Here is a 115,343-nt window from a genome sequence, read left to right as displayed (position 1 = left end):
GAAGAGACGCTGAAGAAGTACCGCGCCGACGCCGGCAAGGCCTCGCTGGTCGGCTTCGAGCAGGACCTCAACCGCCTGTTCGTCGGCGACAGCGTCGAGCAGATCTTCGAATTCCTGGAGGCCGACAGCAGCGACTGGGGCAAGGCCCAGCTGGCGGTCATGAAGACCAAGTCGCCCCAGACCCTGAAGGTGGCCTTCCGCCAGCTGGAGGCCGGGGCGGCGATGACCGACTTCGCCCACAACATGGCCATGGAGTACCGGATCGGCTCGCGCGTCGTGCGCCGCCACGATTTCATCGAGGGCGTCCGGGCCGTGATCATCGACAAGGACAATGCGCCCCGCTGGGACCCGGCCACGCTTGAAGACGTCACCGACGCCATGCTGGATGATATTTTCGCGCCGCTGCCCAGCGATCAGGAATGGTCGCCGCTGACGTAGCGTGAATGCTGCGCTAGCTTGGGGGCAATCAAGAAGACGTCGTCGGAAGGAATACCATGCGTAAGCCGTTACTCAGCCTCGTCGCCGTGCTCGCCCTCGCGGGCTGCGCCACGACTCCCATGGGTCCGATGGCGCCGCCGCCGCCTCCGCCCGCCGACGCGCCCGCCGCGATCCCGGCCAACATCGCCGCGGCCCTGTCCGACCCGAACCGTCCGGCCGCCGACATGGTCCGCGACGAGAACCGCCTGCCGGGCCAGACCCTGTCGTTCGCCGGCGTCAAGCCGGGCGCCAAGGTGGCCGACCTGATCCCGGGCGGCGGCTACTTCACCCGCATCCTGTCCAAGGCCGTGGGGCCCAAGGGCCACGTCTACGCCTATGTGCCCGACGAACTGACCAAGCTGGCCAAGCGCGAGCCGGCCGTGAAGGCCATCGCCGCCGATCCGGCCTACAAGAACGTGTCGGTGATCCTCAACACCCTGCCCAACTTCGCCGCGCCGGAGAAGCTGGACCTGGTGTTCACGGCCCAGAACTACCACGACATGCACGACAAGTTCATGGGCCCGGCCGACCTGTCGGTGGTCAACCGCCAGGTCTTCAAGGCCCTGAAGCCGGGCGGCGTCTACCTGGTTCTGGACCACTCGGCCGAGCCCGGCTCGGGCCTGCGCGACACCGAGACCCTGCACCGGATCGACGCCGAGGCGGTCAAGCAGGAGGTCACCGCCGCCGGCTTCATCTTCGAGGGCGAAAGCCGCGTGCTGCGCGACCCGTCCGACACCCGCAAGCTCAGCGTCTTCGACCCGTCGATCCGCGGCAAGACCGACCAGTTCATCTACAAGTTCCGCAAGCCGGCCGGGGCGCGATGAGCAAACCCTCCTGGCGGCGCGGCGCGAGGATTGTCGCGCTGCTGGGAGGCGCCCTCGCGCTGACGATCCTGACCCAGGTCGGGGGCGTGGCGCTGCTCCTGACGGCCTGGCTGACCCGCCTGCGTCGCTGGCCGGCCTGGCTGTCGGTTCTGGGGTTCGTCGCGGTCTACGGCGTGGTCAGCTTCGTGGTCGTCCCCCCGTTGGCCGAGATCGGCGGCCGCGTGCGGCTGTCCTGCGTGGCGGGACCCGGTCGCCCCTACGCGGCGGTCAATCCGGGGCTCTGCGTCCTCAACAGGAACTATGCGACCCCCGAGACCGACGCGCTGGTCGCGGCCCTGGCGACCCATGTGGCGGATCGCTATCCGGGCACGATCACGCGCTTCCTCGACGCCGGCTTTCCGTTCTTCGACGGCTTTCCGCTGATGCCGCACCTGTCCCATCGCGACGGGCGCAAGGTGGACCTGGCCTACTACTATCGCGAGGCGGACGGGCGGCGGGTGCTGGACGGCGCGGCCAGCCCGATCGGCTATTGGGCGTATGAGGCGCCGGGCGCCGACGAGGCGCGGCCCTGCGCCCACGCCAAGCAGCCGAACCTGCGCTGGGATTTCGCGGCGCTGCAGTCGCGGGTGACCCGCCGGGCCGACCCCGAACGGATGAGCGCGGCCCTGGCCTGGCTGACCACCGAGGGGCGCGCCCATGGCCTTCGCAAGGTCTTGATCGAACCCCATCTGAAGCAGCGATGGGCTCCGGGTGTGGACATGGTCCGCTTCCAGGGCTGTCGGGCGGCGCGCCACGACGACCACCTGCATCTCGAACTGTCGAAATAACGAAAAGGCCGAATGGCCGAGCGTAACCGGAGGAGACCTCACATGACCCGCATCGCCTTCATCGGCCTGGGCAACATGGGCGGCGGCATGGCCGCCAACCAGGCCAAGGCCCAGCACCACGTCAGCGCCTTCGACCTGTCGGCGGCGGCGCTTGAGAAGGCCGTGGCGGCCGGCTGCCACGCGGCGGGATCCGTGGCCGAGGCGGTCAAGGACGCCGAGGTCGTGATCACCATGCTGCCCGCCGGGCCGCACGTGCGCGGCGTCTATGGCGAGCAGGTCCTGGCCCATGCGCCCAAATCGGCCCTGCTGATCGACTGCTCCACCATCGACGTCGACAGCGCCCGGGCCGTGGCGGGGCAGGCGAGGGCGGCGGGCTTCCGCTTCGCCGACGCGCCCGTCTCCGGCGGGATCATGGCCGCCGAGGCCGGGACCCTGGCCTTCATGGTCGGCTGCGACGCGGCCGATTTCGCGCAGGTCGAGGCGGCGCTGGCCCCGATGTCGCGGGTGACCATCCACGCGGGCGACCACGGGGCGGGGCAGGCGGCCAAGATCTGCAACAACATGCTGCTGGGAATCTCGATGCTGGGGACCTGCGAGGCCTTCGCCCTGGCCGAGAAGCTGGGCCTGGCCGCCGACCGGTTCTTCGAGATCGCCAGCAAGTCGTCGGGCCAGTGCTGGTCGGTCTCGACCTACTGTCCGGTCCCGGGCGTGGGGCCCTCGACCCCGGCCGATCGCGGCTACGAGGGCGGCTTCGCCACGGCCATGATGCTCAAGGACCTGAAGCTGGCCCAGGAGGCCGCCGCCAAGTCCGGCGCCTCAACCCCTATGGGCGCCCAGGCCGAGGCGCTGTACGCCCTCTTCGACGGCAACGGATTCGGCGGCAAGGACTTCTCGGCGGTGCTGCAACTTCTGCGCGGAAAAATTGCCGACCTTCATTGACACAGCCTTGGCGAGAGTTCTCTCTAGCGAAGCTGTCCGTTCGCGAAGGCGACGCGTCGATTGGTGTATTTGTGACGGCCAATATCTATCGGTAGGTATACGCCCTTATGTGGACAGGGCGCGTCGCTGGTGCGAAAAGCCGAGCCTTGAGAAGGGACCGATAGGACTCGTCAAAGTCCGTCGGGTGAAGTGACCATGGACTACAAAGCCGCGTTCCAGACCGCTGTGGACCAGATCCGCGAAGAGGGCCGCTATCGGGTGTTCGCCGATGTGAAGCGCCATCGCGGCGCCTTCCCGCGCGCCACCTGGACCCGTCCGGACGGCGGCGAGAGCGAGATCGTGGTCTGGTGCTCGAACGACTATCTGGGCCAGGGCCAGAACCCCGTGGTGCTGGACGCCATGCACGCGGCGATCGACAACCACGGCTCGGGCTCGGGCGGCACGCGCAACATCTCGGGCACCAACCATCACCACGTCGAGCTGGAGGCCGAGCTGGCCGACCTGCACGGCAAGGAAGCGGCCCTGCTGTTCACCTCGGGCTACGTGTCCAACGAGGCCAGCCTGTCGGCGCTGCAGAAGATCCTGCCGGGCCTGATCATCTTCTCCGACGCCCAGAACCACGCCTCGATGATCGCCGGCATCCGCAACGGCGGCTGCCAGCGGCACATCTTCCGCCACAACGACCTGGCGCACCTCGAGGAACTGCTGATCGCCGCGCCGGCCGACGCGCCCAAGCTGATCGCGTTCGAAAGCGTCTATTCGATGGACGGCGACATCGCCGACATGGCCGGCACGGTGGCCCTGGCCAAGAAGTACGGCGCCATGACCTATCTGGACGAGGTCCACGCGGTCGGCATGTACGGTCCGCGCGGCGGCGGCGTCGCCGAGCGTGACGGCCTGATGGACCAGATCGACATCATCGAAGGCACCCTGGGCAAGGCGTTCGGGGTGATGGGCGGCTACATCACCGGCGACGCCGTGGTGATCGACGCCATCCGACTGGTCGCCTCGGGCTTCATCTTCACCACCTCGCTGCCGCCGGCCCTGACCGCCGGGGCCCTGGCCAGCGTGAAGTACCTGAAGCAGCACCCGGAGGTCCGCGAGGCCCACCAGGAGCGCGCCAAGACCCTGAAGGCGATGTTCAAGGCCGCCGGCCTGCCGGTGATGGAGAACGACAGCCACATCGTGCCGGTGCTGGTGGGCGACCCCGTGCACTGCAAGATGATCAGCGACATGCTGCTGGCCGACCACGGCGTCTATGTGCAGCCGATCAACTATCCGACCGTCCCGCGCGGCACCGAGCGCCTGCGCTTCACCCCCACGCCGTTCCACACCGACGACATGATGCGCAAGCTGGTCGTGGCGATGGAAAAGCTGTGGGCCCACTGCAACGTCGCCCGCATGGGCGGCCACGCGGCCTAGAGGAAACGCTTCTTCTTCGAATTCCGAACGGACCTACCGCCCCCGCATCTTGCCCTTGCCCAGTCCGATGGACTTGGCGAAGTCGGACCGACGCTCGGCGTAGGCCGGGGCCACCATCGGATAGTCCCCCGGCAACGACCATTTGCGCCGATATTCCTCGGGGCTCATGTCGTAGTGGGTGCGCAGGTAGCGCTTGAGCATCTTCAGGCGCTTGCCGTCTTCCAGACAGACGATGTAGTCGCGCTGCACCGAGCGCGAGACCGGCACCGCGGGCTTGGCGCGTTCGGCCGCCGGTTCGGACGAGGTCGATCCCAGGGCCGACAGCGCGCCGTGCACCGAGCGGATCAGGTCGGGGATCGCCGTGCGGGCCACGGTGTTCTGGGCGACGTAGGCGGCCACGATGCTGGCGCTGAGGCCCAGGATGTCGACGTCCTCGTCATTGGTCGCCGCCTCGCCGTACGCCGTCGCCATACCCGTTCCGCCCTGTCTGTCGATCTGTTTGAAAGTCGCCAAAACGCCCGGCGCGCCAGGTGGTCCTGGCGCCGGCGTCTGACCAACGCTTCGGCGCGCCGCGCGGTTCCCGGATTGATCACAGCGCGAAGGGCGGTAAAGAGAGCGCGACCGAACTCCGCCCGAGTCCTTTCCTCCAATCTCCCAGCCCCAGGAGAGCGTCCATGACCGCACCGGCCAACAACATCACCGCCGACAAGAGCGCCTTTTTCGGCGCCGATCTGGCCGCCGCCGACCGCGACATCTTCGACCGGATCGGGCTGGAGCTGAACCGCCAGCAGAACCAGATCGAGCTGATCGCGTCCGAGAACATCGTCTCGCGCGCCGTGCTGGAGGCCCAGGGCTCGATCCTGACCAACAAGTACGCCGAGGGCTATCCGGGCAAGCGCTACTACGGCGGCTGCGAATACGTGGACGAGATCGAGACCATCGCCATCGAGCGGGCCAAGGCCCTGTTCGGCGCCGGCTTCGCCAACGTCCAGCCGCACTCGGGCTCGCAGGCCAACCAGTCGGTGTTCATGGCCCTGCTGCAGCCGGGCGACACCTTCCTGGGCATGGACCTGGCCGCCGGCGGCCACCTGACCCACGGCTCGCCCGCCAACCAGTCGGGCAAGTGGTTCAAGCCGGTGTCCTACACCGTGCGCCAGCAGGACCAGCTGATCGACTACGACGCCGTCGAGGAGATCGCCAAGGCCGAGAAGCCCAAGCTGATCATCGCCGGCGGCAGCGCCTACAGCCGTCAGATCGACTTCGCCAAGTTCCGTGAGATCGCCGACAGCATCGGCGCCTATCTGATGGTCGACATGGCCCACTTCGCGGGCCTGGTGGCCGGCGGCGTGTTCCCCAGCCCGATCCCGCACGCCCACGTGGTCACCACCACCACCCACAAGACCCTGCGCGGCCCGCGCGGCGGCATGGTGCTGACCAACGACGAAGCCATCATCAAGAAGGTCAATTCGGCCGTGTTCCCCGGCCTGCAGGGCGGTCCGCTGGAGCACGTCATCGCCGCCAAGGCCGTGGCCTTCGGCGAGGCGCTGCAGCCGGCCTTCAAGGCCTACGCCCAGCAGGTGATCGACAACGCCAAGGCCCTGGCCGAGGCGCTGCAGGGGCAGGGCGTCAACATCGTCTCGGGCGGCACCGACAGCCACCTGATGCTGGTGGACCTGCGTCCCAAGGGCGTGACCGGCCGCGACGCCGAGCACAGCCTCGAGCGCGCCCACATGACCTGCAACAAGAACGGCGTGCCGTTCGACACCGCGCCGTTCACCGTGACCTCGGGCATCCGCCTGGGCACGCCGGCCGGCACCACCCGCGGCTTCGGCACGGCCGAGTTCACCCGCGTGGGCCAACTGATCGGCGAGGTCGTCAACGGCCTGGCCGCCAACGGTCCCGCCGGCAACGAAGCGGTCGAGGCCAAGGTCCGCGAGGAAGTCCTGGCCTTGACGGCCCGGTTCCCGATCTACAACTAATAGGCCCCATCTTGGTCGGGAGGGCCTAGATCATGCGTTGCCCGTTCTGCGGCCACATGGAAAGCCAAGTGAAGGACAGCCGCCCGTCGGAAGACGGCGCGGCCATCCGCCGTCGCCGGCTGTGCCCCGAGTGCGGCGGCCGCTTCACCACCTTCGAGCGGGTGCAGCTGCGCGAGCTGACCATCGTCAAGCGCTCGGGCCGGCGCTCGCCGTTCGACCGCGAGAAGCTGGTGCGCTCGATCTCGCTGGCCATGCAGAAGCGTCCGGTCGATTCCGAGCGGATCGAGCGGATGGTCAACGGCATCGTCCGCCAGCTGGAGAGCCAGGGCGAGACCGAGCTGCCGTCGTCGGCGGTGGGCGAGATGGTGATGAAGGCGCTGAAGTCTCTCGATGACGTCGCCTACGTCCGCTACGCCTCGGTCTATCGCGATTTCCGGGAAACTAGCGATTTCGCAAAGTTTCTCGGGCAGGAAGGCCTGAGCGACGTCGCCGAAGACGAACTATAGGCGCATTCTACGATTCGGTTTTCGGCGGCCTAGTCGTCACTCTACACTCGGATTCGGCGGCGAAGCCGCCGAGCGGCTACGATTGGATTTGGCGACGGCGCCGTTTGGTGCGAAGTGAGCGGTCCCGTCGAGGAGAATTCTAAGGACTATGGTGGAAGACAAGATTCGCCTGCTGATCGTGGAGGCCCGGCGTTATTCGGGGCTTTCCGACGCCTTGCTGCAAGGCGCGGCGGCGGCGATCGACGCCCAGGGCGCCGATTACGACGTGATCACCGTGTCCGAGGCGATGCAGATCCCCGCCGCCATCGCCCTGGCCGAGGAGGCCGGTCACCGGCCCGTCGGCGTGCGCTATGACGGCTTCGTGGCGCTGGGCGTCATCATGCGGGGCGAGACCTACCACTCCGAGATCATGGCCAACGAGACCGCGCGCGGCCTCAACGACCTGTCGTTCGGCAAGCGCCTGGCCATCGGCTACGGCGTGGTCAATGTCGACGAGGAAGACCAGGCCTGGACCCGCTCGCGCGCCTCGGAAGGCGATCGCGGCGGCAAGGCCGCCCAACAATGCCTGGAGATCGTGGGCTTGAAGCGTCAGCTGCTGGGGCAAGGCCGATGAGCCGCGGCGACCGCATCCAGCCGCGCTCGGTGGCCCGCCTGGCCGCCGTCCAGGCCCTGTACCAGATGGAAGTCTCCGGCGTCGGCGTCGACGCCGTCGTGCGCGAGTTCTCCGAGCACCGCTTCGACCGCGACGTCGACGGCCCCGACGGCGATCGCCTGGCCCAGGCCGACGAGACCTTCTTCGCCGAGCTGGCCAAGGGCGTCGTCGCCCATCAGGCCGCGGTCGACCAGGCCATCGTCAAGCGCCTGGCCTCGGGCTGGAAGCTGGAGCGCCTGGACGCCACCGCCCGCGCGGTGCTGCGCTCGGGGGCCTACGAGCTGATGCATCGGCCCGACGTGCCGAAAGAGGTCGTGATCGACGAATATGTCGAGATCGCCAAATCCTTCTTCGAGGGACCGGAATCCGGTTTCATCAACGGCGCCCTGGACGCCATCGCGCGTGACGCCAGAAGCTGACGACGATTGGTTCGACGAGCCGACGGCGCAGGCGCCGGCGGTCGATGACGCATGGTTCGACGAGGCCGCGACGCCCGCCGCCGCGCCGCCCGTCGACGAATTCGGCCTGATCGAGCGGCTGCTGCGGCCGCTGACCCGCGGCGACCGCGCGGCCCTGGACCTGCTGGACGACGCGGCCGTGCTGCCCTCGCGCCCCGGCTACGACCTGGTGATCACCAAGGACGCCATGGTGGCCGGCGTGCACTTCCTGGCCGGCGAGGACCTGGACCTGGTGGCCAAGCGGCTGCTGCGCACCAACCTGTCGGACCTGGCCGGCAAGGGCGCGGTGCCCTACGGCTACTTCCTGGCGGTGGGCTGGCCCTCGGGGACCACCCTGACCGACCGCGAGACCTTCGCGCGCGGCCTGGCCGAGGACGGCGAACTCTACGACATCAGCCTGCTGGGCGGCGACACGGTCACCACCTCGGGCCCGATGGTGGTCTCGGCCACCTTCCTGGGCTGGGTGCCCAGCGGCGACGCCGTGCTGCGCAAGGGTGCGCGGGTCGGCGACCGCCTGATGGTCTCGGGCACGATCGGCGACGGCTGGCTGGGCCTGCTGGCCCACTGGGGCGAGGTCGAGGACCCCGACGGCGGCCTGGTGCGCCGCTATCGACTGCCACCGCCGCGCCTGGCCATCCGCGACGCCCTGCGCGCCTACGCCCGCGCCGCCGCCGACGTCTCCGACGGCCTGCTGGCCGATGCGGCCCATGTGGCCAAGGCCAGCGGCCTGCGGGTCAATGTCGATCTCGACCGCCTGCCGCTGTCGCCCGGCGCCCGCCACTGGCTGGGCGCCCAGCCGGAAGCCGGCGAGGCGCGGATGTCGCTGGCCTCGGGCGGCGACGACTACGAGATCGTCTGCGCCGTCGACCCCACCGACGTGGCCGCCTTCCAGGCCGCCGCCATGGCCGCCGGCGTCCCCGTGCGCGACATCGGCGAATTCGTGGAAGGCGAGGGGATCTGCGCCCTGTTCAAGGGCAAGGACATCACGCCCGAACGCCTGGGCTGGCTGCACGGCTAAGGCCGGTAGCAAAACCTCAAGCCTTCTCGGTTAACAGGCGGAGCATGACCCGCCCCATCGCCGCCTCCCGCCGCGCCTTCCTGACCGTCTCGCTGGCCCTGCTGGCGACGCCCGCGCTCGCGCGCTCGGCCAAGAAGGAGAAGAAGGGCAGCAAGGAAGGCGAGGGCGAGGAAGCGCCCGATCCGGTGATCAAGCTGCAGTCGATGGCCCTGCCGATCATCGCCAACGGCAAGCTGGTCAACTACGTCTTCGTGCAGATGACCATCACCCTCAAGGACGGCGTGCCGACCACGGTCTTCGACGAGAAGGAGCCGGTGCTGCGCGACGCCATCGTCCGCGAGGCCCACGCCAAGCCGTTCATCCGTCCCGACAGCTACGTCGCCCTCGACGAGGGACGCCTGAAGGCCTCGGTCCTGCGCCAGGCCAACGGCCTGATCGGGCCGGGCAAGGTGGCCCTGGTGACGGTGGTCAAGCAGACACCGCGCAACTTCATCCCGCCGCCGCCCAAGCCCGGGGCACAGACCAAACCCGCGCCCAGCGCCGCGCCGGCCGGCGACCCGAACCTGGTCCCCTAGCCGCCACGGGGCGCCAAAGGGCCGTCCGGCGGCCTCCGCGCGGCCGCGAGCTCAAGTGAACGCCGTTCCCGCAACCGGTTGACACCTGCCGGTCAACTGGCACTGTCCTGCCCTTGGCGTCGCGACGGCGCCACAGGGAGCATCGAGGGGGCAAGAGGCCATAGGCCCGCCCGCCGTGTGCGGCCGGGGGCGGTCTCTTCGATCGTGATCCTGTCGGGGCGGCGAACCCTCTCGTGATTTGAAACGCGAAAGAGGGCGACTTACCGATGAGTTCTTGGCTTTACGTGGCCATAGGGGCCGGGCTGCTGGCGGTGCTGTACGGCGCCGTGCAGACGGCGTCTCTGATGCGGGCCTCGGCCGGCAATGCGAAGATGCAGGAGATCGCCGCGGCGATCCAGGAAGGGGCCCAGGCCTATCTGAACCGCCAGTATACGACGATCGCCATCGTCGGCGTGGTGGTCATCGCCCTGCTGGCCTTCTTCTTCAAGTCGTGGGAACAGCCGGTCGGCTTCGCCCTGGGCGCGATCCTGTCGGGCGCGGCCGGTTTCGCGGGCATGCTGATCTCGGTGCGCGCCAACGTCCGCACCGCCCAGGCCAGCTCCGAGAGCCTGGCCAAGGGCCTGTCGATGGCCTTCACCTCCGGCGCCGTGACCGGCATGCTGGTGGCGGGCTTCGCCCTGATCGGCGTGGCCGGCTACTTCGCCGTGCTGCTGCAGACGGGCCATGCGGGCACCGACCGCGTGGTGGTCGACTCGCTGGTCTCGCTGGGCTTCGGCGCCAGCCTGATCTCGATCTTCGCCCGTCTGGGCGGCGGCATCTTCACCAAGGGCGCCGACGTGGGCGGCGACCTTGTGGGCAAGGTCGAGGCCGGCATCCCCGAAGACGACCCCCGCAACGCCGCGACCATCGCCGACAACGTCGGCGACAATGTCGGCGACTGCGCCGGCATGGCCGCCGACCTGTTCGAGACCTATGCGGTGACGACGGTCGCCACCATGGTCCTGGCGGCGATCTTCTTCCGCGGCACCGAAGCGGTGAGCTCGATGATGCTGCTGCCGCTGGCCATCTGCGCGGTCTGCATCGTCACCTCGATCATCGGCTCGTTCGCCGTGCGCCTGGGCAAGAAGCAGAACATCATGGGCGCCCTCTACCAGGGCCTGATCGTCACCGGCGTGCTGTCGATCCCGGCCGTGGGCTGGGTGATCTTCCAGCTCGTGCCCGAGGCCGTCATGGTCGCCGGCAAGAGCGTCAGCGCGGGCGACCTGTTCCACTGCGGTCTGGTCGGCCTGGCCGTCACGGCGGCCATCGTGGTCATCACCGAGTACTACACCGGCACCAACTTCCGCCCGGTGAAGTCGGTGGCCCAGGCCTCGGTCTCGGGTCACGGCACCAACGTGATCCAGGGGCTGGCCATGTCGCTGGAATCCACGGCCCTGCCGGCCCTGACCATCATCATCGGCATCCTGGTGACCTATAACCTGGCGGGTCTGTTCGGCATCGCCATCGCCACCACCACCATGCTGTCCCTGGCCGGCTTCATCGTCGCCCTGGACGCCTTCGGCCCCGTCACCGACAACGCCGGCGGCATCGCCGAAATGGCCGGCCTGCCGGCGGAAGTCCGCGTCACCACCGACGCCCTGGACGCCGTGGGCAACACCACCAAGGCGGTGACCAAGGGCTACGCCATCGGTTCGGCCGGCCTGGGCGCCCTGGTGCTGTTCGCCGCCTACACCGAAGACCTGAAGTTCTTCTCGGCCCACGCCGAGGCGGGCAGCTTCTTCGACGGCATGGGTCCGGTGACCTTCGACCTGTCCAACCCCTATGTCGTGGTCGGTCTGCTGTTCGGGGGGCTGCTGCCCTTCCTGTTCGGCGGCATGTCGATGACGGCCGTGGGCCGGGCGGCCGAGTCGGTCGTGGCCGAGGTGCGCCGTCAGTTCCGCGAGAACCCGGGCATCATGACCTACCAGGTCAAGCCCGAGTACGGCAAAGCGGTCGACATCCTGACCAAGGCGGCGATCCGCGAGATGATCGTGCCGTCGCTGCTGCCGGTGGTCTCGCCGGTGGTGCTGTTCTTCGTGATCCAGGCCATCGCCGGCAAGGTCGACGCGTTCGCCGCGCTGGGCGCCATGCTGATGGGCGTGATCGTCACCGGCCTGTTCGTCGCCATCTCGATGACCAGCGGCGGCGGCGCCTGGGACAACGCCAAGAAGGTGATCGAGGAAGGCTTCACCGACAAGGACGGCGTCCTGCACAAGAAGGGCGGCGACACCCACAAGGCGGCCGTCACCGGCGACACCGTCGGCGACCCCTACAAGGACACCTCGGGTCCCGCCGTGAACCCGATGATCAAGATCACCAACATCGTGGCCCTGCTGCTGCTGGCGGTGCTGGCCCACGGGATCTGATCGGTTCCAACGGCCTGACATGACGACGCCCCGGAGGTTTCCCTCCGGGGCGTTTTCAGTTCAGGGGATCGGCGCCGGCCTTAGCCGTGACGACGATAGTCCTGACGGTCGTGACGCTCGACCTGGATCTGGCGGCTCAGGCGGTCGAAGCGGGCGTCCAGGTCGGCGCGCTCGCGCATCGACAGGCCGTTCGACCGGCGATAGCTGGCTTCCAGGCGGGCGATCGAGCGGAACTCGCCGCGCAGGCGCATGGCTTCCGAGCGGGTCAGCGAGCCGTTGCGGACGCCCACGTCGATGCGGTGGTCCAGGTTGGCCTGGCGCTGGTTGATCGACTGCCAGGGCTGGGCCTGGGCGGCCAGCGGGGCGGCGGCGACGGTGGCCAGGGCGGCCAGGGCGAGAAGAGTGCGCTTCATGATGTAGTTCTCCGACGATAATCTGTCGGGCGCCCGACGCGTCCGATGGAGGCCATAAAGCGCCACCCTGGCTGAACGTTCCCAGAGGCCGTCGTTGTCTTCCGTTCATGTGGCGGGTTGTCGCGGGGGAGGGCCTTGCGCCGGTGAACGGAACGCCGGCCGGGCCGTTGTCTCCCCGGGCCAAGCTTGTGGCCGCGTTTGGGGCGACGGCGCGTGACCTTGCAGCAGGGACTGTCTTTCGGCCTGATCGGCGCGACCGTGCTGTGCTTCATCTGGGGACGCTGGCGCTACGACCTGATCGCCCTGGGAGCCCTGGCGGTCGGCGTGGTGTGCGGCCTGATTCCGATCAAGTCGGCCTTCGAGGGATTTTCCAACGACATCGTCGTCATCATCGCCAGCGCCTTGGTGTTGAGCGCCGCGATCGCGCGTTCGGGCCTGGTCGACACCCTGATGGCGCCGCTGCTGCCGCATCTGAAGGACGAGCGCACCCAGACGCCCGTGCTGGCGACCGTCACCACCCTGCTGTCGATGGCGACCAAGAACGTCGGGGCCCTGGCGCTGATGATGCCATCGGCCCTGCGCATAGCCCGCAACACCGGGGTGTCGCCCGGTCGCCTGCTGATGCCGATGTCGTTCGGTTCGCTGGTGGGCGGCCTGGCGGTGCTGGTCGGCACCTCGCCCAACATCATCGTCTCCGAAGTCCGGCAGGAGGCGCTGGGCAAGCCTTTCGCCATGTTCGACTTCATGCCGGTGGGCGGGACCCTGTCGGTGCTCGCGATCCTGTACCTCGCCTTCGCCTATCGGCTGCTGCCCAAGGGACGGGCGGCCGCGATCGATATCGACGCGGCCCTCGCGGCCAACGCCTATGTCACCGAGGTCGAGGTCCCCGAAGGCTGGAGCTATGAGCGTTCGCGGGTGGCCGACCTCCAGAAGGCCGCCGGGGAAGCGGTCGCCGTCGTGGCCGTACTGCGCGGCCGCAAGCGCATCGCCTCGCCGCACCCCAACCGCAAGCTCCTGGCCGGCGACGTGCTGCTGCTCGAGGGCCAGCAGCAGGAACTGAACGAACTGATCGTCAAGGCCAGGTTGAAGCTGACCGACGCCGACCGCCCCGTCGTGATGGACGAACCGGCCGACGAGGTTCGGGTGGTCGAGGCGGTGATCGGCGCGGAGTCCGATCTGATCGGCCAGACCGCAAGGGGTCTGACGTTGAACCAGACCTACGGCGTCAACCTGCTGGGCGTCAGCCGGGCGGGCTATCGCATGGCGGGCCGCCTTGCGACGATCCGGATGAAGGCTGGGGACATCCTCGTGTTGCAGGGCGCCGAGCAGTTGCTGCCGAACGCCCTGCAGGCCCTGGGCTGCCTGCCGTTGGCCGAGCGCGAGGTGCGGCTGGGAGGCTTCCGCCACGCTTTGCTGCCGACCGCGATTTTGGCCGTGGCCATGTTGCTGGTGGCGTTCGGCGTGTTGCCCGTGGCCGGCGGCTTCTTCGCGGCGGCGGTCGTGGTGGTCGCCACCGGGGCCCTGCGGATGCGCGAGGCCTATGCGGCGCTGGACGCTCCGGTCCTTGTGCTCGTGGCGGCCCTGATCCCCGTCAGCGACACGGTCCAGGCCAGCGGCGGCACCGACCTGATCGCCGCCTGGCTGTCGGGCGCGTTCCACGGCCTGCCGCCGCTGCTGACGCTGACGGCGATGATGGCGGTGGCCATGGCGGCCACGCCGTTCCTGAACAACGCCGCCACGGTGCTGATCGTGGCCCCGATCGGCCTGGAGTTGGCCAAGCACCTGGGCCTGAGTCCGGATCCGTTCCTGATGGCCGTGGCGGTGGGGGCGGGCTGCGACTTCCTCACCCCGGTCGGTCACCAGTGCAACACCCTGGTGCTGGGGCCGGGCGGCTATCGGTTCGGGGACTACGCGCGGCTGGGCGCGCCGCTCACCGTGCTGATCCTGCTCGTGGCGCCCGCGCTGATCGCCCTGGTCTGGCCGTTCGCGGGCCGCTGAGGCGGATCAGTAGCAGTCTTCCGGATCGAGGATCGGCTCGTCGGCGACCTGGCCGTGGGCGTCGGTGAACACCTGGGCCTTGGCGGTCTCGGCCACGCCGCGCCGTTCCTCGCCCTGATAGTCGTAGTCGATCTTGCGCCGCCGGCAGGGGCCGAAATAGGCGGCGGTGCGCACGAAGTCGCGCGGATTGTTGATCACCTCGTTCAGGCGGTGCAGCACGCCCTTGGCGGTGAGGGGCTTGGCCAGGAACTCGGTCACCCCGGCCATGCGGGCCTCGTCCAGGCTGGCGCGGGTGGCGTGGCCGGTGACCATGATGATCGGCGTGTAGGGATTGTTGCTGGCCGGCGAAGTGCGCACCCAGCGGATGAAGGCCAGGCCGTCGACCGGCTGCATCATCAGGTCGGTGAAGATGATGTCGACCTCGCGCTCGGTCACGATCTTCAGCGCCTCGACGCCATCGCTGGCGACGAAGATCTTGCGGATGCCCAACGACTTCAGGACCGTGGCGATGATCTCGCGCATCGGCTCGTTGTCGTCGATGATGAGCACCGTCAACGGGCGCAGATCAGGCGCGCTCACAGTCATTCCCCCGGAAGTCGCAGCGCCACGATACGCTGCCGCAGGCTTACTTCCGGAGATTGTATCCGTCGTCGTTTAGAAACCGTTGACGGATTGACAAATTGTCGCGGGATTTCAGCCGCTTATGCTTAACGCATCGTACGGTGAAGCTTCCGTTGGGGAAGGCCTAGCGGCGGTCCTGCGGACGGTTGCCGGGGGTGTCGTCGTCCTGCGGCAGCATGCCGCCGCGACCGACGTTGCCCAGCAGCTGTTCGAGGATCGTCATCTCGCGGCCGCGGGTCGGGGTCTCATGGCCGTTGTAGGCGATGACCTTGCCGTCCTTCAGCGTGTAGGTGTCGACCGAGGCGACCTTCTCGTCGGCCGGGTTGAACTTGATCGCCACCACGTCGCGCTTGATCACCCGGGGTTTGTAGAAGGCCACGCGGTCGGTGGTCTGCGAGATGTAGTACCAGGCGTTCTGGTCGAAGGTGGACGTGGCCGAGGGCGAGCCCAGCTTTTCCGTCACGGTCGACTTGCTGTCCTCGCCGATCTTCATGTCGGTCGGCTTGGCTTCGATGGCTTGGAACCCGGAATAGCTCGTCAGCGGCGTGCAGCCTCCGGCGACGACGGCGAGGCCGATGACGGCGGCGGCGAGAACGGCAGGACGAAACATTGAGGCTCCGGAACCTAGACAGGCTGACTTTGACCTATCGCCCGCGCGGGCTTAGTTCAATGGTCCGCGTGGATCGAACGGCTAACTAGTTCCGTGTCGCGGCGAAATCGAGGCGAAGTGATGTTTCTGGACCGGCTGCTCAAACCCAGGCCCGCCAAGGCGGCGGGGGGCAAACTCTATGCCTCGGCGGTGGCGCAGGCCCGATCGGCCGCGTTCTACGCCCGGATGGGCGTCCACGACTCGATGGAAGGCCGGTTCGAGCTGTTCACCCTGCACGTGGCCCTGCTGCTGGAGCGGCTGAAGGGCCAGGGCGAGTCGGCGGCCGAGGTCTCGCAGGAGACCTTCAACGCCTATACGCGCGGCCTGGACGACGCCTTCCGCGAGATCGGCGTGTCCGACACCGCCGTCGGCAAGAAGATGAAGAAGCTGGTCGGCGCCGCCTACGGGCGGATCAAGGCGTTCGACGAGGCGGCCAACGCCTTGCCCGACCGCTCGGTGCTGAGCGCGGCCCTGGCCCGCACGGCGTTCGAGGAGCGCGGCGAGGGCGACTTGGCCGGCCTGACGGACTATGTGGTGGCCGCGCGCGACGGCCTGGCGGCCCAGCCGCTCGAGACCCTGCTGCAAGGAGAGGCCCAATGGCCGAAGGCGTGATCGATCCCTGGCCCAGCGCCGTCTCCCTGGGACGGGTGAGCCGCGGCGGCGTCGATCTGCGATTCGAGCTGGACGAGGCCGCGCGTCGCGAGATCGCCAAGACCCTCGGCCTGGTCGCCGTGGAATCCCTGACCGCCCAGATCTTCCTGCGCCCCTGGATGGACGGCGCCGAGGTTTCGGGCCTGATCCGCGCCCGGGTGACCCAGGTGTGCGGCGTCTCGGCCGACGAGTTCGAGGAGCCGGTCGAGTCGCGGTTCAGCGTCCACGTCCTGCCGGCCGACAGCGAGTACGCGCCCCAGGACGAGGACACCGGCGGCGAGCTGGGCCTGGACCCGGAGGGCGACGATCCGCCCGACGTGCTCGAGGACGAGACCATCGACGTCACCGGCTATGTCATCGAGCACCTGGCCCTGGAGCTGGACCCGTTCCCCCGCAAGCCGGGCGCGGTGTTCCAGCAACCGCCCGAGCCCGTGGACCTTTCGCCCTTCGCGGCCCTGAAAAAGCTGAAGAGCGACCCCGAAGCCGGCGGGGAGGGGGGCTGAAATGGCCCATTCCTTCCGCTTGCGTGATATTACCGCGGCTGTATCGTCCGGCCGCCTGGCCCTCACCTTTGAACGGGCGGTGCGCCGCTTCTGGAGCCGATAGCGCCTCGTGCCTGATTCCGTAGTCATTTCGATCGACGCCATGGGCGGGGATCACGGTCCGTCCGTGATCGTCCCGGCCGTGGCGCTCGCCGCCAAGAGCCTGCCCGACGTCCGCTTCCTGCTGCACGGCGACGAGGTCCAGCTGAACGCCCAGCTGGCCAAGAGCCCCGGCGCCCGCGCCGTCAGCGAGGTGCGCCACACCGACAAGGCCATCTCCATGGAGGAGAAGCCCGCCCAGGCCATGCGCCGGGGCAAGGGCACCAGCCTGTGGAACGCCGTCGAGGCGATCCGGGCCGGCGAGGCCGCCGCCTGCGTCTCAGCCGGCAACACCGGCGCCCTGATGGCGATCTCCAAGCTGATCCTGCGCATGGGGGCCAATCTGGAGCGCCCGGCGATCGTGGCCAGCTGGCCGACCATGCGCGGCGTCTCGGCCGTGCTGGACGTCGGCGCCAACGTCGAAAGCGACGCCAAGCAGCTGATCGAGTTCGCGATCATGGGCGCGGCCTTCCACCACGCGGTGCACGGCTCGGAGCGTCCGACCGTGGGCCTGCTGAACGTGGGCTCCGAGGACCAGAAGGGCCACGAGGAAGTGCGCGAGGCGCACGCCATCCTCAAGGAGACCAAGCTGGACTTCGATTATCGCGGTTTCGTCGAGGGCACCGACATCGCCAAGGGCACGGTCGACGTGGTCGTCACCGACGGCTTCACCGGCAACGTGGCCCTGAAGACCGCCGAGGGCCTGGCCCGCTTCTTCGCCGCCGAGATCAAGACCACCCTGACGTCCGGGCCCCTGGCCATGCTGGGGGCGGTGATCGCCTCGGGCGCGCTGAAGAAGATGCGCCGGCGCCTGGATCCTGGACGAGTCAACGGCGGCCCGCTGCTGGGCCTCAACGGCATCGTGGTCAAGAGCCACGGCGGGGCCGACGCCCTGGGCTACGCCTCGGCCATCCGCGTGGCGGTCGACCTGGCCCGCAGCGACTTCTCGGCCGAGATCGACCGCAACCTGAACCGTCTGACCGAAACCGGCCTCAAAGCCGGTGCAGAAGAAGAAACGGCCGGAGGCGTGTCGGGCGCCGAAGGCCAGGGAGCTTCCGAGTGAGCGTAATTCGTAGCGCCGTCACCGGCGTCGGGGCCTATCTGCCGGACAACATCGTCACCAACGACCAGTTGGCCGAGACCGTCGACACCAGCGACGCCTGGATCGTCGAGCGCACGGGCATCCGCCAGCGCCACATGGTGGCCGACGATCAGCCGGTCTCGGACCTGGCCTTCCGCGCCGCCCAGCAGGCGCTGGAACGGGCCGGCAAGACCGCAGCCGACGTCGACCTGATCATCGTGGCCACCACCACGGCGGACATGACCTTCCCGGCCACGGCCACCATCGTCCAGCGCAAGCTGGGCGCGCCTGTCGGCATCGCCTTCGACGTCCAGGCCGTGTGCTCGGGCTTCGTCTACGCGCTCAGCGTCGCCGACGGCTTCGTGGCCCGAGGCCACGCCAAGTGCGCCCTGGTGATCGGGGCCGAGGCCATGACCCGGCTGATGGACTGGACCGACCGCGGCACCTGCGTGCTGTTCGGCGACGGGGCCGGCGCCGTGGTGCTGGAGCCGCGCGAAGGGCAGGGGACCACGGCCGACCAGGGCGTCCTGGGCTTCGCCCTGCGCGCCGACGGCACCAAGCAGGAGCTGCTCTACGTGGACGGCGGTCCGTCGACCACGGGCACGGTCGGCAAGCTGCGCATGCTGGGCAACCAGGTCTTCAAGCACGCGGTGGTCAACATCTCCGAGGCGATCTTCGCCGCCGCCGAAGTGGCCGGCGTGAGCGTGCCCGAGGTGGACTGGTTCATCCCGCACCAGGCCAACCAGCGCATCCTGGCCGGCGTGGCCCATCGCTGCGGCATCGACGAGGACAAGGTGATCTCGACGGTCGCCCTGCACGCCAACACCTCGGCCGCCTCGATCCCGCTGGCCTTCGCCCAGGGAATCGCCGACGGCCGCATCAAACCGGGCCAGCTGCTGCTGCTCGAGGCGATGGGCGGCGGATTGACCTGGGGCGCCTGCGTTCTCCGGCTTTAAGGCCAAGCTTGGCTGTTTTCGCCCGCTAGCTTGCGCTATCGTCTCAAGTCTTGGCCCTCAGCCTTTGACTCCACGCGATAATCGCGGCATGCAGGTTTGAGTTGATGAGAGCGCGTTGCAGAAACACGGGGCTCCACCCCGTCGGACGAGGGGCGCTCTGGGGTTTGTCAATCAAGCGTAAGGGGGCGTCATGAAAGGCGCGACATTGACCCGGGCCGATCTCTGCGAGGCGGTCCACGAAGAAGTCGGTCTGACCCGGCAGGACTGCGCGGGCCTGGTCGAACGCACCCTGGATCTGGTCGCCGAGGCGCTGGAACAGGGCGAGACGGTCAAGCTTTCCGGTTTCGGCGTCTTCCAGGTGCGCGACAAGCGGGCCCGCATGGGCCGCAATCCCAAGACCGGGGAACCCGCAGAGATCGAGCCCCGCCGGGTGATCGGTTTCCGGGCCTCGCAAGTCATGAAGGCGCGAATCGACCGCGCCTTGGGCGGCTAAGAAGGATTCGATGCGGTGGCGAAGGGGCCCAACGCCTTCCGCACGATTTCCGAAGCCGCCGAGGAGCTGGGCGTGCCACAGCACGTCCTGCGCTTCTGGGAAACCAAGTTCTCGTTCATTCGCCCGATGAAGCGGGCCGGCGGGCGGCGGTTCTACCGCCCGCAGGACATCGCCGTGCTGAGCGGCGTGCGCGCCCTGCTGCACGCCGAGGGCTACACCATCAAGGGCGTGCAGAAGCTGCACCGCGAGCAGGGCCTGACCCATGTGATCGCCGCCGGCCTGGGCGACAACGGCTCGGCCTCGCTGGACGGTCTGGCCGTCGCCGCCATCGTCGATTCGCCGTCGCACGTCGAGCTGGCCGACGAGGCGAGGGGTCGGCTGGTCCTGGCGCTGGACGACCTTCAGGCCGTGAAGGCCCGGCTGGACGGGCTTTTGCGGGGCGCCTGAAGCGCTTTCGAGCGCTGCTCAAAATCCCTCAGGAATCCCATTGCTCCCGGAGAAAGCCGCACCTATAAGGGCGCTCCTTCCGGATCGGAGCGTGGCGCAGCCTGGTAGCGCACTTGACTGGGGGTCAAGGGGTCGCAGGTTCGAATCCTGTCGCTCCGACCATTCCTCCTCGCGAGGATCGGGACCGGAAGAATGGAAAGGCCGCCCTCCGGGGCGGCCTTTTTCGTTGTCCGGTGCGGCTAACACTTGCCCCTACGGATCGCTTCGCGATCGTCTTCCCCCAGAGGGGGAAGAGCCTCGCGCCATGGGCTCCGCCCCCTATGGGGGGGCGGACAGACCGCGAAGCGGTCAGGTGGGGGCAAGTCCGTGAGCCTCAGCGCCCGATCGGCTTGTCCGCCTTGCCCATCCACGACATCAGCGGCATCAGCGGCAGGCCCCAGCCCATGCCCGCGACGACGAAATAGATCAGGTGCACGGCGCGATTGTTCGGCAGGTAGTCGTAGAGGCTGGTGAAGGCCCAGATCCAGGCGGCCAGGAACACCATGATGCCGATCCCGCCGATCAGCTTACGCAGGCGGGCGGGGATGAGGGGAGCGCTCAAGCGGGTCTCCGGAAGATGCTCGAAACAATGCCGAGGACGGCCAGGAAGAAGATCGCGCCCACGCTGGAGACCAGCAGGCTGCCGAGGAAGCCGTCGAACCGGAACTCCAGCCGCTGGGCGATGAACGTTCCGATGAACGAACCGACGACGCCGATCAAGAGCTTGGTGAACAGCGCATGGCGACGCGCCAGCACCAGGTCGGCGACATAGCCGGCCAGGATGCCGATCACCACGGCGACAAAGACGCCAACTCCGCTCATGAACCAACTCCACCCCCGAAACCGCCCCATCATCGCATGCGAGGCCTTACGCGTCATGAGGCCATGGACGCGGGGCGCTGTCAGGCGTACGGCAAGGCTTCGCCGTATTTCGGCCCCCAACTGACGTTTTTACCGGCTGTCATGACGTCCTTCTTGCGTTCCGATCGTTCCAGGCCCGTCGCCATCTGGCTGTTCGCCGTGGCCTTCCTGGTCTTCTGCATGGTGGTGGTCGGGGGCGCGACCCGCCTGACCGACTCCGGCCTGTCGATCACCCAGTGGAAGCCGATCATGGGCGCGCTGCCGCCGATGTCGGACGAGGCCTGGCGGGCCAATTTCGAGCTCTACAAGAAGATCCCGCAATACAGGCTGGTCAACGCCGGCATGACCCTGGAGGCCTACAAGGGCATCTTCTGGTGGGAGTGGGGGCACCGGCTGCTGGGTCGTCTGGTCGGGGCGGCGTTCGCCATCCCGTTCGTGGTCTTCCTGGTCCGCCGGATGATCCCGCGCCGCCTGATCTGGCGCTGCGCGGTGCTGTTCGGCCTGGGCGGGCTGCAGGGCCTGGTCGGCTGGTGGATGGTGTCCAGCGGCCTGTCGGAGCGCGTGTCGGTGGCTCCCGAGCGCCTGGCCATGCACCTGGGCCTGGCCCTGATCCTGTTCGTCGCCCTGGTGTGGACGGCCCTGGACGCCTGGTCGGGCTCGCCGCGCATCGAGGAGCGCACCGACTGGCGCGGCTGGGCCCTGGCCTTCCTGGGCGCGGTGTTCTTCCAGAGCCTGCTGGGCGCCCTGGTGGCCGGCAACGACGCGGGGCTGGTCTATAACGACTGGCCGCTGATGAACGGCGCCCTGGTGCCGGCCGAATACGCCGGCCATGGCCTGTGGGGCACGATCGCCCACAGCCAGGGGGCGGTGCAGTTGCATCACCGGCTGATGGCCTACGCCCTGTTCGTCGCCGCCATCGTCATCGGCGTGGCCGCCGGCCGGTCGCGCCGCCTGCCGCAGGAGGCCAAGACGACCGCCTTCGTGCTGGTCGGGGTGGTCTGCCTGCAGGCGGGGCTGGGGATCTGGACCCTGATGGCCGCGGTGCCCCTGGCCTTGGGCGTGCTGCACCAGGCCGGGGCGGCGATCCTGCTGGCCACGGCCACGACCTTCGCCTGGCGCGTGCGACGGCCCTAGACCCTTTCAGGGCGAGCGCACAACGAACTGTCACGAAACTTCAGCACAGGACGTTCGACGTCCTTGCTGGAGCTTCCCGTGACCCGCGCCTCCCTGTTCCTCGCCGCCGCCCTCATCGCCTTTTCGGCCCAGGCTCAAGCCGCGCCCAAGGCCGCCAAGCCGGCCAAGCCGGCCGTCGCCGCGCCGGTCACCAACGCCGCGCCCGGCGACGCCTACTACCAGGCCGGCCAGGCCGCCTTGGCCAAGGCCCTGACCGTCAATCCGCGCACCGGCAAGGCCAAGAACATCATCCTGTTCCTGGGCGACGGCATGGGCATCTCGACGGTGACCGCCGGCCGCATCTACGAGGGCCAGCAGCGCGGCGTCGACGGCGAGAGCAATTCACTGTCGTTCGAGAAGCTGCCCTGGACCGCGCTGTCCAAGACCTACAGCCACGACACCCAGGTCACCGACAGCGCCGCGGGCATCACCGCCATCACCACCGGGGTGAAGACCCGCAACAAGATCATCGGCCTGACGGGCGCGGCCAAGCCCGAGAGCTGCGCCAGCGAGGCGGGGACCCGCGTCGAGACCATCGCCGAGCTGGCCAAGGCCCACGGCCTGTCGGCCGGCGCGGTGACCACCACCCGCATCACCCACGCCACCCCGGCCGGGACCTACGCCCACACCGCCTATCGCGACTGGGAGGGCGACAGCGACATGCCGGCCGAGGCCCTGTCGGGCGGCTGCGTGGACATCGCCCGCCAACTGGTCGAGGCGCCGGCCGGCGTCCGCCTGGATGTCGCGTTCGGGGGAGGGCGCTCGCGCTTCCTGCCCGAGGCCAAGGACGGCAAGCGCGCCGACGGCCGCGACCTGACCGCCGAGTGGCTCAAGACGCCCGGCGCGGCCTATGTGACCACCGACGCGCAACTGGCGGCCCTGGACCCGGCCAAGACCGGTCCGGTGCTGGGTCTGTTCGCCAACGAGCACCTGCCCTACGAGGTGGAACGTCCGATCCTGGGCGAGGGCGTGCCGACCCTGGCGGCCATGGCCACCAAGGCCGTCGATCTGCTGTCGAAGAACCCCAAGGGCTACTTTCTGCTGGTCGAGGGCGGCAAGATCGACATGGGCAGCCACCTGAACAACGCCAAGCGGACCCTGACCGAGACGGTCGAGTTCTCCAAGGCGGTCCAGGCGGTGCTGGAGAAGGTGAACCTGGACGAGACCCTGGTGATCGTCACCGCCGACCACAGCCACGGCCTGGTGATCTCGGGCTACGCCAACCGCAACGCCCCGATCCTGGGCCTGGCGGGCAACGAGGGCGAACCGATCCTGGCCGGCGACGGCAAGCCCTACACCGTGCTCAGCTTCGCCACCGGTCCCGGCGGTCCGGAAGGCTCGAACCTGCGCGGCGACCCGACCAAGGAAGACACCGACGACGTCGACTATCACCAGAACGCCACCGCCAACCTGCCCAGCAGCGCCCACTCGGGCGAGGACGTGGGCGTGTTCGCCGACGGTCCGGGGGCCTATCTGGTCCACGGCGTGGTCGAGGAGAGCTTCATCTACCAGGTGATGCGCCACGCCTACGGGTTCGACGCCCGATAGGAACCGTCATCCTCGGGCTTGTCCCGAGGACCCCTCTGTCCGCGTCATCATCGACGGCCATTCGGGGCGCTGCGTTCGCGGCGCCCCGTTCTGCGTTTCAGCGGCGGTTGAAACAGGGGGCTCGGGACAAGTCGAGGATGACGGGTCACGATGCGGTATTATGATACCACATCACGAAATCCCTTGTTCCATAAGGGGTTGCGGAGTTTCTTGCGCGCGCATTGTTGACAGGGCGCGAACGCTCCTGTACCTGCCGCCCCTCACGCAGACGGAGCCGCTTCCTTGGCCCCCGACGCACAAGGAATACGGATCAATCCCATGCAAAAGACCACGGCTTCCCTGAAGCCCGCCGAGGTCGAGAAGAAGTGGATCGTGGTCGACGCCCAGGACGCCGTTGTCGGTCGTCTGGCGACGTTCATCGCCATGCGTCTTCGCGGCAAGCACCGTCCCGACTACACCCCGCACGTCGACTGCGGCGACTTCGTCGTCGTGATCAACGCCGACAAGGTGAAGTTCACCGGCAAGAAGCTGGACGACAAGGTCTACTACCGCCACACCGGTCACCCGGGCGGCGTCAAGTCGACCACCCCGCGCAAGCTGCTGGAAGGCCGCTTCCCGGAACGCGTCCTGGAAAAGGCCGTCGAGCGCATGCTGCCCAAGGAAAGCCCCCTGGCGCGCAAGCAACTGACCCATCTGCTCATCTACAACAACGGTGAGCACCCGCACCAAGCGCAAAGCCCGGAAGTCATCGACTTCGCCGGCCGCAACGCCAAGAACACCCGGAGCGCCTAAGTCATGTCTGAAGCTCAAGGCTTTGACGCGCTGGCCAGCCTGTCCAGCAACCCGGAAGCTGCCGCTCCGGCCGAACCCAAGATCGACGCCCAGGGCCGCGCCTACGCGACCGGCAAGCGCAAGAACGCGATCGCTCGCGTCTGGATCAAGCCGGGCAAGGGCTCGATCACGATCAACGGTCGTGACCAGGAAGTCTACTTCGCCCGCCCCGTGCTGCGCATGATGATCGCCCAGCCCCTGGAGGTCACCGACCGCCTGGGCCAGTTCGACGTCGTCGTCACCGTGGAAGGCTCGGGCCTGTCGGGCCAAGCCGGCGCGATCCGTCACGGCCTGTCCAAGGCCCTGACCTACTACGAGCCCGGCCTGCGCCCGGTCCTGAAGCCGCACGGCTTCCTGACCCGCGACAGCCGCGTGGTCGAGCGTAAGAAGTACGGCAAGGCCAAGGCCCGCCGCTCCTTCCAGTTCTCGAAGCGCTAAGCGTTTCGGACCTGCATCCGAAGAAAGAGGCCGCGGTTTCCGCGGCCTCTTTTTTTGCCTCGAACCCGGCCTGCCTAGGCGGGATGGGCCTCGACGCTCTGTCCGACGGCCCGGAAGACCGCGCGTTCCAGTTCGGGGATGTCGAGGAATTCCAGCGACCGGCGATGGTTCCGGATGATGTTCATCTGGGCCAGGCTGCGCATCTCGCGCGTGACCGCCTCGCGATGGGTGCCGATCCGGTTGGCCAGTTCGGCGTGGGTCGGGGCGCGCGGGATCCGCGTCGCGACGGCGCCGTCGCCCCGCGCCATCCGCAGCAGCTCGCAGTGCAGCCGCGCCTGGACGTTCAGGGCGCTCAGCTCGAAGACCCGCTCGGTCAGGCGGCGCACCTCGAGGGCCAGCCGGCGGGCCAGCCAGAGGGCCGCCACGGGCGAGGACTCGACGCAGGCCATGAAGTCCTCGCGGGTCATCATCCGCAGGCGCACGTCCGAGGCGGCCACGACGCTGGCCGACCGCGGCTTGCCGTCCAGGGCCGCCAGTTCGCCGAGGATCGAGCCGGGTCCCAGGTCGCGCACCGAGACCTCGCGCCCGTTGTTGGAATAGAGCAGGACCTGGACCTCGCCCTCGACGACGAACATCACGTCGGTCGCATGCGCGCCGACGCTGAAGATCGTCCGGCCCCTCGGCGCCCGGACGGTCCGCATGCGCGCCTCGACCTGGCTCCGCAGCGTGGGGTCGATCAGGAACAACAGGCCCTGGTCTCCCATCCTCTTCTGCTCGATATCCACCGCCCGCCCTCCAGAAGTGGGTCGAGAATACGCGCTCCGGGCACGGTCTTGCAATCGAAGCGCGTGCTTCGCGCGCGAAAGCTGTGTCCTTGCCTCGGCTGAGGGCGCCGACCGGACTTCTTCGAGAGGTTGCGGTCGCGTGAAAGTCTATGGCGATACTACTTTTAGCTGTGATAGCGTTTCGCCATAGCGAACCTGGGGGGCTAGGGGCGTATGGAGAAGGCGAGCGCATCGTCCGAGCGCAGGATCATCACGGTCCTGGCGGCGGACATGGTCGGGTCCACCCGGCACATCGCCGCCTGTGATCCCGACGAGGCGCAGGCCTTCCTCGACGTCTGGTTCGAGCATGTCAGCGAGGCCGTCGAGCGCGCCGGCGGCCTGCTGGTCCACTACGAGGGCGACGGCGGCATCGCGGTGTTCGGGTGGCCGGGCGCGCTGGAGGATCACGCCGACCGCGCCTGCCAGGCGGCGTGGACCATCGCGCACCCCGTCGTCGCCGCGCCCGGACCGAACGGGGACCCCGTGTTCTTCCGGGTGGGCCTCCATTCCGGGCTGGTCGGCCTGAGGGAGATCCATCGCCACGATCGGCCGCGTTTCGACGTGTCGGGCGCCGTCGTGCACGTGGCGGCCAAGCTGCAGCAACGGGCGGGCAGCGGCCAGGTCCTGATCAGCGGCGAGGCGCTGAACCTGTGTCGGCATCCTGTCGAGGTGGTCCGCGAAACGCGCGAGGAGGCGCTGGGCGAGCTGGGCGTGGACGCCTATCGGCTGGCGGCCCGGCCCGAGCGGCGCGATCCGGGCTCCGTGCCGTTCCGCTATCGCTGGCCCATGGTCGGCCGGGACGGCGAGCTGGCGGCCCTGCGCGAGCTGTTCTCGGCCGGGGGCGCTCGGGCGTCGGCGGCGCTGATCGGCGAGGCGGGGATCGGCAAGACCCGGCTGGCGGCGGCCGCGGTGAACGAGGAGCTCGCGGCCGGGAGCCGGATCCTCACCTTCCAGGGCGACGGCCAGAGGAGCACCACGCCCTTCGCCGCCGCCCGCGAGCTGATCGAGCGCCTCGGCGCCGAGCCGGGCGATCCGACGCGTGGCGGGCTCGACGAGGAGGAGGCGGCCGTCCTCGAGGCCGTCGTCGCGCCGGCTCGCCGCGAAGACGCCCGTCCGCCGGCCCGTTGGACCCCGCTGCAGGTCGCCCGGATCTTCGCCAAGGCGTTCGCCGCCCGGATGGGCGGCGACCCCATTCTGCTGCTGATCGAAGATCTGCATCTGGTCGACGCCGAAAGCCGGCAGTTCCTGAAGCTGCTGGCGACCGAGACCCCGCCGCCCGCCCTGCGGCTGCTCGTGACGGGGCGTCCGGAAGCCTGGAACGACGCGGGCGAGATCGCGTCGCTTGTGCTGCGCCTGGAACCGCTGGGGCGGATGGAGATGAAGGCCCTGGGACGCTGCCTCTGGCCGACCCCGACGGTGTCCGAAAGCTTGCTGGAACAGGTGCTGGACCGTGCGGAGGGCGTGCCCTTCGTGCTGGAGGAGCTGGTCCGTTCGGTGGACGCCGAGGGCGCCGACGCTTTCCGGCGCCTCCCCCAGGGCGTGGAGTCGGCCATCCACGCGCGGCTGCAGCGGGTGTCGCCCCGGGCCAGGGGACTCGCCGAGGCGCTCAGCCTGCTGGGCGAGGAGATCGAGATCGACCTCGCGCGCGAGGTCCTGGGCGCCGATCGGGACGCCTTGCTCGACGACCTGGCCGAGCTGGAGCGCTTCGCGTTCCTGCATCCGGCGACCGGCCAGACCACGCGCTTCCGGCACCAGATCATCGCCGAGTCCTGCGCCAACACGATCAGCCGTTCCCGACGCCGGGACCTGCACCAGGCGGCGCTGGACACGATCCTGGCCCGCGTCGGTCCCGCCCTGGCCGGCCGCTACGAGGGGCTGTCCCTGCACGCCGAGGGCGCGGGCGATGATCGCGCCGCCCTGGACTATCTGTGGGAGGCCGGCCTGGAGGCGCGGCGCAGCGTCGCCGGCGGCTCCCTGAACCTGATCTTCGATCGCGCGGTCCGGGTGACGACGCGCATCGGCGCCGACGCCGAGAACCGCTTCGTCGATTTCGTGCTGATGGTTTGCGCCTCAATGCTGCAGCTGGGCGAGTTCCGGAAGATGAACACCCATCTGCCGCGCGCCGTGCAGGTGGCCCATGCCCGCGGCCGCCCCGACCAGGTCTGCGTCGCGCTCTCCCAGCTGGGCATGCTCTGCTGGTTCGAGGGGCGCTACCAGGAGGGGCTGGACGCCACGACGCGGGGTCTGGAGATGGCGCGGGCCATGGAAGCTCCGGCCCTGATCTTCGCCCACGAGGTGATGGCGACCAACATCCTCCACGACATGGGGCGGGTGGACGAGGCGATCGCGCGGCTGAAGCGGCTGGACGAGATGCTGGTCGGCGACCTGGCGACCGCGCGCCTGGGCGCGCCGGCCCTGCCGCGCGCCACGACCCACGCCTTCCTCAGCTGGTTCATGAACGCCGTCGGACGCTATGCGGAGGGCGTGGACCACGCCGAGCGCGCCCTGGCGATCGCGGTCACCGCCCAGGACGCCTATTCGGAGGTGCTGGCCCGCAGCTCCCTGGGCCGGAACCTGGTGAACCTCGGCCGTGACGCCGAGGCGGCGGAGTGCCTGCACCGGGCGCTCGATCTGGCCGAGCTCAACGGCTACGACGCGATCAAGGCCAACCTGACCGGCGCGCTGGCCACGGCCCTGACCCGCGCGGGCCGGCCCGACCTGGCGATCCAGCGCGTCCAGGCCTGCCTGGCCAAGAATCTGCATCAGCGGACCGGGCAGCTGGAGGTCTACTATCTGCATGTCGGCTACGCCGAGGCCCTGGTGCGGACGGGCGAGGTCGAGCGCGGCCTGGTCGCGCTGGAGCAGGCCCTGGCGATCGCGCGCGCCGTCGACAGCCCCTGTCTGGTGGTCGACGGGCTGGGACTGAGGGCCCGCCTGCTGGCCGAGCTGCGCCCCGGCTCGGACCTCGTCGAGGTCGATCTGGAGGAGCAGCGCGAGATCTGCGCGCGCGCCGGGCTTGTCGCCTGGAAGCCAGGCCCGGCGCGCGCGCGCGCGGTCAGACCGTCGGCGTCGGGGGCGTCGGGGGCGTCACCCGCGTGAACCGCGCGGGAAGGCCGATCGTCACGTTGCCCTTCTTCTCGGGCCTGCCGCCGAGGCCGGCCGGTCTGCGCAGCCGCTTCAGGCGGCCGGCGGCCCGAAGGCATTCCTCGAGCACGATCATCGCCACATTGTCGCGGCCCCAGCACTTGCGGTCGCTGCGGTCGTCGCCGAACAGCAGGTATTTCTTCCAATTCCGGACGGGGCCGGTCGGGTCCACATAGGGGCTGAGCGAGAAGCGCCGGGGGTTCTTGAAGACCTTTCCGTCGAGATTGGCGGCCTGGATCACGCAGCTGACCCATTCGCCGGCCTTGATCTTGGCGCCGCTGCTCAGGGTCGCGTCGGCCACGCAGTAGCGCATCCGGACCGGGGCGTTGGGATTGAGCCGCTCGGCCTCGTAGATCAGCCGCTGGAGGCCGTTGGGCTCGCCCGGTTTCAGCGGGCCGGTCGGCGGGTTCCCTTCGAGCAAGGGCAGCAGGCTGGCCAGGTCGATCCGGAAATCGAACAGGGCGCCCATCACCGACGCGAAGGTGAGCGGAATGGTCGCCATGCTGGTGCCGACGAGCTCCAGCAGGATCGTGGCGGTCTGCCGGTAGTAGAGCTGCTCAGCCGCGCTGCCCGGCGGATAGGCGACCGGGTCGCTGACGGCGTTGTGGACGAAGGCCTCCAGCAGCGTGGCCGGTTCGTCGAGCCGGCCGTTGGCCTGCAGCGCCGCCCGCGCCCGAGCGCCCGCTTCCGCCAGCAGGCCGTCGATGTGCGCGCGCATTTCCAGGCCGGCCTGGTGGGAGAAGGCCCGCAGCATCGCCTGGACCTGCAGGTTGCCGATCAGGTCGGCCAGGATCAGGACCGACCACACCTGGAGCGTGACGGCGGGCGGATGGTCCGGCTTGCCGTTTCGGTCCAGCCAGTCCTCCGGCACCTGGGTGCGGTTGAGCCGCCCGAACGGCAAGGTGTCCACCAGGTCGCTCGACCGGCTCGGGCCCGGCACGCCGAAGACCTTGGCCATGACGGCGTAGGTGGCCGGCGCCGCGAGGTCCTTGACCAGATCGAGCCGTCGGGCGTCGCCGATCCCGTCGATCGCCGCGCTCAGCGCCGCCTGGGCGCTTTCCCGCAGAAGGGCGGGCAGGCTCGTCTGTTGGTTCGCGAAGCTGGTCCCCAATCGGCCCCAAGCCTGCCGCAGCAGGCGCGTCAGCTGCTCGCGACTGCTCGGCGTGGGATCGGCCGTGTCCGTGGCGACCAGCATGTCCTCGCCCGCGATCACCTGGGCGGCCTCGCGATAGTGCCGGACCGAGAAGTCCTGTCCGTCGCCGCGCAGGATCTTCACGACATCGCCGTGCCGGGCGACGAAGACCATCGTGCTGGGGCCGTCGGGGTCGGGCGAGGCGATGCGAAGGCGAGGGGCTTGGCCTTTCCCGAACCCGAGGCGCTTCAGCCGCCTGGACGTGAACAGGCCAGGGGTGTCGCAATCGCCCAGGGCGTACCCGTCATAGGGCAGTTCCTGCGGCTGCGGCGCGAAGGTTTTCCCCTCCGCCAGGGCCTTCACCACCGGCACGCCCGGCGCGAAGAAATAGTCTCCGCCTCGGGTGACCACGAAGCGGCGCAGACGGGTGACGGGGGCTACGGCGCCGGCTTCCAGGAAGCTGTCGCCCTCCCGACCGTTGTGGGATCCCAGGACCGGGCAGCGGCCGAGGCCGGCCTGGCCCAGGAACTCGCCGCCGTTCATCCATTCGGACTGGATGACCTCGAACTGCACGTCGATCCGGGCGTTGGCGGCGACGAACAGCAGGCCGCGCCGTTCGTCGGTCTTCGTCACGTCCGGCGGGAGGAGGGGGCCTCCATAGCTGATCGACCGTCGGAGGATGCGGTGACGGCTGGCCGCCTCCCGTCCGCCGATGTCGCGCGGATTGGTGCGCCGGATATGGGCGCCGAGGGGGCACTTGCGCCCGTCCGGATCGCCGACGGCGTAGCGGAAGTCGTTGAGCCGGGCTTCCGTCAATCCGGCGGCGTCGGGCGCGCCGGGAGAGAGAACGAGCGGCGTGCCGTCGGGCCAGCGGCCCATCATCTGGGCGGCCAACTTCGCCTGGGCGCTGGTGTCGCCCGGTCGCTGCGTGGCGAGGAAGGCGCGGAAGTCGACCACGTCCTGCTCCAGCTTGCGGAAGACCAGGAACGTCGAGCCGGCGCGCAGGTCGGCGCTGATCGGCAGTTGGTGCAGCGCGCCTTTCTCGTCGGGTTGGTCGAGGAAGATCTCGCCCGGCTCCACGGACTTCCAGGTCCGGTTCGGAAGCGGTCGTCCTCCGCCGGGCGGCGTCGGCGCCAGGCCCAGGTCGACGAAGGGCTGGCTCAGGCCGTCACGGAAGCCGAAGTGCTCCACGCGGGGCTCCTGGGTAAGCGGAACGTCACCCGGCACCGTGTAGGGGTCCTGGCCCAGTTCGACGTGGACGATCTCCATGCCCAGGCTGCGGAAGAGCAGCGACATCCAGTAGCGGAGCTTCTCGCCATGCCCGTCGGCGGGGTCGTTGAACGCGGCGACGTCGTTGCGGACCGCCTTCCAGAAGACCTCGTCCAGGTCGCCCTGGGGAAAGCCGCCGCCGCCCGAGAAGTAGCCGTGGATGCTGGGCAGCCCCAGTTCGCCTTCCCACTGGTCCGGGTCGCTGGGCCCGGTGTCGTGCAGGCGGGCGGCGCGGGCGGCCATGCCTTCCTTGAAGGCTTCGGGAAAGGACGCCAGCGTCACGGGGTCCAGTTGCAGCGCCGTCAGGCCCGAGAGGGTGAAGGCCAGGTTCACCGGCAGGGGGCGGTCGGCCGGGCCGTCGTCGACGCCGCCGACTTCGCCTCGCAAGGCGGCCCGGCTTTCATCCTTGTCCGGGGCGAGCGAGAGGCCGGCCTGCCGCAGGACCTCGAACAGGGTCAGGGTCGGCAACGAGCCGATCTGGGCCTCGGCCTTCCGACAAGCGGCCAGCAGGGCCGCCCTGTCGGCGACCGGTCCGCCGGCCATCTGGGTGATCAGCGTCATGCCGTCCAGGATCTCGCGGGGCGTCAGCCTGCCGTCCTTGAAGCTCTTGTCGACCCAGGCGAGCAGCGGGTCGTTGGTCGGCGCCCCGCCCGTGGCCGTCGCCTTGAGCGACGTGGCGCCGGCCATCTCGCGAAGCCGGTTGAGCAGGGGGGCGGCGTCGGCGCAGGCGATCAGCTTCAGCCAGTCGCGGAAGACGTCGACCGACCTTGGTTCGTCGTCGCGCTGATGGGCGTGCAGCAGGGCGGGATGGGCGAAGTCCAGCCACAGGGCTTCCTGGTGGGCGGCCTTGTCCGGGCAGGTCTCGATGCGCGTCTTGGTCGCCTTGATCTCGTCGTCGTCCAGGATGCGGAAGAAGAAGAACAGCAGCCAGTCGCGCGGCTTCTTGCCGGGGCGCTTGGCGGGACGCAGGAGGTTGGCCTGGACGTCCTTGCTGGTGTGTCGGTCGATCGGAATGGCTCCATCGGCGCTCATGGCCGGCCCCCTTTTGTTGGATCAGCTTTGGCGGAACAGTCCGCTGGGCGTCGGAAAATCGTGGGCGATCTGCTGGTTTTCGCGCAGGAAGGCGTCGAACAGGGCGTCGAGATTGGCGGCCTGGCCGCCCTGGGCCGGCCTCACCTGGGCCACGAAGGCGTCGAAGCGCTGCTTGAACGCCTCCAGATGCTTGATCCGCGCGACGCTGAGGTCCGAATAGGCCGCGTAGAACAGGCTGGTGTTGATCTGATAGCGCCGGACCCACAGCCAGAACTTCTCGAAGTCCCTCGTCCTCGGGAAATCCTCGCAGTTCTCGAAGATGAGATCGAAGGCGTCGGCCAGGTATTCGGCGATGTCGCGCATATAGACCCGGAGGTCGCCGTCGAATTCGACCTGGGTCAGGAGGAAGCTGTTGAATTCCGAGGACGCCGGCGCGGTCGGAGGGCTGGAGGGCCGCGCCAGGGTGAGGAATTCGTCGAACGGCTCGGGGACGACACCCGGGATCACCGTGCTCGGAGATGTCGCCACGGGCGTCGGCTGGTTCGGACCCGCGACCGCGGGCGGGGCGGGCATGTTGAAGTAGCGGACATCCTTCACCGAGGAGCCGACCAGATACTGCTCGGGCCGCAGGATCGTCAGTCGGCCGAAATGGATGGCCGGGACGCGGTTGAGGTCGATCGGGAAGCCCTGGCGGTGCCGCTCGGCCAGGCCGTCGATCAGCGAACGCAGCCGCTCCTCGTAGGTTCGGCGCTCGTTCGGCACGCAGCCCTTCTTGATCGGCGACAGCACGGCGATCTCGGACATGCCGCCGATGGTCTTGGACACGGCCCAATTGAGCCGGCCGCCTCGGGTTCCGGGTTGCCTCATGTTCAGTCCCCCTTTTCGCGCAACGTTCCTGTGAAGCTTTCTGCAACCTTAGGGATTCTATAGGAACGCCGCACCCTTGAGATGGCGCTCCGCCGAAGAGCCGTCTTCAGATCGGAGCCCCCTCCGCCGCGACCTTGCGCCTCGTCCGGAAGCTTCGCGGTGCCAGGGCTCACGGCGCGTGTGTGAGATTCACCACGGTCGCCGGGCCGCGGCTCGCCGCCCTCCACCTCGGGCGTCGGACGTGTTTTCAAAGATTTGCATCAATTTGCATTGTGCCGTTCTGTCGGAGCGGGCAAACAGGCTTCGCAAAATGACGCCGAAGAGCGTCTCCGGTGCACGGCCCAGTCGGGAAGTTTGCATCTGTTTGCTATGGGGGCGGGGATGCGGCGCTACGATCGGCCGGAACTGGATGGCCTGAGGTTCTTCGCGTTCGCCCTGGTTCTGGTCTTCCACCTGCCGGACTATCTGCCGCTCGCCGCGGGGCGGCCCTGGCTGGCCGACGTCCTGACCGCCGGCGCGTTCGGCGTGCCGATCTTCTTCCTGCTGAGCGCCTTCCTGATCACCGAGCTGCTGGCGCGCGAGCACGAGGCCCAGGGACAGGTGCGCGTCGCGGCCTTCTACGGCCGCCGCATCCTGCGCATCTGGCCGCTGTATTTCATGGTTCTGCTGGGCCTGACGGCGCTGGAACACTGGACGCCGGGCGTGGGGCCCGCCCGGCCCGACCAGTTCGCCGCCTTCGCCCTGTTCTACGCCAACTGGCATATCGCCTTCCAAGGCTGGGTCGCCGGTCCGGTCGATCCGCTGTGGAGCATCTCGGTCGAGGAGCAGTTCTACCTGCTGGTTCCGGTCCTCATGGCGCTGGCGGGGCGCAGGGCGATCACGGCCCTGGCGCTCGCGGTCCTGGCCGCCTCGTACGGCGCGATCTGGCTCTACGCCGTCCATCCGACCGCCGGCGACAACGGGCAGTGGACCAACGGCCTGGTCCAGGGCCAGTTCTTCGCCGCCGGCTGCCTGCTTTCCAACCAGCTGCGCGGACGCGTCCCCAGCTGGCGCTGGCCTGTCCGGCTGGCGCTGCTGGCGGCCGGCGCGGCGGCCTGGCTGGTCGCGGTCCGCGTCTGCGGCGTCAAGAGCTGGGACCCGCAGTCGCCCACGCCGTGGCACGCCCTGGCGGGCTGGGGGCTGGTCCTGGGCGGGACGGTCGCGATCTTCCTGTCGACCCTCGGAGTCGATGGGACAGCCCTGCCGTCGGCCCTGACCTATGCGGGGCGCATCTCGTACGGCCTCTACGTCTTCCACGCCCTCGTCCTGCACCTGGTGTTCCACCAGGTCCTGCCGGCGCTGGACGGCTGGCGGCCGGGCCTTTCCCAGACCCTGGCGGGCCGGGGCGGGGGTCTCGTCGCGGCGATCCTGCTCCTGGGCCTGGCCGCCCATCTGTCCTACCGGTTCCTCGAGACGCCCTTCCTGCGGCTCAAGGCCCGGCTGGCCGTCGTCACGCGCTAGGAGTTTCCCGATGCCTCGCCACAGCCTCATCGCGCCCCTGGCGCTTTCGGCCCTGCTGCTGGGGACCAGCGCCGTCGCGGCGCCGGCTCCGGCCCGCTTCCCGGCCGACCGCCTGCCCGAGGACGAGATCATCTATCTGGTCATGCCCGACCGCTTCGAGAACGGCGATCCTACCAACGACCGGGGAGGGCTGGCCGGCGGCCGCGACAAGACCGGCTACGATCCGACCTCGAGGATGTTCTACCACGGCGGCGACCTGAAGGGCGTCATCGACCGGCTCGACTATATCCAGGGCCTGGGCGCGACGGCGATCTGGCTGACGCCCGTCTTCACCAACCAGACCGTCCAGTACGAGCCCGGGCGGGAGATCGCCGGCTATCACGGCTACTGGCCGCTGAACTTCCTGGACGTCGATCCGCACCTGGGCGACCGCGCGCTCTACAAGGCCTTCGTCGACGCCGCCCACGCCCGGGGCCTGAAGGTCTATCTCGACATCGTGGTCAACCACACCGCCGACATCATCCAGTATCGCGAGTGCGCCCCGCGCGGCTGCGTCTACCGGAGCCAGGCCGACTATCCTTATTCGCGGCGAGGCGGCGTCCAGGGCGAGCCGATCAACGACGGCTTCACCGGCCTTTCCGGCCAGACGCCGGGCAATTTCAAGCGGCTGACCCGGTCGGACTACGCCTACACCCCGTACGTCCCCGAGGCGGACCGCGACGCCAAGCAGCCCGCCTGGCTGAACGACCCGCGCTTCTACCACAACCGCGGGGAGTCCACCTTCGAGGGCGAGAGCTCGCAGTTGGGCGACTTCGCCGGGCTGGACGACGTCATGACCGAGGACCCCAGGGCGCTGGCCGGCTTCATCGACATCTACGGCCGCTGGATCGACGACTTCCGCGTCGACGGCTTCCGGATCGACACCGCCCGCCACGTCAATCCCGAGTTCTGGCGGGCCTTCGTGCCGGCCATGCAGAAGCGGGCCGTCGCCGCGGGCGTGACCAACTTCCATATCTTCGGCGAGGTGATGAACGACGACCCGGCGATCCTGGCGCGCCACACGCGCATCGACGGCCTGCCGGCGGTCAACGACTTCGCCTTCCACAGGGCGATCGTCGACGTGGTCGCCCGCAACAAGCCGACGGCCGAACTGGGCGAGGTGTTCGACAAGGACGCGCTGTACGAAGGCGGCCCGGCCGCCGCGCGGCGCCTGGTCACCCTGATCGGCAATCACGACGTCCTGAGGCTGGGGCGCACCGTCCGGTCGGCCAATCCCCAGGCCGATGAGGCCGAGCTGCTGAAGCGGACCATCCTGGCCAACGCCCTGCTGCTGACCGCGCGGGGCGTGCCGGCGCTCTACTACGGCGACGAGCAGGGCTTCACCGGCGTGGGCGACGGCGACCATGACTCGCGCGAGGACATGTTCGCCAGCCAGGTGGCCAGCTACAACGCCAACCGCCTGATCGGGACCTCGGCGACGACGACGGCGTCGAGCTTCAACCCGTCCCATCCGCTGTACCGCGAGATCGCCGAGCTGACCCGGCTGCGCCGGCAGGAGCCGGCCCTGCGGCGCGGGGACCAGATCACCCGCTACGAGACCAAGGGGCCCGGCCTCTTCGTCTTCTCCCGGCGCCTGGACGGCGAGGAGGTGCTGGTGGCCGTCAACACCGCGGCCGAGCCCAGGACGGCCCAGGTCCAGGTCGAGACCGCCTCGACGGACTGGCGCGGCCTGCGGGGCCAATGCGCGGCGAGCGCCCTGGCGCCGGGCGCCTACGCGGTCAGCGCGCCGGCCTTCGGTTACGTGGTCTGCAAATCGGCGGGAGCGGTGCGACCGAACGCGCGGCTTCCATGATCGGGGGCAAATATCGTACTAGGGCGCGCTCAAGACCAACTTGAACGGGTTCCAAGGCCTCCGGGCCGGTTTCAAAGAATGCAGACGTTTCCGCCGCACAGACTGTCCGTCGCCCCGATGATGGACTGGAGCGACCGCCATTGCCGGTCGCTGCACCGCGTGCTGTCGCGTCGGGCGCTGCTGTACTCGGAGATGGTGACCAGCGGCGCGGTGCTGAACGGCGACCGCCAGCGGCTGCTGGGCTTCGACGCCGGCCAGCATCCGGTGGCGCTGCAGCTGGGCGGCTCCGAGCCCGCCGAACTGGCCGCCGCCGCCAAGGTTGGCGAGGACTGGGGCTATGACGAGATCAATCTGAACGTCGGCTGCCCGTCCGACCGCGTCCAGAGCGGCCGGTTCGGCGCCTGCCTGATGCGCGAGCCGCAGCTGGTGGCCGATTGCATGGCCGCCATGGCCGCGGCGGTGAAGGTCCCGGTCACGGTCAAGTGCCGGATCGGGGTCGACGACCAGGATCCCGAGCAGAGCCTGTTCGAGCTGATCGACCTGTCGGCCCAGGCCGGCGTTGCTAGCTTCGTGGTCCACGCCCGCAAGGCCTGGCTGAAGGGGCTGTCGCCGAAGGAGAACCGCGACGTGCCGCCCCTGGACTATCCGCTGGTCCATCGGCTCAAGCGCGAACGGCCGGACCTGACCATCGTGATCAACGGCGGGATCCCGGACCTGGACGTGTCCCTGGCCCAGCTGGAGCACGTGGACGGGGTGATGCTGGGCCGGGCGGCCTATCACGAGCCCGGCCTGCTGGGGCAGGTGGACCGCCGGGTGTTCGGCGAGGACGTCTCCGACATCGACGACTTCGAGGCGGTCGAGCTCTACAAGCCCTACATGGCCGGCCAGCTGGCGTCGGGCGTGCATCTGGCGGCGATGACCCGCCACATGCTGGGCCTGTTCCACGGCCTGCCGGGCGCCCGCGCGTGGCGGCGGATTCTGACCGTCGAAGGGGTCAAGGCGGGGGCGGGCCTGGACGTGGTGGATCGCGCCGTGGCGGCCGTGCGCCAGGCGGTCGACGCCCGCGAGGCCCGGACGCTGGAAGTGGCGGAGTAGGGCTCTAGGAGCGCAGGACCAGGGCGCGGGGCGTGGCCTGGAAGCTGGACAGCCGGCCCAGATAGCTCATGCCCAGCAGCGAGGTCTCCAGACCCTTTTCGACGACCAGGGCCTCGACGTCGCGGACCTGGGCTCCGGCCACCGACACGCTGGCCAGCTTGACCGAGGCGGCGCGGGTCTCGCCCGAGGCCGTCATGACCTTGTAGTTGTAGTCCAGCGCCTTGGTGTCGATGCCCAGGCGCTTGGCGTCGGTCTGGCTGAGGGCCACGGCGGTGGCGCCGGTGTCGATCAGGAAGCGCACCGCGCGGCCGTCGACCTTGGCCTCGGCCCAGAAGTGGCCGTCGGCGGCCTTGACGATCTGGGCGGCGCCGTCGTCGACGGAGGCCGCGACAGGGGCGGGGCCGCGCAGGTCCGGCTGGCGCAGATCGTCCAGCGACACGACGGCTTTCGCCGCCCCGACCGCCGAGAGCGCGCCTACGATCGCGATGGTCGCGAACTTGAGCATCGAAGTCACCCCGCCATACAGGCTTTGTGGCCGTTTCTACGACCGTTGCCAGGCAGACTAGCGGGCAATGGGTTTTCAACCGGTGAATCGATCCCGGCGCGACCTTGCTTGGTTAATTAATCGATAATCGATCAGCAAATTAAAAATCTGTAATACTTAGCGATAACATCATTACATCTATGTAATCACTCAATATGACTTCGATTTAACTTAAGATGATCGAACATTTCCGGCAAATTACCACTCGCAAGTTCAGTGCTTATCGAGGGAACGTCGCCATGAAAAAGATCATCGTCGCCGCGGTTGTCGCCGCTTCGGCCTTCGCCGGAGCCGCCCAGGCCGGCGCCTCCGCCACCAATTTCGAGTTCCTGCAAGCCGCCCGCTGCCGCGGCCTGGCCGCTTCCGAAGGTCTCGGCAAGGTCGACACCGCCGGCATCGACGCGTTCCTGCGGCAGGAAGGCGTGAGCCGCGAGCTTCCGGTGCGCGTCTCGGCGAAGAACAAGATCGCCGACGCCCAGAAGGAAGGCGACAAGGCCGAAGGCGCCAAGAAGGACAAGCTGCTGGCCGAACGGTCGGGCGCCTGCTCGGCCTGGCTGAACGGCGCATCGACGGGCGCGGCCGTCAACACCTCGAACTAAGGGCCTCTAGCCTTGGCTGGCCATCAGGTTGGCCATCGGATCCGGGCGATGGGGAAGGGCGGCCATGATCGCGGCCCGTTCCTTGTCGCTCAACCGGGCCCAGCCGGCGATCTCGGGAAGGGTTCGCCGGCAGCCCAGGCAGAAGCCGCTTTGGCCGTCCACCGCGCAGACCTTCACGCAAGGCGTCGCGATGGGACGGGGCGGCGTCTTCAGCGTCTCAGGGGGCGTGGCCGAGGTCATGACCCGTATTTCGCCGTTCCAGGCCGGCCGCGCAAGGGCGGCCCGCGGCGAGACCCCGTGCGTCGATCGCGTTCGTAGTCCCAATCCTCCAAAGGAGCTTCCATGCGTATCCTGACCCTCACCGCCGCCGCCCTGCTCGCCGTTTCGGCGACCGCGCCGGCCTTCGCCGCCGATCGCGTCAGCGACGGCGAACTCGTGCGCGCCTCGCGCTGCCTGGGCCTGGCCAAGGCGGCGAACCTCGGCGCTTCGGACGCCACGGCCCTGCAGGCCTTCGTGAAGACCCAGAAGCGGGGACGCGATCCGCTGGTCCAGGACCGCGCGGAGGCCGCCGAGCGCAACGCCGCCTCGCAGGCCGGCAAGGCCAAGGACGACATGAAGGCCTCGCTGATCGCCGAACGCGACGGCGCCTGCAAGGCGCTGGTCGAGAACTCGTCGACCGCGACCGCCGCCCAGCCGGCCGGGGCCTGACCTCTCGGCTCTTTGCATCGGGCGCGGGCTGGCTTAAGTCCGCGCCCATGACCGCTTCTCCCTTCGACGACATCCGCAAGCTGGCCGCCGACGCGCCGGCCGTTCCGACCTCGACCTTCGCGGGCGGCGACCGCCTGGCGGAAATCTCGGCCTGGCTGACGGACTGGACCGGCAAGACGCCGCCGGCGGTGCTGCGCCCGGTCGTCGCCCTCTATGCCGGCGCCCGCCAGGGCGTGGGGCCGCGCGGCTGGGCCCGCGAGCGCCTCGAGGCCGTCGCCGCCGGCGGGGCCAATGTCTGCCGCATCGCAGGCGTCCAGGGTGCGGGGCTGGAAGCCTTCGACCTGGCCATCGACCGCCCGACGCCCGACGCCGTCCAGAAGGCGGCGATGAGCGAGAAGGAATGCGCCGCCACCATGGCCTTCGGCATGGAAGCCCTGGCCAAGCAGCCCGACCTGCTGATCCCCGGCGTGATCGCCGCCGAAACCGACCGCGCCGCCGGCGCCATCGCCCTGGCGCTGTTCGGCGGCGAGGCTTCGGACTGGAGCGACGCGCCCGAGCCGATCGCCGCCGCCGTGACCCGCGCCGCCGCCGAGGACGACCTGTCGGACCCGCTGGCCGCCCTGCGGCAGCTGGGAGGGCGCGAGACCGCCGCCCTGGTCGGGGCGATCCTGGCCGCCCGGGTCCAGAAGATCCCGGTGTTGCTGGACGGCTACGCCGCCTGCGCCGCCGCCGCCGTGCTGCACGCGCTGGACCCCGCCCTGGTCGCCCATTGCCAGGCCGGCCATGTCGGGACCGCCCGAGGCCATGCGCGCCTGCTGGAGGCGCTGGGCAAGCGGCCGCTGATCGCGCTGGACATCGCCGAGGAGGAGGGCGCCGGCGGGGTCACCGCCCTGGCCCTGGTCCGGTTGGCCTGCGAGGTCCGCTGAGGCCTTTCCGGGCTCAAACTGATCGTTGTTTACGTTGACGCTAAGGTCATCTTTCCAAACGCTCGTTCGAGCCCTAAGGTGACTCCCGAAAGTCAAAGACGGCCCCCGAAGAGGGCCGATTTCCGGGAGTCCGCCATGAACCTCGATTTCTCGCCCGAAGACGTCGCGTTCCGCGACGAGGTGCGCGCCTTCATCGCCGAGAACTATCCCGCCGGCCTGCGTGAAAAGCAGGAGGAGGGCGAGGAAATGGCCAAGGAAGACTTCCTGTCCTGGCACCGCACCCTGGCCAAGAAGGGCTGGGTGGCCCCGGCCTGGCCGGAGAAGTACGGCGGCCCGGGCTGGACCTCGGTCCAGCGCTACATCTGGTCGGAAGAGACCGCCCGCGCCGACTGCGTGCCGATCCTGCCGTTCGGCATCAACATGGTCGGGCCGGTGATCTACACCTTCGGCACCCCGGAGCAGAAGGAACGCTTCCTGCCGCCGACCCTGTCGGGCGACATCTGGTGGTCGCAGGGCTACAGCGAGCCGGGCGCGGGGTCGGACCTGGCCAGCCTGAAGACCAAGGCCGAGCGCTTCACCGGCGACGACGGCAAGGAATACTACCTGGTCAACGGCCAGAAGACCTGGACCACCCTGGCCCAGCACGGCGACTGGATCTTCTGCCTGGTCCGCACCGACCCGACCGCCAAGATCCAGGAAGGCATCTCGTTCCTGCTGATCGACATGAAGTCGCCGGGCGTGACCGTGCGTCCGATCATCACCCTGGGCGGCGAGCACGAGGTCAACGAGGTCTGGCTCGAGAACGTCAAGGTGCCGGTCGAGAACCGCATCTACGAGGAGAACAAGGGCTGGACCTGCGCCAAGTTCCTGCTGGCCCACGAGCGTAGCGGCATCGCCGGCGTGGCGCGCTCCAAGCGCGGCATCGAGCGCATCCGCCAGATCGCCTCGACCGAACTGGGCGACGACGGTCGGCCGCTGCTGACCGACCCGGACTTCAAGCGCAAGGTCGCCGACCTGGAGATCGACCTGACGGCCCTGGAATACACCGAGCTGCGCACCCTGGCCGGTGAAGCCGCCGGCAAGGGCCCCGGCCCGGAATCCTCGGTCCTGAAGATCAAGGGCACCGAGATCCAGCAGCGCATCACCGAGCTGGTGCTGGAGGCCGCCGGCCACTACGGCGCGCCGTACTTCCGCGGCTTCCCGAAGGACGGCGACAACGCCCATCCGATCGGCCCCGACTTCGCCCATCGCGCCGCGCCGACCTATTTCAACGTCCGCAAGACGTCGATCTACGGCGGCTCCAACGAGATCCAGCGCAACATCATCGCCAAGATGGTGCTGGGGCTTTAGGGCGTCGGGCGCGGAGCGATGAACCGGCTCGGGCTGGTCTTGGCTGTCACGGTCACGGTCGCTTCGTTCGGAGCGGCCGGCGGCGCTGTGGCGGGCCAGGTTCCCGAGGCCTCCTCGCGAGCCGTCGGCCAAGGTGTCGTGCATCGCACGCGCCTGGCGCCCGGCGAAGCGCCGGTGCTCGCCACCTTCGTCGGGCGCTCCGGAGATGTGCTCTGGCGTTCGAACGCGGAGGCCAAGACCGGCTGGCGGGGCGAAATCCGCTATCTCGGGGATAGTCAGGGCCTGTCGCGGTTCGAGGTCGTCGAATTCGCTTCGCGCGCCGGGCCTTCATCGACGATCGGCTTCCTGGCGAAAACGCCCGGCCGCGTGACGCTTCCGTTCAAGGACGCCGACGTCTTCCTAATCGTAGAAGCCGTGAAACCAGAGGGCATGACCTATCATCTGGAAGCGGTGATCCAAGACGAACAAGTCGTAGACGAACAGTCTTCAGAGGAAACCAAGGGATGGATTTCAACTTCACCGAAGAGCAGTCGATGGTCCGCGACACGGTCGCGAGCTTCCTGCAGGACAAGTACGACTTCGAGACCCGCCGCAAGATCGTCAATTCCGAGACCGGCTGGCGCCAGGACTACTGGAAGGCCTTCGCCGAGGAGCTGGGCATCCTGGGCGCCTCGTTCAGCGAGGAGCTGGGCGGACTGGGCGGCGGCGCCATCGACAACATGATCATCATGGAGGAGTTCGGTAAGGCGCTGGTCATCGAGCCCTATCTGGGCACCGTGGTGATCGGCGGCGGCTTCATGAAGCACTCGGGCTACGCCGGCGCGGCGTCGGTGATCGAGGGCATCGTGGCCGGCACGACCACCATCGCCTTCGCCTATGGCGAGCCCCAGGCCCGCTACACCTGGCAGGACCTGAAGACCACGGCCAAGAAGGACGGCTCGGGCTACGTCCTCAACGGTCACAAGGCCGTGGTGGTCGGCGCGCCGTTCGCCACGCACCTGGTGGTCACCGCCCGCACCGGCGGCGCCCAGCGGGACACGGGCGGCGTCTCGGTGTTCCTGGTCGACAAGAGCCTGCCGGGCATCGTCACTCGCGACTATCCGACGGTGGACGGCAACCGCGCCTCGGAAGTCTTCTTCGAGAACGTCTCGATCCCCGCCGACGCCCTGATCGGGCAGGAGGGCGGCGGCCTGCCCCTGGTCGACAAGGTGATCGACGAGGCCACGGCCGCCGTCGGCGCCGAGGCCGTGGGCGTGTTGCGCAAGCTGCACGAGGGCACCCTCGACTACGCCAAGCAGCGCAAGCAGTTCGGCACCGCCATCTCCAACTTCCAGGTGCTGCAGCACCGGATGGTCGACATGTTCATCGAGCTGGAGCAGGCCGTGTCGATGACCTACATGGCCACCATCAAGCTTTCGGAGAGCGACGACGAGCGCGCCAAGGCCGTCTCGGCCGCCAAGGTCCGCATCGGCCGCGCCTGCAAGTTCGTGGGCCAGAACGCCATCCAGATCCACGGCGGCATGGGCATGACCGACGAACTGGCCATCGGTCACTACTTCAAGCGCGCCACTCTGATCGAGGGCCTGTTCGGCTCGGTCGACCACCATCTGCGGCGCTACGAATCGCTGTCGTTCGGGCCCGCGACCGGCAAGGCGGCCTAAACCGCCTACGGACAAGCAGCCGGAAAGAGCTTCCGCCGCCCGCGACACGCCGTCGCGGGCGGTTTTTCTTTGGGGCGTGCGTTTTGTCCGCCCTGTTCCTGGGCGAGGCGTCGTTCAACCCGGCAGGACAACCTGCTGGACCTCGCCGTGACCGATCTTCGCCTCGACCTCGCCCCCCGACCGCTGACCGAAACCCTGACCGCCATGGACGCCAGCGCCCAGCTCCTGATGGAGCAGGCGCGCGAGGCCAAGGCCAAGGCCGACCGCCTGGAGGTGGCGCTTTCCCTGGTGGTGGGGGTGGTGGCCAATGATCCCGACCTCGAGGAAGGCCTTGTGCTGCAACGGATCGCGGGTCAGCTGCGGCTATGCGCCGACCTGCCGGAGATGGCCGCCGAGCTGGTCGGCTGCGACGTCGCCCGCATCGACGAGGCCATGCTGCGCGCCGCCGCCGCGATCATCGGCGCGGCCGGCAAGCCCGCGCCGACCGAACCCGAACATTCGACGACGCTCCACTAGGTCCGGCCGCGGCGCTCCGTGCGCGAAGCGTTGTCCGGCAAGGGGAATCCGAGGCTGAAGATCAATTCGTCCGTACGCGGATTTCGTCAGGGTTCGGATTAATTTTCTTGCGTTCGGGACGCGACGGCGCATGCTTTGCCTCGACGCGCTGACGACTAGGAGGGTGGGAGTCCCTGTAAGCCGCGCGCGTCTCCTGGCCCAACGGCCCCGTTGGTTTTCAAGCGAGTCTGGGAGACGCCGCCAAATGAACGTATCGAGAATGAACCACGCCATGCTGTCCTTCGCCCTGATCGGCGGGATGCTGGTCGGGGGCAGACAGACGCCCAAGCCGCCGGTCACCGAGCCCAAGCCTTCCAATCGGAAGTAGGGCGGCCGCAAACAGGCGAGAAAAAGGGGCGGCCCGCCTGGCGGACCGCCCCATTGCTTGATCTCGAAAGCTTCGAGCGGGCCTTACGGCTTGGCGACCGTGTTGCAGTCGGCGAGGCCGGCGGCGTCCAGTTCCTCGCCGCGATAGTTGAAGGTTTCCACCGCGCCCAGTTCGGCGGCGACCTTGCGGCACGCGCGGCCGATCGGCAGCGACTTGACCTGGGGAGCGGCGCAGACGACGCCGTTGCAGCGCCACATGGCGCCGTCCTGGATCAGGGTGGGAGCCTTGGCGGGGGCCTTCAGCTTGAGCACCGCGCCCTCGGCGGCGAACGCGCTGGTCGCCATGCCCAGCGTGGACAGGGCGGAGGCCGCGACGAGCGCGGTCACGAAGATACGCATGTTTGTTTCCTTATCCCCTAAGGCCGACATGGGGAGGTCGGCGGCGGACATATCGTTGCGTTTCGCAACTAAGTCAACAAACGAACGTTTGAAGACGCGTCTTCTTGCCCCTTTTCCGCAAGCCAGGCCAGTAGGGCGGGCGTTATGTCGCTGGCGTCTTCCGCCACCCGCCAGGCGTCCTCGAGCGACGGCGGGGTCAGGCCGCGGTCGATCGTGTGGCGCAGCAGGGCGAACAGCGGATCCCAGAAGCCGTCGGGATTGTGGAAGACGATCGGCTTGCGGTGCAGGTCCAGGCGTCGCCACGACAGCAGCTCGATGATCTCCTCCAGCGTGCCGATGCCGCCGGGCAGCACCACGAAGGCGTCCGAGCGCTCGAACATCATCATCTTGCGCTCGTGCATCGAGGTGACGACCACGGTTTCGACGTCGTCGAACGGCTGCTCGCGGCCGCGCAGGAACTCCGGGATGATCCCCAGCACCCGGCCGCCGGCCTCGTGGGCGCCGCGCGCCGTCGCCCCCATCAGGCCCACGCCGCCGCCGCCATAGACCAGCTTCAGCCCGGCCCTGGCGAAGTCGCCGCCGATGCGGAACGCCGCCTCGAGATAGGCCGGGTCGGCCGCGTTCGACGAGCCGCAATAGACGCAGACAGCCTGGCCGGTCCCCGGGTCGGACGTCGCGTCGCCGGCTTGGCCGCTGGACAGGTCGGGCATCGTCGTCCACTCCAGAAAAATAAACAGCGCGCCGGTCCTTGTGGACAAGGTCGGCGCGCCGCACGTGAGCACCCAAGGAAATAAGGCCGTCGGGGCGTCGTCGGCCGTTGGATACGCCATGATCAGGATTCGCGAGATCGGTTTCAAGTCAGCCGCCTTCAGGTCGGCCTGTGTCGTCGCGGCCCTGGGCGCGCTGGCCCTGGCGGCGTGCGGCCGGGGGGAGGAGGGCTGGCGGCGCGATCCGGCGGCGACCAAGGCCGAACAGCCCGCGCCCCAGGCGGGTTATCTGAAGCCGCCGCGCGTGGTGTCGGCGATCCGCGAAGGCGCCGCCGTGGCGCTGTCGGGCCAGGCCGAACCGTCGTCCAGCGTCAGGCTGGGCGCGCCGACCGGCGAGGCCCTGGTGGGCAAGGCCGACGCGGCCGGCGCCTGGCGGCTGGTGACGCCCCTGGCCGGCGAGCCGCGGCTGTACGGCCTGTCGATGACCCTGGAGGACCGGACCGTCCAGGCCCAGGGCTATCTGATGGTCGCGCCGAACGGCGCCGCGGTGCTGCTGCGCGCCGGGGCCGGGGCCGAGGTGATGGGGAAGAGCTCGCTGTCGCCGCGTCTGCTGGCGATGGACTACGACCGCAGCGGCGGGGCCGTCGTCTCGGGCGTCGGCACGCCGGGCGCGGGCCTGGGCGTCCGCGTGGACCGCGCCACGCGCGGCGAGGGCAAGGTCGGCGAGGATGGGCGGTTCTCGATCTCGCTGGACCAGCCGCTGACGGCCGGCGCCCACACCATCCAGGTGGCGGGCGAGGGCGGCGAGCAGCAGGTGGTCGTCGAGGTCAGCCCGCCGGCGACGCCGACGAACGGGCCCGTGGCCTCGACGCTGACGGCCCTGGGCTGGCGCGTCGACTGGATGACGCCCGGCGGCGGACTGCAGACCACCCAGCTGCTGGACGGCGGCCAGTGAGGGGCATGGCGCCGCGATCCGGAGCCGTGGCGGGCGCCGTGGCCGCCCCCGAGGTCAAGGCCAACGGCTGGAAGGCCATGGCCGACCTGTTCGGCCTGGTGATGCGCTCCAAGGCCCCCGGCCTGCGCTGGCGCTTGACCCTGGCCCTGGTGTTGACCTTCGCGGGCAAGTTCCTGGGCGTGATCGCGCCGCTTCTGCTGGGCAAGGCGGTCAACGCCCTGACGGCGGGGCAGGGCGCGGCCGTGCAGGTGGGGCTGACCTTCGCCGCCCTGGCCGGCGGCTGGGCCTTGATCCGCTTCATCTCCGCGGTGGCCCCCCAGGCGCGCGACGCGGTGTTCACGCCGGTGGCCCAGGCCGCCCAGACCCGCGCGGCGGTCGAGACCTTCGCCCACGCCCTGTCGCTGTCGATCGACTTCCACCAGACCAAGCGCACCGGCTCGCTGTCGCGGGTGATCGATCGCGGCGCGCGGTCGATGGATTTCCTGCTGCGCGGCCTGGTGTTCAACATCGCGCCGACGGCGGTGGAACTGATCATGGCCGCCATCGTGCTGGCCAAGGCCTATGACTGGCGCTTCGCCCTGACGGCCGTGGTCACGGTGGTGATCTACGGCGTGGTGACCTTCACGATCTCGGACTGGCGGATCGGCCATCGCCGGGTGATGAACGAGGCCGACGCCGAGGCCGCCGGGCGGGCCGTGGACGCCCTGCTGAACTACGAGACGGTCAAGGCCTTCGGGGCCGAGGAGCGGGCGGTCGGCGGCTATGACAACGCCCTGACGGCCTACGGCGCGGCCAACATCAAGGCGACCAACTCCCTGACCCTGCTCAACACCGTGCAGTCGGCGGTGATGAGCCTGGGCCTGGGCGTGATGGCCATCCTGGCCGGGGGCGAGGCGGCCGCCGGCCGGATCGGGCCCGGCGACGTGACCGCCGCCGTGCTGATCCTGGTCAACCTGTACGGCCCGCTGAACATCCTGGGCTTCGCCTATCGCGAGATCCGCCAGTCGTTCATCGACATGGAGGCCATGCTCGACCTGCGTCGCGCCCAGCCCGACGTGGCCGACGCGCCCGACGCCATCGACCTGCCGCCGCCCGCCGACCGGCGCGGCGGGGCCGTGGCCTTCGAGGGCGTCTCGTTCCGTCACGGCGCGCGTTCGGAGGGCCTGCAGGGCGTGACCTTCACGGCCCGGCCGGGAACCACCGTCGCCATCGTCGGTCCCTCGGGCGCGGGCAAGACCACCCTGGTGCGCCTGGCCCTGCGGATGATCGATCCCCAGGCCGGGCGGGTGACCCTGGACAGCCACGACCTGAAGGCGCTCAAGCAGGGATCGCTGCGTCGCGCCGTCGCCCTGGTGCCGCAGGACGTGGCCCTGTTCAACGACACGGTGATGGCCAACATCGCCTTCGCCCGTCCCGACGCCTCCGAGGCCGAGGTCTGGGCCGCCGCCGAGGCGGCCGAACTGGGCGAGTTCATCCGCAACCTGCCCGAGGGTATGGCCACCAAGGTCGGCGAGCGGGGGCTGAAGCTGTCGGGCGGCGAGCGCCAGCGGGTGGGCATCGCCCGGGCCCTGCTGGCCGATCCGCGCGTGCTGATCCTGGACGAGGCGACCAGCGCCCTGGACAGCCGTACCGAGGCCGCCATCCAGGCCACTCTGCGCAAGGCGAGGGAAGGGCGCACGACCCTGGTGGTCGCCCACCGCCTGTCGACGATCGCCGACGCCGACGAGATCGTCGTCCTGCGCCGTGGAAAGGTTGTGGAGCGTGGCCCCCATGCGGCGCTTTTGGAGGCTGGGGGCGAATACGCGGCGTTGTGGCGGCGACAGACTCGGGAGAAACCTGTGGAAGCGGGGGCGGTCGTCGATTGATATCCGAAAACCGCCATTGTAGAACGAACGTAGAACATTTCTGGCGGTTACGGACATGCTGACGCGAAAGATCGATCGGGCCCTGGACGCGATGGCCGCCTGCAAGGACCGGGTTCCGGCCCTGCGCGAGATCTACCGCGCCGACAGCCCCGAGGGCCTGGCCCTGGGCAATCTGATGGAAGCCGTCGAGCGGGCCCAGCAGGTGCTGCAAGGCCAGGGCGTCCAGGCCGCGAAGTAGCCTTCCAGGGCGATTTGTGGGGTGCGGGCCGCCGCGCCGCCGCTGTATCCTGCCGGCTCGACAGACCTCTCCACTTTCGGGAGCCGCCCATGCGCTATCTGCACACCATGGTCCGCGTGAAGGACCTCGACGCCTCGCTGCGCTTCTATTGCGAGGGGCTGGGCCTGACCGAGATGTACCGGATGGAGAACGACAAGGGTCGTTTCACCCTGGTGTTCCTGGCCGCGCCGGAAGACGTCGAGCTGGCCAAGGAGCGCAAGGCGCCGCTGGTCGAGCTGACCTACAACTGGGATCCCGAGGACTATCAGGGCGGCCGTAACTTCGGCCACCTGGCCTATCGGGTGGACGACATCTACGAGACCTGCCAGCGGCTGATGGACATGGGCGTGACGATCAACCGTCCGCCGCGCGACGGCCACATGGCCTTCGTCCGCTCGCCCGACAACATCTCGGTGGAGCTGCTGCAGGACGGCAACCTGGACCCGGCCGAGCCGTGGGCCTCGATGCCGAACACGGGCGCCTGGTAGAAGGCGGCGCTAGACCAGCTTCACCCGGGGCTCCGGCGGGGTGTAGAGCGCGGCCAGGGCTTCGAGGCGGGCTTCCGGGTCATCGATGATCGCCAGCCAGGCCAGACGGGCCAGCTCCAGCCGGTAGTCGGCCGCATAGCCGGTCGAGAACGGCGACTGGGTGCTGCCGGGCGGTTCCGCGGCCTTGGCGTTGGCCAGCTTCTGGCGGGTCAGGATGGCGGGACGGTCGATCAGGACCTCGCCTTCGCCGGTCGCGACCCAGCCGTCGACAAGGGCGCAGGCGGCCACCGCGTGATAGACCACCACCGGCAGGGCGCGCTTCTGGGGCGCGGGTTCGGCGACCATGATCGGCTTGACGGCGGTCGGCGGGCTGGTGATCCGGAAGGCCAGGGCGTTGGCGCCGCGTAGCAGGATGGTCTTCCAGTGATCATTGGTCTTGCTCATGGTTAAGCCTGTATCCGCTGCGCGGCGCGTGGTGAAGACCCAACGCGGCAAATGGCGCAGCGGATACGGACTCGGACGGAAATCCTACTCGGCGGCGGCCGGGACGGGCGTCTTGAGCGTGGGGTAGTCGACATAGCCCCGGCCGTCGCCGCCGTAGAAGGTGGTCGGGTCGGGGGCGTTGAGCGGCGCGTCGAGCCGCAGGCGCTCCACCAGGTCCGGATTGGCGATGAAGGCCTTGCCGAACGCGACAGCGTCGTACTTGCCGGCGTCGAGCGCCGCCTGGGCGGTTTCGCGGGTGAACTTCTCGTTGGCGATGTAGACGCCGCCGAACGCCGCCTTCAGGTCCACGCCCAGGCTGTCGGGGCCTTCGTATTCGCGGGCGCACAGGAAGGCGATCCGACGCTTGCCCAGTTCCTTGGCCGCGTAGCCGAAGGTGGCGGTCAGGTCGCTGTCGCCCATCGAGTGGCTGTCGGCGCGCGGAGCCAGGTGCACCCCGACCCGGCCGGGGCCGAACACCGAGGCCACCGCGTCTGCGACTTCCAGCAGCAGGCGCGCGCGGTTCTCGATCAGGCCGCCGTACTGGTCGGTGCGCTGGTTCGAGCCGTCCTGCAGGAATTGGTCGAGCAGGTAGCCGTTGGCGCCGTGGATTTCGGCGCCGTCGAAGCCGGCGGCCTTGGCGTTCTCGGCGCCCTGGCGGAAGGCCTCGACCACGCCGGCGACTTCCTCGGTCGTCAGGGCGCGGGGCGTCGGGTAGGGGCGTTCGGGACGCAGCAGGCTGACATGGCCCTTGGCCGGGATCGCGCTGGGACCGACCGGCGCCGCGCCGTCGTGGAACGACGGATCGGAGACCCGGCCCACGTGCCACAGCTGAATGAAGATGCGGCCGCCCTTGTCGTGCACGGCCTTGGTCACCTGCTTCCAGCCCTCGACCTGCGCCTGGGACCAGATGCCGGGCACGCCTTGGTAGCCGACGCCCTGCGGCGTGACGGGCACGCCCTCGGTGATCAGCAGGCCGGCCGAGGCGCGCTGGGCGTAGTACTCGGCCATCAGGGCGTTGGGAATCTGGGTCGGGCCGGCCCGCAGGCGGGTCAGCGGCGCCATGACGACGCGGTTGGGCAACTTCAGGTCGCCGACGACAAGCGGATCGAACAGGGTGGGCATGGAGAATCTCTGGAGGCTCGCCGACCCCGCGCCGGCGTCCCGAATATCTGGCGTGCCGCGTTCCGATCGCAACTGCCACAGGCTCTGATTTTATTCTGAAGCGCGCCGCAGGGAATCTGGGGGAACGTCCTGCCTCCGACCGTCGTTGGCTTGGGGAGAGACGGAGAACTCCCATGGCTGAACCCCACGAGACCCTCGACGTGACCAACGGCGACGAGGACGACGGCGTCTACGACCCCTCCATGGTCGAAGCCAATCTCAATATCGAGCATGGCGGCGGGGTCGGCGCCCGCGACCTGGCGCGGCAGAGGGAGCCGACCGAGGTCGTCACGCCCGACGACGAGGACGACGGCCCGACCGAAGGGCTGGGCCGGGCTCATCCGAAGGAATGACGCCATGGCCGAATTGAACACCGAGAAACGCGACAAGCTGCCCGACAAGGCCTTCGCCGAACCGGAGAAGCGCGCCTATCCGATCGAGGACAAGGCCCACGCCCGTAACGCCAAGGCCCGCGCCAGCCAGGCCGTGAAAGCCGGCCGGATGTCCAATGCCGAGGAAAAGCGGATCGACGGCAAGGCCGACGCGGTCCTCAAGAAGGGTTAGGGCTCGACCGGAGCGAGCAGTCCGGTCTATTCGCCTAGGCTCCTCCCTTCGCTGCAGAGAATCCGTCCATGCCCTCCGGCCTCGCCGCCCTTCTCGACGACATCGCCGGCATCACCAAGCTGGCGGCCGCCTCGCTGGACGACGTGAGCGGCGCCGCCGGCAAGGCCGGGGTCAAGGCCGCCGGGGTGGTGGTCGATGACACCGCCGTCACGCCGGGCTACGCCATGGGCTTCACGCCCGAGCGCGAGCTGCCGATCGTCTGGAAGATCGCGGTCGGCTCGTTCCGCAACAAGCTGCTGTTCCTGCTGCCCGGCGCCCTGATCCTCAGCGCCTTCGCCCCCTGGGCCGTGACCCCGATCCTGATGGTCGGCGGCGCGTACCTGGCCTTCGAGGCCACCGAGAAGATCATCGAGGCCTTCGTCGAGCACGAGGTGGCCGGCGACGAGGCCGAGGACTTCGCCCTCAGCAGCGCCGAACTCGAGACCCAGAAGGTCAACGGGGCGATCCGCACCGACCTGATCCTGTCCGGCGAGATCATGGCCATCGCCCTGGCCGATGTCGCCGACAAGCCCCTGGCCATACAGGCGGCGGCCCTGGCCATTATCGGCGTGCTGCTGACCGTGGCGGTCTACGGCATGGTCGGGCTGATCGTGAAGATGGACGACATCGGCCTGCACCTGGCCAAGGGGCGCTCGAAGGCGCTGCAGGGGCTGGGGCGCGGCCTGGTCAAGGCGATGCCGGTGACCATGGAGGCCCTGACCGTGATCGGCACCGCGGCCATGCTGTGGGTCGGCGGCGGCATCATCGTCCACGGCCTGGAGCACTTCCACCTGACCCCGATCCCGCACTGGGTGGAGGGCGCGTCGCACTGGGCCGGCCAGGTCCCGGTGGTTGGCGCGATCACGGGCTGGCTGGCCATGGCGGCGGGCTCGGCCGTGGTGGGGCTGATCGTGGGCGGCGCGATCGTCGGCGCGATCCACCTGATCCCCAGCAAAAAGGCGGCGCACTAGGCGCCGCCTTTTCAGTTCGTCCAGCGTGTGGCCGCTAGGCGGCCTGACGCGACCGGTAATCGTCGATCTGGCGGAAGATCGAGGCCATGGCCGCGTGGGCCGGCATCTGGTCTTCGGTGATCCGGCCCTCGGCGAAGATCAGGGCCAGGCGATCGCGCGCGCGGCTGACGCGGCTCTTGATCGTGCCCAGGGCGGCGCCGGTGACCTCGGCGACTTCCTCGTAGGACATCCCAGCGGCGCCGATCAGGATCAGGGCCTCGCGCTGGTCGGGCGGCAGCATGTCCAGCGCCCGGCGCATCTCGTCCAGCTCCAGGGCGGCGGTCGGGTTGGAGTTCGAGACCAGGGTGCGCTCGGCGACCTCCGGGTCCAGCGCGCACGAGCGCCACGAGCGGCGCTTCTCGGAGTAGAAGACGTTGCGCAGGATCATGAAGGTCCAGGCCTTCATGTTGGTGCCCGGCTGATAGGAGGCGCGCGAGGCCAAGGCCTTGGCCAGGGCGTCCTGGGCCAGGTCGTCGCCGTGGCTGGCGTTGCCGGTCAGCGAGCGGCCGAAGGCGCGCAGATGCGGGATCAGGCTGACGAGCTCACGTTCGAAAGCGGTTTGGGCCGAAGTCTGATTGGTCATGCGGATAATCCCCGTTCGGGGAATGAACGTCCTCGCCGGACTAAGGCTCCGCTTCTCGGTAAATAAATTTGACCGAACGCCGGTCAGGTCCCGTCAGGCCTCGGCGGCGATCTGGCGCAGGGCCTGTTCGAAATACTCCGGCGGCTGGCCGCCCGAGATCAGGTAGCGGTCGTTGATCACCACGGCCGGCACCGAATTGATCCCCGCGGCCTGCCAGCGGCGCTCGGCGTCGCGGACCTCCTGGCCGTACTGGCCCGAGGCCAGCACCTGGCGCGCGGCCGCCCCGTCGAGGCCCGCCTTCTCGGCGGCCGCCACCAGGACGTCGTGGTCGGCAGGGCTGAGCCCGTCGGTGAAATAGGCGTCGAACAGGGCCCGCTTGAGCGCCTTCTGGCCGCCGACGATCCCGGCCCAGTGCAGCAGGCGGTGGGCGTCGAAGGTGTTGTAGATGCGGCTGTTCTCGTTGGTCTTCATCGTGAAGCCCACCGAGGCGGCGCGTTCGTGGATGGCCTTGCGGTTGACCGCCGACTGTTCGGGCGTCGCACCGTATTTCTGACCGACGTGCTCGACGATGTTCTGGCCTTCCGGCGGCATGTTCGGGTTCAGCTCGAACGGCTGGAAGTGGATGTCGGCCTCGACCAGGTCGCCGACCCGCGCGAGCGCCGTCTCCAGACCGCCCAGGCCGACGATGCACCAGGGGCAGGAGACGTCGGAGACGAAGTCGATCTTCAGGGGCTTGGTCATGGCGATATCCGGTGGCGGGCGAGACCTCGGATATAGGATGGGCTCGGCGGATTGCACGGCGGACAATCCGGCCGGCGTGACCCAAAGACCCGTTTCGCTCGCGATCGGAGTACGCTAGAGGGACCGCTCCTCAAGTTCGGGTTACGGGAGGGCGCATGGCCCCCAAGGTCTTCATCGACGGCGAAGCGGGCACCACCGGGTTGCAGATCCGCGAGCGCCTGGTCGGTCGCAAGGACCTGCAGCTGGTCTCGATCGATCCGGACAAGCGCAAGGATCCTGAGGCCCGCAAGGCGATGCTGAACGGCGCCGACGCCGTGATCCTGTGCCTGCCCGACGACGCGGCCAAGGAAGCCGTGGCGCTGATCGAGGACCCGAAGGTCAAGGTGATCGACGCCTCGACGGCCCATCGCACCGCGGCCGGCTGGACCTACGGCTTCCCGGAGCTGGACGACGAGCAGCGCGGCAAGGTGGCCAAGTCGACGCGGGTGTCGAACCCCGGCTGCTACGCGACCGGCGCCATCGCCCTGGTGCGGCCGCTGGTCTCGAACGACATCATCGCCGCCGACCTGCCGCTCTCGTTCAACGCCGTGTCGGGCTATACCGGCGGCGGCAAGGCGATGATCGCCGAGTTCGAGGACGAGACCTCGCCGCACTATACCAAGGTCCCGTACCGCATCTACGCCACGGGCCTGAACCACAAGCACCTGCCCGAGATCCAGGCGCACGGCGGCCTGCTGACCCGGCCGATCTTCACCCCGGCCGTCGGGCGCTACGCTCAGGGCATGCTGGTGGAGCTGCCGCTGCACCTGAGCATGCTGAACGGCAGCGTCTCGATGAACGAGATCCACGAGGCCCTGGCCGACCACTACGACCGCGAAGCCTTCGTCGAGGTGGCGTCGCTACACGAGGCGAAAAGCCTGACGACCCTGGATCCCGAGGGGCTGAACAACACCAACCGCCTGAAGCTGTTCGTGTTCGGCTCGGAAAACAGCGGGCAGGTCCGCCTGGTGGCCCTGCTCGACAACCTGGGCAAGGGCGCGTCGGGCGCGGCGGTGCAGAACCTGAACCTGATGCTGGGGCTGAAGGAAGGCGCGGGGCTGTAGCGCCCACGCCTCACGCCCGCCAGCGGTAGTGCCCGACCGCCGTGTGGAGCTTGAACATCCACAGCGGCTCCTCCTTGGCGCCCCAGCCGATGTTGTGAACCACGCGCACGCGCTCGGGCCCCTGGCTGACCACGCCGATGTGCGGGCGGCCGCTCCAGACCCGCCAGGTCAGGATGTCGCCGGGCAGGGGATCGTCGAACCGGTCGCCGGCGGCCTTGGCGGGCGCGCGGGCCAGCAGGGCCTTCTGGCGTTCCAGATAGGTCTCCAGGTTCAGCACCCGGCGATGGTCGATATTGGAGTCCGGTCCCTTCAGGCCCCAGGCGCGCCGCGACGGATAGGCGTCGAAATTGCGGGTCATGTCCTCGTGGACCAGCTGCTGCAGGTCGGCCCGCCAGGCGTCGCGGGCCGCGCGCACCAGCACGTCGGCGCAGACCCCGGTCGAGCGGAGGACGTCGCCGTTGGGGTAGGGGATGGCGCGGTAGCTGGGGTCGTAGTCCCGGGTCACGCCCACCTGGCTGCGCGCGGCCTGGGCCAGGCGCTCGCCGCCGGCCGCGGCCGCCGGGCGCGCCACCGCTTCGCCCGCGCCGAGGATCGGCGTCGCGAGCAGCATCCCTAGTGCTGTCCGGCGATTGAGTCCCATGTCGGCAAGCTCGACCAGAATCCCGGCGAGTTTTGGGCGAACATGGGTCGCTGGTGTGGAGTTCCGGCGCGGGCGGCGTGCACCGGGGTTCAGCCGGGCTGGGGTTCCAGCAGCCGCGGCCCGGCGCCCTGGCCGCCCAGCACGTCCGCCGGGTTTCGAAGCGGGCAGGCCTTCAGCGACAGGCACCCGCAGCCGATGCAGTCGTCCAGCTGGTCGCGCAGCTGGGTGAGGCGGAGGATGCGTTCGTCCAGCTCGGCCCGCCAGGCGCGCGACAGCTCGGCCCATTCGTCGGCGGTCGGCGCGCGGCCGTCGGGCAGGCGGGACAGGGCGGCCTGGATCGAGGCCAGGGGGATGCCCGTGCGCTGGGCCACCTTGATCACCGCCACCCGCCGCAGGATCCCGCGCGGATAGCGCCGCTGGTTGCCCTCGGTCCGCAGGCTGCGGATCAGGCCCTTGGTCTCGTAGAAGTGCAGGGTCGAGACCGCCCGCCGCTGCGTTTGGCCACCTCGCCGACGCTGAGCGTGCCGCCGGGAAAGGCGCAATCCGGCGCCGTCTTTTCGAATTTCGGCATTGTCGCTTGACCTCAACTTTGGTTGAGGTTTTACACGGGGAGCTCCTTCCACGGCAACGTCCTTTCAGGAGCCTCCATGACCACGCTCACCGTCCCCGATTACGCCGCCGTCGCCGCCGCCCTGGCCGACCCGCCGGTCTTCAGCGTCAGCATCATCCAGACCAAGCCCGGCAAGTTCGACGAATTCGTCGCCCTGCAGCACGAGCAGTTCATGCGGGTGCGGGGCCAGGTCGCCGGCGTGCGCGGGACCCGGATGCTCAAGTCGCCCGCCAAGGGCGTGGTGGTCCTGGTGACGTCCTTCGACACCGCGCAGAACGCCGAGCGGTTCCGCAAGGACCCGCGCTTCACCGAGCACCTGGAACGCGTCCAGCCCCTGATCGACCGCGCCGAGGCGATGCCGGTCGAGCTGGCCTACGAGGTGGGCCTGATCTGATCAGGCGGCGGTGTCGGACCGTACACGGACGAAACTGCCCGGGGCGTCCTCGATCGCCTTGAGGACGCCCTTGGCCGGGTCCCGGGCCGGGACCTGCGGACCGGACCGGGCCTTCAGCCAGGCCGCCCAGTGCGGCCACCACGAGCCAGGATGCTCCACCGCGCCGGACCGCCAGCCCTCGACCGAGGCGGGCAGCTGCTCGTTGGTCCAGTGCTGGTACTTGTTGGCGTCCGGGTGGTTGATCACCCCGGCGATGTGACCCGAGCCGGCCATGGTGAAGGTCACCGGCCCGCCGAACGCCCGCGCGCCGCGATAGACGCTGGGATAGGGGGCGATGTGGTCGTCCTTGGACGACTGGACATAGATCGGCGTCTTGACCTTCGACAGGTCCAGCTGCTCGCCGCCCAGGGTCAGGCGGCCCGTGGTCAGGGCGTTGTCCTTGTAGAAATTGCGCAGGTAGAACAGGTGCAGCGCCTTGGGCATGCGCGTCTGGTCGGCGTTCCAGAACAGCAGGTCGAACGGCCGCGGCTCCTTGCCCATCAGGTAGTTGTTGATGAAGAACGACCAGATCAGGTCGTTGCCGCGCAGGCTGTTGAAGGTGTCGGCCATCGACTGGCTGGGCAGGTAGCCGCCCTGCTGGTCCATCAGGGACTCGATCGACTGCAGCCATTCCTCGTTGGTGAACAGCAGCAGGTCGCCGGCTTCCGAGAAGTCCTGCTGGGCCGCGAAGAAGGTGGCGGAATTGATCCGCTTGTCGCCCTTGGCGGCCATGTGGGCCAGGGCGCAGGACAGCAGGGTGCCGCCGATGCAGTAGCCGACGGTGTTGACCCGATCGACGCCCGCCTGGGTCATGACCTGCCGGGTCGCGTCGTAGATGCCTTCGAGCATGTAGTCCTCGAAGGTCTTCTTGGCCTGGTGGCTGTCGGGATTGACCCACGAGGCCACGAACACCGTGAAGCCCTGGCCGGTCAGCCAGCGGATCATCGAGTTCTCGGGCCGCAGGTCCAGGATGTAGAACTTGTTGATCCACGGCGGGAAGATCAGCAGCGGGATCTCGTGGACCGTCTCGGTGGTCGGCGAGAACTGCAGCAGCTGCAGGATGTCGTTCTGGTAGACCACCTTGCCCGGGGCGGTGGCGACGTTCTCGCCGACCTTGAACTTGGCCAGGTCGGTCTGGCTGATCGCCAGCTGGCCGCCGCCGCGTTCCAGGTCGGCGGCGAAGTTCTCCATACCGCGCACCAGGCTCTCGCCCTTGCTCTGCATCACCTCGCGTAGGGCGGCGGGGTTGGAGATCAGGAAGTTCGACGGCGAGAAGGCGTCGGTCAGCATCTTGGTGAAGAACTCGACCCGGCGCTTGGTGGCGGGATCGACGCCCTGGGCCTGCGAGACCAGGTCGTTCAGCCAGTTCGACGACAGCAGGTAGCTCTGCTTCATCATGTCGAACATCGGGTTGGACGCCCAGTCGGGGTCGCTGAACCGCTTGTCGCCGGGGGCGGGGGCGACCACGGGCTGGGTCGCTTCGCCCGTCGCCTTGCGGGCCGCCGACTGCCAAAGGTCCATATAGCGGCTGAACAGGTCGGCCTGGGCCCGCAGCAGCCGGTCGGGCTGGGCGGCCAGGCTGGTCATCACCTCGTTGAAGGCGGGACCGACGTGGAAGGGGTCGGGGCTGAGGGCGGCGGGGCGGTCGGCCTGGCGCAGGGCGGCCTCGGCGATCGCGCCCTGAGCGGTGACGGCGGCGCGGGCCAGGTTGGCCGACAGGGTCTCCAGCATCTGGCGCTGGTCCGGCGACAGGAAGGCCTCGAAGTCGGGCAGGGCGCCGGTCGGGAGGAGGGGCGCGGTCCGGGCGGTCGATTCGGCGTTCTGGGCGCGGAGCTCCGGCTCGGGATCGGCTTTCGGCGGAACCTTCGGCCCGGCCTTGCTCTTGGTCTTGGCGGCGGTCGGCGCCGCGTCCGCCTTGGCGGCGGGCTTTTTGCGCGGTTTGGGGGAGGTTTCGGTCGTGGCCATGGAGCTCCTTGCACCGTCATCTCTTCGACCATCTCGCCTTGGCGGCGCGGATGGCCTTTCGCTCGCCGCGATCATCGCATAAGACCTGAGACAAGATGAACGTCGAAACCGGTAAAATCGTACGGGCCAGCGTACTCTTTCGCGGCGCGGCTCTCGTGGCCCTGCTGGCGGGTCTGAGCGCCTGCGCTTCGTCGCTGTCGTCCGTTTCGCCGTTCACGCCGCCGCCGGTCGATCCCAACTCGCCGATCGCCGCCGCCGCCAACGCCGCGGCCAAGGACTCCAAGCACGCCGACCTGCCGCGCTTCATCGACATCCCGCCGATCCCGACCGACGTGCGCACGCCCGTCGAGTTCAAGAAGGCCGTGGGCGCCGAAAAGGTGGCCGCCGACAAGCTGAAGCGCGACACCGCGCCCAACACCTGGACCCTGTCGGACACCGAAGGCTACGCCGCCCAGGCCCGCAAGGTCGGCAAGGCGCCGCCCAGCGACATCCCCACCGACGCCGACCGCGCCGCGACCGAAGCCTTCGCAAAGGCGGCGCGCGATCGAGCTACCGCGCCTCCGTCCAAGCCCCAATAGGGCGACGGAGGCATAAAATTCCCGTAACTGGCTTGGCTATGCCCCGCTCGGGGTCTATCCATGCCCGACATCCGCTCCCGGCGCGCCGCTGCGGCGCAATGAGCATTTCATGACCTCCGATTTCCACCGTATCCGCCGCCTCCCGCCCTACGTCTTCGAGGAGGTGAACAAGATCAAGGCGCGCCTCCGCGCCGAGGGCACCGACATCATCGACTTCGGGATGGGCAATCCCGACATGCCCACGCCCAAGCATATCGTCGACAAGCTGATCGAGACCGCCCGCGACCCCAAGGCCGGCCGCTACTCGGCCTCCAAGGGCATCGCCGGCCTGCGCAAGGCCATGGCCGGCTACTACGGCCGCCGCTTCGGCGTGAAGCTGAACCCCGACACCGAGGTGATCGCCACCCTGGGCTCGAAGGAAGGCTTCGCCAACCTCGCCCAGGCCCTGACCGCGCCGGGCGACGTGATCATCTGCCCGAACCCGGCCTATCCGATCCACGCCTTCGGCTTCATCATGGCCGGCGGCGTGATCCGCCACGTGCCGGCCCTGTCGCCCGAGCAGTACCTGTCCAACATCAGCCGCGCCGCCAAGCACTCGGTGCCGCCCGCCAGCGTGCTGATCCTGTCCTACCCGTCCAACCCGACCGCCCAATGGGTGGACCTGGACTTCTACAAGGACGCCGTCGCCCTGGCGAAGAAGCACGACCTGCTGGTGATCAGCGACGTGGCCTACGGCGAGATCTATTTCGACAACAACCCGCCGCCGTCGATCTTACAGGTCGAGGGCGCCAAAGACATCGCGGTCGAGGTCAACTCGCTGTCGAAGACCTACGCCATGGCCGGCTGGCGGGTGGGCATGGTGGTCGGCAACGCCCGCATCTGCGCCGCCTTGGCCCGCGTGAAGTCGTACCTGGACTACGGCGCCTACACCCCGGTGCAGGTGGCCGCCGCCGCGGCCCTGAACGGCCCGCAGGACTGCGTCGACGAGATCCGCGCCATCTACAAGGGCCGCCGCGACACCCTGGTGTCGTCGATGGCGCGCGCCGGCTGGGAGATCCCCAATCCGCCGGCCTCGATGTTCGCCTGGGCCAAGATCCCGCCGCAGTTCGAGGCCGCCGGCTCGATGCTGTTCTCGCGCCTGCTGATCGAGGAGGCCGGCGTCGCCGTCGCGCCCGGCATCGGCTTCGGCGAGTACGGCGAGGGCTATGTCCGCATCGGACTCGTCGAGAACGAGCAGCGGATCAAGCAGGCCGCCCGCAACGTCAAGAAGTTCATCGCCAACGCCGACACGATCCTGGCCAAGGCGCACAACAAGATGGAACAGGTCTAGGGCGCCGCCAAATCCCCTGAAGGATGGGCAGTCCGGCCGCTGGAACTAGGAACGCGAATATGACCCAGAAGACCTGGCGCGTCGGCGTCGCCGGCCTCGGCACCGTCGGCGGAGGGCTGTTGCAGTTCCTGGCCGAGCAGCCGGACTTCGCGCCGGCCGGCGACCGGGCGGTGGTGACGGCGGTCTCGGCCCGTTCCAAGTCGCGGCCGCGCACGGTCGACATCTCGGGCCTGGCCTGGTTCGACGACCCGGTGGCCCTGGCCTCGTCGCCGGACGTCGACCTGTTCGTCGAGCTGGTGGGCGGCAGCGACGGCCCGGCGAAGGCGGCCGTCGAGGCGGCGCTCAAGCTGGGCAAGCCGGTGGTCACCGCCAACAAGGCCCTGATCGCCGAGCACGGCGCCGAACTGGCGGCCCTGGCCGAGGCCAACGACGCCCCGCTGCTGTTCGAGGCCGCGGTCATGGGCGGCACGCCGGCGGTGAAGATGCTGCGCGAGGCCATGGTCGGCGACGAGGTCGTGGGCGTGGCCGGCATCCTCAACGGCACCTGCAACTTCATCCTCAGCGAGATGGAGAAGACCGGCCGCGACTTCGCCGACGTGCTGCGCGAGGCGCAGGGCCTGGGCTACGCCGAGGCCGATCCGACCATGGACGTCGGCGGCTTCGACGCCGGCCACAAGATCAGCATCCTGGCCGCCCTGGCCTTCGGCTGCGCGCCCGACTTCGACGCCGCCGAGATCGAGGGCATAAGCGACGTCGAACTGCTGGATATCAAGCTGGCCAAGGACCTGGGCTATCGCATCAAGCTGGTGGCCGGCGCGGCCAAGAGCGACGACGGCGTGTCGGTGAAGGTGCATCCCTCGCTCGTCCCGCTGGAGCATCCGCTGGCCCAGGCGGGCGGCGCGCTCAACGCCCTGTTCATCGAGGGCAAGCGGATCGGCCGGATCTTCATCCAGGGGCCGGGCGCGGGCGCGGGTCCGACCGCCGCCGCCGTGGCCGCCGACATCGCCGACGTCATGACCGGCGCTCGTCGTCCGGTGTTCCAGGCGCCGGCCGGTCAGCTGAAGCCGTTCGTGGCCGTCGATCCGGCCCGTTCGGTGGGCAAGGCCTATCTGCGGATCATGGTCCGCGACGAGCCCGGCGCCATCGCCGCCATCTCCGAGACCCTGGCCGAATGCGGCGTCTCGATCGACAGCTTCCTGCAGAAGCCGGTCGAAGGCGCGGGCGGCGTTCCGATCGTGCTCGTTACGCACGCGACTCCCGAATCCAATCTCCTCGACGCGATTAGTCGCATCGAAAAACTGCACGCCGTGCTAGAGCGTCCCCGCCTTTTGCGCGTCGCGCGCATCTGAGAGCCGCGCCAAGCGGCCGGGACTTGAGCCTCGCATAGGCTGGGAGACGTTGATGAGTTCGAAGACCCTGGACCGTTCGCTGGTCCTGGACGCGGTTCGCGTGACGGAAGCCGCCGCCATCGCCTCGTGGTCGATGGTGGGGCGGGGCGACGAGAAGGCGGCCGACCAGGCCGCGGTCGACGCCATGCGCAACACGCTGAACGAGCTGGCGATCGACGGCGAGATCGTGATCGGCGAGGGCGAGCGCGACGAAGCGCCCATGCTCTATATCGGCGAGAAGGTCGGCACGGGGCAGGGCCCCGCCATCGACATCGCCCTGGACCCGCTGGAAGGCACCACCCTGACGGCCAAGGCCATGCCCAACGCCCTGGCGGTGATGGCCTGGGCGCCCAAGGGCAGCCTGCTGAACGCCCCCGACACCTACATGGACAAGATCGCCTGCGGTCCGGGCCTGCCGGCCGGGGTGATCGACCTGGACAAGTCGCCGGCCGATAACGTCAAGGCCGTCGCCGCCGCCAAGGGCGTCGATCCCAAGCACATCACCGTCTGCGTGCTGGACCGTCCGCGTCACGCCGAGATCATCGCCAGCATCCGGTCGGTGGGCGCGCGGGTCAATCTGATCACGGACGGCGACGTGGCCGGGGTGATCGCCACCACCGATCCGTCGACCGGCATCGACCTCTATGTCGGCTCCGGCGGCGCGCCCGAGGGCGTCCTGGCCTGCGCGGCGCTGAAGTGCGTCGGCGGCCAGTTCCAGGGGCGCCTGCTGTTCCGAAATGGCGACGAGCGCGCCCGCGCCGCCCGCTGGGGCATCACCGACCTCGACAAGAAGTACGACCTGCACGAGATCGTCCGCGCCGACGCGATCTTCGCCGCGACCGGCGTCACCTGGGGCAACCTGCTGGACGGGGTGACCTACAAGGACGGCTTCGTCCACACCCACACCCTGGTCATGAACTCGTCGACCGGCACGGTGCGCGAAGTGCGGATGAAGCGGAAGGCCTAGCGGTCTTCCGGCGGACAGTCGCCGATCCGTCGCCGGAAAATGCGTCACAACAACATCCTAGAGCGGTAAGCTGATCCAGCCGGATCGGAAATCGCGCCGCGCGCGCTATGGTCGCGCCGAATCTTTCTTTCCCAAGAGGCCCCGCATGACCACGCTGACCGATCTCGCCGGATGGCTCTCTGACGAGCCGGCGGGCGACGAGGTGAAGGCCGTCGTCACCGTCATCGCCGGGGCCTGCGCCAGGATCAGCAAGGTCGTGGCCTCCGGCGCGATCTCGGGCAGCCTGGGCGCCGCCGGCGTGGTCAACGTCCAGGACGAAGAACAGAAGAAGCTCGACATCATCACCAACGACATCCTGCGCGACGCGCTGCAGGGCTGTCCCCTGGTGGCCGGCCTGGCCTCCGAGGAACTGGAGATGGTCGAGGCCACGGGCGCCGTCGGCGGCTATCTGGTCACCTTCGACCCGCTGGACGGCTCCAGCAACATCGACGTCAACGTCTCGGTCGGCACGATCTTCTCGATCCTGCCCGCGCCGGCCGGCGTGGCGCCCAGCGAAGCCGACTTCCTGCTGCCCGGCCGCAACCAGGTCGCCGCCGGCTACGCCGTCTACGGCCCGCAGACCATGCTGGTGCTGACCCTGTCGAAGGGCGTCGTGGGCTTCACCCTGGACGCCGACGGCGCCTGGCGGCTGACCCACCCGACCGTCGCCATCCCCGCCGACACCGCCGAGTTCGCCATCAACATGTCCAACCAGCGCCACTGGGCCGCGCCGGTGCGCCGCTATATCGACGGCTGCCTGCAGGGCAAGACGGGGCCGCGGGGCAAGAACTTCAACATGCGCTGGGTCGCCTCGATGGTGGCCGACGTCCATCGCATCCTGATGCGCGGCGGCGTCTTCATGTACCCCTGGGACGCTCGCGAGCCCGACAAGCCAGGCAAGCTGCGCCTGCTGTACGAAGCCAACCCCATGTCGCTGATCGTCGAACGGGCGGGCGGCAAGTCGACCGACGGCGTCACCCCGATCCTCGACCTTCAGCCTATCAAGCTGCACCAGCGCGTGCCGGTGGTGCTGGGCTCGGCCAACGAGGTCGAGGTGGTCGTCGCCGAGACGGCGGCGGGCTGATCCGGATCGGGGACATGCCCTAGCGGCGTGTCCCCAAGTCTTGGCGCGGTGGATGTTGATGGGGAGACGCCCAAGGGCATGTCCCCGGTCTGCGTCCGTTTCTGACGCATCCGCGACCTATCTTCCCAGCATCGCCCCGTCCGTGGAGCGAATCCGCCGAAGCGCGTAGGCTCGGGAGATGACCACGACAGCCAAGCTCAGCATCGCCGGCCGTCTTCCCGCACGGGAGGGCTGAGCCATGGCCGACGGACACGTCCCGCTCGACGCCCGCCACTTCCTCGGCGTCGAGCGGTCGATCAGCGGTCGGGCCTGGCGCGAGCGGCCGGGCGACGCAGGCGTAGCCCGCAGCCACCAGCAGATGCACGGCCTGTCCGAGCCCCTGGCTCGGGCCCTGGCCTCGCGCGGCGTGGGCGTCGACGCGGCCGAGCACTATCTGCGGCCCACCCTGAAGGCGCTGTTCCCCGACCCGTCCAGCTTCACCGACATGGACCGGGCCGCCGAGATCCTGATCGACGCCCTGGAAAGCGGCCGGCCGACCATGGTGTTCGCCGACTACGACGTCGACGGCGCCACCAGCGCCGCCCAGCTGGTGCGCTGGTTCCGCTACATGGGCGTCGAGCTGCCCATCTACATTCCCGACCGCCTGACCGAGGGCTATGGCCCCAGTCCGGCGGCCTTCAAGACCATCCGCGACGGCGGGGCCGAGCTGGTCGTCACCCTGGATTGCGGCGCGGCCGCCTACGACGCCATCGCCAGCGCCGCGACCATCGGCCTCGAAGTGGTGGTGATCGACCACCACCTGATGCGCGAAGACCCGCCGGCCGCCGCCGCCGTAGTCAATCCCAACCGCCCGGGCTGCCAGAGCGGGCAGGGGGTTCTGGCCGCCGCCGGCGTGACCTTCGTGCTGCTGGCCGCCCTGAACCGCGAGGCCCGCAAGCGCGGCCTGTTCACCGAGGAACGGCCCCAGCCGGACCTGCGCCAGTGGCTGGACCTGGTGGCCATGGGCGAGGTCTGCGACGTCACCCAGCTGGTCGGCTTCAACCGGGCCCTGACCACCCTGGGCCTGCGCACCATGTCCAGCTGGGGCAATCCGGGCCTCAAGGCCCTGTTCCAGGTGGGCAAGGGCTCGGGCCCCGCCTCGGTGTTCCATGCCGGCTTCATCCTGGGGCCGCGCATCAACGCCGGCGGACGGATCGGCCGCTCGGACCTGGGCGCGCGCCTGCTGTCCACGGACGACCCGCTGGAGGCCCAGGCCCTGGCCGAGGAGCTGGACGGCCTGAACACCGAGCGCAAGGCCGTCGAGGCCGCCGTGGTGGAAGAGGCCGCGGCCGTGCTGGAGCGCGGCAGCAACTTCAATCCCGACGCCCCGGTGATCGTCGTGGCGGGGGAGGGGTGGCACCCCGGCGTGATCGGCATCGTCGCCGGCCGCCTGCGCGAGCGCTATCGCAAGCCCGTGGTGGTGATCGGCGTCGACCGCGCCGCCAATGTCGGAAAGGGGTCCGGCCGCTCGCAGCCGGGCGTCAACCTAGGCGCGGCGATCCAGGCGGCCTTCGAGGCGGGCCTGCTGATGGCCGGCGGCGGCCACGCCATGGCGGCGGGCCTGTCGATCCGTCCCGATTCGATTCCCGAGTTCCGCGCCTTCCTGGAGGAGCGCCTGGCCGGCGAGATGGAAGCCGTCGGCGTCGAGGCGGTCGAGATCGACGCCCTGGTCCAGCCCCGGGCCGCCAACCGCGCCCTGTGGAGCGAGTTCCAGCAGTTGGCGCCGTTCGGTCCGGGCAATCCCGAGCCGATGTTCGCCCTGGCCGGAGTCCGGCCCGAACGGATGATGGCGATGAAGGGCGGCCACGTGCGGGTCGATCTGGTCGGGCCGTCGGGCGACCGAATCAAGGCCATCTCCTGGCGGTCGGCCGAGACCCCGCTGGGCGAGCGCCTGCTGGCCGGCGGGGGAGCCCTGCACGTCGTGGGCCGTCTGAAACCGGACGATTATATGGGCCGGGAAGGCGTCCAGCTGGAGATCGAGGACGTCGCCGACCCCCGCATGCGCGTGACCTGAAAAAACTGCTCTTCGTCGCTTGCGCCCCGGGGGGAAGCTTTGTATATCGCCTGCTCTTCGCGGCCACGCGGTCCCTTCGTCTATCGGTTAGGACGCCAGATTTTCATTCTGGAGAGAGGGGTTCGACTCCCCTAGGGACTGCCACCGCGAAGCTACTTAGACTTTACATGCGAATACCCGCCTAATGCAGGCGCCGTGGTCCCTTCGTCTATCGGTTAGGACGCCAGATTTTCATTCTGGAGAGAGGGGTTCGACTCCCCTAGGGACTGCCACCCACCACGGACATTTCAGGTTTATGTCGGTCTAGGCGCTGCGACGAAATGTCGCGTACGCCTCGCGATCGCCTTTTCACGTCAATTGGTTATTGACGGCTCTCTTCTCGCGAGAACAGTGTTATTCTGTGGTGCTCGCCCCCTGGGCTGTCTGGGCGAGCCAGAGGGGCGGAATGTCTGGTTTCGATTTCGAGGACTCGGGATCGCATGAGGAATTCGTGCGTATCAGCGGTCGCGTGAAGTGGTTCGACACGGGAAAGGGGTACGGGTTCATCGTCCCCGACGATCCGGGTCAGACCGGCCTGAAGGACGTGCTGCTGCACGTCACGTCTCTGCGCAGCTGCGGCCGGGAAACGGCGCTGGAGGGCGCGATCATCGTCTGCGACGTGGTCAAGCGTCCCAAGGGCTGGCAGGTGTCCGAGGTGGTGGACCTGGACGAGAGCGCCGCGCCGGCGCCCCTGGAGCGGCCCAAGCGGTCGTTCGGCGAAGGCGTGGGCATGCGCCGCGACCACTTCCGTTCGGGCGTCGACAGCGGCCGCCAGATGCTGGAGCCCGTCGGGCCGGCCGAGCGCGCCAAGGTCAAGTGGTTCAACCGCACCAAGGGCTACGGCTTCGTCGTCCGCGACGGCCAGCCGGGCGACATCTTCGTGCATATCGAGACCCTGCGTCGCGGCGGCCTGGAGGACCTCCAGCCGGGCGACGACGTCATGGTGCGTTTCGCGGAAGGCCCTAAGGGCCTGGTGGTGGCCGAGATCACCGCCGGCGAGGACTGACCTCCAAGGACCGGCTTTCGCCATGGCGGCGTGACGTCGTAGGATCGCCGCGCCGCGGGACGCGGCGAGGATGATGAGGCGCGTGTGACATTCATGAGGACGATCGGGATGACGACGATCGGACGACGCGCCCTGGCGCTGGTCGTCCTGGCCCTGTTCTCCAGCCTGTCGATCGCCGCGCCCGCCCAGGCGTGGCAGGCCAAGCCCAAGCCGGCGCCGGCCGCCGCCAAGCCCTCGGCCAAGCTCGACACGGTCGAGATCCTGACCAGCCGGGGACGGGCCAGGTTCACCGTCGAACTGGCCGTGACCAAGGCCGAGCAGGAGCGGGGCCTGATGTTCCGCAAGTCGCTGGCCCCCGACCGCGGCATGCTGTTCCCGTACAACCCGCCCCAGCGGGCGGCGTTCTGGATGAAGAACACCCTGATCCCGCTGGACATCATCTATATCGCGCCCGACGGCCGGGTGCTGTCGATCGCCCGCAACGCGGTGCCGCACGACGAGACGCCGATCCCCTCCGGCGGCGTGATCCGGGGCGTGCTCGAGATCCCCGGCGGCCGCGCCGCCCAGCTGGGCATCCTGCCCGGCGACCGGGTGCTCAACAAAATCTTCCCGAAAGGCTGATTTCTTTCAGGACGTCCGGCGTTCCGTTTGCCCCCGGCGGCGAAGCCCTGTAGAGCAGCCGCTCGGTGTTTCGGAGCGTAGCGCAGCCTGGTAGCGCATCTGGTTTGGGACCAGAGGGTCGCAGGTTCAAATCCTGCCGCTCCGACCACCTAGACCCCCTTCCGAGGGGTGACGATCGACCTGGAGAGGCCCTCATGCTCGCGCGCATCTACCGCCCCGCCAAGACCGCCATGCAGTCCGGCAAGGCCAAGACCAAGGACTGGGTTCTGGAGTTCGAACCGGCCTCGGCCAGACGTCCCGATCCGCTGATGGGCTGGACCCAGTCGAGCGACATGAACGGCCAGGTGCGCCTGAACTTCGAGACCCGCGACGAGGCCGTGGCCTACGCCCAGCGTCACGAGATCTCGTTCCAGCTGTTCGAGCCCAAGACGCCCAAGCGGATCATCAAGGCCTACGCCGACAACTTCGCCGCCGGCCGCAAGCAACCCTGGACGCACTAGGCTTTCCGCCCCAAGCTTCCCGGATTCCCCAAGGGATCCGCGCCCTTAGCTCAGCTGGATAGAGCACTCGCCTTCTAAGCGAGCGGTCGCTGGTTCGAATCCAGCAGGGCGCGCCACTCCTGCATTAGAGCGTGACGCGATAGGCCAGAGTCGCCGAAGGGCGCCGGGTTCCGATCGGGATTCTCACGGCGCGGCGTAGAGGTCGAGCAGGGCGCGGGTCACGCCGTTGGTCCAGCCGAAGCCGTCCTGCAGCGGGTACTCGCCGCCGCCGCCGGCCTTGGCCTCCTCGACGTCGTACTTCTCCAGCATCTTGCCGCTGGCCTGGTATTCGCGGGCCACGGTGGCCAGCCAGCGCTGGCCGATGGTCTTGGCCAGGTCGTCCTCGCCGTAGCGGCGCAGGCCCGAGACCGCCGCCCATTGCAGCGGGGCCCAGCCGTTGGGCGTGTCCCACTGCTGGCCGGTGGCGACGGTGGTGGTGCGCAGGCCGCCGGGCGCGAGCAGCAGGGCGCGGGTGGTCGCCGCCACGGCCTTGGCCTGGTCGGCGCTCGCGGCCCCGACGAACAGCGGATAGAGGGTGGCCGCGCTGGGATGGTCCAGCCGCGCCCGCTCGCGCCACTGGTAGTCCAGATAGAGCCCGCGCGGGGCGTCCCAGAGATAGGCGTCCATCGCCGCCCGGCGGGCCTTGGCGCGGCCGCTGAACTCGGCGACGCAGGGGGCGTCGGTCAGATGGGCGCAGCCCTGGGCGATCGCCGTCTCCAGACCGAACAGCAGGGCGTTGAGGTCGACCGGGATGATCGCGGTGGTCTGGATGGACTTGAGGTTCTTGCCGTCGGCCATCCAGCGCGAGCTGAAGTCCCAGCCGCTTTCGGCTCCCGAGCGCAGGTCGCGGAAGACGTCGCCGGCCGGACGGTTCGTGACCTCTCGCGCCGTCAGCACGTCCTCTCGGTAGGACTCGTCGCGCGGCGTCGTGCGGTCGTCGGCGTAGCGGTTGAGGATCGCGCCGTCGGGCAGGGCCACGACGCGGCGATACGCCTGGCCCGGCGCCAGGGTCTTCTCGCCGTCCATCCAAAAGGCGTGCTCGCGGCGCATCAGGTCCAGGCGCTGCTTGAACCGCGCCTTGTCGGTCTTGTCCGCGAGCCCCACCATGGCGAAGTAGAACGGCGGCTGCGAGCGGCTGAGATAATAGGTGCGCGTGCCGTTGGGGATGTGGCCGTAGCGGTCGATCAGCCCGCCGAAGTCGTCGACCATGTTCTCGACCGCGTCCTGCCGGCCGTCGGCGGCCAGGCCCAGCATCGTGAAGTAGCTGTCCCAGTAGTACATCTCGCGGAAGCGCCCGCCGGGCACCACGAACGGCTTCTCCAGGGGCAGGGCGCTGTCGCCGTCGACCGGCGTGACCGGCGGACGGGTCAGCACCGGCCACAGGGCGGCGATGTGGGCCTTCAGGGTGATGCGGTCCTTGGACGGCGGCGGCGCGGGCGGACTTTGCGGCACCACGAAATTGGCGGTCACGAACCGCTTCAGCTCGGCGTCGGTGAAGGCCGCGTGGGCGCGGTAGGCGGCCAGGATCCGGTCGGGCGGACGTTTGGGCGTGGCGTCGACGAAGGTCTTCCCGTCCGGGAACAGCCTGCGCATCTGCACCTGGTGGAACAGCTCGGCATAGGTGTCGGCGGGGGAGGCGATCTCGCCGGCCGTCGTCTGGGCGAAGGCGGGCGCGGCGAGGGCGAGCCAGGCGATGGAGGCGGCTAGGACGTGGCGACGGTTCACGGCGTTCCTCCGAAGGCGAACAGCTCTAGCTCAAGAACGGGAAAAGCGCGGATCGGGTCCGAGGGAGGGACCCGATCCGCCAACGGGAGCCGCCGGGGGAGGCGCTCCCTCCGCCGGGCCGACTGGGGGCGGCTCCGGCGGTCTGATCGGGAGAACCGGTCAGAAGTTGTAGCCGACGCTGAACTTGAACGACCGGCCCAGGATCGGGCGGGCGTTGGCGCCGCTGGTCGAGCGCGGGTCGCCCTCGGTCAGGCCGTGGCTGTCGGTGAGGTTGTCGGCCGAGACCTGGACGGTGAAGTCGGCGACGTCGAAGATCGCGCCCAGGTCGACCTTGGTGTAGCCCTTCAGCACCTGGGTGTTGGCGTTGTCGGCGAAGCGGTCGTCCACGGCGCTGACCGTGCCGTAGAAGGTCGACTCCACCGAGCCCAGGGTCACGTCGTAGCTGGGGGTGAAGCGGATCATCCAGTCGGGCTGGCGCTGGGCGCTGTTGCCCTTGTTGGCCGGGATCGACGACTTGACGATCTCGGTCTTCTGGAAGGTGCCGTTCAGGGCCAGGGACAGGCCGAAGTCCGAGCGCCAGCGGCCGTCCAGCTCCAGGCCGTGGGCCTTGTTGCTGTTGCTCTCCTGGATGCCGCCGACGTCGGCGAACTTGGCGCCCTTGAACTCGTTGGCGAAGCCGGTGGCGTAGAGCTCGAACGGTCCGCTGCGCAGCTTGTAGCCCAGCTCGTACTGGTCGACCGACAGGGTGTCGGTCAGGCCTTCGCGGAAGTTGTCGAAGCTGGGGAACTTGTAACCGCGCGAATAGCGGCCGAACACGCCCGACACGCCGTTGATGTCGTAGTTCACCCCGACCGTGTAGCTGGTCTTGCTGTTGCTGTAGTCGGTGGTGCGCAGGGCCAGGCCGTCGGGGAAGCCGGGGCCGTCGTCGACCACGTAGTCGGTCTGGAAGCGCTCGCGGCGGACGCCCAGGTCGATGCGCAGGGGATCGATCACCTGCCAGGAGTCGGCCAGGTAGAGAGCGTCCACCCGCCCGTCGCCGGCCGAGGTCAGGCCGAACTTGAAGCAGCTGGACGTGCTGCCGGCCGTGGCCAGGTCGGCGCAGGTGACCGGGGCGGCCAGGTACTCGCCGTTGGCCTTGACCTGCATCGGCTCGACATTGCCCAGCGTCCAGAAGTCGTCGGACTTGAAGCTGGAGGCGTAGTAGCCGGCCGACAGCTGGTGGGTCCCCAGGGTCTTGGCGATCGACAGGTCGTTGGTCACGGCCTTGATCTTCTTCTCGACGATCCAGGCGCCCCAGTTCTGCACGTAGTCGGTCGAGGCCAGGGTGGCGCCGCCGCGGGTCTTGATCGCGCCGGGGACCACGGTGTTCAACGAGGCGACCGTGATCGCCGCGCCGTCGCCCACCAGGCCGTAGGTGTTGGCGTCGCCGTCGGTCAGGCTGAAGCGGTCGCGCACCTGCCAGCCGTCGCCGAACTCGTGCTCGAACCCGCCGCCGGCGACGAAGCCCTTGAAGCCCCGGCCGTCGGCCAGGTCGAAGTTGCGCGTCGCGCCCGCGGCGTTGATCTGCAGGGTGTGGAAGCGGCTGGCCTCGCCGATCTGGGTGTAGGTCCCTTTGTCGACGCCCGGCACGTTGATCGCGAACGGCAGGTACCAGGCGCCGTGGTCGTCGGTGTAGCGGGCGTAGAGATTGATCTTCCCGCGTTCCATCCGCTTGGTGATGTTGACCGTGAACTGCTGGCCGACCTCGCTGTCGAACTGGGTGTCGCGCACGCCGGGCGAGGTGGTCGCGTAGCCGCCGACCATGAAATAGAGGTCGTCGGCCAGCTTGCCGCTGATCAGGCCGTCGACGCGGCGCAGGTCGTAGTCGGAGGTCGACAGCTTGATCAGGCCGTGGGTCTCCTCGCCGCCTTCCTTGAGCTGGAAGTTCGTGGTCAGGCCGGGCTGGCCGTTGGAGAAGATCGGGTTTGGGCCGCCGCGCAGGGCTTCCATCCGCGAGATGGTCTCGTCGACCCGGAAGATCGAGCTGTTCTCCAGGAACGACAGGGTCGAGGGCGGATAGATCGGCGAGCCCTGCAACTGGATGGTCAGGAACTCGGCGTCGCCGGTGGCGGGGAAGCCGCGCACGAAGACGTTGGCGCCGGCGACGCCGCCCGAGGTCTCGACCCAGACGCCCGGGACCAGGGTCAGCAGCTCGGCGGTGCTCTTGGGCGAGGCCTTGGTGATGTCGTCGGCGTTGACGGTGGTGACCGCGAAGCTGGCGGCCAGCTTGTCGATCCCCTTGCCGCCCGGGGTGCCGACCACGATCACTTCCTCGACCTGGGCGGGGGTCTCGGGCTCGGGCTCGACGGCTGTGGCGGGCTGGCCCTGGGTCTGGGCGCTGGTGGCCACCAGCAGGGTCTTGGCGCGGATGGCGTAGACGCCGCTGGCGGTGGGCTGGGCGCTGAGGCCGGTGCCGTTCAGCAGGCGCTTGAGGCCGGCCTCGGCGGTGTAGGCGCCGGTTAGGGCCGGGGCGCGCTTGCCGCGCACGCTGGCCTCGTCGAAGGCCAGCTGCTGGCCGGAGGCCTGGCCAAAGGCGCGCAGGGCGCTGCTCAGGTCCTGGGCGGGGATGTCGAAGCTGTAGGTGGTCCGCTGCTGCTGGGCGTGCACGGCGACGGGGGCGGCCAGCAGCATCAGGGCCGCGGCGGCGGTGGAGCCCCCAAGCAGGCGATTGGCCAGGCGACGGTCGAACGTTCTGCGCATTGTCTTCCCTCCCTTATGCGCCGACGTTGATTGCGGCGCTTTGGAAAGTGAGACGCCTCAGCTCGTCGAAGACACACCGGACGGCGCTGAATTTTTTTGACCGCGGTCGATTTTCAGCACGGTCACGCCGTTGGCCGCAACCGCGTGGACCGGCAGCACGGCCGTCACCCCGTCGACGAAGGCGCCGGTGTCGCCCGAGGTGAACACGCCGCTGATCCGCAGCTGGGCGACGCCGGGATCGCCGATCTTCAGCTTGTCGCGGGCGTAGCGGTTCACCCGCTCGACGGCCAGGTCCATGGGCTCGTCCTGGAACACCAGCTGGCCGTTCTCCCAGGCCTTGGCGCGCACCGGATCCAACTGGCTGACGACCGTGGCGTTGGTGCGGGTCGAGGCGACCAGTTCGTGGTCGGGGGTCAGCAGCCGGTCGGCGGGCGCGCCGTCGATCTTGAGGGGCACGGCGGTGTCGGCGCGGCCGGTCTTGTCGTCCAGCACGGCCACGTGGCCTTCGTAGAGCACCACCCGCATCTGGCCGGTCAGGCGCTCGACGCTGAACACCGTGCCGGTGGCCACCACCAGCTTGTCGCCGGCCGCCACCGAGAAGGGCCGCAGCGGGTCCTTGGCGACCGAGAACTTGGCCCGGCCGCTGTCCAGCCACAGCCGCCGGCGGCCGCGCTCGTACTTGACCTTCAGCACGGTGGCGCTGTCGAGCGAGGCGCGCGAGCCGTCGGCCAGCTCGACGATCCGCCGCTCGCCCTCGGTGGTGCGGTAGACGTCGGGCAGGCTGGCGCGCCAGGCGATGCCGCCGCCGACGGCCGCGACCAGGCAGGCCGCCAGCGCCGCCCACATCGCTCGACGGCGGCCGGGGCGGGCCCAGCGACCGTGCTGCGCGCGCCGCAGATCTTCCAGGGCTTCGCGGCGCAGCGCGATCAGGCCCGGCCCCGCGGCCTGTTCCTCGACGGCGCGCCAGGCCATGACGGCGTCGTCCAGCAAGCCGCGATGGTCGGCGTCGGCCTCGAACCAGGCCTGGAGCTCGTCGTGCTCGGCCGGAGTCAGCGCGTTGTCGGCCAGGCGCACGCACCACAGGGCGGCCTGCTCGCGCGCGGCGTCCAGCCGCTCTTCAGGAGAGATCACGGTCATTCGCCGGCCCTCACGCGTCGGGTCAGATGGGTCATGGCCTTGAGGATGTGCTTTTGCACCGCGCTGACGGAGACGCCGTACAGGGCGGCGAGTTCGGATTGCTTCATGCCTTCCAGACGGAACAGAAGAAAGATGGCGCGTGTGCGGTCGGGCAGTTCGCGCAGGGCGTCGGACACCTCGCCCAGGCTCTCGCGACCCAGCAGCACCCGGGCGGGGTCAAGCGGCTCCAGGTCGCCGGCGCCGGCGTGCACGCTGGCGCGATAGTTGGCCCGAACCCTTTCGCGCCGACCCCGGTCGCGCAGCAGGTTGGCGGCCATCTGGAAGATGTAAGCGTCGGCGTTGTCCACTCCGCCGGCCCCCGTCGGACCGGATTGAGCGGTCGCCAGCTTGGCGAACAGCTCCTGGGTCATGTCCTCCGCGTCGCTGTGGCTGGCGGCGCGACGCATGAAGAACGCCATCAGCGCCGGCCGGTAGCGTCGGTCCAGTCTATGGAGGTCTGGTTCGATGACTGGTCGCACGATCCCGCCCCATGGGCGTGAGCCCGGGTTCAAGAGGTTTTTCTCACCGTGCATGACGCACGACAACGGCCAACCCACAGCACGGCGCGCCGACTTTTCGCATCTGCGGGAATCCCACGGAACGGCCGGAGCAATCTTCGGCCGGTTCCCTCCGGGTTTTACCCGGTGGCGCGTCCGGCGCGCGCGCGATGGAGTCGCGGCATCAACAAGGTGAGCGCATGGAAGAGATCCTTCGGGAATTCGCCAGCCACATCGCCCTGGCGACGGAACTGGTCTGCGTGCTGTGTATCGCCATCGGTTCGGTGGTGGCGCTGACCCGCGTGATCCTCGCCCTGGTGCGGGGCCTGGCGAGTGAGGTCAGCACGCGCCAGACGATCTTCGTCGCCTATGCCGGCTGGATCATCCTGGCGCTGGAGTTCGCCCTGGCCGCCGACATCGTCCGCACGGCCATCGCCCCGACCTGGGACCAGATCGGTCAGCTGGCGGCCATCGCGGCGATCCGGACGGCCCTGAACTACTTCCTCAACAAGGACGTCGAGGAGCGGCGCGAAACCTCCGCGTTCAAGGACTAGGCAGGGCCTCTTCCTAGAAGCCGATCGACGTCGAGACGGCGAACTGGCTGGCCTTGTGGGCCTGGCCGGGCGCCGGCTTCAGCTGCGAGCCGAACTCGAGCTGCAGCGCGAAGTGGCGGTCGACGACATAGCGGAGATTGAACCCCAGGCTGGCCAGTTCCGCCTCGTCGGCCAGGTCCGGGAAATCCGTCGGCTGCTCGAACTTCCCGTAGTCGACGAACACGCCCAGCTGCAGGCGGTCGTCCAGGCCCGGTCGGCCCAGGGCCTGTCCTACCCGGATGGTCGGAAAGCGCATCTCGGTGCTGAGGATCACGCCGTTCGAGCCCAGGGCGATGTTAGTGTCATAGCCTCGGACGCTGCCGATGCCGCCCGCCGCCAGCTGTTCGCTGTAGGGCAGATTGCCGCTGGCGATCTGGGCCACGCCGCGCGCGATCCAGGTGAACCCCTTGGGCAGGGTCGTGGTCCGGGTGGCGCTGAAGCGGTCGTAGGCATAGGTGGCGTCGCCGCCGGGGACCAGCAGGCGCATTTCCCGGTCGCCGTTGTGCGGAGCCAGCTCGCCCGGCGAGAGCACGGCGAGGTTCTCCAGGTCGGTCTGACCGGCCCGGTCGGTGGCGGTCAGGCTGTAGATGACGGGGAACTGGACGATCTCGACGTCGGTGTCGAGCAGCCGGAAACCCAGGAATTCCAAGGTGTTGTCGACGCGTTTGTAGTCGAAGCCGATCTGCAGGGTCTGCTTGATCGGCCCGGGGCCGATCACGGGATGGGCCCATCGGCCGCTGAACTGCCCCGAATGGCCCTTGCTGCCGAACTCGCGGGCGACGCGGGGTTTCTGGATCGCGTAGGCCCCGAAGAACAGCAGGCGGTCGCCGTCGACCAGCGGGACCACGTCGCTGAACGAGTGCGAGGTATAGCGGCCCGAGAAGCTCTGGGTGAACTGGTATGAGAACGTGCCGCCCCGGCCGAAGACGTTGCCCCAGTTGAAGCCCACGTTCCACTCGTCGCGGCCCAGGGTCGTGACCCCCTGGTTATCGTAGCCGGCGTAGACGCGGAACGGGAAACGATCGTGGGCGGTCAGGGCCACGTCGCTCAGGCCGGTTTCGGCCCCGGGGCGGAGGACGGCGTCGACGGTCAGGAAGGCGTTCTGGTTATAGCCGTCCAGCGCTCCGCGCATCCGCGCCAGCGTCAGGGGCTCGCCGCTGTCCAGCCCGCCCAGTCTTCGTACGGTTTCCGACGAGAAATGGCGGTTGCCGGCGATGGTCACCTCGCCGACGCGGAATTCGGTCACCACGATCTGGACGACGCCGTTCTGGATGTTCTGGGGCGGCGCCGTCACGTCCATGAACGGCCGGCCGGCCTTGCGGTAGGCGGCTCGCACCAGGGCGGTGATCTTGTCGAGATCGGCGCGGGTCAGGGGCTTGCCGAGATAGTCCGTGGCCTGCCGGGTGAAGGCCGGCGTCGACAACAGCGGCAGGTCGGCGGTGGCGAGGCCGGTGGGCGGGGGCGCGACGCCGGCCGGCTGGACCGATCCCGGATCGGGAACGAAGACCAGGCCCTCCAGGCGCGGCAGCAGCACCGTCCGGTCCTGGCTGGGCGGGGAGGCCGGCGGCGGGGGCTGTACGGGCGGAGGCGTCGCCGGCTGGGGCGGCCGGGGGATCACGCGTTCGAAGTCCTGCGCGCGCGCGACGAGCGGCGCCGAGGCGGCCAGGGCGACGATCATCGCCGCCCACCGCGCGGGCGACTTCGAGTGGGGCTTCAAGGTTGGGCCTCGCTGATTTCGAGGGGGGCGGACCGAGCGACGAAACGCAGGCTCCAGCGGGTCTGGCGGTCGCCCAGCAGGAGGACGTCCTCGGTGGAGTTGGCGACCGGCGCGCCGCCGAAGATCACCGCCTCGTTGCCCTCGATGACCGGCAGGGAGATCTCGAAGCTGGACGGCAGGTCGCCCAGGCCGTTGGTGCGCCCTTGATACAGGCCGCCGGCGACGGGGTAGGGGACGTAGAAGCGCGGATTGCCGACGGAACGGGCCAGGTTGAACACCGTGTTGCAGGCGTCCGCCCGCGCGGTCGGACATCCCGGCGGCCCCGGCGGCGCGACGATCTCGCCGGGGCCCGAGGCCGAGGTCGGCAGGTCGTAGTTCGACAGCAAGGTCCCCGCGCCAGCGCTGTAGTCGCCGCCGCCGAGCAGGGCCGTCACGACGCGAGCGCCGGGATCCGCGGAGTCGTACGCGCCGACGGTTTCGGTGACGGTGGCGCCCTGGCCGCCGATGAAGCCGGTCAGCTGGTAGTTTCCGGAGGTCAGGCTCGCGGTGGTGTTCCCGTCGTAGTCCTTGGTCGGGTTGCCGATGATCACGGCGGCCAGGGGCGCGCGGTTGATGGTTCCCGCGCCGCTCGCGGCCGTGGGCAGGACGTAGTTCGAGAGCAGGGTCGAGGCCCCGGCGGCGTAGTCCGTCGTGCTGAGCGTCGCGCTGACCGAGCGGGCGCCGGCGTTCGGGGAGTCGTAGACGCCGACCGTCTGGCCGATGGCCATGCTCTCGCCGGACGCCAGGCCCGTCAGAACGTAGTTGCCGGAGGTCAGGGTCGCGCCGGTGTTGGCGTCATAGGTCTTGGAGATGCCGGTCAGCACGACCGTCAGGGCCTTGGGATCAATGCGCCCGGCGCCGGACACGCTGGTGGGCAGGACATAGTTGTCGAGCAGGGTCGCGCCGCCTGGCGCGAAGTCCGCCGTCGCGAGGTCGGCGGTCACCGTGCGGGCGCCGGCGTTCTTGTCGTCGTAGACGCCCGTCGTCCGGGTCACCTCGGCGCCTTCGCCGGAGACGAAGCCGGTCAGTTGGTAGTTGGCCGAGGTGAGCGTGGCGGTGGTCGTGCCGTCATAGGCCTTGGCCGGTCCGCCGACGATCGCCGCGGCGAGGGCCGCCTTGTCGATCGGGCCCAGGCCGTCGGCCGTGGCGGGCAGGACGTAGTTGGAGAGCAGGGTCGAGCCGGTCGCGGTGAAGTCGCCGGCCTCCAGGACTGCGCTCACGGTGCGCAGGCCAGCGTTGGGCGAGCCGTAGGCGCCGGCGGTTTCGGTGACGACGGCGCCTTCGCCGGGCGCGAAGCCCGTCAGGGTGTAGTTCCCGGAGGTCAGGGCAGCGATAGCGTCGCCGTCATAGGTCTTGGAGACGCCGTTGAGGCGGGCGATCAGCACGGCCGGGTCGATCCGGCCGAGGCCGTTGACGCTGGTCGGCAGCACGTAGTTGGCCAGGTTCGTGCCGCTGGCGGCGTTGAAGTCGCCCGCGTCCAGATTGGCCGTAACGAGGTGGAGGCCGACGTTCGCCTGGGCGTAGACGCCCTGGCTCTCGGTCACGGTCGCGCCCTGGCCCGCCACGAAGCCGGTCATCACGAAGTTGTCGGGCGCGACCGTCGCCGCGGTGGTCCCGTCATAGGTCTTGGTCACGCCCGCGAAGGCGACGAACAGGGTCTTGGGGTCGATGTGGCCCAGGCCCGCCGCCGAGGTCGGGAGCACGTAGTTCGCGAGCAGGGTGCCGCCATCGGCCGCGAAGTCGCCGGCGCCGAGCGTGGCGGTGACCAGGCGGACGCCGGCGTCGGCCGAGGCGTAGGCGCCCGCGGTCTGGCCGATCGTGGCGCCCTGGCCCGCGACGAAGCCGGTCAGGAGGTAGTTGGCCGAGGTCAGGCTCGCCGAGGTCGTGGCGTCGTAGGTCTTCGTCGGATCGCCCACGATGATCGCGGTCAGGGCGGCCTGGTCGATCCGCCCCGTCCCCGTGGCCTGGACGGGCAAGACGTAGTTGGAGAGGTCGGTCGCGCCACTGGCGACGAAGTCCGCGCCGTCGAGGTCGGCGGTGACCAGGCGAAGGCCCGCGTCCGCCGAGCCGTAGGTCCCGACCGTCTCGGTGACGCTCGCGCCCTCGCCGGCGGCGAAGCCGGTCAGGGTGTAGTTTCCGGAGGTCAGCACCGCCGCCGTCGTGCCGTCATAGGTCTTGAAGGCGCCGTTCAGGATGGCGACCAGCATCGCCTGGCCGATGGTCCCCGTCCCGAGGGCGGTGGTGGGCAGGACGTAGTTGCCGAGCAGCGTCCCGCCATTGGCCGTGAAGTCGCTCGAAGTCAGGCTGGCCGTCACGGCGCGCACGCCGACATTGGGATTGGCGTAGGTCCCCACGGTCTGGTCGACGGTGGCGCCTTCGCCGGCGATGAAGCCGGTCAGCTGGTAGTTGGCCGCCGTCAGACTGGCCGCCGTCGAGCCGTCGTAGAGCTTGGACGGGTTGCCGACGATCACGGCCGCCAGGGATCTGGGCGTGATATGCCCGACGCCCTCGGCCCGGGCCGGCAGGATATAGTTGCCCAGGGAGGTGCCGCTGTTGGCCTGGAAGTTCGGGCTGCCCAGTTGGGCGGACACCAAGCGGACGCCGGCGTTGGCGCTGTCGTAGGTTCCTGTCGGCTGGGTGACGATGGCGCCCTGGCCCGAGACGAAGCCGGTCAGCAGATAGGTGGTCAACACCGCGCTCTGGGTTCCGTCATAGGTCTTGGTGGGATCGCTCAGGATCACCGCTTCCAGCTGCTTCTTGAGGATCAGGCCCGCGCCGGTGGCGGTGGTCGGCAGGACGTAGTTGGCCAGCAGGGTCCCGCTGTCGGCCGTGAAGTCCGTCGGGTCGAGGGCGGCGGTGATCAGGCGCGCGCCGGCGTTGGGCGAGCCGAACTGGCCCGCCGTCTCGCCGACGCTGGCGCCCTCGCCGGAGACGAAGCCGGCCAGGCGGTAGTTGGCCGGGGCCAGGGTGATGTCGGTGGTGGCGTCGTAGGTCTTGGTGGGGATGCCGGTCACGAACGCCGTGAGGGCCTTGGGGTCGATCGTCCCCGAACCCGCCGCGCTGACCGGCAGGACGTAGTTGGCCAGGTTCGTGCCGCCGTTGGCGGTGAAGTCGCCCGTCGAAAGGCCGGCCGTGACCGTGCGGGCGCCCGCGTTGGCGGCGCTGTAGGTCCCGATCGTCTGGCCGACGCTGGCGCCCTGGCCGGCGACGAAGCCTGTCACCTGGTAGTTGGTCGAGGTCAGGGTGGCGGCGGTGGTCCCGTCATAGGTCTTGGTGGGATTGCCGATGATGGCGGCGGTCAGGCTGGCCTGGCTGATGTGGCCCACCCCTGTGGCTGTCGTCGGCAGGACGTAGTTCGCGAGCAGGGTCCCGCCGTTGGCGGTGAAGTCGCTGGAGCCCAGCGTCGCGTTGACGTTGCGGAGGCCCGCGTCGGCCGAGGCGTAAGCGCCGACGGTCTGGGTGACGCTGGCGCCTTCGCCGGCGATGAAGCCGACCAGGTCGTAGTTGCCGGCCGCCAGGCTGGCGGCGTTGGTCGCGTCATAGGTCTTGGTCGGATCGCCCACGATGGACGCCGTCAAGGTCGCCTGACCGATGGTCCCCGCGCCGCTGGCGGTGGTGGGCAGGACATAGTTGGCCAGGTTCGTGCCGCCGTTGGCGGTGAAGTCGCCTGTCGACAGGCCCGCGGTGACCGTGCGGGCGCCCGCGTTGGCGGCGCTGTAGGTCCCCACCGTCTGGCCGACGCTGGCGCCCTGGCCGGCGACGAAGCCGGTCAGCTGGTAGTTGGTCGAGGCCAGGGTGGCGGCGGTGTTCCCATCATAGGTCTTGGTGGGGTTGCCGATGATAGCGGCCGTCAGGCTGGCCTGGCTGATGTGGCCCAGGCCCGTGGCGGTGGTCGGCAGGACGTAGTTCGCCAGCAGGGTGCCGCCGTTGGCCGTGAAGTCGCCGGCGGCGAGGGTGGCGGTGACCAGGCGCGCGCCCGCGTCGGCCGAGGCGTAAGCGCCGACGGTCTGGGAGACGGTGGCGCCTTCGCCGGCGATGAAACCCACCAGATCGTAGTTTCCGGCCGCCAGGCTGGCGGCGGTGGTCGCGTCATAGGTCTTGGTCGGATCGCCGATGATCGCCGCCGCCAGCGCCTTGGGATCGATCGTCGCCGAGATGCCGGTCGGCTGGGTCAGGATGTAGTTCCCGGCGTCGACGCCGGTCAGGAGGTAACCGCTGGCGTTGACCAGGTAGGTCCCGGCGTTGGCCGACGGGAAGCTGGCCGACGAGGCGGCGCTGTCGACGTCCAGGTCGTCGACGCCCAGCGTGCCGACCACCGTCGTGCCGGCGTTGTTCAGCGTGAGGGCGGTCGTTCCGTCATAGGTCTTGGTGTTGGCCAGCATACCCGCGAGGGTCACGGTCGCCGGGGTGATCTCGCCGATCGGGGCGTTGGTCAGGGTGGGGGCGATGCTGTAGTTGCCCTGGGCCGCGCCGCCCAGCGCCAGGCCTGACAGGGTGACGTTGATCCCGGTTCCGACGTTCTTGGCCGCGTAGTTTCCCGACAGGCCCGAGGTGTCGACGATCACGTCGTCGGTCCCGACGATCCCCGACAGCGTATAGGCCGAGGACGCCGTCGGCAGCTCGGTCCCGGCCGTGTAGACGCGGCTGACCTTGATCAGGTTCAGCAGAGCCTGGGTGATGTCGGCGGTCAGGTAGTTGGGCTGGGTGAGGGTGTAGTTGCCGGCGTCGACGCCGGTCAGGCCATAGCCGGTGGTGGTGACGGTCTTGCCGATCCCGACATTGGGGTCGCCGAAGACGCCCGTCGTGGCGAGGGTCAGGGTCAGGTCGTCGGAACCCAGGCGGCCGACCAGGCTGGTTCCGCTGTTGTCCAGCGTCGCCGCGACCGTGCCGTCATAGACCTTGTCGTTGGCGGCCGCGCCGGCCACCGAGGCCGGGGCGGGGGTGATGTGGCCGGTTCCGGACGCGCTGGTGGGCAGGGTGTAGTTCGCCAGCGACGTGGCGCCGCCGGCCGTGAAGTCCAGGCCGTCCAGCGTCGCGGTCACCGTGCGGGTCCCGGCGTTCTTGCTGTCGTAGACGCCGGCCGTTTCGGTGACCGTGATCGTCTCGCCGGCCACCACGCCCACCAGGTCGTAGTCGGTCGAGGCGAGCGTCGCGGCGGTCGTCGTGTCGTAGACGCGGGTCGGATCGCCGATGATGCTGGCGCTCAGCGCCTTGGGCGTGATGATCCCGATCGGCTGGGCGGTCACGGTCGGCGAGATCGAATAGTTGCCGGCGCTGCTTCCCGACAGGCTCAGGCCGCTGAGCGTGACATTGATCCCGCCGATCACGGTCCCGCCGCTCAGGCTCCCGGCGACGTTCTTGTCGGCATAGGCGCCCGAGAGGCCCGAGGTGTTGGCCGTGACCGTGTCGCCGGCATAGACGCCGCTGAAGGCGTAGCCCGAGCTGGCGGTCGGCAGGGCGGTCGAGCCGTCATAGATCTTGGTCACGGCCAGGAGGCTGATCGGCGCGGGTGTGATGGTCGCGGTCAGGCCCTGGGGTTGGGTGACGGTGTAGTTGCCGGCGTCGATCCCCGTGACGATGTAGCCGTTGGCCACGACGGGCTTGCCGACGCCGGCGTTGGCGTCCGGCGCGGTGAGGCCGGCGTTGTAGAACAGGGCGCTGGAGCCGCCCGTCTGCAAGGTGACGTCGTCTGTGCCCAGCACGCCGCTCAGGCCCGCGCCGGCGTTGTTCAGGATCGCGGTGGCGGTCTGGTCGTAGACCTTGTCGTTGGCCAGCACCCCGATCACCTGCAACGAGGCCGGGGTGATGATCCCGATGGGCGCGTTGGTGGTGGTCGCCGCGATCGTGTAGTTGGCCGCGTCCGCGCCGGTCAGGCCGACCCCCGACAGGGTGACGCCGATGCCGGTGGCGACGTTCTTGTCGGCGTAGGCGCCAGACAGCCCGGCGGCGTTGACGGCCACGGTGTCGCCGCCGATCACGCCGGAAAGACCGTAGGCGCCGTTGGTCGTCGGGATCGCCAGGGTGGAGTCGTAGACCTTGGTCACCGAGGCCAGGATCAGGGTCGCCTCGGTGATGTCGGCGAACAGGCCCGTGGGCTGGACCACGGTGTAGTTGCCCGCATCGGTTCCGCCGATCGCGTAGCCGGTCGCGGTGACGGGGATGTTCACCCCGACGTTCTTGCTGGCGAAGGTCCCGCTGGCCGCGCCGGAGACCACGGTCACCACGTCGGCGCCCAGCACTCCGGAAAGGGCGGCCGCGCCGCTGTTCAGGATGGCGCTGGTGTTGCCGTCATAGACCTTGTCCTGGGCGGTGACGTTGATCACCTGGACGCTGGCCGGGGTGATCGTGCCCGCGCCGCTGGCGGTGGTCGGCAGGTTGTAGTTGGCGAGGTTAGTGGCGCCCACCCCGGTGAAGTTGGGGGCGCTGAGGCCGGCGGTCACGATGCGGGCGCCGACATTGTCGCTGTCGTAGGTCCCCACGGTCTGGCCGACGGTGGCGCCCTGGCCGGCGACGAAGCCGCTGAGGCTGTAGTTGGCCGAGGTCAGGGTGGCGACGGTGGTGTCGTCATAGACCTTGGTCGGGTTGCCGATGATCGAGGCCAGCAGGGTGGCCCGGTTGATCGTGCCCGGTCCCGAGATCGTCGTCGGCAGTTGGTAGTTGGCCAGGCTTGTGCCGGCGTTGACCGTGAAGTCCGACACCACCACGTCGGCCAGCACCGTGCGGGAGCCCGCGTCGGCCACGTTATAGCGCCCGTTCGAGGCCTGGACGATCGAGCCGCCTTCGCCGGCGACGAAGCCGGTCAGGCTGTAGTTCGCCGCGGTCAGGGTCGCCTGGGTCGAGCCGTTGTAGGTCTTGGTCGGGTTGCCGATGATGGAACCGGTCAGGATGGCGCGGTTGATGTCGGCCAGCAGGCCCGACGGCTGGTTGAGGCTGTAGTTCCCGGCGTCGGCGCCGCTGATGGCGAAGCCGCTGACGTTGACGGCCAGATCGGTTCCCACGTTGGATTGGCGGAAGGCGCCGGCCACGCCGGACGCGCCGAGCGTGACGGAGTCCGAACCGAGCACGCCCTGCAGCGTCGCCGCAGAGATGTCCAGTGTGGCGGCGGTGGTCGCGTCATAGGTCTTGTCGAACGCGGTGACGTTCGTCACCACGAGGGGCGCGGGCGTGATGTTGGCGGTCAGGCCCGCGGGCTGGAACAGTTGGTAGTTGGCCAGGTCGGGACCGCCCAGGGTCATGCCGACGACCGTGACCGCGATCCCGTTGCCGACGTTTCGCGTGGCGAAGGTTCCGACCGCGCCGCTGGTGCTGAGCGTGACCGTATCGCCGGCGATCAGGCCCGACAGGCTGGCGACGCTGACGTCCAGCGGGGCGGCCGTGGTGGTGTCGTAGACCTTGTTGAGCGCCCGGGTGCTGAGCACCACCAGGGGGGCGGGCGTGATCGTGCCCGGCCCGATCGCCTGGACGGGCAGGATGTAGTTCGTGCTCAGCGCCCCGTTCGCATAGACGAAGTTGCTGGGCGCGAGCGGCGTGGTGAGGGTCCGGGCGCCGACGTTCTTGCTGTCGTAGTTGGCGACCACCGACGAGGCGCTGATGCTGATTGTTTCCGAGCCGATGAGGCCGTTGACCTGGTAGTTGGATGACAGCGGGAAAGCGTTGGTCGAGCCGTTGTAGACCCTTGTGGGGTTGCCGATGATCGCTGCCGTGAGCTGGGCCCGCAGGATCGTGCCGATCCCCGTCGCTTCGGTGGGCAGGTTGTAGTTGTCGAGATTGGTGCCGGGGCCGGCCACGAAGTCCGTCGGCGCCAGCGAGACGTAGACGGGCTTCTGCCCGGCATTCTTGTCGGCGTAGCTTCCCGTCGTCTTGGTGATCGTCGCGCTCTCGCCCGGGATGAAGCCGGTGATCGTGTAGTCGCTGGGGCTGAGGGTCGCGAGGACCGTGCCGTCATAGGTCTTGGTCGGATTGCCGGTGATCGCCGCGTTCAGGATGCCCGGGTCCACGTCGATGCGCGTGATGGTGCCGAACCCCGTCACAGGGGAGGGGATCACGTAGTTGGACATCAGCGTCCCGGCGTCGGGGGCGAAGTCGCTGGCGTCGAGGGTGGTCGACACCGTCCAGACGCCGGCGTCGGCCGAGCTGTACTGCCCGCTGGTCTGGGTGACCGTCGCGCCTTCGCCGGGCACGAAGCCTTCGACCTGGAAGTTCGAGGGGCCCAGGCCAGCGCTGGAATTGCCGTCGTAGGGCTTGGTGGGGTTCCCGACGATCTCGATGTCCAGCGGCGCCGGGTTGATCAGCCCCATCCCGGTGACCGTGGCCGGCAGCTGGTAGTTGGACAGCAGCGTGCCCGGCTGGGCCTGGAAGTCCGAGGCCGAGATGTTGGCGGTCACCGCCCGCGAGCCGGCGTCCTTCGAGGCGTAGGTCGCGCCCGACGACTGGGTGACCGTGAGCCCCTCGCCGGCGACCAATCCGGAAATGACCACGTCGGACGGCGACAGTCGCGCGGCCGTCGTGCCGTCATAGATCTTGGTCGGCGTCCCGGTGACGGTGATCGTGACCGGGCGGGGTGTGATGTCGCCCGTCACCGAGCCGGCGACCACTGTCCGGTAGTTGCCGCTGTCCGCGCCGCTGATCACGCCGCCGGTGGCGAAGATGGGAATGTTCTGGGCGACGTCCTTCGAGGCGAAGAACAGGCCCGAGGCGGTGATGGTGACGTCATCGCCCGCGATCTTGCCGGTCAGCACCGCCGAGCTGGTGTCGGCGGTCGCCGCCGCCGTTCCGTCGTAGACCTTGTCGTTGATCGTGACCGACGAGATCGTGAGCGTGGCCCGAGTGATGTCCGCGACCAGGCCGCTGGGCTGGGTCACCACGTAGTTGCCGGCGCTGGCCCCGCTCAGCGTCACGCCGGTCACCGTGACCGCCAGGTTGGTCCCGACGTTCTTGCTGGGGAAGAAGCTGGTCGCGCCGGAGCCATCGACGGTGACGCTGTCGCCGCCGATCACGCCGAACAGGCTGGCGCCCGCGGTGTTGACCGTCGCGACGGCGTTGCCGTCATAGACCTTGTTGTTGGCCGTGAGCCCGCTGATCGTCAGGGTGGCTGGATTGATCAGGCCCGCGCCGGTGGCGCTGGTCGGCAGCACGTAGTTGTTGAGGTCCACGCCGGAACCCGCGACGAAGTCCGGGGTGGTCAGGGTGGCGGTGATGGTGCGCGCGCCGGCGTTGGCGGAGTCGTAGTCCTCGCTCGTCAGGCCGCTGATCGTGATCGTCTCGCCCGCCGCGACGCCCGTCAGCTGGTAGTTCGAGGCGGTCAGGGTGGCGCTGGTGGTGGCGTTGTAGGTCTTGGTCGGCGTGCCGATGATGCTGGCCGTCAGCACGGCCGGGGTGATCTCACCGGTCGTCGAGGTCGGCACGGGCGCGGCGAACGCATAGCCGTAGACCGGGATCCCGCCTTCCGTGATCTGGAAGTTGCTGGTGGTGACGGTCAGGCCGGTCCCGGCGTTCTTGGTGGAATAGACGCCGTCCAGCGACCAGTCGTCGGCGGCGTTCAGGCCCGTGACGGTGGTGTTGCCGTCGTCCAGCGTGGCGGTGGTCGTGCCGTCATAGCTCTTGGTGACTGTTCCCAGGGTGACGCTGACCGTGGGGGCGGCCGTATAGAGCACGCCGTTTCCCGCCGCCGCCGGCGAGCCGCTGGTGATGATGTCGTACTGATAGAAATCCGGGACCAGGCCCCCCAGCGTGACCGAACCGGGATCGGGGGTCACGATGTACCAGTCGGTTCCGGAGGTGAGCGCCCCGGCGCCGGCCTGGTTCACGAAGGTCGAGGCCGCCAGGCCGACGCCGCTACTGCCCGACACCGAGCCGCCTGAGGCGATGGTCAGGGTCCCGCTGACGCCGAAATAGAGGGGTAGCCCGGTCGACACCACGGCCCCGGCCACGGGCGCCGAGATCGTCGCGTTGCGCCCGGCCGAGAAGGTGAACTCACCGCCGCCGTCGATCTGGGCGTTGATGTTGAGGTCGCGATAGGCGTTGAGCGTCAAGTTGCCGCCGCCGGTCCAGACGACGGGCGCCTGGACGGTGATGTCGCCGCTGCCGCCCGTCCCGCCGGCCGTGGTGGCCTGGGTGACGTCGCTGCCACCGTCCAGCGTTCCGGTGATGGTCGCCGCCGCTGGCGCGTCGATGGTCAGGTCGTCGGGGTCCAGCAGCCAGGTCCCGCCGCGTCCGGCGTCGATCCGCGCCGCGCCGATCGAGACGGTCTTGCCCGAGGTCTCGACCCGGCCGCCCCCCGAGGGACCTCCGGCCAGGATCGTCGCGCCCGACGCGATCGTCGTGGTTTGGGCCAGGTCTGCCCCGCCGAAGGCCGAGGTTCCGACCAGCACTTCGCCGCCGGTCGCACCGGCGGCCGAAACCCGCGCCGACGACGCCAGCGTCACCTCGCGACCATTGGCGACGACCTTGCCGCCCGTCCCGTCGGCGTTGACCGCCGACAGGGCTCCGCCGACCGTGATCGCGCCCTGCGGCGCGGTCAGCCACAGCTGGCCGTTGATCCGTTCGGTCCCGGTCGCCTGAATGAGGCCGTCACGGTTGCCCGCCAGGGCGTAGATGTTGCCGTGCGCCGCCTGCAGCGTCGCCGCGGCCGCCTGGATGCGCCCCTCCTGGGTGACGTCGCCGCCGCCCGAGGCGGTCGCCACATAGAGGCCGCCGTCGCTGCGGTCGGTGGTGGCCAGCAGGACCTCGTCGGCGGCGACTAGGCTGACCCGGCCGTTCGGCGCCTCGATCGTTCCGCGATTGGCGACCGCGCTGGCGATCATCACTACGTCGCCGCCGCGCGAGACGATCGAGCCTTCATTGACCACCGACGCCTGGGAGCCGCCGGTGAAGGCGAGGGGACCGCCCGCCATGAAGTCGTCGAGGCTGGTCTCCTTGGTGGTGGCGACGAAATTGCCGCCCGCCAGCACGCGTCCGCCCGCCCCGACGATGACGCCGTGCGGGTTCATCAGAAAGACCGAGCCGGTCGCCGTCAGGCCGCCGTCGATCCGCGAGACCTCGCCGCCCAGCACCCGGTTCAGCGTCGCGCCCTGGCCGTTGAGGATGTTGACCTGGCTGGGGCTGGAGATCGAGAAGCTGCTCCAGTCGATCACGCCGCGCTGGCTGGACTGGGTGATCGTCATCACGTCCGGTGCGGTCTGGCCGATCTGGCCTTCCCCGCGAACGAAGGCGCCGCCCGTGGGGAGGCCCGCCGGGGCCTGAGCCAGGGCCGGCGCGGCCGTGGTCGCCAGGGCGGCGCCGAACAGGGTGATCGCCAACCGCCGAACCGTCGCTCCCGGCTCCGGGGATTTTCGTCGATCCACCCCGCCGACCCACGCCAACATGGAACTGCGCAGAAACGCCGTGCGGAGGGATGAAGTCATCACGCCAACGCTCTCGACCCGGTGGTCATCCAGGGCGCGATGATCGGGCGTGGGTCTGGCGGGAGCCATGGGGCGAAACCCCGAGCGCCGTCCGTCTAGTCTCTGGGCGCCGCGCGTTGGGAATCCCGCGCGGATTCCGGGTTCCAGATGCGGCGATCGATCCGGGCGGCAGGGCAGGATCGCCGAGCCGGGTCGGGGGAAACGCGAACGCTCTAGGCGATCGCGGCGTCCCAGCCGTCGAGGACGCCCAGCTGGCCCAGACGGGCGAACAGGCGTGCGCTGTTGGTCCTGTTGGTCTCGACGATGCGCATCAGTTGCGGCCGGGCGGAGTCGGGCGCGACCGCGACCAGACCGCCTGATCTGCGACGACAGAAGCCGAGCGTCTCCAAGGTCAGAAGGTGCCGCCGGATGGTCTCGCCGGAAACCCGCAGCGGACCCGCCAGCGCCCCGATCCTGACCGGCCGCCCGAAGCGCTCGGGATCACGACCCCAGTCGGGCAGAGCCGACGGCGGCAGTTGGTCGATATTGGCCAGCACCAGGTCCAGCAGGACGATGCTGCTCACGACATTGCCCGTGAGGGCGACCAGCTCGCCACAAATCCGCAGCGCGTATTCCGAGACCGCCCAGTTGGCGGCCCGCACCAGCGGTTCGCCCGTCGCCGGCGAGGCCTCGCGCGCCGCCCGGTCCGGCAAGGCGCCCCCGGCCTGCATCGCCTGGTAGAAGCCCCGGGTGCGGTCGAAGCGGGCGCGCTGCTCGGCCAGGTAGACGGCCGAGGTCACCGCCGCGCGCGGGATGATCACGCCTTGCTGCCCGATCATGCAGAGGCCGTCGCGGGACATGTTGAGGAAGCGCCGCCGCACGGTCTCCAAGGGCAGCCGCAGCGACGTGGCCACCGCGTTGATGCTGACGGGACGCCGAAGTTCGTCGGGCGTGGAGACTTCCGCGCCGCCATAGGCGGCCAGCAGGCTGCGGTCCCGGGTCACCGGCGTCATGTTCGCGTCGAGCGCGACGGTGAAGATCAGGGCGTCGAGGAAATGGCGGTCGCCCCGGGTGATCCGCACGATGTCGCGGATGTAGCCGAGGGACGCCCGGGCGACCTCCCACGGCTGGAGGTCTTGGGCCGCCCCCGCGGGGGCCGATGTCGGCGACGCCGTGCTCACGCTCGCCGCCCGGGGCGGGCGCGACGGCTGGACTCCGGTGTCACCGAAAAAAACACGCAATGGGTAAGCTGAAGCATGCCAACTCGCGTAACCACAAGTAGTTAAATTCAGTCAACACTTTTGTGGGGGAACGCTTTGGCCTTAGCAACAATCCGCTCCTGGGTTCGCCCGCCCCAGTACTGAGCGTCGCCAAGATGGTCGCCTCGCAAACACTTGCGCCTGAGCTCCCGCGCAAGCCGACGCGGAGGCTGCGTCCAAGGTCGCGATCCTGACCCCTCGTGACCGACCGTCGCGACCGGACTCCACCCCATCCCTGAAGGACGAAGCGCGTCGACGGACCGCTTCCCGCCGTGCGCGCCGGCGGAAGATTTCCGAGCGCGACAAAAGGTAGAGACAGTGCAAGCGCCGACGCCCGAGAACGAGAACGACGCCATGCCGGGCGTGGCCGCGGCTCCCAAGGCGGCGTGCGCCAAGATCGCCTTGATGCTGCGCGGGCTGGAAAAGCTGGCCGCCGCACGCGACCTGTCGAACGCCGACCGCGCCTCGGCGCGGACCCAGGTCCTCGAAATCGCCGGCCTGCTGTCGCAGAGCCGCAATCGCGACCTGATCGCGCTGCACGACGGCTTCCTGATCCTGGCCGAACGGCTGGCGCCGATCCCCGTCGAGGCCGATGTCGAGATCGCCGCGCCCGTGGGCCGACGGAACACGATCGGCAAGCGGCTGAGCCGCGAGCTGCGCCGCCTGGCCGTGGCCGTGACCGCGATGGTCGCGGCGGCCGCGCCGACCCTGGCGGCGGCCGATCCCGCGCCGCCGCCGAACCCGACGGCCGCCTATCACGTCGACGACCTGATCACGAACCCGGCCACCGGCCAGCAGGAAGAGATCGCCGAGATCGTCAACGCGATCACGGTCCGCACCGAAAGCGGCAACCTGATCCTCGTGCCGATGGCGGCGGGCACCACCTTCACCGTCGCCGACCAGGGCACGGGGAACCATCCCGACGACGGCACCCCGGACCCCGCGGGGACCAGCAAGACCTACACCGTGGAGTCGGTCGACAACACCGATCCCGCCCATCCCAAGCTGAAGGTCAAGGACGCGTCCAACAACGTCGTCGCGTTCGACCTGGTCACGCCGCTGGTCAACCCGCCGGCCGGCTCCACCGGCTCCACCGACCCGAACGGCGCCCTGACCTCTTGGGGCGGCGCGGGCGACATCGGGAACCGGATCTTCTCCAGCATCGGCGCCAACGGCAAGAACGGCGCCGACGGCGGCGGCGTGCGCATCTGCTTCGGCTGGTTCGGCTGCGTCACCGTGGGCAAGGAGCCGGGCAACGGCGGCGACGGCGGCAACGGCCAGACCGTCACCGCGACCGTCTACGCCGCCGACGGTCCGATCAAGACCGCGACGGACAAGCTGGCCGGCATCTTCGCCCTCAGCCAGGGCGGCAGCGGCGGCACGGGCGGCAACGGCTACGGCTATGTGATCAGCGGGCGGGGCGGCAAGGCCGGCGCCGGCGGCGACGTCGATCTGACCAACCAGGCCCAGGTGGTGACCACCGGCAAGGGCGCGGCGGCGATCTTCGCCCAGAGCCGGGCCGGCACGGGCGGCAACGGCGGCGACGGCTACGGCCTGAGCGACGGCGCGGTCAGCGGCGCGGCCGCCGAGTCCGGCGACGTGCGGGTCTACAACAGCGGCTATCTGCACACGGTCGGCTACGGCTCGGCGGGCATCTCGGCCCAGAGCCTGGGTGGCGGCGCGGGCACGGGCGGCTCCAGCTACGGCATCGTGGCCGGCGCCGCGTCGGGCAGCACCGGCGGCAACGCCGGCGGCGTCTATGTCGAGAACGACGGGGCCATCGTCACGGGCGACGAGTCCGGCTGGGACTTCAACGCCGCCGGCGAGGACATCAGCGGCTACGACGCCTACGGGATCATCGCCCAGTCGATCGGCGGCTCGGGCGGTTCGGCCGGCGACGGCGCGGGCATCGTCTCGCTGGGCGACACGGTGGCCGGGGCCGGCGGCGACGGCGGGACGGTGACGGTGGTCACCGGTTCCGGTTCGTCGATCCACACCTACGGCAAGGGCGCGACGGGCATCATGGCCCAGTCGATCGGCGGCGGCGGCGGGGCGGGCGGCTATTCGATCGGCCTGGTCGCCCTGGGCGCCAAGGGCGGCTCGGGCGGCGACGGCGGGACGGTGACCGTCCAGAACGCCGGCTGGATCACCACCGAGGGCGACTTCGCGCGCGGCGTCTTGGCCCAGTCGATCGGCGGCGGCGGCGGCGCGGGCAGCGACGCGGGCGGCCTGGTCTCGCTGGGCGGCAACGGCGGCGCGGCGGCCGACGGCGGCGACGTGTCGGTGAGCAACACGGGCGCCATCAACACGTCCGGCGACCATTCCAGCGCCGTCCAGGCCCAGTCGATCGGTGGCGGCGGCGGCGACGGCGGTTCGTCGGGCGGGGTGTTCCTGACCATCGGCGGTTCGGGGAACATCGGCGGCAAGTCGGGCTCGGTGACGGTCACGCACGGCGGGGCGATCCACACTAAGGGCGACGACTCCAACGGCATCTTCGCCGAGTCGATCGGCGGCGGCGGCGGCAGCGGGGGCACGGCGTCGTCGATCTCGGTGTTCGCCGGGGCGGCGATCGGCGGCCAGGGCGCCAGCGGCGGCGACGGCGGCGCGGTGAGGGTCAACCTGGTCCCGATCTCGCTCAATGTCGGCGGGAGCACGGTGAGCGTCGACCCGACCATCGACACGGAGGGCGACCGCTCGCGCGGGATCTTCGCCCAGTCGGTGGGCGGCGGCGGCGGCGCGGGCGGCTTCGCCAGCGCCCTGACGGTGGGCTACGGCGCCGGCGCCAGCGCGGCGATCGGCGGCGACGGCTCGGTCGGCGGCAAGGGCGGCGCGGTCTGGATCGAGGGCGAGGCCAGCATCACCACCAAGGGCGACAACGCCGAAGGGATCTTCGCCCAGAGCGTGGGCGGCGGCGGCGGGGCGGGCGGCTACGCCCTGAGCCTGGCCGTCGCGGCCAGCCAACCGGCGGGCGCGGCGTTCGCGGTCGGGATCGGCGGCCAAGGCGGCGGCGGCGGCGACGGCGGCCAGGTCGATATCCTCTCGGGCGGCTCGATCGACACCGACGGACGGTTCTCGACCGGCCTGGTGGCCCAGTCGGTGGGCGGCGGCGGCGGGACCGGCGGCTACGCCCTGGCCTTTTCCGGCGCGGGCGGCGTCGCGGCGGCGGTGGCCGCGTCGGTGGGCGTGGGCGGGCAAGGCGGCTCGGGCGGCGACGGCGGCGCGGTCGGCGCGGCGTTCGAGGGGAAGATCACCACGCACAAGGACGACTCCAAGGGGGCGTTGATCCAGTCGGTGGGCGGCGGCGGCGGCGACGGCGGCTACGCGATCAGCGACGCGATGGCTGTGTCGTCGGGCGACACCGGCGCGGGTTCGGCCGGCGTCGGCGGTTCCGGGGGCTCGGGCGGCGCCGGCGGTTCGGTGTCGGGCTATGTCGGGGGCGACATCACGACCTCGGGAGACCGTTCGACGGGCCTGGTGGTGCAGTCGGTGGGCGGCGGCGGCGGGGCGGGGGGCTTCGCCGTGGCCGGGTCCCTGTCCGCGGCGGTGTCCGGCGCGGCGATCGGTGTCGGGGTCGGCGGCGTGGGCGGCGGCGGCGGCGACGGCGGCGACGCCTACGGGTCCACGGGCGGCGTGGTCACCACCGGTGGCGACCAGTCGGTGGGCGTGCTGGTGCAGAGCGTGGGCGGCGGCGGCGGCAGCGGGGGCTTCAACGTCTCGGGCGCGCTGTCGTTGTCGGCCACCAACGGCGGGACGATCGGCGTGGGCCTGGGCGGCGCGGGCGGCGGCGGCGGCGACGGGGCCGGCGCGGTCGCCGACATCGGCGACGACGTGGTCACCTATGGCGACCAATCGGTCGGCGTGATCGTGCAGAGCGTGGGCGGCGGCGGCGGCTCGGGCGGGTTCAACATCAGCGGCGGCGTCGATATCGGCGCGGGCGGCGGCCTGGCCGTCGCGGTCGGCCTGGGCGGTTCGGGCGGCGGCGGCGGCGGCGGCGGCGCGGTCGAGGCCTCAGCCCACAACATCCACACAGAGGGCGACCAGTCCGGCGGCTTCCTGGCCCAGAGCGTGGGCGGCGGGGGCGGCAGCGGCGGGTTCAACATTTCCGGCGCGGCCTCGGCCGAGATCGCCTCGGCCAACGCCCTGACCGTGGGCCTGGGCGGCTCGGGCGGTCAGGGCGGCGCGGGCGGAACGGTCAAGGTCACCTTGTCGGGCCTGATCACCACCCTGGGCGATCGCTCCGACGCGGTGGTCGTGCAGTCGGTGGGCGGCGGCGGCGGTTCGGGCGGGATCGACATTTCAGGCGCGCTGGCCGCATCGGGCACGGGCGCGGCCTCGCTCGGCGTGGGCCTGGGCGGCTCGGGCGGCGGCGGTGGGGCCGGCGGCGCGGTCGAGGCCCAGGTCGATGGCGTCGTCGCTACCCTGGGCGACGACTCGGCGGGCGTCGTGGCCCAGAGCGTGGGCGGCGGCGGCGGTTCGGGCGCGTTCAACATCAGCGCCGACGCGGCCCTGAGCGGCGGGATCGGCGGGGCGGCCAGCGTGGGCCTGGGCGGCTCGGGCGGAAGCGGCGGTTCGGGCGGCAAGGTGAAGCTGGGCGTCAACGGCGTGGTGCTGACCTTCGGCGAGGGCGCCGAGGCGGTCCTGGCCCAGAGCACGGGCGGCGGCGGCGGCGACGGCGGCTTCAACGTCTCGGGCGATCTCAGCGTCAGCGGCACGGCGGCCTTCGCGGCCAGCGTGGGCGTGGGCGGTTCGGGCGGCGGCGGCGGCGCGGCCGACGACGTGACCCTGACGATGAAGAGCGGCGCGGCGGCGGGCGGCGATCCCGAAGCCACCTGGGCCGCGGTCACCTATGGCGGCGACGCCGACGCGGTGACCGCCCAGAGCGTGGGCGGCGGCGGCGGCAATGGCGGCTTCAACGTGGCCGGAGCTCTCGGCGCGGCGGGCGACGGCGGCGGCGCGGTCAGCGTCGGCGTCGGGGGCTCGGGCGGCGGCGGCGGTTCGGCCGGCGACGTGCTGGCCACGATCACCGGCGACATCCAGACCCAGGGCGACCTTTCGCACGGCCTGCTGGCCCAGAGCGTCGGCGGCGGTGGCGGCAGCGGCGGTTTCAATGTCTCGGGCGCGTTGGGCGCTTCGGGCTCGGTGGCGGGCGCGGTCAGCGTGGGCGTCGGCGGTTCGGGCGGCGGCGGCGGGAACGGCGGGGCGGTGACCGCCGCCCTGACCGGCCTGGTCACGACAGAGGGCCAGCGGGCCTTCGCCATCAAGGCCCAGAGCGTGGGCGGCGGCGGCGGGGACGGCGGCTTCGACGTGGCGGGCGGCCTCAGCGCCTCGGGCGGTTCGGCGGCCACGGTCTCGGTGGGCGTCGGCGGTTCGGGCGGTGGCGGCGGGGACGGCGGCGCGGTGTCGCTGGAGGTCGCCGGCGGAGCCTCGACCCAGGGCGGATTCAGCGACGCCATCGTGGCCCAGAGCCTGGGCGGCGGCGGTGGCGACGGCGGCTTCAACGTCTCGGGTGCCGTCAATGCATCGACCGGCAGCGGCGGCGGCGCCAGCGTGGGGGTCGGCGGTTCGGGCGGCGGCGGCGGCGATGGCGCGGCGGTGACCCTGACGGCCTCCAGCCAGCGGGCCTCGGGGACCGGCGACAGCGGCGTCCTGGCCCACACCGAGGGCGCGGCCTCGCGCGGGGTGCTGGCCCAGAGCGCCGGCGGCGGCGGCGGTTCGGGCGGCTTCGACATCGCGGGCGCGCTGTCGGTCACCGGCCAGTCGGGCGCCAGCGTCGCGGTGGGCGTCGGCGGTTCGGGCGGCGACGGCGGCGACGGCGGAACCGTCCAGGCGACCGTCCACGGCGACGTCGAGACGGCGGGCGGCGGCTCGGCCGGCGTCACCGCCCAGAGCGTGGGCGGCGGCGGCGGGGCCGGGGCGTTCAACGTCACCGGCACGACCACGATCGCCACGGCCGGCGGCGCCGCGATCGGCGTGGGCGTCGGCGGCTCCGGCGGCGGCGGCGGCGACGGCGGGAGCGTCGACCTCGACATCATCGGCCAGATCCTGACCGAGGGCGGCGACAGCGACGGCGTCATGGCCCAGAGCGTGGGCGGAGGGGGCGGTTCGGGCGGCTTCAACGTCACCGGCCAGATGTCGATCACCGCCGACGCGGCGACCAATATCGGCGTGGGCGTCGGAGGCTCTGGTGGCGACGGCGGCTCAGGCGGCGAGGTGACCCTGGTCATGGCCAGCAACGCGGCCTCGGGGACGGGCGACTCCAACTATGCGGCCTACACCAAGGGTTACGGCTCGCGCGGCGTGGTGGCCCAGAGCGTGGGCGGCGGGGGCGGTTCGGGCGGCTTCGACATCGCGGGCCAGCTGTCGATCGCGGCCGACACGGCCCACAACGTCGGCGTTGGGATCGGCGGTTCGGGCGGCGACGGCGGCGACGCCGGCGCGGTGTCGGCGACGATCGTCGGCGACGTGTCCACCCAGGGCGTCAAAGCCACGGGCGTTCTGGTGCAGAGCCAGGGCGGCGGCGGCGGGGCGGGCGGCTTCAACGTCACCGGCGGGGTGACGATCGCCACCGACGCGGCCTCGGTCCTGGTCGGGGTCGGCGGCCTGGGCGGCGGCGGCGGCGACGCCGGGGCGGTGCTCGCCGATCTGACGGGCGACGTCCACACCAAGGGCCGGGGCGCGGGCGCCGTGGCCGTGGTCAGCCAGGGCGGCGGCGGCGGCGTGGGCGGCATGAACGTCACCGGCGGCCTGTCGGTGACGGCGGCCGAGGTGCAGAGCGGCCTGATCGGCGTGGGCGTCGGCGGGTTCGGCGGCGGCGGCGGCGACGGGGCGGCGGTGACCGCCAGCCTCACGGGCGACATCCGGACCGAGGGCGACGACGCCATCGGCGCGCTGATCCAGTCGCTGGGCGGCGGCGGCGGCGCGGGGGCGATCAACGTCACCGGCGCGATCAACATCGCCTCGGGCGACGCGGGCACGGTGGCGATGGGGCTGGGCGGCTTCGGCGGGGCAGGCGGCGACGCCGGCGACGTCACCGCCACGCTCACCGGCGCCACCCAGACCGACGGCCACCGCTCGGACGGGATCAACGTCCAGTCGGTGGGCGGCTCGGGCGGTTCGGGCGGGCTGAACGTCACCGGCACGATCTCGGTCAGCCTGGAGAGCGACTCCCTGGGCCTCGGCCTGGGCGTCGGCGGCTTCGGCGGCGGCGGCGGCGATGCGGGCGACGTGACCGCCACGATCACGGGCAGCGTCACGACCGGCGAGGACGTCACCACCGGCTACGTCCTTGACGCGCAAGGTCGCGCCGTGGGCGAGACCAACGGGATGGGCTCCAGCGGCGTGGTCGTCCAGTCGCTGGGCGGCGGCGGCGGCTCGGGCGGGATCAACGTCACCGGCGACCTGGTGATCAACGGCGGCTCCGACAGCGCCGGCCGCGCGGCGGCCATCGGCATCGGCGGCTTCGGCGGCGACGGCGGCGATGCGGGCGAGGTCACGGCGACCATCGCGAGCACGCAGGACGAGCGCACCGTCATCACGTCTAAGGGCGACACGGAATCGGCGGTCGCCATCCAGAGCATCGGCGGCGGCGGCGGCAACGGGGCGATCAACATCTCGGGCAGCTTCTCGCTGGACGGCTCGGCCACGCTGGGCGTCGGCGGGTTCGGCGGCGGCGGCGGCAAGGGCGGCGACGTCACGGCGGCGATCGACGCCGACCTCTCGGCCCACGGCTGGCGTTCGCGCGGCCTGCTGGTCGAGTCCCTGGGCGGCGGCGGCGGCGACGGCGGCATCAACATCGCCGGGGGGATCAAGGGCGGTTCCGACAGCTCGGAGCCGGTGATCACCTTTGGCGTGGGCGGCGGCGGCGGCAACGGCGACGTCGCGGGCGACGTCTCGGTGGTCCAGACGGGCGACGTCTGGGTCCAGGGCGTCGAGGCCGGCGGGGTGCTGGTGCGCTCGATCGGCGGCGGCGGCGGCGACGGCGGCCTGAACGTCACGCTCTCGGCCACCAACGGCAGCAGCGAGGAGCGCGGCTACGCCCTGGGCGTCGGCATCGGCGGCAACGGCGGCGTCGGCGCCGACGCGGGCGACATCTCGCTGGTCAGCCTGGGCGACGTGATCGTCAACGCCAAGGTCGTGACCGACGCCGCGGGCAAGACCAGCCTGGCCTCGGCCGACTTCACCGGCGGGGCCAAGGGCGTCTCCGTCATGGCCATCGGCGGCGGCGGCGGCTCGGGCGGCATCAACGTCACGGGCGTGGTGGCGCTGTCGGGCAGCCCGCTGACCATCGGCGTCGGCGGTTCGGGCGGCGCGGCCGGCGATGGCGGCGACATCACCGTGGTGCGCGGCGACCCGGACGACGACGAGGTCCGGGCCGGCTCGGTCGTCACGTTCGGCGACAACTCGATCGGCGTCTATGTGGAGTCCACGGGCGGCGGTGGCGGCGACGCGGGCATCAACGCGGTGCTGGGCCTCTCCACCGCGGGTGTGGACGCCAACACCCCGACCAGCGAGAGCCTCGCGGTGTCGATGGCCATCGGCGGCAACGGCGGCGCCTCGGGCGACGGCGGCGAGGTCGACGTGACCAACCGCGGCGACATCTCGACCGACGGAGCCAATTCCGATGGTCTGGTGGTGCTGTCCCAGGGCGGCGGCGGGGGCAACGCCAACTACAACATCGGCGCCGGCTATTTTCCCAAGACCACGGCGCTGGCCCTGGCGCTGGGCGGCGACCCCACCTCGGGCGGCGACGGCGGCGACATCACCCTGGTCCAGGACGGCTCGATCGTCACCAAGGGCGACGATTCCGACGCGATCATCGTGCAGTCCCTGGGCGGCGGCGGCGGCAACGCCATGCTCAACAGCAATTTCGCCTTTGGAGCCAGCAACAAGCTGGCCATCGCGATCGGCCGCGAAGGCGGAACCGGCGGGGCCGGCGGCGACCTGTCTATCGACATCAGCGGTGTGCTGGACACCACCGGCGACCGCTCCGGCGGCCTCTACGCCCAGTCGATCGGTGGCGGCGGCGGCAAGAGCGGCGCGATCTCGGTCGGGGCTCAGACCGCAACCGGCAGCGACACCGAAAGACAGGTCTACGAAGCGGGCATGACCATCGGCCTGCAAGGCGCCCTGGGCGCCGACGGCGGCCAGATCGTGGTGACCAGCGAGGCCCAGGTCGTCACGCGCGGCGACGAGGCCCGCGGCCTGCTGGCCCAGTCGGTCGGCGGCGGCGGCGGCGCGGGCGGCATGGCGCTGAACCTGATCATGAGCACCTTCACCGGCAAGATCGTGCTGGGCGGCGATGGCGGGACCGGCGGCGACGGCGGCGCGGTCGATCTGACCCAGAGCGGGCTGATCTGGACCTCGGGCGACCGGTCCGACGGCGTCCTGGCCCAGAGCGTGGGCGGCGGCGGCGGCGTGGGTGGGGCGACCGTCACCATCGCCAGGCCGGTGGAGGCCGCCCGGAGCGACTCCTCGGCCGGAGCCATGAGCATCGCCTTGGGCGGTTCGGGCGGCGCGGGCGGTGTCGGCGGCGCGGTCGATGTCCTCAACGCGGGCCAGATCGTCACCGAAGGCCAGTTCGCCGACGGCATAAGAGCCCAATCGGTGGGCGGCGGCGGCGGCGTGGGCGGCGCGACGATGAGCTCATCGTCCGACACGGGCGGCGCCGGCGCCAGGACCGCCTCGCGGATCTCGGCCTTCATCAACATCGGAGGTTCGGGCGGGACCGGCGGGACCGGCGGGGCGGTCGACGTCGTCAACACCGGCCTGATCTGGACGCAGGGCGACTATTCGTCGGGCGTTTCCGCCAACAGCATCGGCGGCGGCGGCGGCGACGCCGGGATCATGAACGACGGCGCCACGATCAGCTCAGGCGACCGCGCGACCACGCGCACGGCCCTGAACATCGGCGGTTCCGGCGGAACCGGCGGCACGGGCGGCGACGTCATCGTCACCAACCGCCCGGTCACCGACGACGTGCAGTCCGGCCTCATCGTCACCGAGGGCAAGGAGTCCTACGGGATCTTCGCCCAGTCGATCGGCGGCGGCGGCGGCAACGGCAGCTCCATCCGATCGATCAACCTCATCACGAGCGGCAAGGGCACCACCGCGGCCTCGCTGAACATCGGCGGCGCGGGCGGCTCGGGCAATACCGGCGGCCAGGTGACCGTCCAGAACGACGGCGTCATCGGCACCAGCGGCGACGGGGCGCACGGAATCCTGGCCCAGTCGATCGGCGGCGGCGGCGGCAACGGCGGCATGGTGCTGACCCTGGGATTGGACTTCGGCAAGGAAACGTCCTCGCCGGCCATCTCGGTGGGCGGGATCGGCGGCGACGGCGGGAACGGCGGCGACGTGCTGGTGGAGAACGCCGGCTCGATCGTCACCCTGGGCGACAACGCCGACGGGATCGTGGCCCAGTCGATCGGCGGGGGCGGCGGCAACGCCGGCGCGGCGATCTCGGCCTCGATCGACGCCGGGGTCATCGCCGTGTCGGGCCTGGTCAACGCCGTACTGGGCGCGGTCGGGACCGGTGACGGCGGCCAGGGCGGCGAGGTCGCGGTCGTCCAGTCCGGCGACATCACCACGCTGGGCGAGGGCTCGCAGGCCATCGTGCTCCAGAGCATCAACGGCGGCGGCGGCCAACTGGCTTTCGACATCACACAGGTCTACGGCCGCAAGGGCTTGCCGATCGGCGGCTCCAACGACCCCGCCGCGACGGCGGATCCGCGGGTCTCCGCGCGGGCGGGGGCCGAGGGCGCGACCGACATGAACGCCGGCTCGGTGTTCCTGGTCTCGAGCGGCACGTACCAGGTGGGCGGCGCCAACGCGGCCGGCATCTTCAACCAGTCGATCGGCGGCGGCGGCGGCGTGCTGCGCGTCAATCTCGAGGTCGCGGCCACGCCCGAGGACGACGTGTCGACCCTGTCGGCCCTGGCGGTCGACCCGCTGACCGAGGTCGGCGGCGAGGCCATGCCGCTGGCGGTGGACGTGGCCCTGGGCGGGATCGACGGCGCGCGCAACCTTGGCGGCGACCTGGACAACAGCCAGGCCGGCGACATCCTGATGAACGGCGCCCATTCGCCGGGCGTGCTGGACCAGTCGATCGGCGGCGGGGGCGGCCGGGCGGTGGTCACCGTGGACGTGGCGCAGGGCGCGTCGGTCGGACCGGTGTCCGTGGCCCTGGGCGGCCGGAACGGGACCGACGAGGGCGGCGGCGCGGTGGTCCGCGACCAACAGGGCCGGATCACCACCACGGGCGCGCTCGGCGCCGGCGCGATCCTGCAGAGCGTGGGCGGCGGCGGTGGCGTGGCCGACGTGGTCGTCACGGGCGCGGACGCGGCGACGGTCGCCCCGACCCTGAGCCTGGGCTCAGCCGGCGGCACGGACCTTTCGGGCGGAGCGGTCACCGCCCGCTTCGACGGCGCGATCGTCACGACGGGGGATCACGCCGCGGGTCTGCTGGTCCAGTCGATCGGCGCTGGCGGCGGCGTGGTCAACCTGACCAGTCCCGCCGGCGGCGCGGCGAGCCTGGGCGCGACCGCGGGCGCGGCGGGCGACGGCGGCGACGTCACGCTCGACCAGGACGGCGTCATCGTCACGGCCGGCGCGGGGGCGCATGGCGTGCTGCTGCAATCGATCGGCGGCGGCGGCGGGGCGGTGCTGGGCGGCGGCGTCACGGACGTGAGCCTGAACCAGGACAATATCGGCGGCGGCGGCGACATCGCCTTCACCCAGACCGGCGGCGTGCTGACGACGGGGGCGGGCGCCTACGGCGTCGCGGTCCAGAGCCTGGGCGGCGGCGGCGGCTGGGTGGACGACGTCCATCAGGGCGCGGCCGGCGGCGAAGGGGCGGGCGGTTCGATCTCGCTGAACTTGGCCGACGACATCATGGCGGTCGGCGCGGACGGCGTGGCCGTCTTCGCCCAGAGCCAGGGCTCCAGCGGCGCGGGCGACATCGACATCAGCCTGAGCGGCGTGACGCGCGGCGGTTCGGGAACGGGCGCGGGCGTCGTGATCGACGGCGGCGCCGACAACACCCTGGTCAACACGGGGCACGTCTCGGCGACCTCGAACCTGGCCATCCGGACCTCGGGCGGCGACGATCATGTCGACAACCTGGGCGTGGTCGTCGGCGACGTCGATCTGGGCGGCGGCGACAATAGTTTCGTCAACCAGGACGGGGCGACCTTCATCGCCGCCCATTCGATCGTCCTGCGGGAAACCGCGACGGTGCGCCTGGCCTCGGCCCGCATGGCGGCCTTCTCGCTGTCGCCGGCCGCGATCCCGGGCGGCGCCTTCACCAACAGCGGCGACTTCCTGATGGGCCTGTCGGCGCCGCGTACGCCGATCGACCTGGCCGGCGGCGCGCAGTTCGCCAATTACGACGATCTCGGCGATCCGGCCGCCAATCCCTATTACGGGCTGCGGGTGATCAACACGGTCGCGATCGACGGCGACTTCGTCCAGACCTCGACCGGCCGCATGGCCTTCGACGTGGCCTTCGGACCCTATGCGTCCGACCATGTGGACGTCACGGGATCGGCCAGCGTGGCGGGCATGGGCGAGGTGACGCTCACCTGGCTGCAGGACACCAAGCCGGTCACCCTGTTCGCCTCCGGTTCGGCGGTCGACAACGGCCTGAAGATCGCCGACACCCTGGCGATGGACTACCGGGTCGTGACGGGGGCGGCCGGCGTCCAGCTGGCCTTCACGCCGCACTTCGACCAGGGCTTCCTGAACGACAACGGCCAGGCGCTGGGCCGACACATGAATTCGGCGATCCAGGCCGGAGACTCCGGCGGCATGGGCCGTCTGATGGCCCTGATCGGCAATCTGGAAGCCGGCCAGGAGGCGATCTATTCGCGGATCTTCGGCGAGCTCAATCCCGAGCCCTACCTGGCGCCGCTGCGCAGCCAGCTGTACTCGGCCAACAGTTTCTCAAGCCAGCTGTTCGACTGCGCCAGTCCTGGCGCGGGCCTGGACGGCAAATGCGCCTGGACGACGATCGAGCGGGTCACCTCACGCGGCGAGGCCGACGCCCAGACCCTCGGCGCCAAGGTCGAGGGCGGGCGCCTGCGCGGCGGCTTCGAACGTCCGCTGGCCGGCGACTGGTCGCTGGCCGCGGCGGTCGGATACGAGCGCCTGGACCGCGTCGATGTCGACGACATGCGTTCGCTGGCCGAGGGGCAGGGCTTCAACGCCGGCCTGGGCCTGAAGAAACGCAGCGATCACGCCCACGGCTCGGCGGAGATGGCCTTCTCGCTGTCCGGCGGCTGGCAGTGGATGGACACCACGCGCGCGGTCGAGGTCTTCGGGCCCGGACGCGCCGAGGCCCAGCCGGAAAGCGGCTATCTGCGCACCGACGCGCGCTTCGCCTATGTGGTCGAGAACGGACGGCTGTTCGTGCGTCCGGCGCTGAACGTCTGGGCGACCGGCCTGCACCAGCAGAAGTTCGCCGAGGGCGGGCTAGGCGGGCTAGGCGGCCTGGGCGCGAGCGGCGCTTCGCACACCCAGTTCATCGGCACGGCCAATCCGGAGGTGACGCTGGGCTTCGTGATGCGGCAGGGCGTGCGCAGCCAGACGGCGGTGGCGTTCCGGGTCGGGGGTCTTTTCAACACGACCGACCGGATCGAGATGCCGTTCCGCCTGGTCGGGGCCAATCCGGCGTCCGAAGCGGCGCGGGTCGGCACGATCCTGGACCGCAGCGCCTATACGGCCGGCGTCGACTTCCACGTGATCGGCGACGACCGCGTGTCGGTGCATTTCAGCTATGACCGCGAGTTCGGCGACCGGATCCGCGCTCAATCGGCCGGCCTCGATATCCGGGTCCGCTTCTAGCGGCTCCGGAGGTCGAGGCCGCCGCTAGCCGGCGACCAGGGGCACGGCTCCCGTCAGGAGGGCCGCGCCCAGCACCAGCAGGCAGATCAGCACCGCCCACTTCAGGGCGAACCGCTGGGCGTCGGCGACGTCCACGCCCAGCAGGCCGCACGCCAGGTAGATCGGCGCCAGCAGCGGGCTGAGCGCGTGGACCGGCTGTCCGATCAGGGAGGCGCGGGCGATGGCCTCGGGCGCGATGCCGTAGTGGGCGGCGGTCTGGGCGATCACCGGCACTACGCCGAAATAGTAGGCGTCGTTCGACATCACGAAGGTCAGCGGCATGCTGGCCAGGGCGGTGATCGGCGCCAGGAACGGTCCGATGTTCGGTGGGATGACCGACAGGGCGGCGGTGGCCATGGCGTCGGCCATGCCCGTGCCGTTCAGGATGCCGGTGAAGGCGCCGGCCGAGAAGATCAGCACCACCACGTTGACGACGTTGTCGGCATGGGCGGCGATCCGCGCCTTCTGCTCGCGCAGGTTCGGGTAGTTGATCGTCACGGCGACGGCGAACGCGCCCATCATCAGGACGGGCAGCGGCGCCAGGCTCAGAATCATCCCCAGTAGCAGGCCCACGGTCAGGACGAGGTTCAGCCAGAATAGCCGGGGCCGGCGGAGGGCCTCCGCCGCCTTGTCGGCGGGCGTGTCGAGCGCGACGACGGGCGGGGCGGCGATCGTCGCGCCGGGCGCGGCTCCCGCCAGGCGCCGACGCTCGGACCGGCCGAACAGCCAGGCCAGGCCGTAGACGCCGGCGAGCCCGGCGATCATCGCCGGCAGCAGGGGCAGGAAGACCTGGGCCAGGTCGGCATGAACGGCGCTGGCCGCGCGCGCCGACGGTCCGCCCCAGGGCACGAAGTTCATCAGGGAATTGGTCGAGCCCAGCAGGGTGGCGAGGATCAACGGATTCATCCCGACCTTGCGATAGACGGGCAGCATGGCGGTGATGACGATCAGCGCCGTCGTGGTGCCGTCGCCGTCCAGCGAGACCACGGTCGCCAGCACGGCGGTGCCCAGGGCGATGCGCACGGGGTCTTCGCCGACCGTGGCCAGCACCTTCCTCACCAGCGGATCGAACAGGCCCGCGTCCATCATGATCGCGAAATAGAGCACGGCGAAGGCCAGCATCAGCGCGGTGGGGGCGACCTGCAGGACGCCCTTGATCATCATCGGGCCCAGCCCCGCGCCGGCGCCCGCGATCAGGCCGAACAGGATCGGCACCAGCAGCAGGGCGGCGATCGCCGACATGCGCTTGGTCATGATCAGCGTCATGAAGGTCACGACCATGGCCAGGCCGAGGAAGGCCGGATTCAGGAAGATGCTGGGCGTCACGTGGAGGTCTCCGTCGGCGATCGGCCGGGGGCGGATGGTTGAATGAGGGGGACGCGCGGCGCCGGATGATTGTATCGCTCCGGGGGATCGCTCACCGTGGGGCGACAGGAAGATTCTCGGAGCATGCGATGGCGGGGGCGAAGATGACGGACGGCGCCGAGGCTTTGGCCGATCCCCAGAACACCGAGCCGGCCACCCATACGGTGCTGACCCGACTGCGCGAGATGATCGTCACCGGCGAGATCGCGCCCGGCACGCGCCTGCGCGCCGAGGCCCTGGCGACCCAGCTCGACGTCTCGCGCACGCCGGTGCGCAGCGCCCTGGCCGTGCTCTCGGCCGAGGGGCTGGTGCTCTACAACATGAACCGGGGCTACACCGTCCGCGCCGTGACCTTGGGCGACATCTACGACTCGATCGAGGTGCGCGCGCGGATCGAGGGCCTGGCCTGCCGGCTGTCGATCGAGCAAGGCTGGACCGAGGAGGGGCTCCAGCCGCTGGAGGAACTGGTGGCGCGCGGCCGCGCCATCGTCGATCGCGGCGAGTGGTCCGAAGCCATCGAATACGAGTGGTACGACTGCAACTGGATCTTCCACCGCCGGATCCATCACGCCGCCAACAACCTGGTGCTGCGCCACGCCATGCGGATGACGATCCTCTATCCGGTGTTCGGCGACGCGGTGCGGGTGTCGCCCACGGTCGCGGCCCACGTGCCGCCCCGCGCGCGCCAGATCGCGGCGACCGTCCCGCCGCACATCGTCCAGTCGCAGACCGATCACGAGAACCTGCTGGCGGCGATCCGCGCGGGGGATGGCGAGGGGGCCGAGCGCCTCATGATCGAACACGTCCTCCGCACCAAGGCGCGTATCCTGGCGATCGCGACCCTTCGCTAGGGAACCTGCCGCCCGTATCCGCCACCGTCAAGGATCACATTCAAACAGACATAAAATTGGATGCAATCTGTTGACCGACAGCATCCAGGCTGTCTATCGTCCCGGCATCCCCGCTGAGACGGGGTTCAATAATGACCCCAGGGGAGGGCGATATGGTCTCGATGAGCCGCAAGGTGCTGGCGTGTGGCGTCGCCGCGACGGCGCTGATGTCCGCCGGTCACGCGCTGGCCCAGGCCGCGTCGGCCGACAACGCCATGCTCGACGAGGTGGTCGTCACCGCCCAGCGCCGCAGCGAACGCCTGCAGGACGTGCCGGTGACCGTGACCGCCTTCGGCGCCGAGCAGGTGAAGGAAGCCCGCATCCGTGAGATCGACGACGTCTCCAGCCGCACGCCGGGCCTGGAGTTCGACGCCTTCCCGGCCTCGCAGCCGCGCATCGCCATCCGCGGCATCGGCTCGACCGACCGCGGGGCCGCGGGCGATCCGAGCTCGGCCGTCTTCCTCGACGAGATCTATCTGGGCCGCCCGGCCATGGTCGCCTTCGACGCGTTCGACGTCGAGCGGATCGAGGTGCTGAAGGGACCCCAGGGCACGCTGTACGGCCGCAACGTCGTCGGCGGCGCGGTCAATGTCGTGTCCAAGCGCCCGAACCTGAGCGGCTTCGACACGGGCGTCGAGGCGACGGTCGGGAACTACGACCGGTTCGAGGGCGCGGGCTTCGTCAACGCGCCCTTCGCCGACGGAAAGGCCGCCGTGCGCGCCAGCGCCGCCTGGCGCAAGCATGACGGCTATGTCGACAACACCTTCACCGGCGGCTCGCTGGAGGACCAGGACACCCTGAGCGGCCGGTTCCAGGTGGCGGCCGAACTCAGCCCGACCTTCCGCGTCCAGGCGGGCGTCGACGGCACGCGCGACCGCGGCACCGGTCCGGGACAGCACGTGCTCGATCTGGATGACAGCAGCCCGTACGCGGCCTTCTGGACCGTGGATCGGGATCGCGACCATTCGGCGGGCTCGATCGACGGCCACCAGGACCGCGACACCTGGGGCCTGCGCTTCCAGGCCGACTGGGACCTGTCGTTCGCGACCCTGACCTATCTGGGCTCGTACCGCGACCTCGACTACGACACCTATTACGACTTCGACGGCGGCAACCCGTCGACCAACTTCATCGGCATCGAGGGCGGCAACGCCGAGACAAGCGACGCCTCCAGCCACGAGCTGCGGCTCTCCTCCCTGCCGGACAGCCCGGTCCAGTGGGTGGTCGGCCTCTACAACTTCAACAGCGACACGCACCGGACCGACACCCTGGTGCTCGACATCGGCGGGGCCGGAACCGAGGTCTTCACCCAGGACGCCCAGCTGAAGAGCTACGCGGTCTACGGCGACGTCACCGTGCCGGTGGGCGAGCGCTTCGCGGTGATCGGCGGCCTGCGCTACTCGAAGGACAAGAAGGACTACCGCGTCGACGACCTGGCCGGGGACTCGCTGTTCCGCGCCGAGGAGCCGTTCGACGTCTCGTCCTCGGCCTCGTTCGACGCGGTGACCTGGCGGACCGGCGTCAACTTCCAGCCGGACAAGAACAACCTGTTCTACGCGATGATCTCGACCGGGTTCAAAAGCGGCGGGTTCCAGGACCTGCCGGCGACGGCGGAGGAGGCGGGCGACGCGTTCGATCCCGAGCACGCCACCCAGTACGAGCTCGGCCAGAAGAGCACGTTCCTGGGCGGCGCGCTGGTCTGGAACAACACCCTCTACTGGATGGACTACAGCGACCTGCAGACCCGCCGGACCGTGCCCAGCGGCGCGGTGGTCACCGACAACGCCGGCGCGGCCACCATCAAGGGCTACGAGACCTATCTCAGCTGGCGGCCGTTCCACGGCGCCAAGCTGGTGGCGTCCTACGGCTACACCGACGCCAAGTTCGACGAGTACGAGGCCGAGCCCGGTGTCAGCTACGCCGGCAACCAGATCGCCCGCGTGCCGAAGCACAAGGTGGTGCTGTCGCCCTCATATGACTGGTCGCTGGCGGGCGGCGGCGCGGTGCGCTTCGCGATCGACTACCGCTACGAAAGCAGCATCTGGGACGACAATTCCAACGAGGGTCCGGAACGGCGGTCGCCGACCAATTTCTATGACGGCCGTATCGTCTACACCGAGCCGCACGACCGCTGGTCGCTGTCCCTGTGGGGCAAGAACCTGAGCGACGAGGTCACGCGCACCTTCCAGGGCTCGTTCCTGGGCGCGAACTTCGGCGCCTACGCCCCGCCGCGCACCTTCGGCGTGACCTTCAACTGGACCCGCTGACCATGACCTCGAGCGGATCGGGCGCGCGTCATCGACGCGGCCCTGGTCCTTCCCTGGCCCCGGGGTGCTGATGCAGCCCGGGGTCCTTCTTCGCGCCATGTTCGACGCCGCGGTCGACGCCGCCTCGCCGGCGTCGCGGCTGCCGTCGTTCCTGCCGGACCCGCCGCGCGGGCGGACGATCGTGGTCGGGGCGGGGAAGGCGGCGGCGGCGATGGCGCGGGCCGTCGAGACGCACTGGCCCGAACCGCTGTCGGGCCTGGTGGTCACACGCTACGGGCACGCGATCCCCTGCGAGCGCATCGAGGTCGTGGAGGCCGCCCACCCGGTGTCCGACGCGGCCGGGGCGCGGGCGGCCCAGGCGATCCTGGAGCGGGTGAGGGGGCTCACCGAGGACGACCTGGTGCTCTGCCTGCTCTCCGGGGGCGGCTCGGCGCTGCTGGCGGCCCCGGGGGAGGGCGTCACCCTCGCCGACAAGCAGGCGGTCACCCGGGCGTTGCTGAAATCCGGCGCGCCGATCGGCGAGATCAACTGCGTGCGCAAGCATCTTTCGGCCATCAAGGGCGGCCGGCTGGCGCTGGCGGCCGCGCCGGCCAAGGTGGTCACCCTGGTCATCTCCGACGTGCCCGGCGACGACCCGGCGGTGATCGCCTCGGGCCCGACCCTGGGCGATCCGAGGACCTCGGCCGAGGCCCTGGCGATCCTCGAGCGTCGGCTGGACACCGTACCCGACGCCGTCCGCGCCTGGCTGCTGGATCCGCGCAGCGAGACACCCGGGCCGGACGCGGTTCGCGCCGACGTCCGGATGATCGCCACGCCCGCCAAGTCGCTGGAGGCCGCCGCCGCCGTCGCGCGCGAGCACGGCTACACGCCGGTGGTCCTGGGCGACCGGATCGAGGGCGAGGCGCGGGAGATCGCGGGCGAGCACGCCGATCTCGTCCAATGCCTGATGGCCCTGACCCGGCGTCGACGCGGCCGCTGGGCGGTCCTGTCCGGCGGCGAGACCACGGTGACCGTGCGCGGCGGCGGTCGCGGCGGGCGCAACGCCGAGTTCCTGCTGGCCCTGGCCGTGGCGCTGGACGGCCTGCCCGGCGTGCACGCCCTCGCCGCCGACACCGACGGCATCGACGGCTCCGAGGACAACGCCGGCGCCGTGCTGGGGCCTGAGACGCCGACGCTGGCCCGGCGGCTGGGCCTCAACGCCCGCGACCGGCTGGACGACAACGACGGCTACGGCTTCTTCCAGGCGGTCGGGGGGCTTGTGGTCACCGGCCCGACCCTGACAAACGTCAACGACTTCCGGGCGATCCTGATCGATCCGTCCGTCGCTTCCCGAGAGTTCCGATGAGCACCAACCGCACCTACCGCATCGCAGTCATCCCCGGGGACGGGATCGGCAAGGAGGTCGTGCCCGAGGGCCTGCGCGTGCTGGACGCCGTGTCGGCGAAATACGGCTGCCGGTTCGAGTACGACCACTTCGATTTCGCCTCCTGCGACTACTATCTCCGGCACGGCCAGATGATGCCGGACGACTGGAAGACGCTGATCGGTGGTCATGACGCCATCTTCTTCGGCGCGGTCGGCTGGCCCGAGACGGTGCCTGACCATGTCTCGCTGTGGGGCTCGCTGATCCAGTTCCGGCGCGAGTTCGATCAGTATGTGAACCTGCGCCCCGTGAAGCTGATGCCGGGCGTGCCCAGCCCGCTGGCCGGGCGCGGGCCGGGCGACATCGACTTCTACGTCGTGCGCGAGAACACCGAGGGCGAATACTCCTCGATCGGCGGGAAGATCTTCCCCGGCACCGAGCGCGAGGTGGTGGTGCAGGAGACGGTGATGACCCGCATCGGGGTCGACCGCGTGCTGAAATACGCCTTCGACCTGGCCCAGCGCCGGGAGAAGAAGCACCTCACCTCCGCGACCAAGTCCAATGGCATCTCGATCACCATGCCCTACTGGGACGAGCGGGTGGAGGCGATGGCGGCCAGCTATCCGGACGTGCGCTGGGACAAGTACCATATCGACATCCTGACCGCGCATTTCGTGCAGCACCCCGACTGGTTCGACGTGGTGGTGGCCTCCAACCTGTTCGGCGACATCCTGTCGGACCTGGGCCCCGCCTGCACCGGCACCATCGGCATCGCCCCGGCGGCCAACATCAATCCGGAGCGGAAGTTCCCTTCGCTGTTCGAGCCGGTGCACGGCTCGGCGCCCGACATCGCCGGACAGTGGATCGCCAATCCGGTGGGACAGATCTGGGCGGCGGCGCTGATGCTCGACCATCTGGGCGAGCGCGAGGCGGCGGCGGCCGTGGTGACCGCCATCGAGGCGGTGCTGGCCAACCAGGCGCTGCGCACCCGCGACCTCGGCGGCCCGCTGGGCACGGTGGCCTGCGGCGAGGCGATCGCGGCGGCGGTGCGATAGAAGGAAGGTCGGGGTCCCCTCCACGGGGACCCCGGATCGGCTAGCGCCGGCGTCCGTCGGCGACAACGCAGCCGGGCGCAGGATCGCGGCCTTCCAGCACGGCCACCACCGACTCCGCCGCGACCCTGTTGGTGCGGTCCAGACCCTCGCGGGACGAGGCGGCCGCGTGCGGCGTGGCGACCACGTTGGGCAGGGCCAGCAGGGCGTCGGTGACCGGCTTCAGGGCCGGGTCGCTCTCGCTCATGAAGGTGTCCAGGCCCGCGCCGCCCAGGCGCCCGCTCTTCAGCGCCTCCAGCAGGGCGGCGTCATCGACCAGTCCGCCGCGCGCGGTGTTGATCAGGATCGCGCCCGGCTTCATCGCCGCCAGGGCCTCGGCGTCGATCAGCAGGCGCGTCTCGGACGTCAGCGGGGCGTGCAGGGTGACGACATCCGACCTGGCCAGCAGCGTCGGCATGTCCACGTAGGTGACGTCGTTGGCGGCGGCCCAGGCGTCGTCGCGGCGGTTGCCGGCGACCAGCACCTTCGCTTCGAAGCCGCGCAGGCGCTGGACGACGCTGCGGCCGATGCGGCCGGCGCCGACGACGCCGACGGTCTTGCGGTACAGGTCCGAGCCCATCAGGATCGACCAGTTCCCGGCCAGCATGTTGGCCTGCGACTCCCGGAAACGGCGGCCGACGGCGAGCATCAGCGCGATGGCGTGGTCGGCCACCGAGGCGTCGTTGCCGCCGGCCGCGATCGCCACGACCTTGCCGAGGTCGCGGGCCGCCTCCAAGTCGACGCGCTCGTAGCCGACGCCCCGGCGCGAGACGATCTTCAGGTCGGGCAGGACGGCCATCAGTTCGCGGGTCACGCGGGCATGGCCGACGATCCAGCCGGCCGCGCCGGCGAGCAGGGTCTCCAGCTCGGCTTGGGTGAAGTCGCCGTCGCCCTTGCCCGGCGGCAGGTCGGCTAGGACCACCTCGCAGCCGTGGGCCTGGAGATAGGCGACAGTCGCGTCGTCGAAGAAGCGCTGGGTGACGACCACCCGTCGGGAGTCCGTCATGCGGCGTAGCCGGGGTTCGCGCGGTCGAGCTTGCGCAACAGAGCCGGCCAGACCAGCAGGTCGGCGACGAAACCCAGGCCCTGGCTCTGCTGCTCGACCACGGCCTGCACCGGATCGGCGGGCAGGCGGACCGTTCCGCCCTGGGCCGCCACCTGCATCGCGCAGGCCCGCTCCAGGAAGTACATCTGGGTGAAGGCCTGGGCCACCGTGCGGCCGACCGTCAGGGTGCCGTGGTTGCGCAGGATCATCACGTCCCGCTCGCCCAGGTCGGCGACCAGGCGCGGGCGCTCGTCGTGGTCCAGGGCCACGCCCTCGAAATCGTGGTAGGCGACGCGGCCGTTCAGCAGCATGGCTGTCTGGTTCAGCGGCAGCAGGCCTTCCTCCTGCGACGCCACCGCCGTCCCCGCCACCGTGTGCAGGTGGATGACGCAGCCGGCGTCCTCGCGCGCCTCGTGGATCGCGGAATGGATGGTGAAGCCGGCCGGATTGACCATCGCGGTGTTCGGCCCGATCGCCTGGCCGTCCAGCCCGACCTTCACCAGCGAACCGGCGGTGATCTCCTCGAACATCCAGCCGTACGGATTGATCAGGAAGTGGTGCTCCGGCCCCGGGATACGCGCCGAGATGTGGGTGAAGACCAGGTCGTCCCAGCCGAACAGCGCGACCAGGCGGTAGGCGGCGGCCAGGTCGACGCGCAGGCGGGCCTCGGCGTCGGCGGCGGTCTCGGCGGTTAGGGCGCTCACGCGACCGTCTCCGCGTCCAGCTCGACGTCCAGCAGACGCACGTACTGCTGGCCCGCGTGCATGTCGCGCTCGACCATGCCGCCCTGCGCGGTGACGCGCGGGTACGAGATCTTCACGACGTGCAGGCTTGGCACGGCGAAACGCTTCACCAGCGTGGGGTCGGCGCCGTAGAGCCGCGCGAACAGGTCCGGCCCGAGGGCGGCGCTGTCGTGATAGCGCCGGAAGTTCGCCTCGCCGTCGAAGAACAGGTCGACCGTGACCCAGAAGGGGCCGGCGTTCTTGGACCGCACATGGCGGCAGACGTCCTTGACCGTGGTCATCACGCGGCCTCCTCGTTGCGAAGGTCGATCCAGACGGTGCGGACCAGCTCCAGCGGATCGTCGACCTCGACCACGTGGTTGAGCTTGAATTCGAAGACCGGGCCGCGATCGATGTCCGCCGGGCTGAAGGCGAAGCCGTAGCTGGGCAGCTCGCGGTCCATGAACAGCGGGTAGTGGAAGAAGTACGGGTTGCAGGCCTTGGCGATCTGCGAGGCCATCTCCTGGGTGTCGGCGGTGGCCACGAACAGCACCCCGACCTCGCGCGGCGGCGGCGTGCCTTTCGGCGGCCTGTCGCCCGAGAGGGCGTTCCAGCCGTACAGCCGCAGCGAGATGTGGAAGTCGCCGGCCGCCGCGCCGATGGTGGCGTGCACCCGCTGGTTCAGCGCCTCCAGCAGGTTGTCGTGGAAGGTGTCGATGTCGGCCAGGACGTCGGGGTCCTGGATGCCGATCAGCATGACCGTCTGGAACCGGCTGGCCGCCGCGCCTTCCAGCTTCAGGGTGTAGGGCATGGGCTCCCACACCGAGCCGGTGACCTTCACTGACCGTTTGTCGGCCTGGGTGTAGACCGCTTGGGTCACGTCCAGCACGCCGCCCGGCTCGGTCAGCCGGAACGGGTCGCTGTTCTCGTACAGCATGTGGGCCGAGACGCTCTCGGGATCGCACCAGTTGTCGAAGCTGAGCGGTTCGACCTCGAAGCCGTCGGCGCCGATACTGATCAGCACGCCGGCGCCCTTGTTGCGCACGGCCGTGGCCTGGGCCCCGCACTCGGCGATCTTGGCCGCGTGCCAGGATGGGCCGGACGGCGCGCCGTGCAGCAGGGCGAAGCAGGCGATGACGGCGGTGTCGGTCGTGCGGCCGCCCAGGATGATGTCGGCCCCGCCGCGCAGCGCGGCCATGTAGGGCTCGGGCCCCATGGCGGCGACGATGTGCTCGCAGGAGTCGATCGTGGCGTCGTCGAGCGGGCCCAGCGGCGGCAGGGGCCGGATCTTGCCGGCCGCGTTGCGCGCCTTCAGGTCGGCCTTGTCCTGCTCGGAATAGAGCAGGGCGATCTTCGGGCTGATCCCGAGTTCGCCGGCCACCTCCAGCACGATGTCGCGGGTCCAGTCGACGTTGCGGTCGCCGCCGGCCTGACCGCTGGTGCCGATGATCAGCGGGATGCCCGCCTGCGCGCCCGCCTTCATCAGGATGGTCAGGTCGCGCTTCACCGAGCCGCGGTTGTTCTTCGAGATGCCCAGCGCGAGATAGGCCGCGCCGCTGTCGGTGGAACCCGCGTCGGTGGCGATGGCGCGCGCGCCCTGGGCGACGCCGTAGGCGACCTCGGCTTCCAAGGCGCCGGCCCCGAGGGAGCCGGTCGGAACCAGTATCTTGATCGGGCCGTCGCGCATGCCAGTCCACCGTCGTCAGCGCCCGAAAGCAGGCGTGACACCGGACTACAATGCATGAATGCAATCGGTCAATATTTTGGATGCAAAATGTCGTTCCGCATCTGGACGCCGATCAGGCCGGCCTACCGTCCCTGCCGTTTCAGGATCGTGTCCAGGCGCGGATAGATCCGACGAGCGTTGAGCTCGAACACCTTGCGCTTGTCGGATTCGGGGATCGGCAGGGCGTCGACATAGCGCTTGGTGTCGTCGAAATATTGTCCCGTCTCCGGATCGACCCCGCGCACCGCGCCGACCATCTCCGAGCCGAACAGGATGTTGTCGACGTCGATCACCCGGAACAGCAGGTCGATGCCCGGCTGGTGGTAGACGCAGGTGTCGAAGAAGACGTTCTTCATGACGTGGTCGCGCAGGGGCGGCCTCCCCAGCATGTCGGCCAGGCCCCGATAGCGGCCCCAGTGGTAGGGAACCGCCCCGCCGCCGTGCGGGATGATGAAGCGCAGGTCGGGGAAGTCGCTGAAGAGGTCGCCCTGCAGGAACTGCATGAAGGCCGTGGTGTCGGCGTTGATGTAGTGCGCGCCGGTGGCGTGGAAGGCGTGGTTGCACGAGCCGGAGACGTGGACCATGGCCGGGACGTCCAGCTCGACCATCTTCTCGAAGAACGGATACCAGGACCGGTCGGTCAGCGGCGGGGCGGTCCAGTGGCCGCCCGAGGGGTCGGGATTGAGGTTGCAGCCGACGAAGCCCAGTTCCTCGACGCAACGCTCCAGCTCGCCGATCGAGCGCTCGACCGACACGCCCGGCGACTGCGGCAGCTGGCAGACCCCGACGAAGCTCTCGGGGAAGAGGTCGACCACGCGCTTGATCAGGTCGTTGCAGCGCCGGGTCCAGGCCCGGCTGACGGCCTCGTCGCCCACGTGGTGGGCCATGGTCGAGGCGCGGGGCGAGAAGACCGTCATGTCGGCGCCGCGCTCGCGGATCAGGCGCAGCTGGTTGTTCTCGATGGTCTCGCGGATCTCGTCGTCGGAAATGCGCGGATAGGCCGGATCGATGTCGCCGCCGATCTTGAAGGCCGAGGTCTGCGCCTCGCGCCAGGCGTCGTGGGCGGCGGGCGCTGTGGTGTAGTGGCCGTGGCAGTCGATGATCACCGCTCAAACCTCGAGATATCGTGCAAGCGCCTTAGCGGCGGTCGTCCCCGGAGATATCAAGCAACGCCCGGCGGCCGTTATAACTTATGCCGGGCGCTTATAACCGGTTCGCGAGGCGGTTCTCGATCTCGCCCACATAGCCGCGCGCGGCGTCGACGAAGGCCTGGGCGTTGCGCAGCAGCTGGGTGTCGCCGCGCCGGATAAGGCCCGCGGGACGGGCGCGCTGGGGGATGTCCAGGGGCAGGAGGCGGACCGCGCCGCGCAGCAGGTCGCCCGCCAGCAGCATGTGCGGCATGACCGCGACATTGTCGGTGGCGTAGAGGATCTCGCGGATCATCGCCGCCGAACTGGAGCGCAGGGGCTGGCGCGGCTCGACGGCCATCTCGGCCAGGAGGCCGTCGATCTCCCGGCCCACGCGCTGGGACACCGTGGGCAGGACCAGCGGATAGCGGGTCAGGGCCGTGGCGGTGTCGAGCCCTTCGGCGAAGATCGGATGGTCGCTGCGGGCCAGCACCGAGATCGGCTCGGAATAGAACGGCGTGCGGATCAGGCCGTCGTCCTCGGGCATGGGGTAGAGCTGGCCGATGATCAGGTCGATCTCGCGCAGGGTCAGCAGCGAGATCAGCTCCTCGGTCCGGCCCTGGGTGACCCGCACCTCGATGTCGGGACGGGCGATCTTCAGGCGCGCCAGGGCGCCGGGGAGCACGCCGGCCGCCGCCACCGGCAGGGCGCCGACGATCACCGGACCGCCGTCGCCGCCCTCCAGCGCGTCCAGGTCGTCCTCCAGGCG

At 70.0% G+C, this 115,343-nt stretch carries 91 protein-coding genes, 5 tRNA genes and 1 pseudogene (2 of these 97 only partly in view); 63 read left to right on the top strand and 34 right to left on the bottom strand.

Features of this window, described 5'->3' with window-relative positions:
* The 5 genes from BR39_RS0119355 to hemA all read left to right on the top strand — a co-directional run.
* A protein-coding gene (locus BR39_RS0119355) for an enoyl-CoA hydratase/isomerase family protein (RefSeq protein ID WP_029915232.1) crosses the window boundary here: on the top strand, window positions 1-438 show its 3' end. It extends 615 nt beyond the left edge of the window; the window shows 438 of its 1,053 coding nt (coding positions 616-1,053); its start codon lies off the left edge, out of view; its stop codon occupies window positions 436-438.
* A gap of 56 nt (window positions 439-494) precedes the next feature.
* Window positions 495-1,301: a class I SAM-dependent methyltransferase gene (locus BR39_RS0119350; protein ID WP_029915230.1), complete on the top strand. Its 807-nt coding sequence runs from the start codon at window positions 495-497 to the stop codon at window positions 1,299-1,301.
* Window positions 1,298-2,128: a hypothetical protein gene (locus BR39_RS0119345; protein WP_051695915.1), complete on the top strand. Its 831-nt coding sequence runs from the start codon at window positions 1,298-1,300 to the stop codon at window positions 2,126-2,128. Before BR39_RS0119350 ends, BR39_RS0119345 begins: the two co-directional genes overlap by 4 nt.
* Before the next feature lie 12 nt (window positions 2,129-2,140).
* On the top strand, window positions 2,141-3,067 hold the full coding sequence (mmsB, locus tag BR39_RS0119340; protein WP_304413049.1) for a 3-hydroxyisobutyrate dehydrogenase: 927 nt from the start codon (window positions 2,141-2,143) through the stop codon (window positions 3,065-3,067).
* Window positions 3,068-3,262: 195 nt separating this feature from the next.
* Window positions 3,263-4,489 carry a 5-aminolevulinate synthase gene (gene hemA / locus BR39_RS0119335; protein WP_029915224.1) on the top strand — a complete coding sequence of 409 codons (1,227 nt, stop codon included), beginning with the start codon at window positions 3,263-3,265 and terminating at the stop codon, window positions 4,487-4,489.
* A gap of 33 nt (window positions 4,490-4,522) precedes the next feature.
* Here hemA and BR39_RS0119330 read toward each other — a convergent pair whose 3' ends face one another.
* Window positions 4,523-4,984, bottom strand: coding sequence for a MucR family transcriptional regulator (locus BR39_RS0119330; RefSeq protein WP_369795651.1), 462 nt, complete (start codon window positions 4,982-4,984; stop codon window positions 4,523-4,525).
* Between the two features lie 179 nt (window positions 4,985-5,163).
* Here BR39_RS0119330 and glyA point away from each other — a divergent pair, with 179 nt between their 5' ends.
* The 7 genes from glyA (at window position 5,164) to BR39_RS0119295 (ending at window position 12,082) form a co-directional block, all read left to right on the top strand.
* Entirely contained in the window at window positions 5,164-6,468 is a 1,305-nt protein-coding gene (glyA, locus tag BR39_RS0119325; protein WP_029915219.1) for a serine hydroxymethyltransferase, read from the top strand.
* A 32-nt stretch (window positions 6,469-6,500) separates the two neighbouring features.
* On the top strand, window positions 6,501-6,974 hold the full coding sequence (gene nrdR / locus BR39_RS0119320; RefSeq protein WP_029915218.1) for a transcriptional regulator NrdR: 474 nt from the start codon (window positions 6,501-6,503) through the stop codon (window positions 6,972-6,974).
* 148 nt (window positions 6,975-7,122) lie between these two features.
* A complete protein-coding gene (locus BR39_RS0119315; protein ID WP_029915215.1) occupies window positions 7,123-7,587 on the top strand; it encodes a 6,7-dimethyl-8-ribityllumazine synthase in 465 nt (154 codons plus the stop codon).
* Window positions 7,584-8,045 (top strand): transcription antitermination factor NusB, encoded by a 462-nt coding sequence (nusB, locus tag BR39_RS0119310; protein ID WP_029915214.1) that lies wholly within the window; start codon window positions 7,584-7,586, stop codon window positions 8,043-8,045. Before BR39_RS0119315 ends, nusB begins: the two co-directional genes overlap by 4 nt.
* Entirely contained in the window at window positions 7,954-9,102 is a 1,149-nt protein-coding gene (gene thiL, locus BR39_RS0119305) for a thiamine-phosphate kinase (RefSeq protein ID WP_051695914.1), read from the top strand. The genes nusB and thiL overlap by 92 nt, the downstream gene beginning before the upstream one ends.
* 44 nt (window positions 9,103-9,146) lie before the next feature.
* Window positions 9,147-9,677 carry a hypothetical protein gene (locus BR39_RS0119300; RefSeq protein ID WP_029915210.1) on the top strand — a complete coding sequence of 177 codons (531 nt, stop codon included), beginning with the start codon at window positions 9,147-9,149 and terminating at the stop codon, window positions 9,675-9,677.
* A 266-nt stretch (window positions 9,678-9,943) separates the two neighbouring features.
* Entirely contained in the window at window positions 9,944-12,082 is a 2,139-nt protein-coding gene (locus BR39_RS0119295) for a sodium-translocating pyrophosphatase (protein ID WP_029915208.1), read from the top strand.
* Between the two features lie 80 nt (window positions 12,083-12,162).
* Here BR39_RS0119295 and BR39_RS0119290 read toward each other — a convergent pair whose 3' ends face one another.
* Window positions 12,163-12,495, bottom strand: a complete 333-nt coding sequence (locus tag BR39_RS0119290) for a hypothetical protein (RefSeq protein WP_029915206.1) — start codon at window positions 12,493-12,495, stop codon at window positions 12,163-12,165.
* Window positions 12,496-12,708: 213 nt separating this feature from the next.
* Here BR39_RS0119290 and BR39_RS0119285 point away from each other — a divergent pair, with 213 nt between their 5' ends.
* Window positions 12,709-14,493 carry an SLC13 family permease gene (locus tag BR39_RS0119285; protein ID WP_029915204.1) on the top strand — a complete coding sequence of 595 codons (1,785 nt, stop codon included), beginning with the start codon at window positions 12,709-12,711 and terminating at the stop codon, window positions 14,491-14,493.
* Window positions 14,494-14,499: 6 nt separating this feature from the next.
* On the opposite strand, the gene BR39_RS0119280 is transcribed toward BR39_RS0119285, so the two are convergent.
* Together BR39_RS0119280 and BR39_RS0119275 are read right to left on the bottom strand one after the other, a co-directional pair.
* Window positions 14,500-15,072: a response regulator gene (locus BR39_RS0119280; RefSeq protein ID WP_156035833.1), complete on the bottom strand. Its 573-nt coding sequence runs from the start codon at window positions 15,070-15,072 to the stop codon at window positions 14,500-14,502.
* 166 nt (window positions 15,073-15,238) lie between these two features.
* On the bottom strand, window positions 15,239-15,724 hold the full coding sequence (locus BR39_RS0119275) for an outer membrane protein assembly factor BamE (protein ID WP_029915199.1): 486 nt from the start codon (window positions 15,722-15,724) through the stop codon (window positions 15,239-15,241).
* A gap of 120 nt (window positions 15,725-15,844) precedes the next feature.
* Between BR39_RS0119275 and BR39_RS0119270 the strand changes: the two genes are divergently transcribed.
* The 7 genes from BR39_RS0119270 (at window position 15,845) to BR39_RS0119240 (ending at window position 20,194) form a co-directional block, all read left to right on the top strand.
* The gene (locus tag BR39_RS0119270) at window positions 15,845-16,375 is read left to right on the top strand and encodes a ubiquinol-cytochrome C chaperone family protein (protein WP_029915197.1); all 531 of its coding nucleotides are present in this window, start codon (window positions 15,845-15,847) and stop codon (window positions 16,373-16,375) included.
* Window positions 16,360-16,917 (top strand): DUF177 domain-containing protein, encoded by a 558-nt coding sequence (locus BR39_RS0119265; RefSeq protein WP_029915195.1) that lies wholly within the window; start codon window positions 16,360-16,362, stop codon window positions 16,915-16,917. Before BR39_RS0119270 ends, BR39_RS0119265 begins: the two co-directional genes overlap by 16 nt.
* Window positions 16,918-17,026: 109 nt before the next feature.
* A complete protein-coding gene (gene plsX, locus BR39_RS0119260; RefSeq protein ID WP_231499511.1) occupies window positions 17,027-18,118 on the top strand; it encodes a phosphate acyltransferase PlsX in 1,092 nt (363 codons plus the stop codon).
* Window positions 18,115-19,092 (top strand): beta-ketoacyl-ACP synthase III, encoded by a 978-nt coding sequence (locus tag BR39_RS0119255; RefSeq protein WP_029915191.1) that lies wholly within the window; start codon window positions 18,115-18,117, stop codon window positions 19,090-19,092. The genes plsX and BR39_RS0119255 overlap by 4 nt, the downstream gene beginning before the upstream one ends.
* Before the next feature lie 190 nt (window positions 19,093-19,282).
* Complete coding sequence (locus BR39_RS0119250; protein WP_029915189.1) at window positions 19,283-19,585, top strand: integration host factor subunit alpha; 303 nt, start codon at window positions 19,283-19,285, stop codon at window positions 19,583-19,585.
* 15 nt (window positions 19,586-19,600) lie between these two features.
* The gene (locus tag BR39_RS0119245; protein ID WP_029915187.1) at window positions 19,601-20,032 is read left to right on the top strand and encodes a MerR family transcriptional regulator; all 432 of its coding nucleotides are present in this window, start codon (window positions 19,601-19,603) and stop codon (window positions 20,030-20,032) included.
* An 85-nt stretch (window positions 20,033-20,117) separates the two neighbouring features.
* Window positions 20,118-20,194 (top strand) — tRNA-Pro (locus BR39_RS0119240).
* 211 nt (window positions 20,195-20,405) lie between these two features.
* On the opposite strand, the gene BR39_RS0119235 is transcribed toward BR39_RS0119240, so the two are convergent.
* Window positions 20,406-20,633 (bottom strand): DUF2842 domain-containing protein, encoded by a 228-nt coding sequence (locus BR39_RS0119235; protein WP_029915185.1) that lies wholly within the window; start codon window positions 20,631-20,633, stop codon window positions 20,406-20,408.
* Entirely contained in the window at window positions 20,630-20,893 is a 264-nt protein-coding gene (locus tag BR39_RS0119230) for a GlsB/YeaQ/YmgE family stress response membrane protein (protein ID WP_029915183.1), read from the bottom strand. The genes BR39_RS0119235 and BR39_RS0119230 overlap by 4 nt, the downstream gene beginning before the upstream one ends.
* 141 nt (window positions 20,894-21,034) lie before the next feature.
* On the opposite strand from BR39_RS0119230, the gene BR39_RS0119225 reads away from it, so the two are divergent.
* The 4 genes from BR39_RS0119225 (at window position 21,035) to rpsI (ending at window position 24,922) form a co-directional block, all read left to right on the top strand.
* Window positions 21,035-22,066 (top strand): COX15/CtaA family protein, encoded by a 1,032-nt coding sequence (locus tag BR39_RS0119225; protein WP_029915181.1) that lies wholly within the window; start codon window positions 21,035-21,037, stop codon window positions 22,064-22,066.
* Window positions 22,067-22,144: 78 nt separating this feature from the next.
* The gene (locus BR39_RS0119220) at window positions 22,145-23,653 is read left to right on the top strand and encodes an alkaline phosphatase (protein ID WP_029915179.1); all 1,509 of its coding nucleotides are present in this window, start codon (window positions 22,145-22,147) and stop codon (window positions 23,651-23,653) included.
* A 318-nt stretch (window positions 23,654-23,971) separates the two neighbouring features.
* Window positions 23,972-24,445, top strand: coding sequence for a 50S ribosomal protein L13 (rplM, locus tag BR39_RS0119215; RefSeq protein WP_029915178.1), 474 nt, complete (start codon window positions 23,972-23,974; stop codon window positions 24,443-24,445).
* Between the two features lie 3 nt (window positions 24,446-24,448).
* Window positions 24,449-24,922, top strand: coding sequence for a 30S ribosomal protein S9 (gene rpsI, locus BR39_RS0119210; protein WP_035018686.1), 474 nt, complete (start codon window positions 24,449-24,451; stop codon window positions 24,920-24,922).
* A gap of 74 nt (window positions 24,923-24,996) precedes the next feature.
* On the opposite strand, the gene BR39_RS0119205 is transcribed toward rpsI, so the two are convergent.
* Window positions 24,997-25,686 carry a Crp/Fnr family transcriptional regulator gene (locus tag BR39_RS0119205; RefSeq protein WP_051695911.1) on the bottom strand — a complete coding sequence of 230 codons (690 nt, stop codon included), beginning with the start codon at window positions 25,684-25,686 and terminating at the stop codon, window positions 24,997-24,999.
* A 234-nt stretch (window positions 25,687-25,920) separates the two neighbouring features.
* On the opposite strand from BR39_RS0119205, the gene BR39_RS0119200 reads away from it, so the two are divergent.
* Window positions 25,921-28,845 (top strand): AAA family ATPase, encoded by a 2,925-nt coding sequence (locus BR39_RS0119200; protein ID WP_029915172.1) that lies wholly within the window; start codon window positions 25,921-25,923, stop codon window positions 28,843-28,845.
* Here BR39_RS0119200 and BR39_RS0119195 read toward each other — a convergent pair.
* Together BR39_RS0119195 and BR39_RS0119190 are read right to left on the bottom strand one after the other, a co-directional pair.
* Entirely contained in the window at window positions 28,802-32,323 is a 3,522-nt protein-coding gene (locus BR39_RS0119195; protein WP_029915169.1) for a cytochrome P450, read from the bottom strand. The genes BR39_RS0119200 and BR39_RS0119195 overlap by 44 nt on opposite strands.
* Before the next feature lie 21 nt (window positions 32,324-32,344).
* Window positions 32,345-33,148: a hypothetical protein gene (locus BR39_RS0119190; protein ID WP_029915162.1), complete on the bottom strand. Its 804-nt coding sequence runs from the start codon at window positions 33,146-33,148 to the stop codon at window positions 32,345-32,347.
* A 423-nt stretch (window positions 33,149-33,571) separates the two neighbouring features.
* Between BR39_RS0119190 and BR39_RS0119185 the strand changes: the two genes are divergently transcribed.
* The 3 genes from BR39_RS0119185 to dusA all read left to right on the top strand — a co-directional run bounded on the left by BR39_RS0119185 (window position 33,572) and on the right by dusA (window position 37,637).
* The gene (locus tag BR39_RS0119185) at window positions 33,572-34,690 is read left to right on the top strand and encodes an acyltransferase (protein ID WP_029915160.1); all 1,119 of its coding nucleotides are present in this window, start codon (window positions 33,572-33,574) and stop codon (window positions 34,688-34,690) included.
* 10 nt (window positions 34,691-34,700) lie between these two features.
* Window positions 34,701-36,542 (top strand): alpha-amylase family glycosyl hydrolase, encoded by a 1,842-nt coding sequence (locus BR39_RS0119180; RefSeq protein WP_029915159.1) that lies wholly within the window; start codon window positions 34,701-34,703, stop codon window positions 36,540-36,542.
* A gap of 78 nt (window positions 36,543-36,620) precedes the next feature.
* Window positions 36,621-37,637, top strand: a complete 1,017-nt coding sequence (gene dusA / locus BR39_RS0119175) for a tRNA dihydrouridine(20/20a) synthase DusA (protein WP_035018684.1) — start codon at window positions 36,621-36,623, stop codon at window positions 37,635-37,637.
* Between the two features lie 4 nt (window positions 37,638-37,641).
* Here dusA and BR39_RS0119170 read toward each other — a convergent pair whose 3' ends face one another.
* Window positions 37,642-38,142, bottom strand: coding sequence for a TIGR02281 family clan AA aspartic protease (locus BR39_RS0119170; protein ID WP_029915155.1), 501 nt, complete (start codon window positions 38,140-38,142; stop codon window positions 37,642-37,644).
* Between the two features lie 278 nt (window positions 38,143-38,420).
* Here BR39_RS0119170 and BR39_RS0119165 point away from each other — a divergent pair, with 278 nt between their 5' ends.
* Window positions 38,421-38,780, top strand: a complete 360-nt coding sequence (locus BR39_RS0119165) for a hypothetical protein (RefSeq protein WP_029915153.1) — start codon at window positions 38,421-38,423, stop codon at window positions 38,778-38,780.
* Between the two features lie 6 nt (window positions 38,781-38,786).
* Here BR39_RS0119165 and BR39_RS0119160 read toward each other — a convergent pair whose 3' ends face one another.
* Entirely contained in the window at window positions 38,787-39,020 is a 234-nt protein-coding gene (locus BR39_RS0119160) for a DUF1289 domain-containing protein (RefSeq protein WP_029915151.1), read from the bottom strand.
* A gap of 102 nt (window positions 39,021-39,122) precedes the next feature.
* Here BR39_RS0119160 and BR39_RS0119155 point away from each other — a divergent pair, with 102 nt between their 5' ends.
* The 6 genes and pseudogenes from BR39_RS0119155 (at window position 39,123) to BR39_RS27110 (ending at window position 44,308) form a co-directional block, all read left to right on the top strand.
* Window positions 39,123-39,488 carry a hypothetical protein gene (locus tag BR39_RS0119155; protein WP_029915149.1) on the top strand — a complete coding sequence of 122 codons (366 nt, stop codon included), beginning with the start codon at window positions 39,123-39,125 and terminating at the stop codon, window positions 39,486-39,488.
* A 47-nt stretch (window positions 39,489-39,535) separates the two neighbouring features.
* Entirely contained in the window at window positions 39,536-40,414 is an 879-nt protein-coding gene (locus tag BR39_RS0119150) for a nicotinate-nucleotide--dimethylbenzimidazole phosphoribosyltransferase (RefSeq protein WP_029915148.1), read from the top strand.
* 135 nt (window positions 40,415-40,549) lie between these two features.
* On the top strand, window positions 40,550-41,764 hold the full coding sequence (locus BR39_RS0119145) for an acyl-CoA dehydrogenase family protein (RefSeq protein WP_029915145.1): 1,215 nt from the start codon (window positions 40,550-40,552) through the stop codon (window positions 41,762-41,764).
* 503 nt (window positions 41,765-42,267) lie between these two features.
* Complete coding sequence (locus tag BR39_RS0119140) at window positions 42,268-43,425, top strand: acyl-CoA dehydrogenase family protein (RefSeq protein WP_029915143.1); 1,158 nt, start codon at window positions 42,268-42,270, stop codon at window positions 43,423-43,425.
* Between the two features lie 147 nt (window positions 43,426-43,572).
* A complete protein-coding gene (locus BR39_RS0119135; RefSeq protein ID WP_231499510.1) occupies window positions 43,573-43,941 on the top strand; it encodes a hypothetical protein in 369 nt (122 codons plus the stop codon).
* 227 nt (window positions 43,942-44,168) lie between these two features.
* Window positions 44,169-44,308: pseudogene (locus BR39_RS27110) on the top strand (hypothetical protein).
* A gap of 83 nt (window positions 44,309-44,391) precedes the next feature.
* Here BR39_RS27110 and BR39_RS0119125 read toward each other — a convergent pair.
* Together BR39_RS0119125 and BR39_RS0119120 are read right to left on the bottom strand one after the other, a co-directional pair.
* Window positions 44,392-44,706, bottom strand: coding sequence for a hypothetical protein (locus BR39_RS0119125; RefSeq protein WP_029915139.1), 315 nt, complete (start codon window positions 44,704-44,706; stop codon window positions 44,392-44,394).
* Between the two features lie 68 nt (window positions 44,707-44,774).
* Window positions 44,775-45,416 carry a TIGR00730 family Rossman fold protein gene (locus tag BR39_RS0119120; RefSeq protein ID WP_029915137.1) on the bottom strand — a complete coding sequence of 214 codons (642 nt, stop codon included), beginning with the start codon at window positions 45,414-45,416 and terminating at the stop codon, window positions 44,775-44,777.
* Window positions 45,417-45,534: 118 nt separating this feature from the next.
* Between BR39_RS0119120 and BR39_RS0119115 the strand changes: the two genes are divergently transcribed.
* From BR39_RS0119115 to BR39_RS0119100, 4 genes are all read left to right on the top strand, one after another.
* Window positions 45,535-46,368 (top strand): hypothetical protein, encoded by an 834-nt coding sequence (locus tag BR39_RS0119115; protein WP_029915135.1) that lies wholly within the window; start codon window positions 45,535-45,537, stop codon window positions 46,366-46,368.
* A complete protein-coding gene (locus BR39_RS0119110; RefSeq protein ID WP_156035838.1) occupies window positions 46,299-48,233 on the top strand; it encodes an ABC transporter ATP-binding protein/permease in 1,935 nt (644 codons plus the stop codon). Before BR39_RS0119115 ends, BR39_RS0119110 begins: the two co-directional genes overlap by 70 nt.
* A gap of 55 nt (window positions 48,234-48,288) precedes the next feature.
* A complete protein-coding gene (locus BR39_RS0119105) occupies window positions 48,289-48,471 on the top strand; it encodes a hypothetical protein (protein ID WP_029915130.1) in 183 nt (60 codons plus the stop codon).
* Window positions 48,472-48,560: 89 nt separating this feature from the next.
* Complete coding sequence (locus BR39_RS0119100; RefSeq protein ID WP_029915128.1) at window positions 48,561-48,998, top strand: VOC family protein; 438 nt, start codon at window positions 48,561-48,563, stop codon at window positions 48,996-48,998.
* A gap of 9 nt (window positions 48,999-49,007) precedes the next feature.
* Here BR39_RS0119100 and BR39_RS0119095 read toward each other — a convergent pair whose 3' ends face one another.
* Together BR39_RS0119095 and BR39_RS0119090 are read right to left on the bottom strand one after the other, a co-directional pair.
* Entirely contained in the window at window positions 49,008-49,442 is a 435-nt protein-coding gene (locus BR39_RS0119095; protein WP_029915126.1) for a hypothetical protein, read from the bottom strand.
* A gap of 84 nt (window positions 49,443-49,526) precedes the next feature.
* On the bottom strand, window positions 49,527-50,603 hold the full coding sequence (locus BR39_RS0119090; protein ID WP_029915124.1) for an alkene reductase: 1,077 nt from the start codon (window positions 50,601-50,603) through the stop codon (window positions 49,527-49,529).
* A 173-nt stretch (window positions 50,604-50,776) separates the two neighbouring features.
* On the opposite strand from BR39_RS0119090, the gene BR39_RS25455 reads away from it, so the two are divergent.
* The 3 genes from BR39_RS25455 to BR39_RS0119075 all read left to right on the top strand — a co-directional run bounded on the left by BR39_RS25455 (window position 50,777) and on the right by BR39_RS0119075 (window position 52,216).
* Entirely contained in the window at window positions 50,777-50,995 is a 219-nt protein-coding gene (locus tag BR39_RS25455; protein ID WP_035018681.1) for a hypothetical protein, read from the top strand.
* A 4-nt stretch (window positions 50,996-50,999) separates the two neighbouring features.
* Window positions 51,000-51,206: a DUF6582 domain-containing protein gene (locus BR39_RS0119080; protein WP_029915122.1), complete on the top strand. Its 207-nt coding sequence runs from the start codon at window positions 51,000-51,002 to the stop codon at window positions 51,204-51,206.
* 68 nt (window positions 51,207-51,274) lie between these two features.
* Window positions 51,275-52,216 (top strand): DUF808 domain-containing protein, encoded by a 942-nt coding sequence (locus BR39_RS0119075; protein WP_029915120.1) that lies wholly within the window; start codon window positions 51,275-51,277, stop codon window positions 52,214-52,216.
* A gap of 34 nt (window positions 52,217-52,250) precedes the next feature.
* On the opposite strand, the gene BR39_RS0119070 is transcribed toward BR39_RS0119075, so the two are convergent.
* Window positions 52,251-52,838: a sigma-70 family RNA polymerase sigma factor gene (locus tag BR39_RS0119070; RefSeq protein WP_029915119.1), complete on the bottom strand. Its 588-nt coding sequence runs from the start codon at window positions 52,836-52,838 to the stop codon at window positions 52,251-52,253.
* Between the two features lie 93 nt (window positions 52,839-52,931).
* A complete protein-coding gene (locus tag BR39_RS0119065; protein WP_029915117.1) occupies window positions 52,932-53,579 on the bottom strand; it encodes a DsbA family oxidoreductase in 648 nt (215 codons plus the stop codon).
* A 155-nt stretch (window positions 53,580-53,734) separates the two neighbouring features.
* Between BR39_RS0119065 and argC the strand changes: the two genes are divergently transcribed.
* Window positions 53,735-54,682 (top strand): N-acetyl-gamma-glutamyl-phosphate reductase, encoded by a 948-nt coding sequence (argC, locus tag BR39_RS0119060; RefSeq protein ID WP_029915115.1) that lies wholly within the window; start codon window positions 53,735-53,737, stop codon window positions 54,680-54,682.
* A 10-nt stretch (window positions 54,683-54,692) separates the two neighbouring features.
* Here the strand turns inward: argC and BR39_RS0119055 are convergent, their stop codons facing one another.
* On the bottom strand, window positions 54,693-55,292 hold the full coding sequence (locus tag BR39_RS0119055) for a DUF1287 domain-containing protein (protein WP_231499509.1): 600 nt from the start codon (window positions 55,290-55,292) through the stop codon (window positions 54,693-54,695).
* Window positions 55,293-55,411: 119 nt separating this feature from the next.
* A complete protein-coding gene (gene soxR, locus BR39_RS25450) occupies window positions 55,412-55,864 on the bottom strand; it encodes a redox-sensitive transcriptional activator SoxR (RefSeq protein WP_304413048.1) in 453 nt (150 codons plus the stop codon).
* Window positions 55,865-55,969: 105 nt separating this feature from the next.
* Here soxR and BR39_RS0119045 point away from each other — a divergent pair, with 105 nt between their 5' ends.
* On the top strand, window positions 55,970-56,326 hold the full coding sequence (locus tag BR39_RS0119045; protein WP_029915111.1) for an antibiotic biosynthesis monooxygenase: 357 nt from the start codon (window positions 55,970-55,972) through the stop codon (window positions 56,324-56,326).
* Here the strand turns inward: BR39_RS0119045 and BR39_RS0119040 are convergent, their stop codons facing one another.
* Window positions 56,327-58,330, bottom strand: coding sequence for a class I poly(R)-hydroxyalkanoic acid synthase (locus BR39_RS0119040; protein ID WP_029915109.1), 2,004 nt, complete (start codon window positions 58,328-58,330; stop codon window positions 56,327-56,329).
* Window positions 58,331-58,425: 95 nt separating this feature from the next.
* On the opposite strand from BR39_RS0119040, the gene BR39_RS0119035 reads away from it, so the two are divergent.
* From BR39_RS0119035 to BR39_RS0118975, 13 genes are all read left to right on the top strand, one after another.
* Window positions 58,426-58,908: a hypothetical protein gene (locus tag BR39_RS0119035; protein WP_029915108.1), complete on the top strand. Its 483-nt coding sequence runs from the start codon at window positions 58,426-58,428 to the stop codon at window positions 58,906-58,908.
* Window positions 58,909-59,017: 109 nt separating this feature from the next.
* Entirely contained in the window at window positions 59,018-60,238 is a 1,221-nt protein-coding gene (locus tag BR39_RS0119030) for an LL-diaminopimelate aminotransferase (RefSeq protein ID WP_029915106.1), read from the top strand.
* Window positions 60,239-60,297: 59 nt separating this feature from the next.
* Window positions 60,298-61,587, top strand: coding sequence for a homoserine dehydrogenase (locus tag BR39_RS0119025; RefSeq protein WP_029915104.1), 1,290 nt, complete (start codon window positions 60,298-60,300; stop codon window positions 61,585-61,587).
* Window positions 61,588-61,639: 52 nt separating this feature from the next.
* On the top strand, window positions 61,640-62,593 hold the full coding sequence (glpX, locus tag BR39_RS0119020) for a class II fructose-bisphosphatase (RefSeq protein ID WP_029915102.1): 954 nt from the start codon (window positions 61,640-61,642) through the stop codon (window positions 62,591-62,593).
* A gap of 145 nt (window positions 62,594-62,738) precedes the next feature.
* Window positions 62,739-63,716, top strand: a complete 978-nt coding sequence (locus tag BR39_RS0119015; protein ID WP_029915100.1) for a class 1 fructose-bisphosphatase — start codon at window positions 62,739-62,741, stop codon at window positions 63,714-63,716.
* Between the two features lie 238 nt (window positions 63,717-63,954).
* A complete protein-coding gene (recJ, locus tag BR39_RS0119010) occupies window positions 63,955-65,769 on the top strand; it encodes a single-stranded-DNA-specific exonuclease RecJ (protein WP_029915098.1) in 1,815 nt (604 codons plus the stop codon).
* Between the two features lie 69 nt (window positions 65,770-65,838).
* A tRNA-Glu gene (locus BR39_RS0119005) sits at window positions 65,839-65,913 on the top strand.
* Between the two features lie 53 nt (window positions 65,914-65,966).
* Window positions 65,967-66,041 (top strand) — tRNA-Glu (locus tag BR39_RS0119000).
* Window positions 66,042-66,214: 173 nt separating this feature from the next.
* Window positions 66,215-66,814: a stationary phase survival cold shock domain protein CspD gene (cspD, locus tag BR39_RS0118995; protein ID WP_029915096.1), complete on the top strand. Its 600-nt coding sequence runs from the start codon at window positions 66,215-66,217 to the stop codon at window positions 66,812-66,814.
* Between the two features lie 108 nt (window positions 66,815-66,922).
* Window positions 66,923-67,435, top strand: a complete 513-nt coding sequence (locus tag BR39_RS0118990; protein WP_029915094.1) for a DUF192 domain-containing protein — start codon at window positions 66,923-66,925, stop codon at window positions 67,433-67,435.
* Between the two features lie 71 nt (window positions 67,436-67,506).
* Window positions 67,507-67,583: transfer RNA gene (locus BR39_RS0118985), tRNA-Pro, on the top strand.
* Between the two features lie 46 nt (window positions 67,584-67,629).
* Window positions 67,630-67,935, top strand: a complete 306-nt coding sequence (locus tag BR39_RS0118980) for an ETC complex I subunit (RefSeq protein ID WP_029915091.1) — start codon at window positions 67,630-67,632, stop codon at window positions 67,933-67,935.
* A 39-nt stretch (window positions 67,936-67,974) separates the two neighbouring features.
* A tRNA-Arg gene (locus BR39_RS0118975) sits at window positions 67,975-68,051 on the top strand.
* 67 nt (window positions 68,052-68,118) lie between these two features.
* On the opposite strand, the gene treF is transcribed toward BR39_RS0118975, so the two are convergent.
* The 4 genes from treF to BR39_RS0118955 form a co-directional block, all read right to left on the bottom strand.
* Window positions 68,119-69,699 (bottom strand): alpha,alpha-trehalase TreF, encoded by a 1,581-nt coding sequence (treF, locus tag BR39_RS0118970; RefSeq protein WP_029915089.1) that lies wholly within the window; start codon window positions 69,697-69,699, stop codon window positions 68,119-68,121.
* A gap of 159 nt (window positions 69,700-69,858) precedes the next feature.
* A complete protein-coding gene (locus BR39_RS0118965; protein WP_029915087.1) occupies window positions 69,859-72,438 on the bottom strand; it encodes a TonB-dependent receptor in 2,580 nt (859 codons plus the stop codon).
* Between the two features lie 57 nt (window positions 72,439-72,495).
* A complete protein-coding gene (locus BR39_RS0118960; RefSeq protein ID WP_029915085.1) occupies window positions 72,496-73,575 on the bottom strand; it encodes a FecR domain-containing protein in 1,080 nt (359 codons plus the stop codon).
* A complete protein-coding gene (locus BR39_RS0118955) occupies window positions 73,572-74,147 on the bottom strand; it encodes an RNA polymerase sigma factor (RefSeq protein WP_081916913.1) in 576 nt (191 codons plus the stop codon). The genes BR39_RS0118960 and BR39_RS0118955 overlap by 4 nt, the downstream gene beginning before the upstream one ends.
* A 164-nt stretch (window positions 74,148-74,311) precedes the next feature.
* On the opposite strand from BR39_RS0118955, the gene BR39_RS0118950 reads away from it, so the two are divergent.
* Window positions 74,312-74,665: a DUF1622 domain-containing protein gene (locus BR39_RS0118950; RefSeq protein ID WP_029915081.1), complete on the top strand. Its 354-nt coding sequence runs from the start codon at window positions 74,312-74,314 to the stop codon at window positions 74,663-74,665.
* 13 nt (window positions 74,666-74,678) lie between these two features.
* On the opposite strand, the gene BR39_RS0118945 is transcribed toward BR39_RS0118950, so the two are convergent.
* From BR39_RS0118945 to BR39_RS25445, 3 genes are all read right to left on the bottom strand, one after another.
* Entirely contained in the window at window positions 74,679-76,421 is a 1,743-nt protein-coding gene (locus BR39_RS0118945) for a ShlB/FhaC/HecB family hemolysin secretion/activation protein (RefSeq protein WP_197026730.1), read from the bottom strand.
* Window positions 76,418-87,757 (bottom strand): YDG domain-containing protein, encoded by an 11,340-nt coding sequence (locus tag BR39_RS0118940; protein WP_029915077.1) that lies wholly within the window; start codon window positions 87,755-87,757, stop codon window positions 76,418-76,420. The genes BR39_RS0118945 and BR39_RS0118940 overlap by 4 nt, the downstream gene beginning before the upstream one ends.
* A 317-nt stretch (window positions 87,758-88,074) precedes the next feature.
* Window positions 88,075-89,022: a DeoR family transcriptional regulator gene (locus BR39_RS25445; RefSeq protein WP_035018677.1), complete on the bottom strand. Its 948-nt coding sequence runs from the start codon at window positions 89,020-89,022 to the stop codon at window positions 88,075-88,077.
* 396 nt (window positions 89,023-89,418) lie between these two features.
* Here BR39_RS25445 and BR39_RS25440 point away from each other — a divergent pair, with 396 nt between their 5' ends.
* Complete coding sequence (locus BR39_RS25440) at window positions 89,419-102,939, top strand: autotransporter outer membrane beta-barrel domain-containing protein (RefSeq protein ID WP_035018676.1); 13,521 nt, start codon at window positions 89,419-89,421, stop codon at window positions 102,937-102,939.
* Window positions 102,940-102,963: 24 nt separating this feature from the next.
* On the opposite strand, the gene BR39_RS0118925 is transcribed toward BR39_RS25440, so the two are convergent.
* A complete protein-coding gene (locus tag BR39_RS0118925; protein WP_231499506.1) occupies window positions 102,964-104,304 on the bottom strand; it encodes a CitMHS family transporter in 1,341 nt (446 codons plus the stop codon).
* Between the two features lie 143 nt (window positions 104,305-104,447).
* On the opposite strand from BR39_RS0118925, the gene BR39_RS0118920 reads away from it, so the two are divergent.
* The 4 genes from BR39_RS0118920 to BR39_RS0118905 all read left to right on the top strand — a co-directional run bounded on the left by BR39_RS0118920 (window position 104,448) and on the right by BR39_RS0118905 (window position 109,918).
* Window positions 104,448-105,194, top strand: coding sequence for a GntR family transcriptional regulator (locus tag BR39_RS0118920; RefSeq protein WP_029915073.1), 747 nt, complete (start codon window positions 104,448-104,450; stop codon window positions 105,192-105,194).
* 152 nt (window positions 105,195-105,346) lie between these two features.
* The gene (locus BR39_RS0118915) at window positions 105,347-107,500 is read left to right on the top strand and encodes a TonB-dependent receptor (RefSeq protein ID WP_035018674.1); all 2,154 of its coding nucleotides are present in this window, start codon (window positions 105,347-105,349) and stop codon (window positions 107,498-107,500) included.
* Between the two features lie 97 nt (window positions 107,501-107,597).
* Complete coding sequence (locus tag BR39_RS0118910) at window positions 107,598-108,845, top strand: glycerate kinase (protein ID WP_231499505.1); 1,248 nt, start codon at window positions 107,598-107,600, stop codon at window positions 108,843-108,845.
* Complete coding sequence (locus BR39_RS0118905; protein WP_029915067.1) at window positions 108,842-109,918, top strand: tartrate dehydrogenase; 1,077 nt, start codon at window positions 108,842-108,844, stop codon at window positions 109,916-109,918. The genes BR39_RS0118910 and BR39_RS0118905 overlap by 4 nt, the downstream gene beginning before the upstream one ends.
* Before the next feature lie 40 nt (window positions 109,919-109,958).
* Here BR39_RS0118905 and BR39_RS0118900 read toward each other — a convergent pair whose 3' ends face one another.
* From BR39_RS0118900 to BR39_RS0118875, 6 genes are all read right to left on the bottom strand, one after another.
* Window positions 109,959-110,960 carry a phosphoglycerate dehydrogenase gene (locus tag BR39_RS0118900; RefSeq protein ID WP_029915065.1) on the bottom strand — a complete coding sequence of 334 codons (1,002 nt, stop codon included), beginning with the start codon at window positions 110,958-110,960 and terminating at the stop codon, window positions 109,959-109,961.
* On the bottom strand, window positions 110,957-111,703 hold the full coding sequence (locus BR39_RS0118895) for a class II aldolase/adducin family protein (protein ID WP_029915063.1): 747 nt from the start codon (window positions 111,701-111,703) through the stop codon (window positions 110,957-110,959). Before BR39_RS0118895 ends, BR39_RS0118900 begins: the two co-directional genes overlap by 4 nt.
* Entirely contained in the window at window positions 111,700-112,023 is a 324-nt protein-coding gene (locus tag BR39_RS0118890; protein WP_029915061.1) for a DUF4387 domain-containing protein, read from the bottom strand. Before BR39_RS0118890 ends, BR39_RS0118895 begins: the two co-directional genes overlap by 4 nt.
* Window positions 112,023-113,408, bottom strand: coding sequence for an acyclic terpene utilization AtuA family protein (locus tag BR39_RS0118885; RefSeq protein ID WP_029915059.1), 1,386 nt, complete (start codon window positions 113,406-113,408; stop codon window positions 112,023-112,025). Before BR39_RS0118885 ends, BR39_RS0118890 begins: the two co-directional genes overlap by 1 nt.
* A 122-nt stretch (window positions 113,409-113,530) precedes the next feature.
* Window positions 113,531-114,553, bottom strand: a complete 1,023-nt coding sequence (locus tag BR39_RS0118880) for an amidohydrolase family protein (protein WP_029915057.1) — start codon at window positions 114,551-114,553, stop codon at window positions 113,531-113,533.
* A 97-nt stretch (window positions 114,554-114,650) separates the two neighbouring features.
* On the bottom strand, window positions 114,651-115,343 hold the 3' portion of the coding sequence (locus BR39_RS0118875; RefSeq protein WP_051695907.1) for a LysR substrate-binding domain-containing protein. Its footprint extends 252 nt past the window's final position; the window shows 693 of its 945 coding nt (coding positions 253-945); the start codon falls outside the window, past its right edge; it ends in the stop codon at window positions 114,651-114,653.

This window comes from Caulobacter sp. UNC358MFTsu5.1 (assembly GCF_000712075.1).
Classification (GTDB): domain Bacteria; phylum Pseudomonadota; class Alphaproteobacteria; order Caulobacterales; family Caulobacteraceae; genus Caulobacter.
This window is presented reverse-complemented; position numbering and strand designations above follow the sequence as displayed.

Coding starts and splice junctions, on each gene's coding strand:
- BR39_RS0119350 (WP_029915230.1), top strand. CDS start 495: ATGCGTAAGCCGTTACTCAGCCTCGTCGCCGTGCTCGCCCTCGCGGGC.
- BR39_RS0119345 (WP_051695915.1), top strand. CDS start 1,298: ATGAGCAAACCCTCCTGGCGGCGCGGCGCGAGGATTGTCGCGCTGCTG.
- mmsB (WP_304413049.1), top strand. CDS start 2,141: ATGGCCGAGCGTAACCGGAGGAGACCTCACATGACCCGCATCGCCTTC.
- hemA (WP_029915224.1), top strand. CDS start 3,263: ATGGACTACAAAGCCGCGTTCCAGACCGCTGTGGACCAGATCCGCGAA.
- glyA (WP_029915219.1), top strand. CDS start 5,164: ATGACCGCACCGGCCAACAACATCACCGCCGACAAGAGCGCCTTTTTC.
- nrdR (WP_029915218.1), top strand. CDS start 6,501: ATGCGTTGCCCGTTCTGCGGCCACATGGAAAGCCAAGTGAAGGACAGC.
- BR39_RS0119315 (WP_029915215.1), top strand. CDS start 7,123: ATGGTGGAAGACAAGATTCGCCTGCTGATCGTGGAGGCCCGGCGTTAT.
- nusB (WP_029915214.1), top strand. CDS start 7,584: ATGAGCCGCGGCGACCGCATCCAGCCGCGCTCGGTGGCCCGCCTGGCC.
- thiL (WP_051695914.1), top strand. CDS start 7,954: ATGTCGAGATCGCCAAATCCTTCTTCGAGGGACCGGAATCCGGTTTCA.
- BR39_RS0119300 (WP_029915210.1), top strand. CDS start 9,147: ATGACCCGCCCCATCGCCGCCTCCCGCCGCGCCTTCCTGACCGTCTCG.
- BR39_RS0119295 (WP_029915208.1), top strand. CDS start 9,944: ATGAGTTCTTGGCTTTACGTGGCCATAGGGGCCGGGCTGCTGGCGGTG.
- BR39_RS0119290 (WP_029915206.1), bottom strand. CDS start 12,495: ATGAAGCGCACTCTTCTCGCCCTGGCCGCCCTGGCCACCGTCGCCGCC.
- BR39_RS0119275 (WP_029915199.1), bottom strand. CDS start 15,724: ATGTTTCGTCCTGCCGTTCTCGCCGCCGCCGTCATCGGCCTCGCCGTC.
- BR39_RS0119270 (WP_029915197.1), top strand. CDS start 15,845: ATGTTTCTGGACCGGCTGCTCAAACCCAGGCCCGCCAAGGCGGCGGGG.
- BR39_RS0119265 (WP_029915195.1), top strand. CDS start 16,360: ATGGCCGAAGGCGTGATCGATCCCTGGCCCAGCGCCGTCTCCCTGGGA.
- BR39_RS0119250 (WP_029915189.1), top strand. CDS start 19,283: ATGAAAGGCGCGACATTGACCCGGGCCGATCTCTGCGAGGCGGTCCAC.
- BR39_RS0119230 (WP_029915183.1), bottom strand. CDS start 20,893: ATGAGCGGAGTTGGCGTCTTTGTCGCCGTGGTGATCGGCATCCTGGCC.
- BR39_RS0119225 (WP_029915181.1), top strand. CDS start 21,035: ATGACGTCCTTCTTGCGTTCCGATCGTTCCAGGCCCGTCGCCATCTGG.
- rplM (WP_029915178.1), top strand. CDS start 23,972: ATGCAAAAGACCACGGCTTCCCTGAAGCCCGCCGAGGTCGAGAAGAAG.
- rpsI (WP_035018686.1), top strand. CDS start 24,449: ATGTCTGAAGCTCAAGGCTTTGACGCGCTGGCCAGCCTGTCCAGCAAC.
- BR39_RS0119205 (WP_051695911.1), bottom strand. CDS start 25,686: ATGGGAGACCAGGGCCTGTTGTTCCTGATCGACCCCACGCTGCGGAGC.
- BR39_RS0119200 (WP_029915172.1), top strand. CDS start 25,921: ATGGAGAAGGCGAGCGCATCGTCCGAGCGCAGGATCATCACGGTCCTG.
- BR39_RS0119195 (WP_029915169.1), bottom strand. CDS start 32,323: ATGAGCGCCGATGGAGCCATTCCGATCGACCGACACACCAGCAAGGAC.
- BR39_RS0119185 (WP_029915160.1), top strand. CDS start 33,572: ATGCGGCGCTACGATCGGCCGGAACTGGATGGCCTGAGGTTCTTCGCG.
- BR39_RS0119180 (WP_029915159.1), top strand. CDS start 34,701: ATGCCTCGCCACAGCCTCATCGCGCCCCTGGCGCTTTCGGCCCTGCTG.
- dusA (WP_035018684.1), top strand. CDS start 36,621: ATGCAGACGTTTCCGCCGCACAGACTGTCCGTCGCCCCGATGATGGAC.
- BR39_RS0119170 (WP_029915155.1), bottom strand. CDS start 38,142: ATGCTCAAGTTCGCGACCATCGCGATCGTAGGCGCGCTCTCGGCGGTC.
- BR39_RS0119165 (WP_029915153.1), top strand. CDS start 38,421: ATGAAAAAGATCATCGTCGCCGCGGTTGTCGCCGCTTCGGCCTTCGCC.
- BR39_RS0119160 (WP_029915151.1), bottom strand. CDS start 39,020: ATGACCTCGGCCACGCCCCCTGAGACGCTGAAGACGCCGCCCCGTCCC.
- BR39_RS0119155 (WP_029915149.1), top strand. CDS start 39,123: ATGCGTATCCTGACCCTCACCGCCGCCGCCCTGCTCGCCGTTTCGGCG.
- BR39_RS0119150 (WP_029915148.1), top strand. CDS start 39,536: ATGACCGCTTCTCCCTTCGACGACATCCGCAAGCTGGCCGCCGACGCG.
- BR39_RS0119145 (WP_029915145.1), top strand. CDS start 40,550: ATGAACCTCGATTTCTCGCCCGAAGACGTCGCGTTCCGCGACGAGGTG.
- BR39_RS0119140 (WP_029915143.1), top strand. CDS start 42,268: ATGGATTTCAACTTCACCGAAGAGCAGTCGATGGTCCGCGACACGGTC.
- BR39_RS0119125 (WP_029915139.1), bottom strand. CDS start 44,706: ATGCGTATCTTCGTGACCGCGCTCGTCGCGGCCTCCGCCCTGTCCACG.
- BR39_RS0119120 (WP_029915137.1), bottom strand. CDS start 45,416: ATGCCCGACCTGTCCAGCGGCCAAGCCGGCGACGCGACGTCCGACCCG.
- BR39_RS0119115 (WP_029915135.1), top strand. CDS start 45,535: ATGATCAGGATTCGCGAGATCGGTTTCAAGTCAGCCGCCTTCAGGTCG.
- BR39_RS0119105 (WP_029915130.1), top strand. CDS start 48,289: ATGCTGACGCGAAAGATCGATCGGGCCCTGGACGCGATGGCCGCCTGC.
- BR39_RS0119100 (WP_029915128.1), top strand. CDS start 48,561: ATGCGCTATCTGCACACCATGGTCCGCGTGAAGGACCTCGACGCCTCG.
- BR39_RS0119095 (WP_029915126.1), bottom strand. CDS start 49,442: ATGAGCAAGACCAATGATCACTGGAAGACCATCCTGCTACGCGGCGCC.
- BR39_RS0119090 (WP_029915124.1), bottom strand. CDS start 50,603: ATGCCCACCCTGTTCGATCCGCTTGTCGTCGGCGACCTGAAGTTGCCC.
- BR39_RS25455 (WP_035018681.1), top strand. CDS start 50,777: ATGGCTGAACCCCACGAGACCCTCGACGTGACCAACGGCGACGAGGAC.
- BR39_RS0119080 (WP_029915122.1), top strand. CDS start 51,000: ATGGCCGAATTGAACACCGAGAAACGCGACAAGCTGCCCGACAAGGCC.
- BR39_RS0119075 (WP_029915120.1), top strand. CDS start 51,275: ATGCCCTCCGGCCTCGCCGCCCTTCTCGACGACATCGCCGGCATCACC.
- BR39_RS0119070 (WP_029915119.1), bottom strand. CDS start 52,838: ATGACCAATCAGACTTCGGCCCAAACCGCTTTCGAACGTGAGCTCGTC.
- BR39_RS0119065 (WP_029915117.1), bottom strand. CDS start 53,579: ATGACCAAGCCCCTGAAGATCGACTTCGTCTCCGACGTCTCCTGCCCC.
- argC (WP_029915115.1), top strand. CDS start 53,735: ATGGCCCCCAAGGTCTTCATCGACGGCGAAGCGGGCACCACCGGGTTG.
- BR39_RS0119055 (WP_231499509.1), bottom strand. CDS start 55,292: ATGCTGCTCGCGACGCCGATCCTCGGCGCGGGCGAAGCGGTGGCGCGC.
- BR39_RS0119045 (WP_029915111.1), top strand. CDS start 55,970: ATGACCACGCTCACCGTCCCCGATTACGCCGCCGTCGCCGCCGCCCTG.
- BR39_RS0119040 (WP_029915109.1), bottom strand. CDS start 58,330: ATGGCCACGACCGAAACCTCCCCCAAACCGCGCAAAAAGCCCGCCGCC.
- BR39_RS0119035 (WP_029915108.1), top strand. CDS start 58,426: ATGAACGTCGAAACCGGTAAAATCGTACGGGCCAGCGTACTCTTTCGC.
- BR39_RS0119030 (WP_029915106.1), top strand. CDS start 59,018: ATGACCTCCGATTTCCACCGTATCCGCCGCCTCCCGCCCTACGTCTTC.
- BR39_RS0119025 (WP_029915104.1), top strand. CDS start 60,298: ATGACCCAGAAGACCTGGCGCGTCGGCGTCGCCGGCCTCGGCACCGTC.
- glpX (WP_029915102.1), top strand. CDS start 61,640: ATGAGTTCGAAGACCCTGGACCGTTCGCTGGTCCTGGACGCGGTTCGC.
- BR39_RS0119015 (WP_029915100.1), top strand. CDS start 62,739: ATGACCACGCTGACCGATCTCGCCGGATGGCTCTCTGACGAGCCGGCG.
- recJ (WP_029915098.1), top strand. CDS start 63,955: ATGGCCGACGGACACGTCCCGCTCGACGCCCGCCACTTCCTCGGCGTC.
- cspD (WP_029915096.1), top strand. CDS start 66,215: ATGTCTGGTTTCGATTTCGAGGACTCGGGATCGCATGAGGAATTCGTG.
- BR39_RS0118990 (WP_029915094.1), top strand. CDS start 66,923: ATGACGACGATCGGACGACGCGCCCTGGCGCTGGTCGTCCTGGCCCTG.
- BR39_RS0118980 (WP_029915091.1), top strand. CDS start 67,630: ATGCTCGCGCGCATCTACCGCCCCGCCAAGACCGCCATGCAGTCCGGC.
- BR39_RS0118965 (WP_029915087.1), bottom strand. CDS start 72,438: ATGCGCAGAACGTTCGACCGTCGCCTGGCCAATCGCCTGCTTGGGGGC.
- BR39_RS0118960 (WP_029915085.1), bottom strand. CDS start 73,575: ATGACCGTGATCTCTCCTGAAGAGCGGCTGGACGCCGCGCGCGAGCAG.
- BR39_RS0118955 (WP_081916913.1), bottom strand. CDS start 74,147: ATGCACGGTGAGAAAAACCTCTTGAACCCGGGCTCACGCCCATGGGGC.
- BR39_RS0118950 (WP_029915081.1), top strand. CDS start 74,312: ATGGAAGAGATCCTTCGGGAATTCGCCAGCCACATCGCCCTGGCGACG.
- BR39_RS0118920 (WP_029915073.1), top strand. CDS start 104,448: ATGACGGACGGCGCCGAGGCTTTGGCCGATCCCCAGAACACCGAGCCG.
- BR39_RS0118915 (WP_035018674.1), top strand. CDS start 105,347: ATGGTCTCGATGAGCCGCAAGGTGCTGGCGTGTGGCGTCGCCGCGACG.
- BR39_RS0118910 (WP_231499505.1), top strand. CDS start 107,598: ATGTTCGACGCCGCGGTCGACGCCGCCTCGCCGGCGTCGCGGCTGCCG.
- BR39_RS0118905 (WP_029915067.1), top strand. CDS start 108,842: ATGAGCACCAACCGCACCTACCGCATCGCAGTCATCCCCGGGGACGGG.
- BR39_RS0118900 (WP_029915065.1), bottom strand. CDS start 110,960: ATGACGGACTCCCGACGGGTGGTCGTCACCCAGCGCTTCTTCGACGAC.
- BR39_RS0118890 (WP_029915061.1), bottom strand. CDS start 112,023: ATGACCACGGTCAAGGACGTCTGCCGCCATGTGCGGTCCAAGAACGCC.
- BR39_RS0118885 (WP_029915059.1), bottom strand. CDS start 113,408: ATGCGCGACGGCCCGATCAAGATACTGGTTCCGACCGGCTCCCTCGGG.